105 protein-coding genes, 1 tRNA gene, 4 pseudogenes and 2 riboswitches (1 of these 112 only partly in view) are annotated in these 115,343 nt (G+C 41.1%); of the genes and pseudogenes, 66 read left to right on the forward strand and 44 right to left on the reverse strand.

Annotated features, from left to right (window positions below; all coding sequences use genetic code 11):
• Positions 1-463 carry the 3' portion of a PAS domain-containing protein gene (locus RMZ43_RS27015; RefSeq protein WP_322654328.1) on the forward strand. The gene continues 161 nt to the left of window position 1, outside the view, so only the last 463 of its 624 coding nucleotides appear in the window; the start codon falls outside the window, past its left edge; it ends in the stop codon at positions 461-463.
• Positions 464-522: 59 nt separating this feature from the next.
• Here RMZ43_RS27015 and RMZ43_RS27020 read toward each other — a convergent pair whose 3' ends face one another.
• Entirely contained in the window at positions 523-1,230 is a 708-nt protein-coding gene (locus tag RMZ43_RS27020; protein WP_322648759.1) for a Crp/Fnr family transcriptional regulator, read from the reverse strand.
• Positions 1,231-1,888: 658 nt separating this feature from the next.
• Positions 1,889-2,503 carry a TetR/AcrR family transcriptional regulator gene (locus RMZ43_RS27025; RefSeq protein ID WP_322648758.1) on the reverse strand — a complete coding sequence of 205 codons (615 nt, stop codon included), beginning with the start codon at positions 2,501-2,503 and terminating at the stop codon, positions 1,889-1,891.
• 249 nt (positions 2,504-2,752) lie between these two features.
• Between RMZ43_RS27025 and RMZ43_RS27030 the strand changes: the two genes are divergently transcribed.
• From RMZ43_RS27030 to RMZ43_RS27045, 4 genes are all read left to right on the forward strand, one after another.
• Positions 2,753-4,063, forward strand: a complete 1,311-nt coding sequence (locus tag RMZ43_RS27030; protein ID WP_322654327.1) for an HlyD family efflux transporter periplasmic adaptor subunit — start codon at positions 2,753-2,755, stop codon at positions 4,061-4,063.
• Between the two features lie 184 nt (positions 4,064-4,247).
• On the forward strand, positions 4,248-5,420 hold the full coding sequence (devC, locus tag RMZ43_RS27035) for an ABC transporter permease DevC (protein ID WP_322654326.1): 1,173 nt from the start codon (positions 4,248-4,250) through the stop codon (positions 5,418-5,420).
• 81 nt (positions 5,421-5,501) lie between these two features.
• On the forward strand, positions 5,502-6,206 hold the full coding sequence (locus tag RMZ43_RS27040; protein WP_322648755.1) for a DevA family ABC transporter ATP-binding protein: 705 nt from the start codon (positions 5,502-5,504) through the stop codon (positions 6,204-6,206).
• 351 nt (positions 6,207-6,557) lie between these two features.
• Entirely contained in the window at positions 6,558-8,087 is a 1,530-nt protein-coding gene (locus tag RMZ43_RS27045) for a YifB family Mg chelatase-like AAA ATPase (RefSeq protein WP_322654325.1), read from the forward strand.
• Positions 8,088-8,173: 86 nt separating this feature from the next.
• Here RMZ43_RS27045 and RMZ43_RS27050 read toward each other — a convergent pair whose 3' ends face one another.
• Positions 8,174-8,821 (reverse strand): type I restriction endonuclease, encoded by a 648-nt coding sequence (locus RMZ43_RS27050; RefSeq protein WP_322654324.1) that lies wholly within the window; start codon positions 8,819-8,821, stop codon positions 8,174-8,176.
• 129 nt (positions 8,822-8,950) lie between these two features.
• Between RMZ43_RS27050 and RMZ43_RS27055 the strand changes: the two genes are divergently transcribed.
• From RMZ43_RS27055 to RMZ43_RS27080, 6 genes are all read left to right on the forward strand, one after another.
• Entirely contained in the window at positions 8,951-9,043 is a 93-nt protein-coding gene (locus RMZ43_RS27055; RefSeq protein ID WP_416212450.1) for a hypothetical protein, read from the forward strand.
• 230 nt (positions 9,044-9,273) lie between these two features.
• Entirely contained in the window at positions 9,274-9,930 is a 657-nt protein-coding gene (locus tag RMZ43_RS27060) for a microbial rhodopsin family protein (RefSeq protein ID WP_322654323.1), read from the forward strand.
• Positions 9,931-10,260: 330 nt separating this feature from the next.
• Positions 10,261-11,277, forward strand: coding sequence for a YihY/virulence factor BrkB family protein (locus RMZ43_RS27065; RefSeq protein ID WP_322648752.1), 1,017 nt, complete (start codon positions 10,261-10,263; stop codon positions 11,275-11,277).
• A gap of 155 nt (positions 11,278-11,432) precedes the next feature.
• Positions 11,433-11,984, forward strand: a complete 552-nt coding sequence (locus RMZ43_RS27070; RefSeq protein ID WP_322654322.1) for a DUF421 domain-containing protein — start codon at positions 11,433-11,435, stop codon at positions 11,982-11,984.
• A 40-nt stretch (positions 11,985-12,024) separates the two neighbouring features.
• A complete protein-coding gene (purB, locus tag RMZ43_RS27075; RefSeq protein ID WP_322654321.1) occupies positions 12,025-13,320 on the forward strand; it encodes an adenylosuccinate lyase in 1,296 nt (431 codons plus the stop codon).
• 359 nt (positions 13,321-13,679) lie between these two features.
• A complete protein-coding gene (locus RMZ43_RS27080) occupies positions 13,680-14,234 on the forward strand; it encodes a DUF4126 domain-containing protein (RefSeq protein ID WP_322654320.1) in 555 nt (184 codons plus the stop codon).
• A gap of 133 nt (positions 14,235-14,367) precedes the next feature.
• Here the strand turns inward: RMZ43_RS27080 and hemH are convergent, their stop codons facing one another.
• Positions 14,368-15,534: a ferrochelatase gene (gene hemH / locus RMZ43_RS27085; protein WP_322648748.1), complete on the reverse strand. Its 1,167-nt coding sequence runs from the start codon at positions 15,532-15,534 to the stop codon at positions 14,368-14,370.
• Positions 15,535-15,627: 93 nt separating this feature from the next.
• Here hemH and RMZ43_RS27090 point away from each other — a divergent pair, with 93 nt between their 5' ends.
• Positions 15,628-16,251 (forward strand): class I SAM-dependent methyltransferase, encoded by a 624-nt coding sequence (locus tag RMZ43_RS27090; protein WP_322654319.1) that lies wholly within the window; start codon positions 15,628-15,630, stop codon positions 16,249-16,251.
• 95 nt (positions 16,252-16,346) lie between these two features.
• Positions 16,347-16,868, forward strand: a complete 522-nt coding sequence (locus RMZ43_RS27095; RefSeq protein WP_322654318.1) for a DUF29 family protein — start codon at positions 16,347-16,349, stop codon at positions 16,866-16,868.
• Between the two features lie 291 nt (positions 16,869-17,159).
• Here RMZ43_RS27095 and RMZ43_RS27100 read toward each other — a convergent pair whose 3' ends face one another.
• Entirely contained in the window at positions 17,160-18,062 is a 903-nt protein-coding gene (locus RMZ43_RS27100) for a WD40 repeat domain-containing protein (RefSeq protein WP_322654317.1), read from the reverse strand.
• 547 nt (positions 18,063-18,609) lie between these two features.
• On the opposite strand from RMZ43_RS27100, the gene RMZ43_RS27105 reads away from it, so the two are divergent.
• A complete protein-coding gene (locus RMZ43_RS27105; RefSeq protein WP_322654369.1) occupies positions 18,610-19,440 on the forward strand; it encodes a dienelactone hydrolase family protein in 831 nt (276 codons plus the stop codon).
• 13 nt (positions 19,441-19,453) lie between these two features.
• Here RMZ43_RS27105 and RMZ43_RS27110 read toward each other — a convergent pair whose 3' ends face one another.
• The 3 genes from RMZ43_RS27110 to RMZ43_RS27120 form a co-directional block, all read right to left on the reverse strand.
• Entirely contained in the window at positions 19,454-20,329 is an 876-nt protein-coding gene (locus RMZ43_RS27110) for an extracellular catalytic domain type 1 short-chain-length polyhydroxyalkanoate depolymerase (protein ID WP_322654316.1), read from the reverse strand.
• Positions 20,330-20,511: 182 nt separating this feature from the next.
• Positions 20,512-20,754 (reverse strand): hypothetical protein, encoded by a 243-nt coding sequence (locus RMZ43_RS27115; protein WP_322654315.1) that lies wholly within the window; start codon positions 20,752-20,754, stop codon positions 20,512-20,514.
• Positions 20,755-21,588: 834 nt separating this feature from the next.
• On the reverse strand, positions 21,589-24,705 hold the full coding sequence (locus RMZ43_RS27120; RefSeq protein WP_322654314.1) for an MFS transporter: 3,117 nt from the start codon (positions 24,703-24,705) through the stop codon (positions 21,589-21,591).
• A gap of 721 nt (positions 24,706-25,426) precedes the next feature.
• Between RMZ43_RS27120 and RMZ43_RS27125 the strand changes: the two genes are divergently transcribed.
• Together RMZ43_RS27125 and RMZ43_RS27130 are read left to right on the forward strand one after the other, a co-directional pair.
• Positions 25,427-25,639 (forward strand): high light inducible protein, encoded by a 213-nt coding sequence (locus RMZ43_RS27125; protein WP_322654313.1) that lies wholly within the window; start codon positions 25,427-25,429, stop codon positions 25,637-25,639.
• 43 nt (positions 25,640-25,682) lie between these two features.
• Positions 25,683-25,891, forward strand: a pseudogene (locus RMZ43_RS27130) (high light inducible protein).
• 147 nt (positions 25,892-26,038) lie between these two features.
• Here RMZ43_RS27130 and RMZ43_RS27135 read toward each other — a convergent pair.
• The 4 genes from RMZ43_RS27135 to ntrB all read right to left on the reverse strand — a co-directional run bounded on the left by RMZ43_RS27135 (position 26,039) and on the right by ntrB (position 30,341).
• The gene (locus RMZ43_RS27135) at positions 26,039-26,659 is read right to left on the reverse strand and encodes a universal stress protein (protein ID WP_322654368.1); all 621 of its coding nucleotides are present in this window, start codon (positions 26,657-26,659) and stop codon (positions 26,039-26,041) included.
• Positions 26,660-26,827: 168 nt separating this feature from the next.
• A riboswitch (cyclic di-AMP (ydaO/yuaA leader) is annotated at positions 26,828-26,942 on the reverse strand.
• 38 nt (positions 26,943-26,980) lie between these two features.
• Positions 26,981-27,817, reverse strand: a complete 837-nt coding sequence (locus tag RMZ43_RS27140; protein ID WP_322648813.1) for an ABC transporter ATP-binding protein — start codon at positions 27,815-27,817, stop codon at positions 26,981-26,983.
• Positions 27,818-27,968: 151 nt separating this feature from the next.
• Positions 27,969-29,411, reverse strand: a complete 1,443-nt coding sequence (locus RMZ43_RS27145; RefSeq protein ID WP_322654312.1) for an ABC transporter substrate-binding protein — start codon at positions 29,409-29,411, stop codon at positions 27,969-27,971.
• Positions 29,412-29,489: 78 nt separating this feature from the next.
• On the reverse strand, positions 29,490-30,341 hold the full coding sequence (gene ntrB / locus RMZ43_RS27150; protein WP_322654311.1) for a nitrate ABC transporter permease: 852 nt from the start codon (positions 30,339-30,341) through the stop codon (positions 29,490-29,492).
• 97 nt (positions 30,342-30,438) lie between these two features.
• Positions 30,439-30,641, reverse strand: a riboswitch (cyclic di-AMP (ydaO/yuaA leader).
• A 417-nt stretch (positions 30,642-31,058) separates the two neighbouring features.
• Here ntrB and RMZ43_RS27155 point away from each other — a divergent pair.
• Positions 31,059-32,249, forward strand: coding sequence for a sensor histidine kinase (locus RMZ43_RS27155; RefSeq protein ID WP_322654310.1), 1,191 nt, complete (start codon positions 31,059-31,061; stop codon positions 32,247-32,249).
• Positions 32,250-32,307: 58 nt separating this feature from the next.
• Here RMZ43_RS27155 and rnc read toward each other — a convergent pair whose 3' ends face one another.
• From rnc to RMZ43_RS27180, 5 genes and pseudogenes are all read right to left on the reverse strand, one after another.
• A complete protein-coding gene (gene rnc / locus RMZ43_RS27160; RefSeq protein ID WP_322648736.1) occupies positions 32,308-32,994 on the reverse strand; it encodes a ribonuclease III in 687 nt (228 codons plus the stop codon).
• A 150-nt stretch (positions 32,995-33,144) separates the two neighbouring features.
• Positions 33,145-33,930, reverse strand: coding sequence for an NYN domain-containing protein (locus RMZ43_RS27165; protein ID WP_322654309.1), 786 nt, complete (start codon positions 33,928-33,930; stop codon positions 33,145-33,147).
• A 514-nt stretch (positions 33,931-34,444) separates the two neighbouring features.
• A complete protein-coding gene (locus tag RMZ43_RS27170; RefSeq protein ID WP_322654308.1) occupies positions 34,445-34,750 on the reverse strand; it encodes a hypothetical protein in 306 nt (101 codons plus the stop codon).
• Positions 34,751-34,874: 124 nt separating this feature from the next.
• On the reverse strand, positions 34,875-35,054 hold the full coding sequence (locus RMZ43_RS27175) for a hypothetical protein (protein ID WP_322654307.1): 180 nt from the start codon (positions 35,052-35,054) through the stop codon (positions 34,875-34,877).
• A 121-nt stretch (positions 35,055-35,175) separates the two neighbouring features.
• Positions 35,176-35,409, reverse strand: a pseudogene (locus RMZ43_RS27180) (Uma2 family endonuclease); the annotation flags it as partial.
• A 90-nt stretch (positions 35,410-35,499) separates the two neighbouring features.
• On the opposite strand from RMZ43_RS27180, the gene bchD reads away from it, so the two are divergent.
• Positions 35,500-37,527 (forward strand): magnesium chelatase ATPase subunit D, encoded by a 2,028-nt coding sequence (bchD, locus tag RMZ43_RS27185; protein WP_322654306.1) that lies wholly within the window; start codon positions 35,500-35,502, stop codon positions 37,525-37,527.
• 58 nt (positions 37,528-37,585) lie between these two features.
• Here the strand turns inward: bchD and RMZ43_RS27190 are convergent, their stop codons facing one another.
• On the reverse strand, positions 37,586-38,371 hold the full coding sequence (locus RMZ43_RS27190) for an RNA polymerase sigma factor SigF (RefSeq protein ID WP_322648732.1): 786 nt from the start codon (positions 38,369-38,371) through the stop codon (positions 37,586-37,588).
• A 337-nt stretch (positions 38,372-38,708) separates the two neighbouring features.
• Between RMZ43_RS27190 and RMZ43_RS27195 the strand changes: the two genes are divergently transcribed.
• The 8 genes and pseudogenes from RMZ43_RS27195 (at position 38,709) to RMZ43_RS27230 (ending at position 45,179) form a co-directional block, all read left to right on the forward strand.
• Positions 38,709-39,437: a Bax inhibitor-1/YccA family protein gene (locus RMZ43_RS27195; protein ID WP_322648731.1), complete on the forward strand. Its 729-nt coding sequence runs from the start codon at positions 38,709-38,711 to the stop codon at positions 39,435-39,437.
• 132 nt (positions 39,438-39,569) lie between these two features.
• Positions 39,570-40,701: pseudogene (locus tag RMZ43_RS27200) on the forward strand (PCRF domain-containing protein).
• Positions 40,702-40,826: 125 nt separating this feature from the next.
• A protein-coding gene (gene prfB, locus RMZ43_RS27205) for a peptide chain release factor 2 (RefSeq protein ID WP_322654305.1) occupies positions 40,827-41,949 on the forward strand; the annotation gives its coding sequence in 2 pieces (ribosomal slippage) (positions 40,827-40,898 and positions 40,900-41,949; 1,122 coding nt in all).
• A gap of 202 nt (positions 41,950-42,151) precedes the next feature.
• The gene (locus RMZ43_RS27210) at positions 42,152-42,307 is read left to right on the forward strand and encodes a DUF3285 domain-containing protein (RefSeq protein WP_100899181.1); all 156 of its coding nucleotides are present in this window, start codon (positions 42,152-42,154) and stop codon (positions 42,305-42,307) included.
• Positions 42,308-42,417: 110 nt separating this feature from the next.
• Positions 42,418-42,945 carry an rRNA maturation RNase YbeY gene (gene ybeY / locus RMZ43_RS27215; protein ID WP_322654367.1) on the forward strand — a complete coding sequence of 176 codons (528 nt, stop codon included), beginning with the start codon at positions 42,418-42,420 and terminating at the stop codon, positions 42,943-42,945.
• Between the two features lie 153 nt (positions 42,946-43,098).
• Positions 43,099-43,554, forward strand: coding sequence for a diacylglycerol kinase family protein (locus RMZ43_RS27220; protein ID WP_322654304.1), 456 nt, complete (start codon positions 43,099-43,101; stop codon positions 43,552-43,554).
• A 254-nt stretch (positions 43,555-43,808) separates the two neighbouring features.
• Complete coding sequence (locus tag RMZ43_RS27225) at positions 43,809-44,408, forward strand: anthranilate synthase component II (RefSeq protein WP_322648727.1); 600 nt, start codon at positions 43,809-43,811, stop codon at positions 44,406-44,408.
• 3 nt (positions 44,409-44,411) lie between these two features.
• A complete protein-coding gene (locus tag RMZ43_RS27230) occupies positions 44,412-45,179 on the forward strand; it encodes an MBL fold metallo-hydrolase (protein WP_322648726.1) in 768 nt (255 codons plus the stop codon).
• A gap of 110 nt (positions 45,180-45,289) precedes the next feature.
• On the opposite strand, the gene RMZ43_RS27235 is transcribed toward RMZ43_RS27230, so the two are convergent.
• Positions 45,290-46,531, reverse strand: a complete 1,242-nt coding sequence (locus RMZ43_RS27235; RefSeq protein WP_322654303.1) for an FG-GAP repeat domain-containing protein — start codon at positions 46,529-46,531, stop codon at positions 45,290-45,292.
• 956 nt (positions 46,532-47,487) lie between these two features.
• On the opposite strand from RMZ43_RS27235, the gene RMZ43_RS27240 reads away from it, so the two are divergent.
• On the forward strand, positions 47,488-48,798 hold the full coding sequence (locus tag RMZ43_RS27240; RefSeq protein WP_322654302.1) for an aminopeptidase P N-terminal domain-containing protein: 1,311 nt from the start codon (positions 47,488-47,490) through the stop codon (positions 48,796-48,798).
• A gap of 202 nt (positions 48,799-49,000) precedes the next feature.
• On the opposite strand, the gene RMZ43_RS27245 is transcribed toward RMZ43_RS27240, so the two are convergent.
• On the reverse strand, positions 49,001-49,579 hold the full coding sequence (locus RMZ43_RS27245; RefSeq protein WP_322654301.1) for a hypothetical protein: 579 nt from the start codon (positions 49,577-49,579) through the stop codon (positions 49,001-49,003).
• A 144-nt stretch (positions 49,580-49,723) separates the two neighbouring features.
• Here RMZ43_RS27245 and RMZ43_RS27250 point away from each other — a divergent pair, with 144 nt between their 5' ends.
• Positions 49,724-51,022, forward strand: coding sequence for a glycosyl hydrolase family 18 protein (locus RMZ43_RS27250; protein WP_322654300.1), 1,299 nt, complete (start codon positions 49,724-49,726; stop codon positions 51,020-51,022).
• A gap of 351 nt (positions 51,023-51,373) precedes the next feature.
• A complete protein-coding gene (locus tag RMZ43_RS27255; protein ID WP_322654299.1) occupies positions 51,374-53,812 on the forward strand; it encodes an endonuclease/exonuclease/phosphatase family protein in 2,439 nt (812 codons plus the stop codon).
• Positions 53,813-53,915: 103 nt separating this feature from the next.
• On the opposite strand, the gene ftsH2 is transcribed toward RMZ43_RS27255, so the two are convergent.
• The 8 genes from ftsH2 to RMZ43_RS27295 form a co-directional block, all read right to left on the reverse strand.
• Positions 53,916-55,802, reverse strand: a complete 1,887-nt coding sequence (gene ftsH2, locus RMZ43_RS27260) for an ATP-dependent zinc metalloprotease FtsH2 (protein ID WP_322648720.1) — start codon at positions 55,800-55,802, stop codon at positions 53,916-53,918.
• A 357-nt stretch (positions 55,803-56,159) separates the two neighbouring features.
• A complete protein-coding gene (locus RMZ43_RS27265) occupies positions 56,160-56,654 on the reverse strand; it encodes a hypothetical protein (protein ID WP_322648719.1) in 495 nt (164 codons plus the stop codon).
• 310 nt (positions 56,655-56,964) lie between these two features.
• Positions 56,965-58,410 (reverse strand): glutamate--tRNA ligase, encoded by a 1,446-nt coding sequence (gene gltX / locus RMZ43_RS27270; RefSeq protein WP_322654298.1) that lies wholly within the window; start codon positions 58,408-58,410, stop codon positions 56,965-56,967.
• 138 nt (positions 58,411-58,548) lie between these two features.
• Positions 58,549-58,622 (reverse strand) — tRNA-Asp (locus tag RMZ43_RS27275).
• Between the two features lie 110 nt (positions 58,623-58,732).
• Complete coding sequence (locus tag RMZ43_RS27280) at positions 58,733-60,259, reverse strand: serine/threonine protein kinase (protein WP_322648717.1); 1,527 nt, start codon at positions 60,257-60,259, stop codon at positions 58,733-58,735.
• Positions 60,260-60,360: 101 nt separating this feature from the next.
• Entirely contained in the window at positions 60,361-61,989 is a 1,629-nt protein-coding gene (locus RMZ43_RS27285) for a serine/threonine protein kinase (RefSeq protein WP_322654297.1), read from the reverse strand.
• A gap of 286 nt (positions 61,990-62,275) precedes the next feature.
• Positions 62,276-63,460, reverse strand: coding sequence for an esterase-like activity of phytase family protein (locus RMZ43_RS27290; RefSeq protein ID WP_322654296.1), 1,185 nt, complete (start codon positions 63,458-63,460; stop codon positions 62,276-62,278).
• A gap of 130 nt (positions 63,461-63,590) precedes the next feature.
• Positions 63,591-65,051 (reverse strand): TM0106 family RecB-like putative nuclease, encoded by a 1,461-nt coding sequence (locus tag RMZ43_RS27295; RefSeq protein WP_322654295.1) that lies wholly within the window; start codon positions 65,049-65,051, stop codon positions 63,591-63,593.
• 167 nt (positions 65,052-65,218) lie between these two features.
• Between RMZ43_RS27295 and RMZ43_RS27300 the strand changes: the two genes are divergently transcribed.
• From RMZ43_RS27300 to RMZ43_RS27330, 7 genes are all read left to right on the forward strand, one after another.
• Positions 65,219-66,412, forward strand: coding sequence for an aminotransferase class V-fold PLP-dependent enzyme (locus tag RMZ43_RS27300; RefSeq protein WP_322654294.1), 1,194 nt, complete (start codon positions 65,219-65,221; stop codon positions 66,410-66,412).
• A 241-nt stretch (positions 66,413-66,653) separates the two neighbouring features.
• Positions 66,654-67,760: a glycosyl transferase gene (locus tag RMZ43_RS27305; protein WP_322654293.1), complete on the forward strand. Its 1,107-nt coding sequence runs from the start codon at positions 66,654-66,656 to the stop codon at positions 67,758-67,760.
• 73 nt (positions 67,761-67,833) lie between these two features.
• Positions 67,834-68,247, forward strand: coding sequence for a secondary thiamine-phosphate synthase enzyme YjbQ (locus RMZ43_RS27310; RefSeq protein ID WP_322648712.1), 414 nt, complete (start codon positions 67,834-67,836; stop codon positions 68,245-68,247).
• A gap of 302 nt (positions 68,248-68,549) precedes the next feature.
• On the forward strand, positions 68,550-69,299 hold the full coding sequence (locus RMZ43_RS27315) for a hypothetical protein (protein WP_322648711.1): 750 nt from the start codon (positions 68,550-68,552) through the stop codon (positions 69,297-69,299).
• A 38-nt stretch (positions 69,300-69,337) separates the two neighbouring features.
• The gene (locus tag RMZ43_RS27320) at positions 69,338-70,126 is read left to right on the forward strand and encodes a Nif3-like dinuclear metal center hexameric protein (RefSeq protein WP_322654292.1); all 789 of its coding nucleotides are present in this window, start codon (positions 69,338-69,340) and stop codon (positions 70,124-70,126) included.
• Positions 70,127-70,395: 269 nt separating this feature from the next.
• Entirely contained in the window at positions 70,396-70,614 is a 219-nt protein-coding gene (locus tag RMZ43_RS27325; protein WP_322648709.1) for a hypothetical protein, read from the forward strand.
• A gap of 584 nt (positions 70,615-71,198) precedes the next feature.
• The gene (locus RMZ43_RS27330; RefSeq protein WP_012408115.1) at positions 71,199-71,510 is read left to right on the forward strand and encodes a DUF6679 family protein; all 312 of its coding nucleotides are present in this window, start codon (positions 71,199-71,201) and stop codon (positions 71,508-71,510) included.
• A gap of 270 nt (positions 71,511-71,780) precedes the next feature.
• Here RMZ43_RS27330 and RMZ43_RS27335 read toward each other — a convergent pair whose 3' ends face one another.
• A complete protein-coding gene (locus tag RMZ43_RS27335; RefSeq protein ID WP_322648707.1) occupies positions 71,781-73,448 on the reverse strand; it encodes an MBL fold metallo-hydrolase in 1,668 nt (555 codons plus the stop codon).
• A gap of 839 nt (positions 73,449-74,287) precedes the next feature.
• On the opposite strand from RMZ43_RS27335, the gene RMZ43_RS27340 reads away from it, so the two are divergent.
• The 4 genes from RMZ43_RS27340 (at position 74,288) to RMZ43_RS27355 (ending at position 77,507) form a co-directional block, all read left to right on the forward strand.
• Complete coding sequence (locus RMZ43_RS27340) at positions 74,288-74,845, forward strand: RDD family protein (protein ID WP_322654291.1); 558 nt, start codon at positions 74,288-74,290, stop codon at positions 74,843-74,845.
• A gap of 43 nt (positions 74,846-74,888) precedes the next feature.
• Entirely contained in the window at positions 74,889-75,083 is a 195-nt protein-coding gene (rpmG, locus tag RMZ43_RS27345) for a 50S ribosomal protein L33 (RefSeq protein ID WP_012411241.1), read from the forward strand.
• 2 nt (positions 75,084-75,085) lie between these two features.
• Positions 75,086-75,301, forward strand: coding sequence for a 30S ribosomal protein S18 (gene rpsR / locus RMZ43_RS27350; protein ID WP_012411240.1), 216 nt, complete (start codon positions 75,086-75,088; stop codon positions 75,299-75,301).
• Positions 75,302-75,446: 145 nt separating this feature from the next.
• A complete protein-coding gene (locus RMZ43_RS27355; RefSeq protein ID WP_322654290.1) occupies positions 75,447-77,507 on the forward strand; it encodes a ribonuclease catalytic domain-containing protein in 2,061 nt (686 codons plus the stop codon).
• Between the two features lie 409 nt (positions 77,508-77,916).
• Here the strand turns inward: RMZ43_RS27355 and RMZ43_RS27360 are convergent, their stop codons facing one another.
• Complete coding sequence (locus tag RMZ43_RS27360) at positions 77,917-79,194, reverse strand: APC family permease (protein WP_322648704.1); 1,278 nt, start codon at positions 79,192-79,194, stop codon at positions 77,917-77,919.
• Positions 79,195-79,430: 236 nt separating this feature from the next.
• Between RMZ43_RS27360 and rpmI the strand changes: the two genes are divergently transcribed.
• The 7 genes from rpmI (at position 79,431) to bchB (ending at position 86,489) form a co-directional block, all read left to right on the forward strand.
• A complete protein-coding gene (gene rpmI, locus RMZ43_RS27365; RefSeq protein ID WP_109007939.1) occupies positions 79,431-79,628 on the forward strand; it encodes a 50S ribosomal protein L35 in 198 nt (65 codons plus the stop codon).
• Between the two features lie 19 nt (positions 79,629-79,647).
• Positions 79,648-80,004 (forward strand): 50S ribosomal protein L20, encoded by a 357-nt coding sequence (rplT, locus tag RMZ43_RS27370; protein WP_229453438.1) that lies wholly within the window; start codon positions 79,648-79,650, stop codon positions 80,002-80,004.
• A 12-nt stretch (positions 80,005-80,016) separates the two neighbouring features.
• Positions 80,017-80,832 carry a transporter substrate-binding domain-containing protein gene (locus RMZ43_RS27375; protein ID WP_322654289.1) on the forward strand — a complete coding sequence of 272 codons (816 nt, stop codon included), beginning with the start codon at positions 80,017-80,019 and terminating at the stop codon, positions 80,830-80,832.
• A 99-nt stretch (positions 80,833-80,931) separates the two neighbouring features.
• Entirely contained in the window at positions 80,932-81,456 is a 525-nt protein-coding gene (locus RMZ43_RS27380; RefSeq protein WP_322648702.1) for a tetratricopeptide repeat protein, read from the forward strand.
• Positions 81,457-81,594: 138 nt separating this feature from the next.
• Complete coding sequence (locus RMZ43_RS27385) at positions 81,595-83,577, forward strand: primary-amine oxidase (protein ID WP_322654288.1); 1,983 nt, start codon at positions 81,595-81,597, stop codon at positions 83,575-83,577.
• 120 nt (positions 83,578-83,697) lie between these two features.
• Positions 83,698-84,267: a peptidylprolyl isomerase gene (locus tag RMZ43_RS27390; protein WP_322654287.1), complete on the forward strand. Its 570-nt coding sequence runs from the start codon at positions 83,698-83,700 to the stop codon at positions 84,265-84,267.
• A gap of 695 nt (positions 84,268-84,962) precedes the next feature.
• Positions 84,963-86,489 carry a ferredoxin:protochlorophyllide reductase (ATP-dependent) subunit B gene (gene bchB, locus RMZ43_RS27395; protein WP_322648699.1) on the forward strand — a complete coding sequence of 509 codons (1,527 nt, stop codon included), beginning with the start codon at positions 84,963-84,965 and terminating at the stop codon, positions 86,487-86,489.
• Positions 86,490-87,175: 686 nt separating this feature from the next.
• Here bchB and RMZ43_RS27400 read toward each other — a convergent pair.
• Entirely contained in the window at positions 87,176-87,601 is a 426-nt protein-coding gene (locus tag RMZ43_RS27400; RefSeq protein WP_322648698.1) for a type II toxin-antitoxin system VapC family toxin, read from the reverse strand.
• Entirely contained in the window at positions 87,591-87,848 is a 258-nt protein-coding gene (locus RMZ43_RS27405; protein WP_322648697.1) for a hypothetical protein, read from the reverse strand. The genes RMZ43_RS27400 and RMZ43_RS27405 overlap by 11 nt, the downstream gene beginning before the upstream one ends.
• A gap of 505 nt (positions 87,849-88,353) precedes the next feature.
• Here RMZ43_RS27405 and RMZ43_RS27410 point away from each other — a divergent pair.
• The 4 genes from RMZ43_RS27410 (at position 88,354) to RMZ43_RS27425 (ending at position 92,871) form a co-directional block, all read left to right on the forward strand.
• A complete protein-coding gene (locus RMZ43_RS27410; RefSeq protein ID WP_322648810.1) occupies positions 88,354-88,725 on the forward strand; it encodes a group II intron maturase-specific domain-containing protein in 372 nt (123 codons plus the stop codon).
• Positions 88,726-88,752: 27 nt separating this feature from the next.
• Positions 88,753-89,097, forward strand: coding sequence for an HNH endonuclease (locus RMZ43_RS27415; protein WP_322648696.1), 345 nt, complete (start codon positions 88,753-88,755; stop codon positions 89,095-89,097).
• Positions 89,098-89,255: 158 nt separating this feature from the next.
• Positions 89,256-89,387, forward strand: coding sequence for a type II toxin-antitoxin system YoeB family toxin (locus tag RMZ43_RS27420; RefSeq protein ID WP_416212076.1), 132 nt, complete (start codon positions 89,256-89,258; stop codon positions 89,385-89,387).
• 337 nt (positions 89,388-89,724) lie between these two features.
• Positions 89,725-92,871 (forward strand): plasmid replication protein, CyRepA1 family, encoded by a 3,147-nt coding sequence (locus RMZ43_RS27425; protein ID WP_322654286.1) that lies wholly within the window; start codon positions 89,725-89,727, stop codon positions 92,869-92,871.
• A gap of 47 nt (positions 92,872-92,918) precedes the next feature.
• Here RMZ43_RS27425 and RMZ43_RS27430 read toward each other — a convergent pair whose 3' ends face one another.
• The gene (locus tag RMZ43_RS27430; RefSeq protein ID WP_322648694.1) at positions 92,919-93,203 is read right to left on the reverse strand and encodes a DUF2470 domain-containing protein; all 285 of its coding nucleotides are present in this window, start codon (positions 93,201-93,203) and stop codon (positions 92,919-92,921) included.
• Between the two features lie 238 nt (positions 93,204-93,441).
• Here RMZ43_RS27430 and RMZ43_RS27435 point away from each other — a divergent pair, with 238 nt between their 5' ends.
• Positions 93,442-94,197, forward strand: coding sequence for a metallophosphoesterase family protein (locus tag RMZ43_RS27435; protein WP_322648693.1), 756 nt, complete (start codon positions 93,442-93,444; stop codon positions 94,195-94,197).
• A gap of 80 nt (positions 94,198-94,277) precedes the next feature.
• Here RMZ43_RS27435 and RMZ43_RS27440 read toward each other — a convergent pair whose 3' ends face one another.
• Positions 94,278-95,138: a M48 family metallopeptidase gene (locus tag RMZ43_RS27440; protein WP_322654285.1), complete on the reverse strand. Its 861-nt coding sequence runs from the start codon at positions 95,136-95,138 to the stop codon at positions 94,278-94,280.
• A gap of 392 nt (positions 95,139-95,530) precedes the next feature.
• On the opposite strand from RMZ43_RS27440, the gene RMZ43_RS27445 reads away from it, so the two are divergent.
• Positions 95,531-96,064 (forward strand): DUF4330 domain-containing protein, encoded by a 534-nt coding sequence (locus tag RMZ43_RS27445; protein WP_322654284.1) that lies wholly within the window; start codon positions 95,531-95,533, stop codon positions 96,062-96,064.
• Between the two features lie 143 nt (positions 96,065-96,207).
• Here the strand turns inward: RMZ43_RS27445 and RMZ43_RS27450 are convergent, their stop codons facing one another.
• Positions 96,208-97,200: a metal ABC transporter solute-binding protein, Zn/Mn family gene (locus RMZ43_RS27450; RefSeq protein WP_322654283.1), complete on the reverse strand. Its 993-nt coding sequence runs from the start codon at positions 97,198-97,200 to the stop codon at positions 96,208-96,210.
• A gap of 789 nt (positions 97,201-97,989) precedes the next feature.
• On the opposite strand from RMZ43_RS27450, the gene RMZ43_RS27455 reads away from it, so the two are divergent.
• The 5 genes from RMZ43_RS27455 (at position 97,990) to RMZ43_RS27475 (ending at position 101,365) form a co-directional block, all read left to right on the forward strand.
• Positions 97,990-98,325 carry a hypothetical protein gene (locus RMZ43_RS27455; RefSeq protein ID WP_322654282.1) on the forward strand — a complete coding sequence of 112 codons (336 nt, stop codon included), beginning with the start codon at positions 97,990-97,992 and terminating at the stop codon, positions 98,323-98,325.
• Between the two features lie 240 nt (positions 98,326-98,565).
• Complete coding sequence (locus RMZ43_RS27460) at positions 98,566-98,916, forward strand: YtxH domain-containing protein (RefSeq protein WP_322654281.1); 351 nt, start codon at positions 98,566-98,568, stop codon at positions 98,914-98,916.
• Positions 98,917-98,927: 11 nt separating this feature from the next.
• Positions 98,928-99,464 (forward strand): DUF948 domain-containing protein, encoded by a 537-nt coding sequence (locus RMZ43_RS27465; protein WP_322654280.1) that lies wholly within the window; start codon positions 98,928-98,930, stop codon positions 99,462-99,464.
• Between the two features lie 364 nt (positions 99,465-99,828).
• Positions 99,829-100,638: a TPM domain-containing protein gene (locus RMZ43_RS27470; protein ID WP_322648686.1), complete on the forward strand. Its 810-nt coding sequence runs from the start codon at positions 99,829-99,831 to the stop codon at positions 100,636-100,638.
• Positions 100,639-100,735: 97 nt separating this feature from the next.
• Positions 100,736-101,365 carry a precorrin-8X methylmutase gene (locus tag RMZ43_RS27475; RefSeq protein WP_322648685.1) on the forward strand — a complete coding sequence of 210 codons (630 nt, stop codon included), beginning with the start codon at positions 100,736-100,738 and terminating at the stop codon, positions 101,363-101,365.
• Between the two features lie 133 nt (positions 101,366-101,498).
• Here RMZ43_RS27475 and RMZ43_RS27480 read toward each other — a convergent pair whose 3' ends face one another.
• The 3 genes from RMZ43_RS27480 to tnpA form a co-directional block, all read right to left on the reverse strand.
• Positions 101,499-102,185 (reverse strand): phosphate ABC transporter permease, encoded by a 687-nt coding sequence (locus RMZ43_RS27480; protein WP_322648684.1) that lies wholly within the window; start codon positions 102,183-102,185, stop codon positions 101,499-101,501.
• Positions 102,186-102,210: 25 nt separating this feature from the next.
• A complete protein-coding gene (dapB, locus tag RMZ43_RS27485; RefSeq protein WP_109010055.1) occupies positions 102,211-103,047 on the reverse strand; it encodes a 4-hydroxy-tetrahydrodipicolinate reductase in 837 nt (278 codons plus the stop codon).
• 741 nt (positions 103,048-103,788) lie between these two features.
• A complete protein-coding gene (tnpA, locus tag RMZ43_RS27490) occupies positions 103,789-104,232 on the reverse strand; it encodes an IS200/IS605 family transposase (protein WP_322654366.1) in 444 nt (147 codons plus the stop codon).
• A 443-nt stretch (positions 104,233-104,675) separates the two neighbouring features.
• On the opposite strand from tnpA, the gene psbP reads away from it, so the two are divergent.
• On the forward strand, positions 104,676-105,221 hold the full coding sequence (gene psbP / locus RMZ43_RS27495) for a photosystem II reaction center PsbP (protein ID WP_322654279.1): 546 nt from the start codon (positions 104,676-104,678) through the stop codon (positions 105,219-105,221).
• Positions 105,222-105,376: 155 nt separating this feature from the next.
• Complete coding sequence (locus RMZ43_RS27500; protein WP_322648680.1) at positions 105,377-105,970, forward strand: Maf family protein; 594 nt, start codon at positions 105,377-105,379, stop codon at positions 105,968-105,970.
• Between the two features lie 29 nt (positions 105,971-105,999).
• Here the strand turns inward: RMZ43_RS27500 and RMZ43_RS27505 are convergent, their stop codons facing one another.
• On the reverse strand, positions 106,000-106,227 hold the full coding sequence (locus RMZ43_RS27505; protein ID WP_322648679.1) for a hypothetical protein: 228 nt from the start codon (positions 106,225-106,227) through the stop codon (positions 106,000-106,002).
• A gap of 201 nt (positions 106,228-106,428) precedes the next feature.
• On the opposite strand from RMZ43_RS27505, the gene RMZ43_RS27510 reads away from it, so the two are divergent.
• The 5 genes from RMZ43_RS27510 to RMZ43_RS27530 all read left to right on the forward strand — a co-directional run bounded on the left by RMZ43_RS27510 (position 106,429) and on the right by RMZ43_RS27530 (position 111,962).
• Complete coding sequence (locus RMZ43_RS27510) at positions 106,429-107,166, forward strand: phycocyanobilin:ferredoxin oxidoreductase (protein WP_322654278.1); 738 nt, start codon at positions 106,429-106,431, stop codon at positions 107,164-107,166.
• Between the two features lie 804 nt (positions 107,167-107,970).
• Positions 107,971-108,180 (forward strand): hypothetical protein, encoded by a 210-nt coding sequence (locus RMZ43_RS27515; RefSeq protein ID WP_322654277.1) that lies wholly within the window; start codon positions 107,971-107,973, stop codon positions 108,178-108,180.
• 205 nt (positions 108,181-108,385) lie between these two features.
• Positions 108,386-109,810 (forward strand): HlyD family efflux transporter periplasmic adaptor subunit, encoded by a 1,425-nt coding sequence (locus tag RMZ43_RS27520; protein WP_322654276.1) that lies wholly within the window; start codon positions 108,386-108,388, stop codon positions 109,808-109,810.
• A gap of 160 nt (positions 109,811-109,970) precedes the next feature.
• Positions 109,971-111,125, forward strand: a complete 1,155-nt coding sequence (gene devC / locus RMZ43_RS27525; protein ID WP_322654275.1) for an ABC transporter permease DevC — start codon at positions 109,971-109,973, stop codon at positions 111,123-111,125.
• A 126-nt stretch (positions 111,126-111,251) separates the two neighbouring features.
• Complete coding sequence (locus RMZ43_RS27530; RefSeq protein WP_322654274.1) at positions 111,252-111,962, forward strand: DevA family ABC transporter ATP-binding protein; 711 nt, start codon at positions 111,252-111,254, stop codon at positions 111,960-111,962.
• A gap of 79 nt (positions 111,963-112,041) precedes the next feature.
• Here the strand turns inward: RMZ43_RS27530 and RMZ43_RS27535 are convergent, their stop codons facing one another.
• The gene (locus tag RMZ43_RS27535; RefSeq protein WP_322654273.1) at positions 112,042-112,860 is read right to left on the reverse strand and encodes a hypothetical protein; all 819 of its coding nucleotides are present in this window, start codon (positions 112,858-112,860) and stop codon (positions 112,042-112,044) included.
• A gap of 104 nt (positions 112,861-112,964) precedes the next feature.
• Between RMZ43_RS27535 and RMZ43_RS27540 the strand changes: the two genes are divergently transcribed.
• Entirely contained in the window at positions 112,965-113,762 is a 798-nt protein-coding gene (locus tag RMZ43_RS27540; protein WP_322654272.1) for an HAD family hydrolase, read from the forward strand.
• Positions 113,763-113,901: 139 nt separating this feature from the next.
• On the opposite strand, the gene RMZ43_RS27545 is transcribed toward RMZ43_RS27540, so the two are convergent.
• The 4 genes and pseudogenes from RMZ43_RS27545 to RMZ43_RS27560 all read right to left on the reverse strand — a co-directional run.
• The gene (locus RMZ43_RS27545) at positions 113,902-114,186 is read right to left on the reverse strand and encodes a type II toxin-antitoxin system RelE/ParE family toxin (RefSeq protein WP_322654271.1); all 285 of its coding nucleotides are present in this window, start codon (positions 114,184-114,186) and stop codon (positions 113,902-113,904) included.
• Positions 114,183-114,404: a hypothetical protein gene (locus tag RMZ43_RS27550; RefSeq protein ID WP_322654270.1), complete on the reverse strand. Its 222-nt coding sequence runs from the start codon at positions 114,402-114,404 to the stop codon at positions 114,183-114,185. Before RMZ43_RS27550 ends, RMZ43_RS27545 begins: the two co-directional genes overlap by 4 nt.
• A 182-nt stretch (positions 114,405-114,586) precedes the next feature.
• Entirely contained in the window at positions 114,587-114,775 is a 189-nt protein-coding gene (locus RMZ43_RS27555) for a hypothetical protein (RefSeq protein WP_322654269.1), read from the reverse strand.
• Positions 114,776-114,923: 148 nt separating this feature from the next.
• A pseudogene (locus RMZ43_RS27560) lies at positions 114,924-115,102 on the reverse strand (heme ABC transporter ATP-binding protein); the annotation flags it as partial.
• Positions 115,103-115,343 lie beyond the last annotated feature (241 nt).

Genomic DNA, 115,343 nt, shown 5'->3' on the forward strand with positions numbered 1-115,343 from the left:
ACTAGAGATAGTTACAGAGAAGCTGTTTGAGCAAACTCAAAAATTGGGAGATGTACAAGCACGACTTAGAGAGGAATACAAGCGCTACCAAGACCTATTGGAGTTTATCCCAAATGCTTACTTGGTGAGTGACACACAAGGAAAAATTCAGTCAGCTAATTATGCCACTGCCGCACTGTTCAATGTTCAACAGCGATTTTTGGTCAACAAACCGTTAGCCTGTTTCATTCCAGTAGAAGAACGTCACGCGTTTCGTTGCCAACTAAATCAGATATACGAGTGTGAGTGTGACTATATCCAAGAGTGGATATTACGCATACAGCCTCGTGATTGTGAGCCTTTTGAGGCTGCTATGACTGTAGCTCTTATCCGCGACGTTAAAGGCAAGTTAACAGGTTTGCGCTGGATGGTGCGCGATATGACTCATATCTGGCAACAGCCTCAATCAGCGCTTTTAATATGAGAAGGGCTTATAAGAGGCAGGGGAGCAAGGGGAAAGACTTGTTGCAAGTTCTCTACACGTTATCTCTCTAACTTAAAGTTTAGAAGGCGATCGTATTCCTCTTTGATTACTCTATAACACTCACAGGCAGCCTCTTCTAGCCCCTGTCGATCAACGGTTTTGATTTTCTTTCGGCCGCATTTGATAAGACCTTTCTTTTCTAAGATGTGCGCGGTTTCGGTGATACCAGAACGGCGCACGCCCAGCATGTGGGAAAGGAACTCATGAGACAGGAACAGTTCATCCGAGTAGAGACGATCGCTCGACTCAAGCAACCAACGGGCCATGCGTTTTTCTATAGTATGAGTGCGGTTGCAGGCAACATTCTGCGAGATTTGCGCGAGATAAGCCTGTGTGTATTTGAGCATCACGTCCCGCAGCGACTTATTGGTGTCGAACTCATGCAGCAGCAGATGTGCCTTCGTTTTCACCGCTTTGCCGGGAACCTGAACGATGTACTGGGTCTGCGTCGTCTCCTGGCCGCCCATGAAAGCGTTAATTCCTACCATCTCGCGGCTTCCGACCACTCCGGCTTCAACCGTGATGCCGTCCATCATCGTAATAGTGACTGAGATCAGGCAAGTGAGAGGAAAGTAAACTTCTTCAATGGTTTGGCCGGGTCGGTTGAGTATCTCGCCGTATGACAGCTCGACCTGCTCCATTTTGTTTTCTATCCGCTTGTACACCTCACTGGGTAGGGCGGCAAGCAGAAGGTTTTCAGTAGCCATATATTTTTTAGAGCTTTTTTATGAACTATTTTTAATATTTTTAATCTACGCCATCCGAAGACTTATAAGCATAGCTATGCAAGATTAGCCAATTTTGAAGAGATATTGGCCAGCAGTTTTTTAATAATTAACTGATACCTTTTCAAGATTTTACGCTAAGTAAGGTTTTACAATGCGTATTAATAAAAAGTATTTTAATTGTATATTTGGCCCGGATTTCTCACATGTGAGAAATCCGGGCCAAATATTCTACCATTGAGTTATATCATATTTACTTGATTACTTATTAAACTATAAGCATAACTACGTAACGTTAGCCAATTTTGAAGAGATATTGGCCAGAAATTTTTTAATAATTAACTTATACCTTTTCAAGGTTTTTACGCCAAGTAAGGTTTTACAATCTGTATTAGTTAAAGGTATTTTTATTGTACACTACGCCCGGATTTCTCACTTGTGAGAAATCCGGGCCAAATATTCCAGTATTGAGTTATGTCATATCTGCTTGATTACTTATTAAACTCGGAGAACCTCACCCCACAGGCGTAAAGGGGTTGGGGGTGAGGTTGTTTTATGATTATGGATAATTTGGCAAACACGATCTTAATCAAGGTAATATTTGACCTTCTGACCGAAGAAGCGCCGGGAAATAGCTAATCTAATCAGCGCATTTATTGATTAGGTGTGTCAAGGCATCAATCAGGCGATCGCTTTCCATTGGTACAATATCCTGTCCATGCATCACATTTTGAGTAATATGAAAATGCACCAATGCTCCTATAAGAATTCTTGCTGTTGCCTCTGGGTCAGGTATCTTTAGTTCTGGAGCCGCTAAGTACTGAGTCAGAGTTTCCGCTACTGGCTTAATTAGCGCCCGAACACAAATTTGAGCTAACTCAGGAAAACGCCCAGATTCTCCGATTAATACTCGCATAAATGCACTATGTTCTTTATCGTTAAGCATCTGCTCTAATGCTTTAGTTACTACCTGGTGCAGTATAGTGGCTGGTTCTCCCTCAATAGGTTCTGTGCCAAAAATGGAGCTGTTCTTTTTGCTTGCTAGTTGCTCTAACAGTACTTTAAAAAGTCCTTCTTTATCTTGAAAGTGGCTGTAGACTGTCGCTTTAGAAACGCCTGCTGCTACTGCTACCCGATCCATGCTTGTACCAGCATAGCCATGTTGAAGGAATTCTTGCATTGCCCCTTGCAGAATTTGCTCCACTTTATCAACGGAATTGTCTCGATCAACTTCGTCAGCTTTGATGCGTACCATTTATTAATTATCCTTTCCTATAAACAATATTAATAGATGCTGCAAAATGCTCCAGTAGAAAATGGCGAAAATAAATATATCCTTTGTTGAAGGGGGCAGGGGACAGGAATAGCATTTTGCTCCATAATGCCGAGTAAATTGATTGACAAATTTAGTTGTATCATATTGACTAAACTAGTCCGTTTAGTTTAGCATAAATTGAACTGGACAGTTTAGTACAAGTTGCTACTGGTGGTAAGGAAAAATAGTATGGAGCAAAACAGGAATTCAGAGGGCTTAAGGTCTTCTCATAATCTTGTGCGATCGCCTGTTCTACTTGCAATAATTACAGCTCTAGCAATAGGCGGAATCAGTGTTTATGCTGTGATGAAGTTCCAGGCTACAGCTAATGAAAAACAAAAAACCCCAGTAGCAGTTCAGCCTGTGGTAAAAACGGTAACAGCATTAGGGCGGTTAGAACCAAAGGGAGAGGTAATAAAACTGTCAGCGCCTTCTTCAACTGGTGAAGGAAATCGGGTAGATCAACTATTGGTGAAAGAAGGCGATCGCGTCAAAGCTGGACAGATAGTTGCGATTATGGACAACCGCGATCGTCTACAAGCTAGTTTGATTGAAGCCCAAAAACAAGTTCAAGTTGCCAAAACCCGCCTTAACCAGGTAAAAGCTGGAGCCAAACAGGGAGAAATTGGAGCGCGTCAAGCTACCGTAAATCGTTTACAAGTAGAACTAGAAGGAAATATTAAAACTCAACAAGCCACAATTAATCGTATAGAAGCTGAACTCCTTGGGCAACAACGCAGCTTGCAAGCAACAGTAGCTCGCGTAGCAGCCGAGAGACGTAATGCCGAAGCTGACGTGCAGCGCTACGAGACTTTATATAAAGCAGGAGCAATTTCTAGTCAGGAAGTTGATAGTAGACGCTTAAACGCCGAAACTTCCACTCAAGCGTTAATTGAAAGCCAAGCCACTCAGACAAGAACTGTCGCAACCCTACAACAGCAACTTAACGAAGCAAAAGCCAACCAAGATCAAACCCTCGCTAGCTTACAACAGCAGATTAACGAAGCAAAAGCTAACTTGAATCAAACTGCTGAAGTCCGTCCAACAGATATAGCAAACGCACAAGCAGAGGTAGACAGCGCTCAAGCTACGGCAGATAAAATTAGAATACAACTGGCGCAGGCTTATGTTGTGGCTCCTAAAGCCGGTCGAATTTTGGAGATTAATACACGAGCCGGAGAAACTGTAGGCAATGAAGGAATTGTAGCTCTAGGCCAAACCGACCAGATGTATGCAGTAGTAGAAGTCTACCAGAGTGATATCAAAAAAGTGCGTCCGGGACAGGATGTGCGGGTAAGTAGTGATTCCCTACGCCATGAACTAGAGGGAAGAGTGGATTGGATTGGTATGCAAGTAAAGCGGCAAAATCTGATCAATGCTGATCCCTCTAGCAATATTGATGCCAGAGTGGTGGAAGTGCATGTGCAGCTGAATAAACTATCTAGCCAAAATGCTTCTAGCTTCACTAATTTGCAAGTCAAGGCGGTAATTGAAATTTAAAAGGAATTGGGAATTGGGAATGGGGCATTGGGTATGGGGCATTGGGCATTGGGCATTGGGCATAGTTAAAGAATCAATAGTTTTTCTTCCCCTGCTCCTCTGCTCCCCTGCTCCCCTGCTTCCCCTGCCTCCCCTGCCTCCCCTGCTCCCTCATCTCCCCACTCCCTACTCCCCACTCCCTCTTATGAAATTAATCGAACAACTGCGGCGGCGAACGCCTTTAGGATGGTTGCAACTGAGTCATGAAAAAGGCCGTCTTTTGGTAGCATTGTCAGGTATTGCTTTTGCCGATGTTCTAATGTTCATGCAGCTAGGGTTTCAGAATGCCCTGTTTGAAAGTAACACAATGCTGCATCGAAGTATGCAGGCTGATATGTTTGTTATCAGCCCCCAAGCACGTAACTTAGCATATATGTCTAGCTTTACGCGGCGGCGGTTGTATCAAGCAATGGATGTACCAGGTGTAAAGTCGGCAGAAGGAATGTATGTCAACATTGTTGATTGGAAAAATCCCCAAACACATAAGAAGACGACAATATTAGTTATGGGGTTCAATCCCGATCGGCAAATGTTGAACTTAGCGGATGTGAATCGTCAGATAGATGCTATTAAGCTACCAGATACCGTTTTGTTCGATCGCGCCTCTAGAGGAGATTACAATGACGCGATCGCCAAAATTGAACAAGGTAAAACTGTCACAACCGAAATAGAACGGCGAACAATTACCATTAACGGCTTATTTTCAGTCGGAGCTTCCTTCATAGCCGATGGTACTTTGATCACCAGTGACCAGAACTTTCTGCGACTATTTCCCAGACAAGAAGCAAGTAGTGTCAGTCTAGGTTTAGTGCAACTGCAACCAGGCTATGACCCAAAACAGATTAAAATAGCTTTAGAATCTCATTTAGATAATGATGTTAAAGTTTTAACCAAAGCAGAATTTCTCGAATTTGAAATAAATTACTGGAAAACAAATACGGCGATCGGGTTTATCTTCAGCCTGGGTGTAGCAATGGGGTTTTTGGTGGGCGTGATTATCGTCTATCAAGTTCTTTCTACAGATGTGAATTCCCACATGAAAGAATATGCCACTTTTAAAGCAATGGGATATAACAATCTCTACTTATTAGGTGTGGTGTTTGAAGAGGCAATAATTTTGGCGATTTTGGGCTTTATCCCAGGAGCGATCGCACCTTTAGGACTTTATCATTTAACTCGTAATGCCACCAATTTGCCAGTTTACATGACCGTAGCACGGGCTTTGACGGTATTAACGCTGACTATGATTATGTGTATAATTTCTGGTGCGATCGCTACCCGTAAATTACAGTCCGCCGACCCCGCAGATATGTTTTAAATTTGTCATTTGTCATTAGTCATTAGTCATTTGCAAAGGACAAAGGACTAATGACAATCATAACGAGTAATTAAGCTATTTATGAGTAGTCAACCAGTAATCTCTGTTAAAAATCTCGACCACTATTTTGGTCATGGTCAACTCCGTAAGCAAGTTCTTTTTGATATCAACCTGGATATTAACGCGGGCGAAATTATTATTATGACAGGGCCTTCTGGTTCTGGGAAAACTACACTTCTCACTTTAGTCGGCGGCTTGCGTTCTGCCCAATCTGGCAGTTTGCAAATATTGGAACAAGAATTGTGTGGGGCTAACAAAGGACAACTTACTCAAGCGCGACGCAGTAACGGTTATATTTTCCAAGCGCACAATCTGCACGGTAGCCTGACAGCGCTCCAGAACGTCAGAATGGGTTTGGAAGTGCATAATAATATTTCCCCGGCAGAAATGAAAAGCCGATCAGCCCAAATGTTAGAGGAAGTAGGATTAGGAAATCGCCTGAATTATTATCCTGATGATTTATCTGGAGGACAAAAACAAAGAGTTGCGATCGCTCGGGCGTTAGTCGGTCGTCCTAAAATCGTCTTAGCAGATGAACCTACCGCTGCCCTTGACAGTAAATCGGGACGAGATGTGGTCAACCTGATGCAAACCCTAGCTAAAGAACAAGATTGTACTATTCTCTTAGTTACTCATGACAACCGCATTTTAGATATTGCCGATCGCATCGTCTACATGGAAGATGGCAAGTTAATCAATGATAGTGCTGCTGTTGCAGTCGGTTAGGGTGTGTTAAGGACACGCCAAAATAACAAATGGGTACGCCGAAATAGCAAATGGGTACGCCGAAATAGCAAATGGGTACGCCGAAATAGCAAATGGGTACGCCGAAATAGCAAATGGGTACGCCGAAATAACAAATGCGTACGCCGAAATAACAAATGCGTACGCCGAAATAACAAATGCGTACGCCGAAATAACAAATGCGTAGATCATATAATGCAGTGTTACCGTGTGGTCTATTTACCTGAAAATTCGCGGTAACTATTTTGCTGAAAAATTGTCTCTGTAGTTTCACTAATGCCAATATAGCGACTCATCTGCTAGAGATTTGAAAGGTTTACTGTTATATAATCAATGCTTGCCAGAGTTTGGAGTGCATCAATTGTGGGCATCGATGCCGTCAAAGTCGGCGTAGAAGTCGATGTGTCAGGGGGATTACCGGGAATTGTTGTCTTAGGATTGCCAGATTCAGCGATTCAAGAATCACGAGAAAGAGTCAAAGCAACGCTGAAGAATGCAGGTTTCGCCTTTCCCATGCGAAAAATTGTAATCAATTTAACTCCCGCAGATTTACGGAAAGAAGGCCCCTGTTTCGATTTGCCTATTAGTGTGGGAATTTTGGCAGCTTCTGAGCAAGTTAGTGCTGATTTATTGGGGGATTATCTATTTTTGGGCGAAGTCTCTCTGGATGGCAGTTTGCGCCCGGTGGCTGGTGTTTTGCCGATCGCAGCAGCAGCCCAAAAGATGGGAATTACAGGTTTAGTTATCCCTGCTGATAATGCCCAAGAAGCAGCAGTAGTTCAAGACTTGGCTGTTTACGCTTGCAAACATCTGTCTGATGTGGTGGATTTTTTAAATAATCCGGGGCGTTACAAACCTGTGCAAATTGATCATACAACAGAGATAGCAACAGTATCTTACCCTGGCGCAGATTTGCATGATGTAAAAGGACAAGCTCATGCGCGTCGTGCCTTAGAAATTGCGGCAGCTGGTGGACACAATCTCATTTTTGTCGGGCCGCCAGGTAGTGGGAAAACCATGTTAGCACGACGCTTACCAGGAATTTTACCGCCCCTAAGTTTTGCCGAATCTTTAGAAGTGACTCGCATCCATTCGGTGGCTGGTTTATTAAAAAATCGCGGTTCCTTGGTACGCGATCGCCCTTTTCGCAGTCCCCACCATTCAGCATCTGGGCCTTCTCTGGTTGGTGGTGGTAGCTTCCCTCGTCCTGGAGAAATCTCATTATCTCATAGGGGCGTGCTGTTTCTAGACGAGTTGACAGAATTTAAACGAGATGTATTAGAATTTTTACGCCAGCCTTTGGAAGATGGCTATGTGACGATTTCCCGTACCAAACTATCAGTAATGTTTCCCGCGCAGTTTACTTTGGTGGCGAGTACCAATCCCTGCCCTTGCGGTTATTATGGCGATACCATCCAACAATGTACTTGTTCTCCTCGTCAACGTGAGCAATATTGGGCAAAACTTTCTGGGCCGTTGATGGATCGAATTGATTTACAAGTTGCGGTGAATCGGTTGAAACCAGAAGAGATTACCCAACAGCCTACCGGAGAGGCATCAATAACAGTACTACAACGAGTCCAACAAGCAAGCGATCACGCCATTACCCGTTTCCAAGGAGAGGCAAATCTGCGTTGCAATGCTCACATGCAAAGTCGTCATCTCCAAAAATGGTGCAAGCTAGATGATGCTAGCCGGAATTTATTAGAAGCAGCAATTAGAAAATTAGGGTTATCGGCAAGAGCAAGCGATCGCATTCTCAAAGTAGCACGAACTATTGCAGATTTAGCAGGGGATGATGAGCTAAAAACTAATCATGTAGCGGAAGCAATTCAATATCGCACAATCGACAGAATGCAGTAGTTGTCTTGTATGATGATAGCTTAACTCTGTTAAAGGTTAAGGCAGATAGTTCGATAGTTCGTGCTACCAGCAGCTAGAACAGCCACTTAAGACGCAGGAGAAATTAACTGACCAATACGCTTGAGAATTTGCAAAACGGCGTATAGTTCTCTGGCAGATGCAAACGGAGCAAAGACTCTTGATAAATCGTACTGTGGTGTATTTGTTTGCGTCACTTTGACAAATAAAATATCGTCTCCATTCGTCACCATCCCAAATACAGGTTTACTGGAGTTGGGGTTAGCCATCATATAAGCTAGGGCTTGTGGTACAGCCGCCCAAACTGACAGCGTAGTTTTTTTCGACTCTAATACCATCACCCACAACTGATCTTGTAATACTAAAACGTCAATCCGTCCGCGTAGTATTTCCTCGCCATCATCTAGAACTAATTCTACAGATGATTCAGCCTTAATTCTGAAAGGAGGATCGTAAAATCCAGAGAGTGCAAGTACAAGTATTGGTGACACCAATAACAATATGACTGTCCCTTCTAGTAAATCACCTCCGGCACGGTGATAAAGATATCTACGCCGCACGACATCCACAGAGGCTTTTTCCGCTTCCGTAATTTCAGACAATCCCTCATACCACTCTGGGAAAAATTTTTCGTCTTCAACACGGACAAAACCGAATCGGTTTTCTGCATCCTGAAGAGTGGTAATTACTTCTGTAATTGCTGCCGTTTGTGTCATTCCTTTTAGGTAATAGTTGCTTTGTTATATTATCAACATTAGCAGATATTCAATTATCGCCAATTGGCGCGACGTCGATAGCGTAGCGGTAGCGAGTCCACGTTCGCGTAGCGTCTCCTAGAGAGCGTCATAGCCCGTCGTAGACATCGGATTCTCAAACTAGCACGGACTATTGCAGATTTAGCAATAAAGTATCGCTCTAGAGGAGATTGCTTATGCTGAACTAAATTGCAAGCTACTAAAGTCTAATTTTTGATTGTATTTAAATCAGATTTTTACTAATTTTTATTCATCTAAAATCTATGTTAAAATATATTTATTAATAATTAAAGCTAGTATAATAAAAAATTAAAATAATGATTTTTAGGCAAGCAAAAACAAATAAGAATAACTAGTAAAAGTTATTCTTAGCAATTTATCATTAATAGTTCCCAACAAGCAGGAAAATATTTATGGTTCAAACTTGGCTGTGGATTGGTGTCATCAGTATGGCGCTGGGTTGTGCTTTTTTCGGCGTAGGCGCACACAATGGTAAAAATGAACGCTGGAAAATACTGTATACACTTAATTTTTTCATTTGCTTAATTGCTAGTGGGTTGTACTTAGCAATGGCATTCGGTCAAGGAGTTAACATCATCAATGAGCGTCCAACTTATTGGGTGCGATTTGTCACTTGGTTTTGCTCAACGCCACTGTTGTTGTTGGATCTGACTTTCTTGGGAAAAACCAATCTGCTGATTACAGGTAGCTTGTTAGGAGCAAACGCCTATATGCTTGCCACTGGCTTCCTCGCCACAGTTACACCCAAGCCGATCAGCTATATCTGGTATATTGTTAGTTGTGGTGCTTACGCGGCGGTTTTCTACTTATTAGTAAAGCCCTACCGAATCGAGGCAGAACGCAAACATCCCAGATCCAAGCAAGCATTCCGCAAGCTGGTAACTGTGCATCTGGTGCTGTGGACACTTTATCCAATTGTGTGGATTCTTAGTCCAGAAGGGTTTAACGCTGTTGGTCAAGGCGGGGAAACAATGGGTTATACGCTACTAGATATTGCCTCTAAAGTCGGGTTTGGTTTTTTATCGTTAAACACCCTACGTAATTTATAACAGGCAGGAGAATCGGTTACTGAATCGGAAGCGTTAATGAGTAAGTAATAAATTTTCAGTCTGAAGCTTTAGATAGCTAACCGAATTAGGGAAATCAATCAAGGGATTATGCGATCGCTCCACTGCATTTTATATGCTAATGCGTTCGCACTACCTATTATCTACTAAAAAGCAAATTATTTATAGATATTCCCATTAAGGAAATTATAGATTCTGCTAAATTCCTCCCCAAGGAAGCTGCACAAACTCCCTTGGGGGGATGCCTCTACTTATGAAATCAGTATCCAATATATCAGGAAGTAACCGATACCGCTTAAGGAGACTGATTGGATGAATTTGCAGGCGATTTGGAAGTTATTACAAGAGACATTCAAAGAATGGAGTGAGGATAAAGCCTCACGGTTAGCGGCGGCGCTAGCTTATTACACAATTTTTTCTATTGCACCATTGCTAATTATTGTAATTGCGATCGCAGGGGCAGTATTTGGAGAAGAAGCGGCAAGAGGTCAAATCGTTGGACAAATTCAAGGTTTAGTCGGCCGAGATGGCGCAGCATTTATCCAAACAGCCATTCAGAATGCTAACAAACCACAAACAGGAGCAATGGCTTCTATCATTAGTATTGGAGTTTTGCTCTTAGGTGCTACTGGTTTATTTACCGAGTTGCAAGATTCACTCAACACGATTTGGGAAGTTAAACCGAAACCCGGACGCAATGTAACTAACATGATTCGCCTACGCGTTTTGTCCTTTGCAATGGTGATCGGTATTGGCTTTTTACTTTTAGTTTCTCTGGTGATTAGTACGGTATTAGCAGCATTATTAACATACTTTAGTAACTTAGTACCAGGTGTAGATTTTCTCTGGCAGATTATCAACTTCATCCTTTCTTTTGCCATTACTACATTCCTATTTGGACTTATTTTTAAAGTTCTACCAGATGTCGAAATTGGTTGGAGCGATGTTTTAATTGGAGCTATGCTCACTTCCTTTTTGTTTTCTATTGGTAGATTTTTGTTAGGACAATATTTAGGTAATGGCAGTTTTGGTTCAGCCTATGGTGCAGCTGGTTCACTGGTAGTAATCTTAGCTTGGGTTAACTATGCCGCGCAGATTCTTTTCTTCGGTGCAGAGTTTACCCAAGTTTATGCTAGAAGGTACGGTAGTGGCATAACCCCATCTAAACATGCCATACCTTTATCTGATAACACGAAAAATAATGGCAAGGCGCCAACAAGTCAATCCTCCACTAAGAAAAAGCCTCCTTCTAATTTGATTAGTCGTTTACTCCAGTCTTTCAATAAGCCTAAGCGTTTAAAACAGAGAAGGAAAAATCAGCGATTTTAATTCCTGATTGTTAAGAATTTAAGTTTATAAATCTGATAGATGTTGAAGTATTTAACCTCTAATAAAAGTTAGTCTTATAAAATAAGACCACAGATAAATAACCTATACTGGATTTTTTCCAGAAGTATATCGAGAAAGGAAGAAAATCAGTGCTAATGGAAAAATGGTTTTTTATCAATTGGCAGGCAATCTTTATTCCTAGCATCAGCGTTTTTGAGTTGATTATCCGTGGTTCGCTGGTTTATTTAGCACTGTTCTCAGTGCTACGTTTTCTTCCTAGCCGACAACTAGGAACATTAGGAATCACTGATTTACTCGTAGTTGTGCTATTTGCTGAAGCTGCTCAAAATGCTATGGCGAGTAATTATACATCGATTACTGAAGGCGCTATCCTGGTAGGAACTGTGATTTTTTGGAGTTACTTGCTGAACTGGTTAGGCTATAAAATCCCCCAGTTCCAACGTTTTCTGAATCAGCCACCACTGCTACTAGTAAAAAATGGTCGGATGATTGAGCGTCATTTACAACGAGAGTTAATTACAGACGATGAGTTGATGAGCAAGTTACGCCAGCAAGGTGTGGAATTTTTAGCAGATGTGAAGTTTGCATATATGGAGGCTGACGGCAGAATTAGTATCATCACCTTCGACTCCAAAACTGGTACCATCCCTGAGCAAAAAGCAGTACTAAAAAGCGATCTACATTAATTAAACTGTAAAATATGACGGTTGTATTCTGTGCCGAACTGTGATTGAGCGTTATACTTTACCCGAAATGGCTAATCTGTGGAGTGAAGCCTATAAGCTAAAAACTTGGCTGCAAGTCGAAATTGCTGTTTGCGAGGCTCAAGCTGAACTTGGTTACATTCCATCTGAGGCGGTTGAGGAAATTAAAGCCAAGGCAGATTTTGACCCAAAGCGGGTGCTAGAAATTGAGGCTGTAGTCCGCCACGATGTTATTGCTTTCTTGACAAATATCAACGAATATGTTGGTGATGCAGGACGCTACATTCACCTGGGTTTAACTAGTTCGGATGTTTTGGATACAGCTTTAGCACTGCAATTGGTTGCCAGCCTGGATATATTATTGCAATGTCTGGAAGATTTAATTCAGGTAATTCGCGAAAAAGCACGGGAACATCGTCATACAGTGATGGCTGGCCGATCGCACGGTATTCATGCTGAACCGATCACTTTTGGTTTCAAGTTAGCTGGTTGGTTAGCAGAAGTGTTGCGACACCAGGAACGCCTGAAAATTCTCCACGAGACGATCGCTGTGGGTAAGATTTCCGGTGCAGTGGGAACTTATGCGAATGTTGAACCGCGTGTAGAAGCGATCGCTTGCCAAAAACTCGGACTTAAACCTGATACGGCCTCAACTCAAGTTATTTCCCGCGATCGCCATGCCGACTATGTGCAACAATTAGCTTTAGTTGCAGCATCCATCGAACGTTTTGCTGTAGAAATTCGCAATCTGCAAAAAACAGACATTCTAGAAGTTGAAGAATTCTTTTCCAAAGGTCAAAAAGGTTCCTCGGCAATGCCACACAAGCGCAATCCCATCCGTTCAGAACGACTGACGGGAATGGCGCGACTCGTCAGAAGCCATGCTGGTGCAGCTTTGGAAAACGTTGCTCTTTGGCATGAAAGGGATATTTCCCATAGTTCTGTAGAACGGGTAATTTTGCCAGATGCTTGCACTTTGACGCACTTTATGTTGTCAGAAATAACCGACTTGGTGAAAAACTTGTTGGTTTATCCTGAAAACATGGAACGAAATCTCAACTGCTACGGCGGCGTTGTGTTCAGCCAAAAAGTCTTGCTAGCCTTGATAGACAAGGGAAGCAGCCGAGAGGAAGCGTATGCGATCGTTCAAGAAAGCGCTCACGCCGCTTGGAACAAGCCAGAAGGTAATTTTCAGGACTTGATTAGCAAAGATCCTCGCGTTACCGAAAAGTTGTCTCCAGCAGAACTAGAAGTCTGTTTTGACCCCCAGCAGCATCTGAGCCATTTAGAAGAGATTTATCAACGACTAGGAATTTAGGATTAATTTACTTGTAGTGAGCGCTTGGGCGCTTACTACTAACCTGTTACTTAAAAAATACGCAAAGTTTTTCAAAGAAGATATATAAAAATACCAAAAATCTTTAGTATTGCATTGCTGAAGACTATTAGTTTAGTGCTGGAATTTTTGCCAGCACCGGGTAGTATAAATAACATACGGTTACATCATGTCCGCATAATTAGTTGTGATTCTCTAAGTCATCGCACCCCACCCCCAACCCCTCCCCGCATGCAGGGAGGGGAGACAAAGCGCAGCTTTGGCGGGGTGGGGTTCTTAGGGTTAAATAAGTAATTAAACGAACATAATACTACTTATTTATTAGTGCTTCGAGTGCCTAAATGATTGAAATCCTAGCCACACTTTCAGCCTCTGCGGCAGCAGGAATGAGAATAGGTATACCTTTGCTAATCATTGGATTGTTGCAGGGTAGTAGCTTGTGGTCACAAGTTCCGATCTTATCTAACATTTCTCCACCAATATTGTTAGCTTGCCTCAGCTGTTGGTCTTTAGTTGAATTATTAGCCTCAAAAAAGCTATGGGGACAAAGATTGCTACAACTAGTTCAATTATTCATGTCTCCCGTCGTGGGGGCAATTATGGGATTAGCAGTAGCTAGTGCAACAGCAACGCCAAGCTGGATGATTGCCTGTATTGGGGGTTCCTTAGCTTTAGTACTCCAACTAGTTCAAGTTGGCTGGTTTTATAGGTTACGCGGCTTACCTTTGTGGGCAGTCTTTCTTCAAGATACCTTGTGTATTGCTTTAGTACTTTTTGCCTTTGATGCTCCCTGGCAAGGGGGATTAATTGCTTTAATACTGCTCTGGTTTGCGGTTCGTAGTGCAAAGCATTGGTATGACTGGTATCATAATAATGGCAAGGGGCATGGGGCATAGGGCACGGCGCAGGGAGCAGGGGGACAAGGGGACAAGATGACAAAAGTTTAGAGCTTCCAACAAGTCTTTCTCCTTGTCCCCAATTCTCAAGAGTCCCCAAGTCCTCTTTCCCATGCCCAATGCCCAATTCTCTTTATTGCAAAAGTCCAATCATGTGCAAGAAGCCATGACCGGTAATCAATTCGATGATTAAGGCGATAAAGCCCAACATGGCAATCCGACCATTCCATACTTCAGCACTAGTAGTCAAACCCCATTCCCAACGCTCTTGGGGGTACATTTTCACCCTTTTTTTCATTTGGGCAGCTTGTGAAAGCTTGAAACTGGGGTTTTTGAGCGCATTAATCACTAAGTCTGCAAGTGCATTAATAAATACTGGATGGGTATTGGGAGCAGGAACACGACGGAAATTGTCAATTCCTGCTTCTTCTGCTACTTCTCGATACTCAATATCAATTTCTTGCAGAGTCTCGATGTGTTCTGAGACAAAACTGATAGGCACAACAACCAAATCTTTCACACCTTTTGCACCTAGTTCTTTGAGGGCATCTTCAGTATAAGGTTGGAGCCATTCTACTGGGCCGACGCGACTTTGGTAAGCTAAGGTGTGGGCATTGGGTCGATTGAGGGTCTGCATAATTAAGGCAGTACATTCCTCAATTTCTTGCTGATAAGGGTCGCCAGCCTCTTCAACGTAGCTTTTAGGAACGCCATGAGCGCTGAAGAATATATGAACCTCATCCGGGTTAGGAAACTGTTCTAGCTCTTGGGCTATGAGTTGCGCCATTGCTTGCAGATAGCCTGGTTCTTTGTACCAGGAAGGAATGACGGTGTAATCAATGGGTTGAAGCTTTGGGTCTTCTCGCCAAAGTTTTTCTAAAAGCCGGAAGCTAGAACCACTCGTACTGATAGAAAACTGGGGATATAGTGGTAAAATTACCAGGTGTTCTATATTATCTTGAGTGATCTGTGCGATCGCCTCTTCTGTATAGGGATTCCAATAACGCATTCCCACGTAGATATTGGCTTCTTGCCCTAAATGACTCAACTGTTCTTTTAAAGCTTCGCCTTGCGCTTCTGTAATCCGCCGCAGTGGAGAACCACCACCGATTTGCTTATAATTTTCTTGAGATGTTCTGGTTCGCCGCGAGGCAATAAACCAGGCTAGGGGCTTTTGCAACCAGCGAAATGGTAGGCGAATAATTTCCGGATCGGAAAATAGGTTGTACAAAAACGGCCCGACATCCTCTAGCTTATCGGGGCCACCGAGATTGAGTAATAAGACGCCTACACGACCCATAGCAGTTACTTTCCCCCAATCTTTTCAGGTTTTTTACTAATGTTAACAATATATCTTTATTAAATATAAAGCTTAATAGCAAGGAAATATGCAATGGCAACAATTTTAAGAGATTGGAGTTACCGTTATCAGTGGCTGTATGATGGTATCTCTCGTTTAGCAGCCTTAAGTGTAGGTGGTGAAGCCCGTTTTCGACAACTTGCTTTGCAAGGCTTAACAATTCACTCAGATTCTCAGGTTTTAGATTTGTGTTGCGGCAGTGGTCAAACGACGCAATTTTTGGTAAAACTTTCACAAAATGTAACAGGATTGGACGCTTCACCCAAGTCTTTGCAACGGGCGCGACAAAATGTACCATTAGCAGTCTATCTCGAAGCTTTTGCCCAGAAGATGCCATTTGCAGATAATCTATTTGATGTGGTGCATACTAGCGTTGCATTACACGAGATGCAGCCTGAGCAATTACGAAAAATTATTAGTGAAGTTTATCGGGTGTTGAAGCCAGGAGGAGTGTTTACACTAGTAGATTTTCATGCTCCTACGAATCCGATATTTTGGCCTGGAATATCAGTGTTTTTGTTGTTGTTTGAGACAGAAACAGCTTGGCAATTGTTGAAAACTGATTTGCCTGGATTGTTAACTGAGAGTGGGTTTGATGTGGGTGAGCCAACTTTATATGCAGGTGGTAGTTTACAAGTGATACAGGCCATGAAGTGAGCAATACTGCTTTATTAATGGCAGATAAGAGACTCTGCTATTAATAAAGTATGGGTGATTGTTATATAGCACTTAAGCCTGTAGGAAGTGAAAAAATGACGCAGGAACTAATAGACCTCAAAAACAGTATTTTGGAAGGACGTTATGCAGATGCTTTGGCAATTGTAGATGAATTAGAGGGGATAAGTAAAAAGGCAATTTTGCGGCAGATTAAATCGTTTTTAAGAATTTTCCTGATTCATTTGATTAAAAATCAAATAGAAAAACGATTAACAAATTCTTGGGCTGCTTCTATTCGCAATGCCATCCGTGAAATTAAAGAAGTCAATCTAAAAGACAATCAAACATCTTATTATATTAATTCAAATGAATGGGAAAAGTTCATAGAAGAGGAAGTAATTGAAGATGCGATCGCTGATGCAAGCGATGAAATGATGAATGGCAAATTTACTCGCTCTCAGTTGTCTGGAATGCTAGATAAAAGCCAGATATTGACTACAGCTACTAGTTTACTGGCTTTAACATATACTTATTCGCCAAAAGAGTTACCAGCGATTATGGATGATTATCTCAGTGAGTTAGCTGGTGGTGAAGATTGGATAAATCGGGAAAAATAAGGCGATCGCTTGCTCTTTGTTCACTAGTTACGTCAAGTGTTAAATTGAGATTATCACCGTCAACTTTTCAAGGGAATACAAATTACAGCAGATACTACTGTAAAATATAAAATCTTCAAAGTAGTAGAAGAAATGCTTCAGGATGTTCTTTTAAGGAAGTTATAGCAATCTTATTTGAATTGTGAAAAGTAGTTTTTAATCGAACCACAAAGGCGCAGAGAATATAGAGACAAGAATCAACAGAAATTTTCACAAATGATTGAGGAGTGCTATATTATTACTTCAATTAGATTAATTAATCAAACTTGCCGCATCTCTCGATCCTTTTTCCTGTAGTTGAATGTTTTCCTTCTCGAGTCGCAATATTAGCTTTGCTTCTTCCTCTTGCAGTTGAATCTCTTGAGGACTTACATAAAGTAACGCCCAACCATTACTTGGAGTAAAAGCTATATTTATTAAACGGTATCCCGCCTTATAATTGTTGACGATTGTACTAGTAGCAAGTTGTGAAATACCAGTACTATAAGCATAAGCAGTACTGCCGTTATAGGGATTTACAATAAAAATTACCCACGCTCCATTTGGAGTGAACGCAATAGTCTTGATATATCGACCTGTTTTATATATAGCCTTTATTTCATTAACAATATCTTTGGGAAAATTGGTACTAAAATTAGCAGTCTGACCACCGTTAGAGAGAATTATCCACTGTCCATTAGGTGTAAAGGCAACAGTGTTGATAGTTGATTTTTTTTGATTTAGAGTTTTTAGTTCATTCGCAGCATCTTTAGGAAAATTGGTACTCAAATAATAACCATTACCGTTATAGATAATTACCCACTCTCCACTACGTGTAAAGGCAATAGTGTTGATAGTTGAGTGTTGTTGATTTAGAGTGGAAAGTAGCTTCGTAGCCTGTTGTGGAATATTTTCAGAGTTATAACCATTGCTACCATTAAGAATTATCCACCCTCCATTGGGAGCGAATGCAATAGTTTTAGGAGTTATACCTTGATTTGCAAGAGTCTTAAGTTTGGTAGCTGCGGCGGTGGGAATACCAATTTGGCTAGAATCAGCCAAAGATTGTGAAGAAGTAAAAACGATAGGAGATAAAATTCCTATTGCTATTGATGCACCTACAAAAAAGTTACTGGTAGATTTTCTAAACTTCCCTAGTAAAAGAATATTAGGCATAGTGGAAATTTCGATTTTGCTCTTTTAAATTTACATATAATAAGTACAATTTAACTTGAAGTTTGTCAATGATATAAAATATTTAAGCAGGTTAATGAGAAAATAAATAATTTGTAATTAAGTTTTATAACACAGATTTAGACCGTTCGACTGAGCGTCTTTGCACTGAGCGTACCCCTACGGGGAAGCAAGCTACGTGTAGCGTCTCGTAGAGAAGCCGAAGTGTCACGCCGAAGTCTAAAATTTAAAAAGGTCTAAGAGCAAGCGAATTTAAACTCGAGAATAATTCTTTAATCCAATATCTAAAATTAAATGACAGAGCTAGTGACTTGATTGCTGTAATCAATCTCAAATCTAAAATTGTATGATTGTAGTGTTTCAAATCCTATGAAGGGTTACTTTTTATATTGCGATCGCTCTTTGTATGTAGATCAAAAAGTAGCAAACGCTCTTAATATCACGGTAAACTAATTCATAGTATTTACATTTTAGCACTGTACAGTTAACCAACAATTAATTAAGTCTTTGCAAATTTAAAGTAGAAATGATGCAAGAAATAACACGCCGCAAATTTATTGCAACAGCCAGCCTAGCGACGGGTTTTGCCCTCGCAGTACAACCCATTTCTGCCGGAGTCATTACCACCGATGCTAAGGGGTTAGTAGCTGGTGCGGTGAAAATTCCCGTCAAAGATGGCGAAATTCCTGCATATAGAGCAGCACCAGCCACTGGTAAAAATTTCCCAATTGTTCTGGTAATTCAGGAAATATTTGGCGTACATGAGCATATTCAGGATATCACCCGTCGCTTTGCCAAGTTGGGGTATTTAGCGATCGCACCGGAATTATTTATCCGTCAAGGCGATGTCACCAAGTTAAGCAACATAGACCAAATTCGCCCAATTGTCGCCAAAGTGCCAGATGCCCAAGTGTTATCCGATCTTGATGCTACGGTAAACTGGGCTGTGAAATCGGCTAAAGGTAATGCCGATAAATTAGCAATTACAGGCTTCTGTTGGGGTGGCCGCATTGTCTGGTTATATGCCGCACACAATCCCAAGGTGAAGGCTGGTGTCGCTTGGTATGGACGGCTTGTAGGCGATGCTACCGAACTTCAACCCAAGTATCCTATCGATATTGCATCAAAACTAACAGTCCCCATTCTTGGACTCTATGGTGGGAAAGATACAGGTATTACTCTCGATACAGTAGAGCAGATGCGCGATCGCTTAAAGTCTAGCAGCAGCAAATCTGAAATTATCGTCTATCCCGATGCACCTCATGCTTTTTTTGCTGATTATCGCCCTTCTTACCGCGAAAAAGATGCTAAGGACGGTTGGAAACGTCTCTTAGCGTGGTTTAAGCAAAATGGTGTTTAACGGTATCGGTTTACTAACTATGACTTTGAAAAAAATTCCAAATTGTTTCACTGGCGTTCAGCCCCAGGTTTGCATTGAATTTGTTTACGTTCTTGTCAGTTGAGGAACCACCAGGCCAGAAATGTCCGCCGTTTACTACCGCTAGCTGCCAAACTTCTGAGTTGCCACTACAACCTGTGTAGATAGCGGTTTTTACTTTATCTTGAGAAAAGTCAGGGGATTTATTATTTGATGAAGTACATTGATCGTGCGATCGCCAAAAATCTATCATATCTGAGATAGAAAGCAACGCTCCTCGTTGAGTGCGATCGTCACCTTCATAAAGTACATCGTGATCGTTTGTACCGTTGATAGTTAACATTGATATAGAAGTTCGAGGCTGGCAATTAGATTTGAGTCTAACTGGGAGCGAACCAGCTACTGATGCAAAACCAGAAATTTTATTAGGTAACTTACAAGCCAGTGCTTGGGTAAGTATTGCACCTCTAGAAAAACCGGTAGCATAAATTTTATGGCTATCAATATTAATTTGCTGCTGAAGATGATTAATTAAAGCATTGACAAACGAAACATCATCCACCCTTCCTTGAGCGTTACCTCTAAGGCTCCATTTTTGATCAATTCCATCTGGATAAACAACAATAAATCCTTTTTTATCTGCTAATTCATTGAAGCGAGTTACATTACTGATAGATCGACCATTACCATCATCTCCATGAAACACTAAAACTAACGGTATCGGGCGGTTTGGATTATAAGATTTTGGAGTGTACAAATAGTAAGTACGTAACTTTCCTTGGTCATATAGTTCTCCATAATTATCACCACTCAAGATTTTTGCTTTAGTTATACTTTTTTGTTCAGCCTGAATAGAATCGCAAGCTGTCAATAAACTAATCCCAAGTAGAACTATTAGAAGCTTTTTTAAATTCCGATAATTTTGATATATATTCATGTTAATTAAATTGATTTATGCGAAATATTTTTATTTACTTTGTCAGTCTTCTTTAACAAAAAACTAGCTAATAGAGGCTAACAACCCTACCACAGTTGTTAGCCTCTATTCAGATATTAAACTCTTACATTTACATAACGAGCAGGAACTCTAACCTTAACCCACCTGTTACCACGTCGTACTATTTCCCAATGTGCAGGAATCAGCTTTCGTTGATATCGGGCAACAACAGGTTTATGCACAAAAGCAGCTCTATGAACATTAGGTCTAACAATAATTTCTGCTGCCGATGCCTGTGAAGGCAAGGAGGAAATTGCCAATGGTAGAGCAAGTAATGTACCTAATAAAATACGTTTCATGTTCAAATTCCCATCAATTTAATTGAGTTTTATACAGCATTTATCAATAATTTATGAACAAATATTCTTACTTATTAGGTTTCCAGTAAGTTTCCTTTGTTACAGGAATTAATTGATTTGCTGTATTGCTCTCAGTTTAAAACACTAAAAAATAATACACAGTGGAATAAAGTCATAATTTCAGCATGACTTTATTCACATTTTGAATTTTAGCTATAAAATTTTTGCCATTGTTGCTACGGAAGGAAGGTTTTATCAAATTTAACGGTTCTGTGTTAAGTAGGTACTGAACCCAGCTCCCAACCCTCTCTTCGGTTACAAAGAGCTTGCTGTGATATACATTATTTGAATTATGTATTTTCCATTATTTTAAATTGTTACTTAGGTAAAATTTATTAAATTGCAAAGATTATGAGGTACTTTAATTATATTAAAGCATTAAATAATATCTATTTTCCCCTATCTAATTGCTGAATTAAAACGGTAAATGATATTCATATATAACTATGTTTCAAGGCATAGTTATATAAATTCAAAATTATAAAAGCCTTATTTTATCTAGGTTTACAGGTTGGTATCCAATACTTTTCGGATAAACCCAATAATCTCTCTTTTGGTTTGGGGAAAGGTTAAAGGGCAAAGGGGAAAGGTAAATTCAAACCCTTTCCCCCTTAACCGAAAAGTATTGGGTTGGTATCTGTAAAATTGGTATGATAAGAAATCTGCTGTGTCTAAGGACAATTAAACAATTCCTAATTACTAATGACATTGCAAATATAAAAAAAAGCCTCCCGTAACAGGAGGCTTAAAAGTTAGCGGAGAAAACTTGTTAAACTACTGTGTAACTACAGCGATTACTCCTCCTAATGCAGAGAAAACCGCAGATACGGTTGCTGTGGCAAACAGCCACCAAGCTGCTGTTGCTGCGGCTTTGCGGGTTTCTTCTGCTTGTCGCTGTGCTTGATGCTTCACTTGTTCTAGGCGACGTTGGGCTTCATGCTGTATGCGTTCTGCACGTTGCAATACAGTATTGCGGGCCCGTTCAATTTGGTCAATGATCCGGTTGGCATCTTCCTCAGAGATGTCCTCACGAGAACTCATGATTGCCACCAGGGTATCACGGTCAAAAGAAGATAGGCGATCGCGCAGGGCATCAAATCCTGCCTGGGGATCGTCAAAAAATGTGCGAACATCGCGCTTGATATTATCATAGTTAAGTTCCGGGCGATCCAAGGAGTTGAGATAGTTACGAATCCGGGCAAAAACCCCGTCAATCGCATCTTGAATGCCTCGTTGGATATTCCGTACTTGTTCTACAAATTGATCCCTGACGGATACAATGTTATCGGCAATCCGCGCCGCTTCCTCATCGGACATATCTTCCCGAATTTTCAGCAGGGCGATGATGGTAGAACGATCAAAATGGGAAAGGCGATCGCTAAAACTTTCTACCCCAACTCGCGGATCGTGCAACAGTAGTTGTAAGTCGCGTTTAATACCTTCAGGATTAAGTTCTTCCTTGCCAGTTTGACGCAAATACTCTTCTACATAAGCTTTAAATGTTGCCGCTCTTTGCTGGGTGCGGGTAGCTAAACGACGAGGCGCACGCACAAAGTTGCGAATCGAAGTTTGGGTGGAATCAATGATTTCATTGACTTGTTCTTCACTCAAGTCTTTACGTTGACTTAGCAATTTCACCAGTGTATCTCGGTCTACCTGCGACAACCGACGGCGCAGTGCTACGGCTCCCTCTTGGGGATTTTCAAACAATCTGGTCAAATCTCGCTGGATACCTTCTGGATTCAGTTCTTGTTTACCAGTATTCCGCAGATAATCTGCGATCGTGGTAGTAACAGAGTCGTATTGCTCTTTGGCTTTATCCACTACAGCTTGGGGTGTGTGGCGAATGTTATGCCACGACTCCTCAGCAGTATTGATGATTTGATTAACTTGATCCTCACTCAAATCTTGCCGTTGACTCAACAATTGCACCAAGGTATCGCGGTCAAAGCGAGACAACCGCGCCCGAATTGAGCTAATTCCAGCTTGAGGATCTTCTAGTAATCTTTTGAATTCTGCGCGGATGGCATCAGGATTCAGTTCTGATTTTCCTGTATTACGCAGATATGATTCTACATTTAGCCACAGGGTTTCTGCTTGATATTGCGCCTGTTCTGCTAGCCCTTTGGATTCTACCAAGACGCGATCGCGTTGTTTTTCTAACTCATCGATAATGCTGTCCACTTCATATAGCTGGACATCATTACGTTGCAGCAATATCGACCGCATTTCCTGACGATCAAGGTGAGCTAGTCGCAATGTCAGAGTTTCATAATCTGCATCTTGGTCTTGCAACAATGGTTTGAAAGTTTGTTCAATACCTTCTGCTGTCAAATCGGCTTTCGGAGTAACTAGCAGATAACTTTCTACTGCCCGTTGCAAGTCTTGGACTATCTCTCTTTCTTCAATACCTGTAACTATCACTAGTACATCTTTGCGGACAGCTTCTAACTGATCTGCAATGCGCTGAATTTGGGCTTGGGTAAGGAGTCCGCGTTGTTGTAGGATATTAACGAAATCGTTGCGGGATAGTCGTTCTAGTTCTCTGCGGACTATTCCGGGGTCAGCTGCTGGGTCGTAGAGGACATCACGAAATTCCTGGGCGATTCTTTCTGAGCTTAGTTGCCAAGCATAAGTGTTGTGCAGGTAGTTTTCGATATCAGCCCGAATTGGGGTATAGGGTTCTGATGGTGTTGGCAAACCTAGCTTATCTGCTTGTTGGGTAACTTTCTCTTTGGCGGTAGTGAGACTACGCAAGATTTTTTCCACATCCAAATCAGGCAAATCTGACCGTCCTAGCACAGTGGCGGTTAAGGCGGATAGTGCTTGCTGGATTGTACTTTGTGTTGCGCTAGGAGCTGCTTTTTGGTCAGCTTCTTTGGAACTACCCTGTTCTGCTAATAACCGATCCAGTTTGGCGTTGAGTTCATCTGTTTTGTTTTGTCCTGCTGGAAGTGATTTCAGATAATCCATTAACTCACCCAGGCGGTCTTGGGTGGGTGATTGCTGACTCACGACTTGCTGCCAAACTTTATATAAGGTATCAGCAATCCGGCTAACATCTTTTTTGGAAAGGTCGGTGCGGCTGCTGACTAACTCGATAAACTTCTGGCGGTCGATGTTGCGAATATCTGAAGTCCCTGCGATCGCTTTTAGTTGCGGATCATTGAGTAAATTTTCAAAGTCACCCCGAATCTTTGACAAATCTAGCTCTGGAGGACGCAGCCTATCTAAGTAATCTTCTATATTTTCGCGGATACTTGTAGGGTCAATGGCGCTTCCTAGTTCCCGGCGGACGGCGGCGGCGGCGGCTTCAGCTGTTGCTACAACTTGGTTATTCACAGCCTTTGCGCCCAGTGCGGCAGTAGCTGTGCCCATAATCGCCTGAAAACCAGAAGTTGCCGTATTGACAACTGAACCAATTAAGGAACCGACAGTGGTGGAACTTACCCAGACGAGGAGTAAAAAGTAAGCACCCCAAATCACCAAACCGAGAATTGCTCCCAATCCTGGGCTAAAGATTTCCTGGCTCAATTTCACTGCCAGAAAAGAAGCGATTAATAAGGCGATCGTCACAGTGACTAATGTCCAAAGCCCCACTGCGGTGCCAATTTTGCGAATGTTACCACCCAAACTTTCCGCTTCCCCACTATCTGAATCTGAGTCAGATGAGTGCCCCAGGTAGGAAATACCGGCTGCAAGGGAAAGATTAGTTAGAACTAATTGGAAAGCAAAGGCTAAAATCACACCGGAGATCAAAGCCACAAAAAAGTGCGGCCCGGAGATGAGAGCCGATGCCTGTGCTGGCGTGACGTTTGAGGTATCTGGAATCTGTGCCACCCACAATAGTGGTTTGTACAGTCCCAGCATAATTTCCGTACTTTGGAACATTGTATTTCCTTCTTCTAAGGTTGAAATTTGGGGAATTAAGATTTTCTTGAGAAGCAACTCTTAGTATTTATGTATGTTTGTACCTATGGCAATACCTAACTCATTAGCTCAGAATCCTGGAATTTGACTATTTAAAGCATCTCTCTAAAGATTGAAAAGTATATCCAGCGAAAGATATAACTTTTATTATCCTTCGGTGAGAGTCTTAATCAAATTACCATCTGCTCTTAATTATGTATAGCTAATTTTTACTTTTTAATGACTTCTTTGTAGCGATTGATTCTGTTTAAGTTATAGTTCTTTTATAAGTTTTTTACATTTATTTACATATTCGTTTTTAGTCACTCTCTCAAGGTGGATTTGTCCAAAAAAATACGTTTCTGATAATCGTCCAGAAGAAGTGCCTACGGTTTGTACCCAGAGACAGAAATAAGTCTATTAATAAACAGCTACATTAAAGTTAACAAATGAATTGAGGATAAAAAAATAAATGGCAACTCGTTATTCCAAAGATTTGCCACTATTTCTAACAGAATTGAATGGCAAATATCGCAATAAAATTCTGTTTGTCTAAACTCCTCAAACCGAAATTTCGGAACGTTCATTTTGCAATAATTGGCTTTTTGCCTATTTATTTTGGTATTTAGCAGGCTATAGCGTTGTTCGTGACGTTTTGCGCTTAGTTAGTTACTAGAACATTACTAAATATCGGAGAAAAAAAATGACAACTCAAGAAACTCGTCCCTCTACTGATTTACCACCTGTTGCAGCAGAATACAACGGCATAGATCGCAATGAATTTCTGTTTGGCTGGACACCCCAAGCCGAAATTTGGAATGGTCGTTTTGCAGCAATTGGATTTCTAGCCTATCTATTGTGGGATTTAGCAGGCTATAGCGTTTTGCGTGATGTTTTACGCATAGTTGGCTACTAAAACTTAAACACTTGGAACATTACTAAATATTCGGAGAAAACAAATGGCAACTCAAGGAACTCGTCCATCTACAGATTTACCAACTGTTGCAACAGAATATAATGGTCGCGATCGCAATGAATTTCTGTTTGGCTGGACACCCCAAGCCGAAATTTGGAATGGTCGCTAGCAATTGGATTCCTTGCATATTTACTTTGGGATTTAGCTGGGTATAGCGTTCTTCGTGACGTGCTACACGTCATTAGTTATTAGCAAATAGCTAAGAAGTTAAGAGGAACTCCTGAAACGCAGTGGTTCCTCCTTTGGTTTATTTATTTAGTATCGAAAAAAGCCACCTAATTATAGGTGACTCATCTATGATTACAATTGGATAAAAATTATTCAAATTCTTAACAGTGATTATTCATCAATACAACTGGGAATACCTAAAACAGCGCAGGGAAAATTATAACCTAGTGCTTCAATCATCGGATGATTGACAGAGTTGCAACCGAGGAATAAGATATCGGCAGCCTCTGATTCAACAACTTTTTTAAGTTCTGTAGAAATGCTGCCAAACCGTAAATGAGATTTGAAGCAACCTTGCCATTCTTCAGCCAGACTTCGAGCTTGCCAGAGAATTATATCTGCTTGTTGCAGGGGAGTTACTACTGTCTGCAATTGTGGTTGAGTTAATACCTGTGTGGCAGAATTTGATATTTCATTGATTTGGCACTCAAGTTGAGGCTGTTGTATTGGTAAGCTTAAGACATTTTGATAATGGCTTTTTGAATTGTCTTCTAGCACATAAACGGCTTGAACTGTGACTTCTGCATTGGTGGCCAAACGCGTTTGATGAGCAATCCAAAAGGCAATATCTAGCGCCGTATGACTGTTAGGAGATGCGTCATAAGCAACAATTAAATTAATTGCTTTTGCTTGTTGAGGTTTTTTAGAAAAAGGTTTTTTTGGTTCTGGCAACAGTACCATTTGTTCAATTAAATCATCTCGGCCCGTGGCACTTTGCAGACGTGCTAACATTGGCTTAATTTGCACAGCTTTACTTCTCCCAATGAAATGAATTAACAATGAGAAGCAGGGCAATCAATTTAAGATTTTGGATTTTAGATTGAGTAACGATAACCAAAATTTCAAATCTTAAATCAATCAAGGAAACCCCAATAATAACTGTATTACAGCCAAACTCTTGGGGGTTCCTTCCATTGCCTACGGAGTTAGCTGACGGGCTAAGACTGGAAGGTGTCTCTCGTAAGATTAGCCCCAAACATTGGTTCCTCCGTTCCAAATTCAGCTTTCATGAATTTGAATTAGGCTACCCACTAAAAAAAATGATAATCTAATTTACTCGTCTTGGGCAAAATATCGATCGAGGAAATTCAGAGCGTGATTGCGAAGTTCAAAATATTCTTTTGAGTTTCGCATAGCCGCGCGATCGCGTGGATGCTCAAAAGGAACTTCTAATATCTCTCCTATACTAGCAGCTGGGCCATTGGTCATCAAGACGATGCGATCGGACATATAAATTGCTTCATCAACATCGTGGGTAATCATCATCACTGCCTGACGATTATTTTCCCAAATATCCAATACCTGCCGTTGTAATTTGCCACGAGTTAGTGCATCTAGCGCTCCAAAAGGTTCATCCATCAGCAACATTTTCGGACGAATTGCTAAAGCTCTGGCAATACCTACTCGTTGTTTCATACCTCCAGAGATTTCATCAGGATATTTGTCAGCCGCCGCCGTCAAGTTTACCATTGCCAAGTGTTGATTTACAATGCTAATTTTCTCAGCCCGATTAGCATTTTTTAGCACTTCATCGACAGCCAAACGGATATTTTCTCGCACTGTTAACCAAGGTAACAGCGAATAGTTCTGAAATACCATCATCCTTTCGGCTCCTGGCTCACGAATTTCTTTTCCATCTAGCCTTACTGAGCCGGAAGTGGCTTTTTCTAAACCAGCTACTATTTTTAATAGAGTTGATTTACCACAACCAGAGTGACCAATTACAGAAATATATTCATCTTCACCAATCGTTAAATTAACGCCATCTAAAACAACAAAGCTATCTTTATCAGGTGTCGGATAAGACTTGACTAAATTTTCAATTTCTAAAAATCCAGCGCGGGGGATAACTTTGGTCTGGGTATTAATCGGTAATGAGGTATATTCCATCATCAAAATGCTCCGGGAATAATTTAGTCATCAGTCAATATTTGAACTTGGGATTTCAGCTAAATTTTTTTATTTGCATTCTCCCAAAAATAAATCTCTTGTGGGGTGAGCATCTTGCCCGCCCTAGCTGTGCAAATTAAATACACACAGCTTAATACATGAAAAATTTAGTGGGAGCATTAGCCCTGATGGCAAAACTATTCAGATAGCCCACAGGATCGCTGGGGTCGAAGCCTTTCTGATCTATAAATACTTCTGGTGGTTCGACCTTGTAATCATCCTTGGGACACTGAATGCCCATTTCAGATGCTATCTCCCGATATAAATCTGTTCTCCAGCCAAGTTCGGCTAGTTTATCGGCATTTTTGGGGAATTCCTTAATTTGTCCCCACCGTGCTGCTTGTGTCATCAACCAGATACTTCTCGATCTCCATAAAAATGTGGAGTGTTCTCCTGGCTGTTTGGGAAGGTTGTCAGGAATATCGAAGAAAATCGTGGTATCAGCTGCTTTGATGGTGCGATCTTTGCTGTCAAAGCCGCCATAGTTGTAATTGCCGAGAATTCCCGGACTTGTAAACTTCGCAATTGGGGCATTTTTCTTTTTAGGTCTTGCACCTGTAAAGGAACGATCTGTTATCAGTTCGGCTACTTCTTGGCGATTTTCTGCTTTGCTACAATACTGACAGGCTTCAATCATCGCCTTGACTAGGGAACGATAGGTTTTGGGATATTTGTCGATGAAAGATTCCATCACGCCCAAAAGCCGATCTGGGTGTCCCAACCAGACTTCTTTACCTTGTGCGAAGGTAAAGCCGATGTTTTCGTTACCTGTTATTGCTCGTGTATTCCAAGGTTCTGCAACCATGTAAGCTTGCATTGCACCAATCCGCACATTTGTCACCATTTGGGGCGGCGGAACGATAATGACGCGAAACTCTTTAAGCGGATCAACCCCTGCGGCGGCAGATAAGTAACGGATAAAGTATTCGTAAATGGAGGAACTTAATACTACTGCCCAAACTCTGTTTTCTGGCGATTGCTTGTCAAAGTAACCTCGGAAATCGCGCCCAAAGGCTTCTAAAGCCCCATCACCATATTTTTCTTGATACTCGTACCACGGGCGCAGCCCAAAATCCCACATGGCTTTGTTCATCGTCATCGCATTACCGTGGCGGTGTATGGTCATGGCTGCACACAATGGGGCGTGGCGTGCGCCTTCAGCACCAATTCTGGCGTTAGTGACTGCACCAGATACTACAGGTGAAGCATCCAGGCGACCAAAAATTACACCGTCGCGGGAGGTGGCCCAACTAGCTTCGCGGTTGAGTGTAACGTTCAAACCATACTTGCGGAAGAAGCCTTTTTTCCAGGCGATCGCAAATGGCGCACAATCGTTAACGGGAACATAACCAACTGTAATATCGGCTTTTTCTAGGTCGCCGCTTTTAACTACTGGTTGCACAGCTAAAGCTTCTTCGGTCAATCCTTTGGCTGATCTATCTCCTGAAATCCCACAGGAAGACAGCGCCATTCCCGCCGTTGTTGCTCCTATTCCCTTGATAATATCTCGTCGAGTCCAGTTAATATCACCCATTCTTGTAGCTCCATTGGTGATTAATTACTCACGCTTCAGGCGCAGAGTCTCTGCTGTTTTGATAGCAGCCGAATTTTGTTAGTTGGAAGTTTTCGGGCGATGAGTTACTAATTCTTGAATTTTACCCACGGCGTAATCTAGAATTAACCCAGTTACACCAATTACCAACACAGCTAAAAACACTGAACTTAGGTTTAAGCGACTCCATTCATCCCAGACAAAGAAGCCGATACCAATACCGCCTGTAAGCATTTCTACGGCGACAATTACCAGCCAAGCTATCCCTAAACTAATTCGCAAGCCTGTAAAAATATATGGTAAACTTGCAGGCCAAATGATTTTTGTAATCCGTCGCCAACGGGGCATTTCTATAACTCGTGCCACATCTAAATAATCTTTGGGAACGCTAGAAACTCCTAAAGCGGTATTAATAATTGTTGGCCAGAGAGAAGTAATAAAGATGACAAAAATGGCTGAAGGATCTGCTAAATTGAAAATTGCTAAGGCGATGGGCAGCCAAGCTAAGGGTGATACAGGTTTAAAAATTTGAATGATCGGATTGAGCGCTAGCATTGCCGATCTAGACATGCCAATTAAAAACCCCAGAGGAATCGCTACTACCGCACCCAACAAAAAACCTATTAATACCCGGCGTAGACTTGCAATCAACAGCCAACCAATTCCTAAGTTGCCCGGGCCTCGCTGGTAGAAAGGATTTAATATGTAGTCTAGATTAGCGATTAACGCTTCTGGCGGGGTGGGCATCAATTCATGGTTGGCAAGTGCAATAATCCACCACAGCACAATTATTCCCAAGAACCCCAACACAGGTAGAAAAAAGACATCTCTAACGATGACAGGTTTTGTTTTTTTCCAAGCAGCTTGTCCAGCGATCGCTGCGATCACTGCTAAATTTAATTGAAATATCATTTACGACCTCAACAGATTTAAGTGCAGGTACAAAGAATCCGAGCAGTACCAGCCTTGGACACCGATGAGATCGGAACATTAGAAAAATGCCGTCTCTTCAGTCTCCTCTCAAAGCCTACGAAGTTAGCTGACGGGCTAGGGCTGAGAGATGCCCTTCTAAAAAAAGTTATGAGTTATAAGTTATGAGTTAAATATTTAGTAACTCTCAACTCCTGACTTTTTATTAGATACGCCCCACAATTTGGTTCCTCCGCTCCAGCGTTATGCACTGTGACACGCTGAATTAGGCTGACTTACTCTAATGGATATTAAATTATGGACAATATAACATCTATGCTCAGTAAAAGCTATCTATCTTATGATAAATCTTGTTAATTTTAATACCAAAATTCAGTGTTAATCTTGGGGTCTTGCAATAAATAAAACTTACATTTTTAAGTATGCTGTGAGTGAACTCCTTACATAGACCGCTAAACAATATAGTCGAGCCAAGCATCAAGAATCTTACGTCCTTAATTAGTATTTTTTTATACAAATTATATATTATACTGAAAAAATTTTATATACGGTTAGTTAATCAACAAAAAAATAGCATATATAATCTATTACTTTTGGTAGGTGAACAAAATTGTTAAATTTGGTAAAAACTCCCTGCACTCGCTAAACTAATTGGATATGGAACTTTACTCATCTATCTCCTAGCTGATATTTAACATAATGGATTTTAGTCAAGTACTGGCTGAAAAAACGGACACCATCATCGATAAATGGGTTGCAGCAGTTCGCAAGGATAGACGAATTGAAAGTGCTGATGACCTATCTTACACAGCAGTAAAGGATCACATCCCTGATGTTTTGAAAGCAATGGTGACAGTGCTTTCAAAACATCAGGATAACGATATTCAGTCAATAGTTACTGCCAGTTTTCAGCATGGAGCGATTCGAGCGGAACAAGGCTTTGACCCAGCAGAAATTGCCAGAGAATATCATCTGCTGCGAACAGTAATATTTGATGCTCTACAACCAGATTTATTGGGGGGAACACCTGTAGAGATAATTCGTTCAATGCGTTTGATTGACGCTATCATAGACGAAGCGATCGCTCGGTGTTTCAAGAGTTATGTTGAGGAGCGGTTCCGAGAATTACAGCAGTTGCATTTATCACTAACACTTCATAATGATGAACTCACGCGCTTAATGAGTGCTAATCAAGAGTATCTTTCGCAGCTAGCCCACGAATTGAAACATCCCCTAACTTCCATTATTGGTTACTCGGATCTGTTTTTACGCCAACAACGACGAAAGACTCGGATAAAAGACACCTCCGCCAATCTCGAACATATTGAGCGGGTACTACGCAATGGCAGACAATTACTTCATCTCATCAACGATGTATTAGAACTTTCGCGGTATGACGCAGGGCAGATGAAACTCCATTTAGCACCCACCGATGTGCGTGAATTAATCAATAATGTCTGTGAAATGTTGGAACCTTTAGCTGGTGGGAAAAATTTAAAAGTCGTAGTCGATTGTGATCGCGCTCCCAAAGAGATAACTACAGATCCTTTTCAATGTCAACAAATTTTTACAAATCTTATTAGTAATGCAATTCGCTATACAGAATCGGGGACTATTATTATAATGTGTCAGGTATTGGAGAATCAGAAATGGGCGATCGCGGTTTCTGACACAGGAATTGGCATTGCACCAGAAAACCAAGCCCAGATATTTGAACCTTACTTTCGCGTCAGTTTTAGCGATCGTCCCTATCTCCCTGATAGTACAGGATTGGGATTAGCGATCGTCTCCCGCTTAGTAAAATTACTCGAAGGTGAAATTAAGCTAGTCTCTGAGGTAGGCGTTGGTTCTACCTTTACCGTAATTTTGCCCTTACGAATAGAAAGTTGATTTCGCGCCAAGACGTAAAATTCTTCTTTGCGCCTTTGCGTGAAATCAAAAGACATTATTACAACAACCCTTGTTTTTTCAACTTATCTAGCGCATCCTCAGCAGCAGCTTTTTCTGCCTCTTTCTTATTCCGTCCCTTACCTTCGCCGTAAATTTTTTCATTTACCAATACTTTTGCTATGAATTCTGGCGCGTGAGAGGGGCCTCCTATTTGTTCTGTAAAGTATTTGGGGGGATTTGGAGTAACGTTGCGTTGTACCCATTCTTGAAAGCGATTTTTTGAGTCTACATTAGAACGAGACACAATTATATGCTTAGGATCTACAGAATCAAATAGCGGTTCTATAATTGCGCGAACTGCTTCAATATTGGAGTCATTATCTAAATAGTAAGCACCAAGGACAGCTTCAAAAGTGCTACTGAGCAAATTAGGATTTTGGAAGCCTCCGTCTCGAATTGCGCCTTTTCCTAACCGCATTCTAAAATCTAAACCTACCTCTTCGGCAAACTTGGCCAATTGCTTCTCATCTACCAGTGCCGAACGCCGTCGGGTTAATTCATCTTCTCCCATTTCTGGGTGACACTTATATAGATATTCACCACTTAAGAAATTCAGCAAAGCATCACCGAGGAATTCTAGGCGTTCATTATGTTCGCCTTCTCCGGGATTTTCATGGACGTAAGAACGGTGAGTAAGCGCACGGCGTAAAAGTTTTTCATTATGGAACATTAGAATTTTGTGCATTTTTCTTTTGTGTTTTGTTGCGTAAATTGGCTGTTGGAAACTTTACGAATGCTATTGTCTTCAGACATGAAAAAACCGCATATAGCGGTGTTGATAAAACCCAGCTTTGACTCAACTGGGTTTTTAAAAGCTTTTTTAAGCAGCTAATTTCTATAACTCAACTAAAAACAATTCCTGACCTTGCTTTCGGACTTTGCCATCGTTGACAGCAGCATCAATAAACTGACTAAAACTCTTAAATTTCTTGCAATCACCTGTAGAAATAGATGAGCATCCTTTATAGTTAGCACAACGTTGACGCATCAATCTATCAATCCGACCAAATACGGTAAGCTTACCTTGTCTTAAGGCAGTTTTGATAGCTTCAGTTAGATACTCTATAGCCTCATTGTAATTAATCTGAGACACAAGATCCGTGTTTGGAGGTTGAGTCTTATTGCTATTGCCAACTAGCTGAGGTAATTCATCTACAAAGTGGAAGTTATCATTACCAACGAGTTTAATTAAATTTGGACTAACACTACCTCTTTGAGCAAAAATTATCACCTTTTTACCCAAGTATTTTAGAATATAAATTAAGCCAGCATAGTCCCAGTCTCCTGAAAATAGGATAATTGTTTTTAGAGAAGGATTAAATGCAACTGCTTTAACACAGTCAGCGATCAATCGATAATCTGCACTATTATTTGAATGCTCAGGAACATCAACACACTTCATACCAAGAAGTTCTAGCTCATTTTTGGTACAAACTTGGTTTAGGTAGTGTGAATTATAGTAGACATTTTTGAAGTCTATACGCCCATTGGATTGGGCAAATTCCAGCAAAAAATGACCCTTTCCTTTAATTGAAGAGACGTTCTGAATATCGGCAAAAATACCTACAGAATTTTTTTGCTGGCTTGTTTGTTTTTTGGAAGATTGATTAGCGTGTGCCATTGTAATGTATCCAGTATTCTTTAGTAAACTGGACAGCTTCAACAAATCACACATCTAGCAGTAGCAGGGCTTTATACGAGGAATTTCTACTTAAAAAGTACTTCCATGCAATAAAGCTCTCTACTGCCGCTTTCGTTTGGTTTAAGTCTCAGCCGTAGAATTCCTGGCTTCCTACCAAGTTTCGCGTCATCCTTTCCCCTGAATATTCATCCAAACATCTTGTCTTCCCATTGAACGTCTAGCCAATTATTTGACCTGACATTGGGCTGAATATTCAGCCGAAGGAACAACACGAAGCTCGGCAGGAAACTAGGAATTCTGCTGCTGAGACAACATCAAAAACCTGCGTTTTAGAGTGTGGTTGTTTGTTCTGTCTTATGTACAGAGTTACATGGATGACTCTGGATTGTCAATATACTTATTCATGAAGATTCGTTAAAGCGCTCACCCATATCCATGAACTTTAAAAATGCTCTATAGTATTATTTCAAAAACATTTTAATGAATAAATGATTTACGGTTTACTTTGAGCGATCGCACCATACAAAATACCTAAAATCCTCTTAATATCCTTAATATAATATTCACTCAAATCAATCGAAACTACATTGCCTTCAAGCTTAAGAAATTGCCAGATAGTACCGATAGTAACAGCACCATATATAGCTTTGATTTGATTTCCACCTCTCTCGTTAAATAACTGAGCCGCTACCATTTCGGCAATACATTGGGCTAAACCAGACCTCAAATTCTCATTTTTACTTTCTACTAAAACAATCACCGGACTACGTACAAACAACTGCTCCGAAGAAAGACTCAAAATAAAATCACAAAAACCGTTTAATCCTCGCTGACTATCAACAAGTAAAATCAACTCCCGAAAAAAAGCTTATTTCATAATTAAATTTGCGTCTAATTTCTAATAAAATTGGACTTATTATCATTTAACTTCGAGCTTTTTTTGAACTTATCGCTACTGCTAAATCAACATTTTCCCTAAGAATAGTAGATAATAAATTACTACATTCTTGCTCCTGTACATTTGCGAAGAGTCCAGATGATTCATGAATAACTAAGCCAAAGTAATCAATAACTTCAATAAGTTTAAAATCACTATAAGCCATAAAACTTACTCCTTTGTCTTATGACCGAATCATATATAGCAGTACTCAATCATTCGTGAAAATTATATCTCTCTTTTTTCTTTCCTTTGCGTCCTTTGCGTCCTTGGCGGTTCGTTTCCTAATTCGGTGGCAAAGCAATCGGGGCTTGAGATTGCAAAGTTGCCTTATCACCTACAATTTTTGGAAGTTCCCGTAACAAGTTTCGCAAACAAGTTTCATGGGCTGTACCTTTGGATGCCGTTTGAATAATTTCCCCATTAATTAACTCAATATGGTCATCTTCATAGAAAAATCCCAATTCTCCAAGCCTGTGGTATTCATCTAGTGTGAAGCGTTTAGCCTGAGCAATACTCATAACTTTACCTTTCTCTCATTGCCATAATACTTATTCTAAATGTGTCAGAAATTGGTATGCTAAAGGCCGAGACTCGCTATTGAAAAAACAATGCCTGCGCCTACTATCAACCCCACCATCACTGCCTTTCCTTTGACAGCCGTAGTCGGTCAAGAAGCAATTAAATTAGCCTTGCTGTTAGCCGCAGTTGATCCTGGTTTGGGAGGAGTAGCGATCGCAGGTCGTCGCGGTACGGCAAAATCTGTAATGGCTCGTGCTATCCATGCTCTACTACCGCCGATTGAAGTTGTCAAAGGCTCAATCAGTAATTGTGACCCCAACCACCCCGAAGAATGGGACGATCAACTTTTGGCGGAGTATGCAGACAAAGACACTCAAGATGTGCCCGTCGAAATCATTCCCGCGCCTTTTTTGCAAATTCCTCTAGGTATTACAGAAGACAGACTCCTTGGTTCTGTGGATGTGGAAAAATCGGTAAAACAAGGTGATACGATTTTTCAGCCTGGATTACTGGCTACAGCAAACCGGGGTGTACTGTACGTAGATGAAATTAATTTATTAGATGACCAAATATCAAATCAACTTCTAACAGTATTATCTGAGGGACGCAACCAGATAGAACGGGAAGGGATTAGTTTTCAGCATCCGTGCAAATCCCTATTTATTGCCACCTACAATCCAGAAGAAGGCGGATTACGGGAACATTTATTAGATAGAATTGCGATCGCACTTTCTGCTGACGGTGTACTCGGCTTAGATCAAAGAGTAGAAGCAGTAGAACAAGCGATCGCTTATTCTAAATCTCCCCAAGATTTTCTCGAACAGTACAACGAAGATTTAGACTCCCTGAAAACCCAAATCATCTTGGCACGGGAATGGTTGAAAGAAGTCATCATCACCCATGAACAAATTGCCTACTTAGTAGATGAAGCCATTCGCGGTGGAGTTCAGGGACATCGCGCCGAGTTATTCGCCACGCGGGTTGCCAAAGCTGCGGCGGCTTTGGAGGGACGGACAACAGTTAATGCCGAAGATTTGCGCCGTGCTGTGGAATTGGTGATTGTACCACGCGCCACAGTTGTGCAGACACCGCCACCCGAACAATCACCACCTCCGCCACCGCCGCCGCAACAGAATCAAGAAGAACCCCAGGACGAATCTGAAGAGGAAGAAGAACAAGAAGAACAGGAAGAAAATCAAGAGCAAGAACCCCCTAGCATCCCGGAAGAATTTATCTTTGATCCAGAAGGGGTAATTCTTGATGACAACGTGCTGTATTTTACTCAAATGGCGAAGCGACAAGGTAAATCTGGTAGTCGCAGCGTCATCTTTTCCGATGACAGGGGACGCTACATTAAGCCGATGTTGCCCAAAGGAAAAGCGCGACGCATCGCAGTAGATGCCACGCTCAGAGCTGCGGCTCCTTATCAAAAAGCACGCAGAGAAAGACAACCAGATAGAAAAGTTATTGTAGAACAGCCTGATATTCGCTCGAAACGCTTGGTACGCAAAGCCGGGGCGTTGGTAGTGTTTGTGGTAGATGCTTCTGGCTCAATGGCCTTGAATCGAATGCAGTCGGCTAAAGGTGCGGTGATGCAACTATTAACAGAAGCTTATCAAAACCGCGATCAAATAGCATTAATTCCCTTCCGGGGAGAACAAGCAGAGGTATTATTGCCTCCAACACGTTCTATTGCTTTGGCGCGTAACCGTTTAGAAAGATTGCCCTGTGGTGGGGGTTCGCCCTTAGCGCATGGTTTAACCCAAGCTGTACGCGTCGGCTTAAATGCTCAGATGAGTGGAGATATTGGACAAGTTGTCCTTGTAGCAATCACTGATGGACGGGGTAATATTCCCTTAGCGCGTTCTTTGGGTGAACAGCTAGAACCAGGAGAAAAGCCAGATATTAAAGGAGAATTATTAGAAATTGCTGCCAGAATCCGTGCTTTGGGGATGCAACTATTAGTAATTGATACAGAAAGTAAATTTGTGTCTACTGGCTTTGCCAAAGAATTATCGCAAACAGCAGGCGGTAAATATTATCATTTGCCGAAAGCCACAGATCAAGCTATTGCTGCTATGACCAAAGGTGCGATCGCTGATTTAAAATCTCGATAATTAATCAATTGTCATTTGTCAGCTGCTTTTCTACTAACCACTGATTATTGACTAATAACTACGAGCCAGTTGGCATTGCCTGTGGTTGCAAATAGCAAACCAAATCTTGGATTCCCTTTTGCAGATAGCGCGTTACCGTCATTGGACTAGTACCAATGTTTTTAGCAGCATCCTTGCGAGAAAGTTCTTTCAAAAATACCATTTCAACTGCCATGCGGGGCTTTTCTTCCAACATATTGATTGCGCCTTGGAGTTGTTGGCGTTCTTCTTCCTGTTGTAGGAGGACATGAGAGCGAGGACAAGGAAGTGCTTCACCCAAGGTTATTTGGCAATCAACATAGTTAACTGCGGTTGCATCTAAACTCAAAGGCATCCGATTTTGAGCAGCTAACTTGGTTTCTTGCCACTCTTGCACAGATACCCGGAGGTGGCTGGCAATTTCAGCATCCTTGGGCTGACGACCTAAAGACATTGCCAAGTCCTTACGAATCTTTTGCCCTTCATTATATAATTCTTGCCAACGACGGGGAATTTTTAATAGAGTACTGCGATCGCGCAAAAAGTGCAGCATCTCACCGCGAATATATGGCACTGCAAAGGAACTAAAAGCATATCCTTGGCTAGGATCGAAACGCTCAATTGCCCTAATCAAACCAAAATAACCGATTTGTTCTAAATCTTCATAAGGTTCATTACATTGATGGCTGAATTTATGAGCCATCTTCCGTACTAAGCCGGTATGTAACTGTACAAGTTTATTACGAAGTTTAATAGAAGGATTCTGGTGGTACAAGTGTAATAATTCTATACCATCAGTTCGTAAAGAGGACTCACTTGCTGCCATATACATTCCTTTGTTGTAACTCCTATCTCTGGGAAAATGGAGTTGCGTATATTTTCTTCTAAGCTGTTATTATTTTCCTTAGCAAGGGCAGAATAAGCTATCGTCGTTTCACTGAACTTGTGAGGGGTCGTACTCTATAATTCAGTATTTGTACGCATGATTTTATTACCCTCGCTGTTTCAGGTTATGTTTGTTTTTCAGATAACAATTTCGACCTTACATAATCTTTTTTGTTTAGTTGTCCCGTACCTTACTTAACCCTTTACTGGTTTCTTGCCTTAAATCTTGGTAAGAATAGAAATAGGCTGAACGTTTTCCTAAAAAACAGTTTTTCAATATGAGCAATACCAGTAATTTTCGTGAAGCTATCCGTGAGGCGAAATCTCACGCCCTCGTTGGCCCAAATGTAATTGCCAACGCCCTACCCTACGTCGGTGGTGGATTGGTGCTAACGGCATTAGGAACCTACGGCGGTTTGGGAGTTATCCGTACTAACCCCGGAATCTTCTTTCCTACCTTCATTGGTGCGGTAATTGTAGAGTTAATTTTGTTCTTTGTTGCCCAAAATGTTGCCCAAAAAGGTAATAAAGGTCTTGCACTACCTCTGCTGGCAACCTACAGCCTCTTGTCTGGGTATACTCTTAGTGGCTTGGTATATGTCGCTTTGAGATCCCAAGGTGTTGGCATTCAAGGCATTGGTTTAGCTGCCCTTGGTTGTGGCGTTACCTTTATTGCTGCTCGTCAAATTGGTTCAAATCTCTCTGAACAAGATGGCATGGCTTTGACAAAAACCATCAATCTCGGCGTTATCGCCTTGGTAGTTGTCTGCCTAGCCCAATTCGGTTTTGCGATGTTTGGTGTTTACACGCCAAATTGGTTAGAAATTGCCATCTCCGGTTTAGGAGTATTCTTGTTTGTTGGGGTTTCTGTTGTCGATTTCTACATTTTGCCTCGCACTTACAGCGATGACCAATATCTGCCTGCTGCTTTGTCGATGTACCTTACTTACATCAATTTGTTTGTCTTTATCTTGCGGTTGCTAATTGCCATCAATGGCCGTGATTAATTGTCTGTAGGTACTGACAAAAGTAAAGTTTTATAAAGTAAAAACCGTGGTTAAATTTTTAGCAACCACGGTTTTTTTTATTTGTTTAACAGTAGAATATGTAGATAAGTTAAGCCTCAAGTGAGCAAAATTATGCTTGAACTCTTAAATATCAAAATTGAAGTACAAAGGTTGTCTAATATCTTGACCAAGGCTGAAGGCTGTCTTTGACCTCCCAGAACTGAGTGCAAGAATTGAAGAGTTGAATCAATTGATTTCTCAAGCTACTTTCTGGGATGATTCTGCCAGTTTTTATCAGATACTTCAAGAAATTGATTTCCTCAAGGCTACAAAGAAACAATATCAGCGATCGCACTTCATTCTAGAAGATATCAAAGCTGCACTAGAACTACTAGAATTATCTGCTGATGAAGAATTATTGCAAGAGGCGCAAACCAACCTTACCCAACTCCAGCAAGAACTTGAAATAGTAGAAATAGAACAATTCCTGTCCGATCCCTGCGACCAAAAGGGGGCATTCTTGGCAATTACGGCTGAGGTTGGAAGTATAGATGCTCAAGACTGGGCAGCTATGTTATTACACCTATACCATCGTTGGGCAGTAAATCATAACCATAAAGTGCATCTAGTGCAAGAGTCAGCAGGTGATTTAGGAGGGTTCAAACATGCCACCCTAGAAATTACAGGGCGTTATGCTTATGGCTGACTAAAATCGGAACAAGGAACTCATGCAAGAATAGAGCGAATTTCTCCTGTTCATGGCAATGGCAGGCGGCATACTGGCCTAGCCAGCGTAGAAGTCTGCCCTATTTTAGATAAGTCTATTGATTTTGAGATTCCAGAGAAGGATTTGGAAATTACTTTTTATCGCCATCGGGGAAATATCAACCGAACAGAAACGTGGGTAAAGATGGTTCACATTCCGACTGGGATTAGTGTCTCTTGTAACCAAGAGCGGAGCCAGCTGCAAAACAAAGAGAAAGCCATAGTTATTCTCAAGAGTAAACTGTTTGCGATTGCACTAGCCCAAGGTGCCCAGATTGACAAAATTCAACCCCGACAGATAAAATCTCTATCCAACAAGCTCATCCGTGAATATATCTTGCATCCTTACACCAAGGTGAAAGATTTACGTACCAATGTAGAAACAGCTGCTGCGACAGAGGTATTAAACGGTAAAATTGATTTGTTTATCAAAGCATATCTGCAACAGTTAAATCACGCTACTTCAGTAGCTAAAGAAGCGCTTGATAATTTCAAGTAATTTTTGTAATTTATATAAGTAGTGCAGAAAAAATTTGCCCAACTACAGCTAAAATCAAGAAACATAAGTAGAATAAAGAGCAATTTTCAAATCTAAAGCGCTCTATCTATCATTCAGCAAGCACTATGGAAGTTTTAGAACTCAAACGCGAAATCGAAACGTTGTCTGGCCGCCTGGGTAAAACCCAGGACTATCTTTGACGTACCTGCACTGACAGCCAAAATTCAAGACCTCGAAAAAATATCAGCACAGCCAGAATTTTGGGATAACCAAACCCAAGCCCAACAAACGCTGCAAGAACTCAATGACTTGAAAGCCCACCTCCAGCAATACGATCAGTGGCACGCCAATCTAGAAGATACTAAGGCAGTTGTTGAATTGTTGGAGTTAGAAACCGATGAGGCACTACTCCAAGAAGCAGAATCTACCATCACTAAACTGAATCGTGATCTGGATCAGTGGGAGTTACAACAGTTACTATCCGGCCCCTATGATGCGGAAGGTGCTGTACTGACGATTAGTGCTGGTGCCGGTGGTACAGATGCTCAAGACTGGGCGTTTATGCTGATGCGAATGTACACCCGTTGGGGCGAAGCTCACGGCTATAAGGTAACTTTAGCTGAAGAGTCGGAGGGTGATGAAGCCGGAATTAAATCGGCAACCCTAGAAATTACTGGTCGCTATGCTTATGGTTACTTGCGATCAGAAATGGGTACACATCGCTTAGTGCGGATTTCACCTTTTAATGCCAACGGCAAGCGGCAAACCAGTTTTGCAGGGGTGGAAGTGATGCCGCAGATTGATAACTCTGTGCAATTGGATATTCCAGATAAAGATTTGGAAATCACCACAACTCGCTCTGGTGGTAAAGGTGGGCAAAACGTCAACAAAGTAGAAACTGCGGTGCGGATTGTTCACCTTCCCACGGGTCTTGCTGTGCGCTGTACAGAAGAGCGATCGCAGCTGCAAAATAAAGAAAAAGCCCTAAATCGTCTTAAAGCAAAGCTGTTGGTCATCGCCAAGGAGCAACGCGCCCAAGAAATTGCCGAAATTCGTGGCGATATGGTGGAAGCCTCTTGGGGAAATCAAATTCGTAACTATGTGTTTCATCCTTACCAAATGGTGAAGGATTTGCGTACAAATACAGAAACAACGGCGATTGGCGATGTGATGAATGGCGAAATTGATCCATTCATTCAAGCTTATCTGCGCCAAGAAAATAAATTAGTAGAAAACACTTCTGCATAATTTGGGATTATTTACAAGTGCTAAGTAATTAATTTTAATATTACTTAGCACTTGTTATTTATTTTTCTAAAATTGGCACGATTTCATACCATTCCTTTTTATTAGGGCGTTTTCAGATAAATTCCTGAGTAATATACAGGCGATCGCCATTCTATTCCAGACCAACTGTTACAGTTATAAAAGAGTCTGTGGACAAATAACTATGAGCAACACACCTTCAACAGAACCTCAACCTAGCTACGTAAAACTCGCCATGCGAAACATGGTGCGGAAGGGTGGAACTTCCCTAAAGCATTTTGCGTTGACTGCCGTAGGGCTTTTATCTCTCCTTGTTGGTCTTGCCTACCTAACTCACTAAATTAGTCATTAGTCATTAGTCATTAATTATATTTAAAAGGACAGATGACCAATGACAAAGGACAGTCTTAGCGACAAACCGTAAACCTCAGACTAGGAGACTGTGTGCCCCTGAGCGTTGAACTATACGTAGAGGATGATTTTTACGAGTTGTCCCCGACAACATCTGTAAAAATTGATCATACTGATCCCCGAATCACTCCTGAAACTTGGGAAAATTGGTTTAATCATTGGTTGGAAATCCTTCACCCTCAAATTCCACCAGCGCCAAGCTATGAAATCGGGCTGCGTTTGACAGATGACTCGCAAATTCAAGAACTAAATAGCCAATATCGTCAACAAAATAAGCCCACAGACGTTTTAGCCTTTGCTGCTTTGGAGGTGGATTTTCCTCAAAGCAAAGAGATGCTTGCTTCTGTACCATTATACTTAGGTGATATCATTGTGTCTGTAGATACAGCACAACGTCAAGCTCAACAGCAGGAGCATAGCTTACCCACCGAGCTAGCCTGGTTAGCTAGCCACGGTTTGCTACATCTCTTAGGCTGGGATCATCCTGATGAAGAAAGTTTGGGGCGAATGTTAGAACAGCAAGTGAGATTGCTGAATGCAATAGGTATTGCTATTGACATGGAATAGCAGTATTTCGTGTATTTCTATAATGTTAATTTTGGGTAATACTTTTATAATACTTCTGTGGAAAATTGCTTAAAGATTGCCTCAAAGTTAATTTCGCCATTAAAATCGGCGAATATTCCCACGTAGCAACTCTGTTTTTGTATTTTTAAGTCTATGTCCCAAAAAATCTCTCCATCACCAACTCCGACCTCGTTACAAACACTGGTGTCTAACGAACGGGAATTCTCCTGGAAAGTAGCCTCTAATTTATTTGTTAGTTTTAAATATGCCTGGGCTGGAATCAGCTATAGTTTTCAAACTCAACGTAATTTTCGCATCCACGTAAGTGTTTGCGCTTTAGCGATCGCTTTAAGCGTTTTTCTACATCTGCAAGCGGTAGAAATAGCGGTAATTGGTATAACTAGTGGTTTAGTTTTGGCATTAGAGTTGCTAAATACAGCGATCGAGTCTCTTGTAGACTTAACCGTTAAGCAGACATACCATGAATTGGCAAAAATTGCTAAAGATTGTGCGGCCGGTGCAGTGCTTGTCTCTGCTTTGGTAGCGGTGCTAGTAGCTGGTACGCTCCTGCTCCCTCCTCTGGTAAAGTTAATTATATCGACTTTGTAGACTTGATTTACTCCGGCATAGTCTAACCCAGGCATCGCCAAGTGAGCCGATAAACACTCTGTCCGATCCCTTAAAGAACACATTATAAGCAATTCAAAAGTAAGGCATCGCGCCAAGCATCCTTGATAAAGGGTTACTTGGTAATTTTTAGCCGTCCACATCAGCGTTATTTTTAGACCTAGCGAACAAATAGCATGAGATATTTGTCTATGCTTTTTGCAACTGATGAGTGGTAAAAACAGGAGTTATAAGCTTTGATTATAGTTATCGATAATTACGACAGTTTTACATATAACCTAGTGCAGTATCTGGGAGAATTGGCAGCAGAATTCCCAGTAGCAGATGATATTAAAGTTTTTCGTAACGATAAGATATCCATAGATGAGATTCAAGCATTAAAGCCGGAAGCCGTAGTTATTTCTCCTGGGCCTGGTCGCCCAGAAGACGCTGGTATTTCTTTAGAATTGATTGAACAGCTAGGGCAAGAGTTGCCAATTTTGGGTGTTTGTTTAGGACATCAAAGCATCGGTCAAGTGTTCGGTGGTAAAATAATTCCTGCTCCAGAGTTGATGCATGGCAAAACTTCTCAGGTGTCTCACACTGGGGTGGGGGTTTTTCAAGGATTAGAAAATCCTTTAACCGCCACCAGGTATCATAGTTTGGTGATAGAACGTGAGACTTGCCCAGATGTGTTAGAAATCACCGCTTGGGTTGAAGATAACACCATTATGGGAGTGCGACACCGGAAGTATCCTCATATTCAGGGCGTCCAGTTTCACCCAGAGAGTGTCCTGACATCTTCAGGAAAACAGTTATTGCGAAATTTTCTGGAACAGTTACAGTCGAGAGCATAATTAATGAAACGACGACAGTTGATGGGCTATGCTGGGGCGGGGTTAGTCACAGCTTTGGTTACTAACTTGGGTTCTGAATCTCAAGCTGACGCACAATCTAGCGGTTTATCAGTTCAGTGGTTGGGTCATACTTGCTTTCTTTTTACTGGTGGCGGTGCGAAAATTCTTGTTAATCCATTTCGGACAGCCGGTTGTACTGCTGGGTATCGTCAACCAAAAGTTGCAGCAGATTTAGTACTGATTAGCAGTCAATTGCTGGATGAAGGGGCTGTGGACGTATTACCAGGAAATGCAAAACTCATCTACGAACCAGGAGTTTATGAGTTCAAAGGCATTAAATTCCAAGGAATTGCCATAGACCACGATCGCAAAGGTGGTAGACAGTTTGGTTCAAACACCGCTTGGAGTTGGAAGCAAGGCGGAATTAATATCTTACACTTAGGTGGAGCTGCTGCACCCATTTCCATTGAGCAAAAAATCTTGATGGGGCGTCCCGATGTAGCATTCATTCCAGTGGGAGGCAGTGCAAAAGCCTACAATGCTGAGGAAGCAAAGCAGGCTGTGCAAATCTTAAATCCCAAGATAGTGATTCCAACCCATTACCGCACACAGGCCGCTGATGCTGCTAAGTGCGATATTTCACCACTCGATAATTTTCTGACCTTAATGCAAGGTATGACGGTGCGGCGTAGCAATGGAGATAGTATTTCCATTAGCCCTAAAGATTTGCCGGAAAATAGCGTGATTCAGGTTTTGAGTTACAAATTTTGAGGAGTAGGGGAAGCAGTGGAAGATTTCTAACTCCTGTACAGACGCGATTAATTACGTCTCTACTTAAGACTTTTGTACAGACGCGATTAATCACGTCTGTACTCCAGCTTTTAGAACGTATACCATTCTGGGCCAAGCTTATCTGCGTCGCTGATGGGAGTCTCGACGGCTGTCGTTCCATCTATAGTCCAAATTTTGTCTGCACCGGCTGTCTGATCGCGCCAATAGATGTCAGTCTTACCATCGCCGTTGAAGTCGCCAAGAGATGGTGTCAAAGCTGCGCTATTAGTCGGTAAGAAAGCTTCAGTAGCAACTGTTGTACCATCCATCAACCAAGCGGTATTCTCACCAGTTGTGCTATTGTGCCAGAAGATATCGGTCTTGCCGTCACCGTTGAAATCGCCAATTTTAGAAGTCCAGGCTGAGTCAAGTGTCCCTAAAGCACCTTCTGTGACTAAGATACCATTCATCGTCCAAACCTTGTTCTCACCAGTTTGAGTGTCTCTCCAGAGAATATCAGTCTTATAGTCGCCGTTGAAATCACCAAAGGTAGGAGTCCAGGCAGCATCCTGTGATTGCAGCGCGAATTCAGTTTTTTGTGCGCCATCCATAAACCAAGCGGTGTTATCGCCAGTTGTTGGATTGCGCCAGAAAATATCGCTCTTACCATTGCCGTCAAAATCAACAATGGTAGGAGTTAGTGCTGGATCTGTTTTATCTAAAACAGTTGCATTCAGAACGGTGGTGCCATCCATCTCCCAAATGGCGTTCTCACCAGTTGTAGCATTATGCCAGAAGATATCGGTTTTGCGATCGCCATTGAAATCCCCAATCTGAGGAGTCCACGCTGGATCAACGCTGGTTAAAGATGCCATACTAGCAGCTTTTGTACCATCCATCAATACAATGCTATTTTCACCTGTTGTCTTATTGCGTAATAAGAAGTCGGTTTTGTTATCACCATTGAAGTCAGCAATTTTGTAATCATAGGCAGTTAGGTCAAATTTACCTAAAGAACCCTGTTCGATAACTTTTGACCCGTCCATTAACCGAATGATAATCTCACCGGTTGTAGAATCGGCCCAAACTTTATCCGTTTTGCCATCACCGTTAAAGTCAGGAGTAATCGCCGCACTAGTTATGTAAGGATTAGGATTGGGATTTGATGATGTTTTGGCAGGCGTGGTTACTGATTCACGTTGTGGTGGTAGTGACGAACTGCTAAGTTTAGACCCGAAATTAGAAGTTAAACTATCAATAGAAGTTGTCAAAATTTGTGATTTTGCAAAAGAATCTGATGCCCATTCGGATGTATTTAAACCTAAGGGTGAAGACTTTGGAGTTTCAGGCATGGTGTATTTTTATCGTTGGTTATCATATTTTTTTAACTTTTTTTGATAATCTCTTTCTGTAACGAAATAACATTTACGAGGAGTTCCAAATTTCTTTATAACTATTTTTTCTTTATTAATGTCATTACTTGCAGATATATATCTGCTGATTTTAAACGACCATGATAAAATTTTCAAGTCATATATAAGCAATTAAAAAATATTTTTTGTGCCTTATATATATGATGATTTATAGATAAAATCATCAGATTTTATCTATTTGCTTTAACTTTTAAATGTTGGATCAAAAATATACTTATATAGGAACCGTATTTGATTGTTGAAATTATCTACGCGGGTGGGGAGTAGGGATTATACCATTTCACGAAAAATCTGATACAGATGTAAACCTTGAAAGCATTGCTATATCTAAGTCTTTTAATTGCGTTAGCGGAGCGGGGCGTTAGCCCATTGCGTTAGCGCAGCGTCTTGTAGAGAGGAACGAGCGTCATTGCGAATTGTGAATTGGTATTAGGGAGTAGGGAATATCTGTACCGAGCGAGCTTTTTTAGAAATCAAATATTAGTCCTATAGCAGTTTCTAGTTGAGTCCAATATAAACCTAACCCCTAACCCATTCCCTCGTAGCTTTGGGGAGTAAAACTCAAAGACTCTCTCCTTTTAGGAGCTACAGTGTACTAGCCGTATTTTTATACAAAGTCCCAAATACGCAAAGAAAGAAGCGATCGCTACATTAGTTCTAATTCATTCGATAACAAAAAGATTTCCAAGCAATTTAAAAAGTAGGAAATCTGAATCTTTCGAGATAATTGATTATTCTCTAATGATCTATGACTTGAGTGGAAAGAAATATTGGTTAGAATAACTTAGATTAGCAACTATTAAGAGGCACAAACTGTGCATCCTGTAGCTGTAGTAAGTGTAAAATAGCACAATAACTTAATATATACATCAGCTATGCAAGCAGAATATAGGCAGCGTCGTGAGCAGTTAATGGCAAAAATTGGTGATGGCACAGCCATTTTTCGCAGTGCGCCAATGGCAGTGATGCACAACGATGTCGAGTATGTTTATCGCCAAGATAGTGATTTTTTCTACTTGACTGGTTTTAATGAACCACAGGCAGTAGCGGTGTTAGCGCCGCATCATTCAGAACATCGGTTTGTGCTGTTTGTCCAACCGAAGGATCGCGAAAAGGAAGTATGGACTGGTTATCTTTCTGGGGTAGATGCAGCCAAGGAAATTTATGGTGCTGATGAAGCGTACCCCATTAGCGAGTTAGATGAAAAGTTGCCGCAGTATTTGGAAAAAGCCAGCCGGATTTACTATCATTTAGGACGCGATCGCACTTTTAATGACAAAATCCTGCGACATTACCAAAGTTTACTACGAACTTATCCTAAACGCGGTACTGGGCCGATCGCCATTGAAGATACTGGCCCTGTTCTCAACAGCATGAGACTAATCAAAAGTGAAGCTGAGTTGAGGTTGATGCGTCAAGCAGCTGCAATCGCAACTGAAGCACACAATTACGCCCAAGAAATTGCTGCACCCGGACGTTATGAGTACGAAATTCAAGCGGAGATGGAACGCATTTTTCGAGTCCGGGGTGGAATGGGGCCAGCTTATCCTTCAATTGTGGCTTCAGGCGTGAATGCTTGCGTACTGCATTACATTGAAAATAATCGGCAAATGCAAGATGGAGAATTACTGTTAATTGATGCCGGTTGTGCTTACGGTTATTACAACTCGGATATTACCCGGACATTTCCTGTTGGGGGTAAATTTACGTCTGAACAAAAGACGCTGTACGAGATTGTTTTAGATGCACAAAAACAAGCGATCGCTCAAGTAAAACCAGGTAATCCCTTCAAATTAGTTCATGATATAGCAGTGCGCGTTCTCACGGAAGGTTTAGTTGAACTTGGCATCCTCAAAGGTGAAATTGATAAGTTAATTGAAGAAGAAAAGTATAAGCCATATTATATGCACCGTACCAGTCATTGGTTAGGCTTGGATGTGCATGATGTGGGAGTTTACCAGCACGGTGAAGACAAACCGCAGATTTTACAACCAGGCCAAATTTTGACAGTTGAACCAGGACTATATATTGTGCCTGATACTAAACTAGCAGAAGATCAACCAGAGACTGATCCTCGATGGATTGGCATTGGTATTCGGATTGAGGATGATGTGTTAGTTACATCTGATGGACATGAAGTGTTAACTGCGGGAGTTCCCAAGGCAGTGGATGAAATGGAAAGATAAAAAAATGGGGATGGTGTGTACCATCCCCAAGCTAAAATAAAATTGCGGACAAGCCATCATCGTTGTCAGAATTCTTAAGATTTTGTCTATTTCTTTAATAAAGTAATCCTTCTTATCAAGAAAAATGGTATTCTCACAAAGTTTGAGAGATTTCCAACCTGTTCCTGTTGTAACTACACCATAAGTTTGATGATATCTCAGATCAAGAACAGCCTTCAACAAATTCAACTTCTGGTAGTTTACCTGACCGAAACTGAGTGACACGCTTACCGTCAGTCTCGAATATCACACGATAGTTCTGGTTAGCACGATCTTTCGGGATAAATGTCAAGTAGTGTCCGCCTTGGACGTATTTATGAGGTGTGACTTTAATTTGTCCTGGATAGAAAGACTTGATTTGCGCTTCCGTGTCGCCAATTTTTGCACCTTTAAGGGTAGTAATTTGGGTATTCTGCCGCACATCTACTCTAGAAATGCGACCTTTTGTAACCATAAACAAAAGATTTTTAGGTTCGTTTTGTGGTTTAACGTAGTAGCAATTTTTATTAGGTGTATCGCCCACTAGCTTAGTACCAGCAGCCTTTGCCGCTTGGGAAACAGTCATCCCAACTCTAACTTGTCCGACACCATTAATGGATAATTTTGATTGATTTGTCAGTTTTGTCTGTGCTAGCACTGTCCCAATTATTAAACAATAAAAGGCAAGTGTTGCGGTACTAAGAGTCAATAATTTAACTTTGCTATCATTCTTTTTCACCAGATGTCTATTGATAATTGACATTATTCTCCGCGCTGAACTAGCTTGATATTATACGCCTACAAATGGTAATGTAATACTGTCAAAATTGTAAGTAGCCTGCATATCTTCATTTACTAGGCCACTTATAGTTAAGCACAGTGCTTTTTCTCTTTGCAGGATATCATTATGTTTGATGGTCTATCCCGACGTGAATTTATCAAAGTCACAGGCGGTTTTGCAGCTGGAGCCGTAGCAGCAGGAAGCGCACCTCTGATTGAAACCCTCACTGCTCAAGCCTTGAGCAGTACATCTAAAAGATATAAATTTGTTGGTTACTTTGGCAACTGGGCACAATACCGCCAAGGCGGAGGGAAGTTCTTTCCCGAGCAAATTGACCCTTCGCTATTTACACACATTAACTTTGCCTTTGGGATGTTCGGCTTTGTGAGTTGGAGTGTCGATCCATCGCCAACACGAACCGGAAACCAACGCTATACAGGCGACTACACAATTCAACCAGTGGAATGGAACGATCAGACAGTTCTGTACCCGGCGATGCAGAATTTAAAGAAGAAAAACCCCAACCTCAAAACCATTCTCTCAATTGGTGGTTGGAGTTTTAACAGTTGCGATGACACGCCTGAGTCAGCCGGAACAGCTCACCCCTACGGCCCCTTTACCTGCAAATTATTTAGCAAAATGGCAGCCGATCCTAATGGCAGAAGGCAGTTTATTAATTCTGCGATCGCCTATGCTAAAAAGTACGGCTTTGACGGCATTGATCTCGACTGGGAGTATCCCGCAGACTCTGCACGCGGTGGTCAAGATGCCGATTACAACAATTACCTAACACTGCTCAAAGAGTTCCGTCAAACTGCTGGGCAAAATTTCATCATCACTATAGCTTCTGCTGCGGTACCCAAGGGTAGCAAAACGGGCGACCAATTCTTTCTATGGTTGGCTCAATGTGGTCAATATTTAGATTGGTTTAATGTCATGTCCTACGACTACCACGGGGCTTTTGACGATCCCAAGACAATGGGAACAGGAGTCAACGCGCCTCTTTTGAAAGATTCCATACCCAATGGTACGTTTTGCATCAAAGATACGGTGGAATCTTACCTCAAAGCGAATATTCCCAAGGAAAAGATCGTGCTAGGAATGCCCACCTACGGACGAAGTTATGTTGTTGCAGACCGTACCGATGGCTACGGAAAGCCTTTTAGCGGCCCAGGCCCCGCAGGCACAGCGACAGCTACCCCTGGTATCCTCGCTTATTATGAAATCCTTGAGAAAATTGCCAGTGGCGAACTCAATGTCCAAAAGTGGGATGATGCCACTTTGACTCCCTACGCCTACAGCACTAAAACCGGACTTTGGGTCAGTTATGACAACCCGAAATCACTTGGTTATAAGGTCAGTTATTTGATTGAAAAAGAATTGGGAGGTGCAATGGTATGGGCTATCGATTTAGACAAGTTTTAATGATAGTTCTGCTGCACAATTTATTACACATATTTTTGGTCAGCTTACAAACAAATGTTGCCAAATTAAAGGCATCGTGCAGTCGGTAAGAATATGTCACAGAAGTTATATTGAGCGATTCAATAAGCTAATCGCCATTAATTTTTCTAGACTGATTGCCTTGTATTAAGCGGCTCTAGCCCTGGTTTTATGCAACTTCAATGCTCATTAACTTAACACTATACGCCACCGAGTTTCACGTATAGTACGTCAAATATTGTCATAAATCAAAATCAGTTGATAACCACATTGATTCAGTTTGGGATTTCGTTGCTCACAGATGATGCTAGTTTACAGAGTTAAATTATTACTATGGACTCAAACCGTTTTCCGTTGCAGAACGCAATCAAAAAGATTTTAGATAACCCAAGCACAAGACCAGTATTACCAGTATTAAAAGATAGTTCATCTAATGGAGATGGTTCATCTGTTGGAGATAAAAATTTTGGTGAAGCTGATGTCTACGATACTGGTACATCGCCATCTGTTGCTTTGAATAATCAAAATGTAGTTGTAGAAGTTCACAAAAATGCAAAATCTGATGCACTCTACTATCACGTTGGTAAAGTAGCTGGTAAAAATATCTCTTTTGGTGGGAGCCAGAAATATGATAGTGGAGTACAGCCTTCAGTTGCCATCACTGATGGCGGGTTAGTGGTTGAGGTTCATAAGTCTGAAAATTATGATACACTCTACTATCACATTGGTAGAGTTAACGGTGACAAGATCACTTTTGGTGGGAGCCAGAAATATGATAGTGGAGTACAACCCTCAATTGCCATCACTAATGACGGTTTAGTGGTGGAGGTTCACAAGTCTCAGAGTCATGATACTCTTTGGTATCATATTGGTAGAGTTGAGGGTGACAAGAAGATCAGTTTTGGTACAAGCCAAAAATATGACGATGGATTATATCCCTCAGTTGCTATCACTGATGACGGTTTAGTGGTCGAGGTTCACCAGGCTAAGGATTCTGAGAATTTTGGTACACTCCACTATCATATTGGTAGAGTTGCGGGTGACAAGATTAACTGGGAAAAGAGTTTCCAATATGACACTGGATCACGACCCTCAGTTGCTATCACTAATGACGGGGTAGTGGTCGAGGTTCACCAGTCTGAGATTCATGAGACTGTTTGGTATCGCGGCACCGGTAAAGTTAATGGTAACACCATTACCTGGAGTAATGAAAAAAGCCAAGAATATAGCAAAGGTAGAGAGCCAAGGGTTACTTGCAACGGGGAGTTGGCAGTGGCAACTCACACCGATGGTCAAAAGCTTTTTTCTTCGGTTTTAACATTACCAGCCTTTCGTTCCAACTGGATTAATTTGTATGGTGACAATTCATACTGTTATTGTGCATGTAATAGCGCTACTAATAACAAACAAAGGCATGCCTCCAGCCATACGATGAATATCAAAGCGGGGGCACCTTATTTGTATGCAATCCTCACTAAAGACGATGACTCAATCGATTTCCCAACTGGTGCAATACTGACAATTGAAGGACCTGATGGAACCAAATACGATCATAATATTCAAGAAGAAAATCTACTAGTAATCATGTCCGGTTCTTCAGTTCGATGTCTTATTGTCAAAAATCCCAAGCCAGGTGATTGGAAGATGACGATGACAGTACCTGAAGGTGTAGGATTCCATTGTGAATGCAATACGGTTCCTTCTAAAGATGTATACCATACGATAACAGAGACCCTAAATTCACCCAAAGTAAAAACAGGTCTTCAACCACGAAATATCGTCGCGGCGGTGAGCGCTGTCGTGGGATTTATCGCCATAGCGATCGCGATGATGATGAAACCAACAAAAGCATCTGAAACACGACGACAACCGATGTTGGGCTTGGTTCAAGCAGGAACTGGGGCACCATTGGAAGTATCAGAATCTTTGTATGGAGACGCACCAGGGATGGGAGTATCCAGCAACGCTTCGGTTCTTGCTGAGAGCAGTAGAACAGCAGAACAAAGAGAAAATACACGACGAACAGTTGTTAGATTTACAACATGGAATATGCAGGGTGGCAGAAACCTCCTATATCTTAACCAAGTAGTACAACGACCACCTGCTCAACCTAACGATAACTTAATTCAAATACTTGCCTTACAAGAAACCGGCAACCTGCCAGACTCTACTAATTTTGTCAACGAACGCCCACTACTCGATCCGATTACTGGTGAAATACTTGGCAATATCTTGAACAGGGTGATAAATAATAACTTCATGGAATTTTTGTACTGGGAAAATCATTGGGCGCAAGGCGGTATGGCTATTGCTAGTAACATTCATAGAGGGAGTGAGGGGATTCTCCCTGCTGTGAATGTAAATGATTTCATACCTCGTAATACTAGGAATTTGCCTTGGACTACTGTAACTATTCCTTCTAACAATCAAAACACTAGGCTCACAATATATACAATACATGCGCCACCTGTTTTTGGTAATGTTACTGTAGCTCATGTACGTCAATGGGTTACTGCCCAAATAAATCAAATCACTCAGCGAGAAGGGAATAATAGATGGATTCTTTTGGGCGATTTCAATCTCACTCCTGAGCAATTAGGTAATATACCTGGTGTTCATGTTGTTCGTGGCGACAGGGCAACTCACCAAAATGGAGATATTTTGGATTATGTCGTTACAAATGTTCAAGGTTTAATAAGACCCGCCCCACGAGACAATGTGCCGGGTGCTAGCGATCATTATCCGGCAGTTTTTGAGTGGGAGCAGCCTTGATTGAGAGCGATCGCACTTGTTTCTATTTGGTGCGCGTTTTAGCCAAAATAAAAATGAGTATGGTTTGCTTACCATACTCATTTGAGAAAGTCTATATCAAATATTACAGTTGCGGTACGTACTGTTGCTTCTCAGGTACTTCAGCGTACTCAGCCACAATCTGGCGGAATTCTTCGCCGTCAATGGTTTCTTTTTCGATGAGCAAATCGACTAAGCGATCAGTGACAGTGCGATGGTCACGGACAATCTTTTTAGCGTTTTCGTAGCATTCTTCCACGATCGCTCGCACTTGTCCATCAATGCGAGAGGCGATAGATTCGGAATACTCAGATCGGGTTGTCCAGTCACGACCCAAGAACACTTCACCCTGCTGGCTTTCTAACGAAAGTGGGCCTAAGTCGGACATGCCGAAACGAGTTACCATCTGCCGTGCCATTCCCGATAACTGTTGCAAGTCTCCACCCGCACCAGTTGTAACTTCCGCAGCCCCAAAAATTACTTCCTCAGCAGCGCGACCGCCCAAAGCACCAGTAATCCTTGCTCTCAACTGAGAACGAGAAATTAACCCTTGTTCTTCGTTGGGAGTAAACCAAGTCAAACCTTGCGCTTGTCCGCGTGGAATCAAGGTAACTTTCTGTACTGGGTCATGGTCTTTTAACAAAGTGCCAACCAAAGCGTGTCCGATTTCATGGTATGCAATCAAGCGCTTGCTCTTGCTGTCTACCAAAGGAGTGCCTTCCATCCCAGCGACGACCCGATCCACCGCGTCATCAATTTCGCGGAGGGTGATAGCATCTTTGCGTCTTCTCGCAGTCAAAATTGCTGCTTCGTTGAGTAAGTTGGCTAAATCAGCACCAGTAAATCCAGGAGTGCGGCGAGCGATCGCATCCAAAGATACACTAGGATCTAATTTCTTGTTGCGTGAATGGACTTGCAAGATTTCCAAACGCCCTTTGATATCGGGTGCATCGACAGTTACTTGTCTGTCAAAGCGACCGGGACGTAACAATGCTGAGTCTAGTACGTCGGGACGGTTGGTAGCAGCAATAATAATGATGCCAGTGTTACCTTCAAACCCGTCCATTTCGGTGAGCAACTGGTTGAGGGTTTGCTCTCTTTCGTCGTTACCGCCACCAATACCAGCACCCCGTTGGCGTCCAACTGCGTCAATTTCATCAATGAAGATGATACAAGGGGCGTTGTCTTTGGCCTTCTTGAACAAATCGCGGACGCGGGATGCACCCACACCAACGAACATTTCCACAAATTCCGAACCGGAAATACTGAAGAAAGGTACGCCTGCTTCACCAGCGATCGCTTTTGCTAGTAAAGTTTTACCAGTTCCAGGAGGCCCAACTAATAGCACTCCCTTGGGAATCCGTGCGCCTACTGCGGTAAATCTTTCTGGCTGCTTCAGGAAAGTGACAACTTCTTGCAATTCTTCCTTGGCTTCTTCAATCCCGGCTACGTCGTCAAACTTGACCCCGGTTTTCGCTTCCATTTGGAAACGCGCCTTGGATTTGCCGAAGTTCATCGCTTGGCCTGGCCCACCGGGGAGGTTGCTAGAACGCCGGAACAAAAAGAACAGCCCAGTAATCAATAAAACTGGAAATATCAGATTGCCCAACAATCCCCAAATTGCGCCATCATTACGCATCGGGTGAGCATCAAAGCTGATGTCTTTTTCTTTGAGCTTGCTAATTAACTCAGGAGCGTTAACAGGCAAATCCACACGCCACCTTTGGACACGATTTTCGATGTCTGGATCGCGGGCTTCGATAATTGCTGTCCTACCGCCTTCGTACAGATCCACGCTGGTGACGCGATCGCCATTTAAGTATTCTAGAAAGCGACCATAAGTCATGCGCGTATTGGCTGCATTCTTACTCATGTCAGTAGGAGCGCCTGCAAAGGCCCCTTGCCAGAAGAAAAAACCAATTACCAAAGCAGGCAATGTCCAGAGTACTACGACTTTCCAAGAGAATTTCATCTTAATTTGCCTCTAGATGCCTATACAACTCATTAGCCTCAGCAACCGAATGTTCATCACTCTGTCACTTTAAGCTGTTAAACGGATGTCTATAAATCCATTTTGTTTAATTTGATCTCTTATATGCACTCCATAAGGCAATTAGAGCATTATGGCGATGCCAACAAGAATCTTAATCAAAGTTAACTTAATTTTAATACAAAATCGCACGAGAAAAGAGAGCGAAACGGGATGCAAAGACACGGATAATTTCTCCAGAATGTTCTTCGTGTCGTTCCAGCCTCTCTTAATCATCATTATGGGAGAGTGAGGAAGATGAGGAAAATAACCAATGCCCAATGCCCCATTCCCCATTCCCTACTTAACTTCTGTAATTTGTAGAGTGTAAGGAAGATACTTGTCTTTTTCGTAGGAACCAACCCAAACTTCGTAATTTCCAGGCAGCCATTCACCAATCATGCCAGCATTTTTGCCATCAAAATCGTCATTGCACCAAGTACCACCAGGCCCCTTAATGATGATGGTGGTGTCTTCAGGACTTTGTACTTGCAGCTTTAGGTAATCAAATTTACTTGTTAGCACTAATGTGTGGTCTGGTGTTTCATCAACAAAGCCGGTGCAAGGCCCAGTGGCTGTTTCACTTCTGGCACCTACTTGACTCCCAGATATTGAACCACCACTCATCCCGCGAACTGTCAAGGGATCTGGAGAAAACTGAGGGCTAATGGTGACATCTCCAAATATCGTTGGCGTTTCCTCAGCATCAACGGCAGCATTTACTGTTGATGTGATGAACAGCATAACTATCATGAACGATAATCTCATCCCACTATTGAGCGCTTTTGTTGGCATTGTAATTACGTTCGCTTCTAAGTGTTTTTGAAGACATGAATTTTACACACCAAGTTCCCAACGTGAGGATAATTGACTACCTATTTTAGATTTGAAATTAAGAAATAGGAAATAGGGAAAAAATTCTTATAATTTCTCACTCCCTACTCCCAATATGGTTCGGGTAACAAAGTTATCTTATCTGTTGAGGCAAGCAGGGGGAGAAGAGAAGCAGGGGAAGAGAAATTGCAATAACTCTTTTTCCTTTCCTGTTTATCCGAACCGTATTATCCCTACTCCCAAATCCATCTAAAATTCGTTGTTGTAATCGCTAATTAGCTTCTGTTATTGCCTTACTCAAGCGTGACTTATCTAAACCAATCTGATTTAGTAGTAACCAAGATTGTATAAGGTCGGGGCCATGAACATCTCCAGTTAAGGCTGCTCTGAGCGATCGCATTACTAAGCCTTTTTTGACTTTTTGTTCTTTCACCACTTGTTTGATAATGTCCTGGGCGGCAGCTTCTGACAGTTGCGGCTGATTTTCTAAAGCTGTGACAATTCCTTCAAGGACAGCAGTAGAACCTTCTTGCTTTAATTGTGTACTACCTTCGTCGCTAAATTCAACTGTGTCAGTAAAAAACAGTTGGCTTTGAGGTACTGCATCTACTAAACGAGTCAAACTCTGGCTAATTAAAGTTACTAGCTGTTCTAACCAGGTGCGATCTCTTCCACCATCAAATTTATACCCAGCTGCTTGCCAATAGGGTATGAGTAAATCTGTAAGTTTATCTACTGGCGTCTTATGGATATACTGGCTGTTCAACCAATCCAGCTTGTCCCAGTCAAACTTTGCACCTGCTTTATTTACACGTTCAAAACCAAATTCTTTGGCTGCTTCTTCTAAGGTAAATATTTCTTGCGTCGAGTCTGGTGGCGACCAACCCAACAATGTCATGTAATTCACCAAGCCTTCAGCAGTAAAACCCATTTGCTGAAAGTCAGAAATGGAAGTTACACCATCTCGCTTAGAAAGCTTGCGCCCTTCCATGTTCAAAATCAGGGGCGTGTGGGCAAACTCTGGAATTTTTGCACCCATTGCTTCATAGAGTAAAATTTGTTTGGCGGTATTGGCGATGTGGTCTTCTCCTCGAATGACATGGGTGATTTGCATATCGATGTCATCCACTACAACTACAAAGTTGTATAAAGGTTGACCGCTTCCTTCTTCTGAGGCGCGGGCGATGACCATATCACCACCTAAATCGCTACCTCGCCAAGACATTTTTCCCCTTACTAGGTCGTTCCAGATAATTTCCCGCCCATCTTCAATTTTAAAACGAATCACAGAGGAGCGACCTTCTGCTTCAAATGCGGCGCGTTGTTCTGGCGTGAGATTGCGGTGACGATTGTCATAGCGAGGAGCTTCGTTTCTAGCTTTCTGAGCTTCTCTTAGAGTTTCTAGTTCTTCAGAAGTGGTGTAGCAGCGATAGGCTAATCCTTGATCTAGCAGTTTTTGCACTGCTTCTTTATAAAAATCCAGGCGTTGAGATTGGTAAAATGGCCCTTCATCCCAGTTAAGCCCTAGCCAACGCAATCCTTCAAGAATGTTGTCGGTGTATTCGGGACGCGATCGCTCTATATCTGTGTCTTCTATTCGCAGGATAAATTTCCCACCGTGGTGGCGGGCAAATAACCAGTTAAATACAGCCGTTCTAGCTGTACCAATATGTAAATTTCCGGTTGGACTCGGCGCAATTCTGACTCTGACAGTCACAGTTAATTCTCTCTTTCGCAAAGCATGATAAATGTAGCTTATATTCAAACCCTAAATTCTGGGTCAATCCTTTTGGGTAATTCAAAATCTAAAGTCACCAAAATTCAATTCGGCGATTAACTACTCATAAATTTAGAACGGGACTGACGGGGCTCGAACCCGCAACTTCCGCCGTGACAGGGCGGTGCTCTAACCAATTGAACTACAGTCCCTTGTTTGGCAACTTTGCTATTATCACTATTTTTTTTTTAATTGTCAAGCGTTTTGGAGTTAGAAATTAGGAATTATTTTTGTCTAGTCTCTCCAAGGTACAGATTTTTCCTCAAATAGAGCTTGATAATACAACCTGTGGCTGTGATTCTAGATGCTGCAATATGCGAGATTGCATTTGTTTATACTGCTGCTTTAATAGCTGTTTGCTCAACTGGGGTTGAGAAGCAGGTGGTAGAGTATGAATTTGTTGCGCCCAGTTCTTCAACATTTGTCGCTGAGTTGACTCGATGCGGCTACTGAGAACATTGGTGCAAGAATGTGGTGCTTCCAGAGTAAAGAAAATCAAAGGATAGTGTTCATTTTCAGCCAGTAAACTTACCAGCTTAAGATTTTGGGGATTTTGCATATCTAAGTAGCAAGGTAGCCACTTAGGAGCCAATTGCCGATTGTAGAGTACAGTCACCCATAAGAGCATTGGGTGAGGGGATGTCATAAAGATAAAGTGGTTGTAACGGGTAGAAAGTGCATAGTTTTTGATTTCTTGTTTAGGCAACATCAACCATAGGGCTGTCATAGCTCCCTGTGCAGTGTCTATAAGCTGGGGAAAAACAATTTCTTGAATTGGTTTATTTTGAGGCCACAAAAGTTTATGACAGCTTTGTTCTACTGTGATTGGTAAACCTGAATTTAAAGGACGGCTAAGGATGGAACTAGAAGGTATTGTAGGTATACTGGGATAATTAGACTCTTCTAAACTGTTTAAGACTTGCAAAATTTGAGCGATATTTTGGGGGCGATCGCAAGATTTTTTCGCAAGACAGGACATAATTAAATTATTTAGTTTCTGAGGTATTTTAAGAGTAGGTTGAACATCTGCGATCGCTTTTGGTTGCTCAAAGTGATGTGCTTTATACCAAGCACCAAAGTAATCAGTTTCTGGTTGCCAAGGTTTTTTGCCTGTGAGCATTTCAAACATCATCACACCCAGGCTATAAATATCAGAGCGACTATCTAATTTTTCTCCATCTAGGTGTTCTGGTGAACAGTAGGGTAAAGTGCCATTAAATCCTCTGCTTGTACTAGCTGTTGATGATGCATAATTTAAAAATCTAGCAATACCAAAATCGAGAATTTTAACTAACTGTCCCAATATCGGATCGGGAATAACTAATATATTGGCAGGCTTAATATCTCTATGAACTAACGGACAAATTTTGCCATCAATGTTAATACCTTGATGGGCGCATTGTAAGCCCAAACAAATTTGGCGTGAGAGAGTCAAAAACATGGGCAGTGGTAGTGGAATTAAATCCTTTAAACTCTTACCACATAGATATTCCATGACATAATATGGTTTTCCTTTCTCATTTACACCATAATCATACGCCCGGACTATATGTAAACTATTTTGACTCAAAGCTGCACTCATTAAGGCTTCACGAGCAAAGTCTTGTTGCATTTTGTTATCGACAACAGTTTGAGTCAAAAACTTGATAGCAACTGGTGTGCCTCCTAACAAAATATCATTTGCTAAAAAAACTTCACCCATACCACCGCTACCAATTAATTGCTTAATTTGATAACGATTGGCAAGCAAGCCCGTACTACTTGGAGATGTAAATGGGCTTTTATTCACTTTATTCACCTCTGTTGCTGAGTCTATTTAAAGTTAGCAATACACACATAAAAATATCATTAGGTAATGGAAGCAAGCATTTTTATTTTGATAGCAGACTTTCAATGACGTGATAAAAGGTTTAAAAAAATCTCCAAAAATTTATCCATCCAGCTTTTTAAACCTTCTGTCTCAGATTTTTGATATACAGCTAACTTATGTAAGATGTCTAACTTCAGCTTTTCATAATCTGCTTTTAGAAGATTTTTGGCCTGATTAGACAGAATTAATTCATTTGAATGTTGACTCATGTCTAAACAATCTATAAGTTGCTGGCGCTGGTTAGCCGTTAGGCTTAGAGTTGTTACATGAGAGCAACGAGTTGGATCTTCTATGGCAAAAAATAGTAGATGATAGTAACCTACTTCAGCTAAAGTACGTGCTATATTCTGACCTTTATTATCTTTCAAATCCAGAAAATAAGGTAACCACTTAATTATAGAAGGTTGGGTATCATATAGTATAGTTACCCACAATAGCATCGGGTAAACATTGATTTTACTAATAAATTCAGTACTATGTATTTTATCCAAAAATTTTGTAATTTCTTGTTTGGGTAACATTGCCCAAAAAGTTGGTATAGCTCTTTCAGCCGTTTGTAGTAAATGAGGAAACCCAATTGGCGCAATTGGTTTATTTTTAGGCCAGTTCTTCTGTAAACACTCTTTTTCTGATAATAAAGTTGAAGGTACTAATTGAACCGGAAGTGGAAGTTTAATAATGTCACTGCTATTGTTAGGAATACCATCATTAATCTGAATACTAGCTTTTTCTAAATCTTCTAATATTTGGTTGACATTTTGAGGGCGATCGCTTACATCTTTAGCCAAACAACTCATCACTATTTTTTCTAACACCTGCGGGATTTTGACTTGCGGATTCACTTCCTCAAAAGTAGGTGGAATTTGAAAGCGATGTGCTTGATACCAAGTACCAAAAGAGTTACTTTTTGTCTGAATCTGAAATGGATGCTTTCCTGTCAGCATCTCAAACATTAGTACTCCCAAACTGTAAATATCAGAGCGAACATCTAGCAATTTTCTTCCTTCCATGTGTTCGGGAGAACAGTAAGGTAAACTACCAATAAAAGAATCTGTTAGAGTCATCCCACTTCGCTCTGTTAAAAATTTGGCAATACCAAAATCTAGTATTTTAACAATTTCTCCTTGTTTACTATCTTCAGTAATGAATATATTTTCTGGTTTAATATCTCTGTGAACAATAGGATAAATCTCTCCTTTGAGGCTGATACCTTGATGGGCACATTTTAAGCCTAAACAAATCTGATTACAAATCTCCAAAAACTTCGATATTGTTAAGGGCTGAATTTTGAGAATTTGTTTGAGATTTTTTCCTTGTAGGTATTCCATAACATAAAACGGAGTTTTATCTTCAGTAATGCCATAACTTAATATGCGAACAATATGTTTACTTTTACGGCCCAATTGAGCGCCGATAAAAATCTCTCTAGCAAAGCGTTGGGACATGTGCTGGTTCGCCAAACTCAGTGATAAAATTTTGACTGCGATCGGCATACCACCTTTAGCAGTATCTTCTGCTAAATAAACTCTACCCATCCCACCTTTACCAATCAAATCTCTGATTAAATAGCGATTATTTAAGAACTGTCCAATGTAATTGTCTAATTCCGCTTTTTGCCCTACCATATTCTCAATTTTATTTTGTGGCATAAAAATCATTTATGAAAAATATTGTTGGCAAAATACTTTAATAAGTCTTAGCTAATTATTAAATTTAAATTTATAAACAATCATAATTTGTAGAAAACTAATCATATTTTATAATCATGATTAATCTGTCGGAAAAATCTCCTAAATATTGTGTAACATATCTATTAAGCAATACGGTTGAGAAATTACACGGAAGCTACAAATAAGCTAGATAAAGCTGGCTAGTAGATTCCGTGAATACACAGGAAAAAGTAAATAACATTAAAACCCTGCTACCTCTGTATGGCTAAGGGTTGAGATTCGGGAGTAAACGGCGTAATAATCTGATTAGTGGTGTTTCAATTTTAATTTTAAAGGCTAGTATCTGGGTGCGTTGCAGGGAGTTGAAATTGTTATCACTGATGAGAATTAATGATTGCTGACCATCGGGTAGTTTAGGGCCCAGAGTTAAGCCTTCAATGTTGTCTAGCAGTACATCTAGGGTTCTCAAATCTAATAGAAGTTTTTTCTGAACTGGTTTAATATTCTTAGAGTCAACTGCTAAAAGACTATTTATTTGATGAATATCATCAGATCCTTTTAAGGAAACCTGAAACAGAGAAATAGCAAATCCTAAACCAGTAAAAGACCGTTCTAAACTTAGGAAGTGTCCTTGATTATCCAAAGCAAGTAAATCAGGTAATCCACTAGCGAATTTGCCAGTCACATTCAAAAAGGGGGAAACTGGTTCTGTTTGGTAAAGAAATTCCTTTTCTGGCTGGTTGTTGAGCAAGTTGTATTGTAAAATCCGACAAGGAGTACCGATGTTAGCTTTCGCTGCAACACCATCTTGAATTAGAGCATTTTCAGTGGCTGTGAATAGATGCTTTTTATCGGGTGTGATGGTAAGGCTTTCAAAAGCCAAATTGTTGCGGATACCTTGTTTACCACTTTTTTCGGGCAAAAATTTGTTTGGTATGGGAAGTGTAGTAATTTCTTTACCAGAAGATAATGAAAACTCTTTAATAAAAGGATTAATTAATTTTGCAGCATCACCTTCAGAAGAAATAAATACAGTTGCTTTATTAGTTAAGGCAATACCTTCTGTATCAGTTTCACCAGGGCGAAATGTTTGCCCATTTTCATTTAATAATGTGGTAACGCTGACAGGAACAACTTTACCCTTTTGTAGGGAACCCTTGTTTAAGTCAATTTTCAGAGTGTAGAAACGGGCAGCAGCTTTTTGCCCACGGTCATCAGAAATAGCATAATAGAGGTTGTTTTTGGGATTATATGTAATTCCAGATAAACCTCCAATTTCAGTTTTTTGTAAGGTTAAACCTTTTGCTAAAGTAGCTTCCCCGATAAACTCTATGTTACTTATTTCAATAGCATTGATGGGTAAAAAGTTGAATAAAATGATGATAATTATAATTGGAATAAAAAAGTAAATAATTCGTGGAAGTTTGAATATATTTTTAATTAGGTGCATACATTTTTGGTAGAAGTGGAAAAATTATAAATAAGATATCACGTTAAAACAAGCAGAGTTCACATCTGTACACTGCTACAAATAACATGTATTATAAGCAATTGAAAAGCTTTAAAAAATCCGAAATTACTTAAGCTAGGCGCAAACCATATTCATCCTGAAAAAAGTTTACCAGCCAGTTTTTCACTCTGAGAGTAGCGCGACAGTCATCTTCGTTGTAGCTTTGGATAATTTCTAGTAAGCTGCGATCGCCTGTTTCTAGCCACTGATCATACCAGTAAATACATTTAGCGCCACTAGCTTCTTTTTCCCGCCACTCGAATCCTAACCAACGTGCGATCGCTTTCAGGGCATAGCTTTCTATAGGCAATGCTACACTTTGGGTTAACTGTTCATATACATCCACAAATCGATTCAGTACAGGACGCACTAAGGAGGCAGGAGTGTTGTAAAGCCTTGCCAACCGTTTAACTGTATCAAACTCGTACACACAAAAATGATAAATTGGCGCTTCGGGATATTGCCAAACCAAATCCAAAAATTGCTGCCAAACTAATCCTTCGTCTTCTGGTTTATCTGCTAAAAACGAATAAAACTCTTCTGTATTGGCAAGTCTATCAACGACCAAAACCCCTAAAAGATAATTTAAATCTAAGTCTGGCTGTGCCTCAATATCAAAGTAAAGCTCTATGGGTGCTGTAAATGTAATATCTTTGATTGGTAGCGGGTAGGGTAAGATTAACGGTCGTTTTTCCAGTGAAGATTGAGCTTGCACTATGAGTTTGGGCGCAACTTCTCTGTCAAAACCAACTAGGTTTTCTAAGGCGCTGGGACTGGTGTTAGCCAGAGATTCTAGTGTGGTGATGGCTACGTCTTGCAGTTGAGTGTAGCGAAGAGGTGTTACACCTGGTAATAGTGAGAGATGTTTTTCAGATTGAGCGATCGCATAACATTGACTATACCAATGGCAAAGATTACATTTTTGCCGAGAAATAAACACCTCTGGCGGATTCGGTAATTCTAAAACTTGAATCAACTCTTCTAGAATCTGCTGCATCCGTGGTGTCCATTTGAGCAAATCCACAGGATAATTTCTCTCTTTGGTACGCAATATCAGCCAAGCTGTTTCTGGTGCCAAGTCTTGTATTGTTGCCAATACTTGGGCGTGAAATGCGGCAACAACTTGATATTCTTGTTTAGGGCGCTTACCCAGTTCAATATTAGCCGGAACATACATCCAATCTCCAAAGCAAGATTTTCCTGGTCGTTTGACGAGTAAATCTGGACGACTTAGCAGAGTGTATCCTTCAGAATAATTTTCTAACAATACTCCCTTATAGATATACTCAACACCACGCTGCATTAATTCTAGAGTAGCTGCCTCTGCCGCTTCCCAGTTTCCATAAGAATAATCTGCTTGGTGATAAGTTACCTTTGCCAAAGCACTCAGCTGATGAGCGATTTTATCTTGTTGTAGTTTCTGTAGCAACTCATTAGGAGCATCACGCTGACTTTTGTCACCGTGGATATCTAGAAAAGTGCGACGTTTACAGCGTTGGTATTGCAGTAGGAGTTCAGCATTAATTAGCATTCTTTTAAGTTAACAAGAATTAGTACAGTCTGGGAGTACCTCAGACAACTAATGATGGAGTGGGAGAATGGAGGAGATGAGGAGGATCAGGGAGATGAGTAAAAAATAACTAACGATCAATGACTTTTGACTAATCCAAAATCTACAATCTAAAATCTAAAATTGGTATGACCAGTACTTCTGCCACACAAACCAGGTTGCATAGCCATCGAGAGCAATTTCCGGCTTTAGGGAATAAGACTTATTTCAATTATGGGGGACAAGGGCCGATGCCCCAAAGGGCAATGGATGCGATCGCCCAAACTCAAGCTTATGTTCAGCAAATAGGCCCTTTTGGTAATGAGGCGTATCGCTGGATAGCGCCCCAGACTCAAGCCGCAAGAGAAGCGATCGCTTCAGAGTTACATGCACCAAGCGAAACAATTACTCTGACGCAGAATGTCACTGTTGGCTGTAATATCGCTATGTGGGGCATTGAATGGCGGGCTGGCGACCATATACTGCTTTCAGACTGCGAACATCCAGGGGTAATTGCCACGACACAGGAAATATCACGGAGATTTGCTGTAGAAGTTACTACCTGTCCTCTTAAGGCGACTTTAAATGAGGGCGACCCCGTAAAAATTATTGCCCAGCACTTGCGCTCTAATACCCGTCTTGTAATCTTAAGTCATGTTTTCTGGAATACTGGTCAAGTTTTGCCTCTTGATAAAATTGCCGAAGTATGCAGAAATAATCATTCTTTTTTACTGATAGATGCTGCCCAATCTGCTGGTTTGTTGCCTTTAAACTTGACTGAATTGGGAGTAGATTTTTATGCTTTCACTGGTCACAAATGGTTATGTGGCCCTGCGGGTGCAGGTGGGTTGTATGTCCGACCAGAAGCGCGAGAAAGCCTGAAACCTACATTTATTGGTTTGAATGGCATTGTTGTGGATAGTCAATCTCAACCTGTGGATTGGCTTCCTGATGGGCGACGATATGAAGTGTCTACATTAGCTTATCCGTTGTATGTTGGATTACGAGAGGCGATCGCAATCCATCAGCAATGGGGAACCTCACAGGAACGTTACGAGCAAATTTGCCAAAACAGTGATTACCTATGGCGGCGCTTAGTGGCGTTACCTGATGTCAAGTGTCTGCGAACTTCCCCACCCGAAAGCGGTATCGTCTCGTTTCAACTTGAAAATAATCAGCCCCAGCCTCATCTCAAGTTGGTGCAATTTTTAGACTCACAAAAAATATTAACTCGGACAATTGCCGATCCTAGCTGTATACGAGTTACTGTTCATTACTTTACTTTAGAATCGGAAATAGACCAATTGATTGAGGCGATTCAAAGTTTTAGCAAAATTAATTAAAAGTTAGGAATTACGCCTGATGTGAATTAAAAACCCCTCTTGTCCCGTAAGGGTTTTGAGAATTATTCAAAATCATAGTTTTGGAATTATCAACGAAATTACAAGAGTTTCAACACTTAATTCACATTAAAGGTGAATTATAATTTTCATCCCTAGCTCTGCCAATTTTAGATTTTGGATTGAAGTAAAAATCTAAAATCTAAAATCTAAAATCCAAAATTGAATGACTCCTAACTTGAAAATGGAACGCCCAATCTTATACTTAGCCATAACTAACCACGGCTTTGGTCATGCTACCCGCATTGCTTCTGTAGCTGCGACAATTCAAAAATTATGTCCAGAAGTTCTGCTAATTTTGGTAACTACAGCCCCGCGTTGGTTGCTAGAGTGCTATATAGAAGGTGATTTTATCTATCGTCCCCGTGCATTTGATTTGGGTGTAGTGCAAACCGATAGTTTGACAATGGATAAAATAGCAACTTTAGAAAAGTTGCTAGATATTAAAAAGCATCAAAATTCGCTCATTGCCTCAGAAGTGAATTTTATCCGCCAAAATCGCGTTAATCTCATTTTGGCAGACATTCCTTTCCTTACTCCTGGATTTGCCAAAGGTGCAAATATTCCCTGCTGGATGATGAGTAACTTTGGTTGGGACTTTATCTACCGAGATTGGGGAGGCGAATTTAGCGCAGTTGCAGATTGGATTAGTGATTGGTACTCAAAATGCGATCGCTTGTTTCGTCTCCCCTTTCACGAACCAATGCAAGCTTTTAACAATATCACAGATATCGGTTTAACAGGCGGTTCTCCCCGTCACTCTGCTGATGATTTACGTTCTTTTTGGGGAATAACTGCACCAGTAGAAAAAACTATTTTGTTAACCTTTGGCGGCTTGGGTTTACAGCAAATTCCCTACGATAACTTGCGGCGATTCCCAGATTGGCAATTTATCGTCTTTGATCAATCTGCCCCTGATTTACCTAATTTAGTTCAAATTGATGACCGCAAATACCGCCCTGTAGATTTTATGTCTATTTGTGGACGAGTCGTCTCTAAACCTGGTTACAGTACTTTTGCTGAAGCTACACTATTAGGAGTACCTATTATTACTATCCCTCGTGAAAACTTTGCCGAAGCAACTTTTCTAATAGAAGGCATAACAAATTATAACCAGCATCAAATCATTACTCCGTCTGAGTTTTTTCAAGGGACTTGGGATTTTCTGCATGAGTTACCCCAATTACCAAAGCAATTTGAACCAATTGCTTTGGATGGTAATGAAGCGATCGCTCATGCTGTAATTAATTATTTCGACTCCAATAAAGTTTTTCAAAACAACATAAATTAATAGTGCAACAATGACAATATCAGCAGATTCAATCGCTAATTAGCTCTTACCAACATCAATAACAGTGTTCTAAATGACTCACTACCAAAAACTACTAAAAATTTCCACCACTGGTAAATCTTTTTACAATATCACTGCAAAAATTGAAGCCACCGTTGCAGAATCGGGAGTTGAAACTGGTCTTTGTACTCTATTTTTACGCCACACTTCAGCCAGTTTAGTCATCCAAGAAAATGCCGATCCCGATGTTCTTGTGGATTTAGCTAACTTTATGGCAAAGCTCGTGCCAGAATCAGGTAAATACATTCACGATGCAGAAGGCCCCGATGATATGCCGGCACACATTCGTACCGCACTCACCCACACTTCTGAACATATCCCCATTAATCGTGGTCATTTGGTATTAGGAACTTGGCAAGGAATTTATATTTGGGAACACCGCCAACGCAGTCATTTAAGAGAATTGGTTATCCATATTTCTGGATAGCTGATTCTCAAATTTTATTTAAGGTGGACTTCTATAGAGTTTAAATACTCTAGTTATACCGCTTACCCTTTGGCTATAATCTCATAAACTCGCGGTGATATACATGAAATAAATTTCGCCGCGTTCGCCCTTGGCGTTGGCGAAGCCATCGCTTTGTCATGAAAATTAATTAAGATACACGCTAAATAATTCGTGTAAATTTGTAAATTAAAAAGTAAAGTTTATTTATGATTATTTAAAAACCTACTTATTTCGATATAAACTAATATTTAATGTAAGCTGTCTGGGCTATTTCAATTACTATGAAGCAAGAATTGACACCAACTCATACTTTCCAATTTATTGATGAAATCCTTGCCCAACAGTCTATTAATTTATTATCACTTAATCCTAAAAAAACATTAATTACCAGTTTTGCAGAATTGGGAAATTTAATTACTAAAGAAAACACCGAAATTCAATTCCTCATAAACCTTCAGGAAACTATCGAATCTATAGTCCGTACTCAATTACAAAACTTTCCAGAAAATATATTCTGGGATTTTGATTTTATGGTTAGCAGTATACTAAGGCAGGCTTTTATAGCAGATGAAGGTGCTGTTCCTTTTTTAAAGCTTTTTGGTGAAAAGATGGTTTTACTGACGGAGATGTTCGGAAACAAAAGCGAAATCCGCTTTCGTTATGTTCACGATTTTATGTATGGGTTTGAGTGGGCAAGGTGGGTACAAAAAGAGCCACAAAAACGCGCACACATAGAGCCTTTTAGTCCAGTTTTTTTGGATTATTTGCTTGTCAAAGGCAAAGAACTTTTACAACGGATCAATCATGGTCAAGTTACAGCTTATAAACTATGTGATACAGGCTACCGTAATCCCTTCACCTTTTCTCGTGAACCAGAAGATGAATATCGTCTGTTAACTTGTCTTGCCCAAGAAGAACTTATCCCAGTCGCAATGTGGAACTGGAATGCCAACCCGGTTTGGAACAAACCTTTCCAAGAAATGCGCCAGCAATTAGCATTAAAATTAAATATTCAACCACAGAAACACTGATTAGCAATTAAAATTAAAAATTGCTGAAGAAAATAGTTATGAAAATTGCTGACTTAATTACTTGGTTTGAAGCATGGGCAAATCCCGCTTGGTGTGAAAGTTGGGATAATTGCGGCTGGCAGATTGAACCAGGAGTGTTGCAAGAAAAAGCACGGGTTTTGGTATGTTTGACACCGACTTTGGCAGTAATGCAGGAAGCGATCGCTCTGAATGCTAATCTAATATTTGCCCATCATCCCTTGATTTTTACTCCTCCCAAATCTTTACGCACTGGTGAAGCGATCGCAGAAATGGTACGGTTATCCTTTACCCACAATATTGGTATTTACAGCGCCCATACGAATTTCGATCAAGTACAGGATGGTACTGCTGACGTTTTAGCTCAAATTTTAGAACTCAAAGAAGTTACTCCCATAGTACCGACACAAGGAGGATTAGGATATGGTCGTGTTGGTTTGCTAGAGCCGTTTCTAACATTACAAGAGTTACTTGTAGCCATTCAAACCCGACTTGCTCCCCCTAATTTGATTTTTTCCCCAACTACTGATTTACAGCAAACAATTTCACGAGTTGCTGTTTTAGGTGGTTCGGGGGCCAGTTATATTTCAGCCGTCGCCAAAACTGGTGCCCAAGCTTATCTGACTTCTGACTGTAAGTTTCATCAGTTTCAAGAAAGCCGCGATTGCAATCTCATTTTAATCGATGCCGGACATTACGCTACAGAACGTCCAGCTTGCGATCGCTTGGCGCAAAAATTCCAGTCCTTAAATTTAGACTGGGTGCAATTAAGCCAAAAGGATGAAGATTTCCGCCAGTTTTTTGCTTGATTGCTTATGTTTCACTAAAATTTCCCTATCTTTTAATCTTGTCGAGTTGTACGCCATCTCAGTACTGGCGCTCATTTTTTTTGTAACTATTATCTGCGTACACAAGTAGATAGATGCACCCAGACATCATAGTGTAACCTATTGATGTGATCTAAATCACTAACTAAGTGTAATGATAATCACATCATATTCATGTTCCATATCAATTAATATCAAAGCTAAATGTTCCACACTTGACATAACAATTTGTTTACTCTGTCCTAACCAAGATGATTCGCACACTCGTTGAATCTGCTTTCCAAACTGGATATCTTAGTGTTGAATCTGAGGGATTACTCCATCAAGTGCTTGTCACTAAATGTTGGAAGGAAGAGGATTTGTCAGCCCTTGCAGCCCTATACGATGCAGTTCGAGCAGGTAAAGTTAAACGAGAAGCCTCCTCATCGAACGTGCTTATGGAATTTCCGCTACCATATAAATCTTGCTGATACTTCAAAATAAGCGGGGGATGATTTTCTCATGTTTCCCCTTATCCCCCCTACTCCGTTGCCTTTTAATTAGCTATCATCAGGCAAAAACCTGCAAAAATCAAAACTATTTAGGTGTTATTGTTGAAAACCATCAAGGTCAGCAAGAGAATGAGTTAAGATCATATACACATGGGTAAAAGTAAAATCAAGTCCCCGGACTTCCCAGCAATGCCAATGATTAAAAGTAGGCAAGTTAAACAACCGCAATCAACGATTGGTTTTGAGTATTCTTTATTACATAATAGTAACAAGGACTCACCAGCAAATATGAGCCTGGTTAGGACAGGTTCCGAATTGTTTGACTTCCATGAAGCAGACATTGAGTAAAGTGAGCCGGAGGGAGATTAAGTTCATTGCTGCAAGCATTGATTTCTGACCCCAAATTTCCCAATATTTGACAACTACATGCAAGTCTTGGGATTGGGTGATGAAGCATACTTGTTCTGAACAGTGAAATTAACCTCTTAAAGGTGTAATGTAATTGGGTAGAACCCAGATTTTGACAGGTTTAACTACGTTGTTTAAAAAGGCAGAAACAGTACATGCTACACCGCAAGATTTATCAACTCTGTTGCGATGGGCGCGAGGTATGTGTTTTCTTGCGGGACCAGCAACGCTGGATTGAACGCGCCCGCATCATCGACATAGAGGGAGATTTAGTGACTCTACGCTATGAAACAGAAGAAGAGGACGAAGTTTGTTCTTGGGAAGAAATGGTTCGCCTCGAGAGCATTGGTGCTGTAACGCAAAAACTGGCTTCAGTACCACGCGGTAATGTGGAACCTTTGATGACTGAAGATTGTCCCGAAGCCGAACGCATCCACAACCGTTACACTGACTCGAATCCAGAATAATTCAGTCATTAGTTAATAGTCATTAGTCATTAGTCATTAGTGAGCCAGTGCGGTGAGTTAGCCCCCGTCTTGGCGGTTTCCGTCGATAGCGTAGCGTTAGCGAGTCATCGAGCGTCTGGGGGACTGCCGAACCCGAAGGGTCTTGGGGGTTTCCCCTATGAGCGACCGGCGTTAGTGCAGCGTTAGCGAGTCATCGAGCGTCGGCACGAGCGTCACCCGTAAGGGTCATTAGTCATTAATTAAAAATGACCAAAGGCATCGGATTAATGACTATTGGCTATCATTCAAACCTTCAAAAGCAGGACAGTAACCTTCTAAAGTTACCTTAAAGTTATACAACGGGGAAGCTGGATTCCAACATCGCTGCCCCCTTTGGTGTCGGCAAGTACCGCAACAGTCTACATCTGTCCATGTATAGCGATCGCTATTTTGGTTGAGCAATTCTCGTTGAGACAATCCTCTCAATACTAGTTCTTCGCCTTGCCAACGAGCTTCGATTAAACCAGTATCAGCAAATTGCCGCCAACGAGGATCAGTCGTAATCACATCGGCTAAGGTGATTGTGATTACTGTTCCCAACTCTGTCAGTTCACCTTCGTAATTAGTTTCTGGTGCTGCGGGTTGTAAAAATGTATCACCGATAGGCAATTCTACTAAAATGTCAGCCGCCGGGGAATGGACATGGTAGCGGTTTTGCAACTCCTCTAAGCTAGTCAGATCTGCCAAGTAGGCAGGTGAACCGTGAACAAAAATGACGTGCTGGGGTCGCAAATTATGAATTAGCTGCGTAGTACCAGGGCCATCACTATGTTGGGCCAGCAGATAAGTTTCAACAGTGGTGGGTGCTAAATATTCTTTATTAACTTTTATATCAATTTTTTCTGGTAACAGGATTAGCCAAGGCCCAGTGTCTAGTTGGCAGTGCTTACCCAAATCATCTGTAGAGTCGGTGAGGACAATACAAGGTGATTTCCCCACAGTGGGACGATGTTCTGCTTGTAAACGACGCACGCGCGGACGCACCCGTTCATCCCAAAATAAGGGTTGATGGCGGGCGAAGTTCTGTACAGATGGGGGAAGGTGGGGTAAAAGTTCTAGATAAGCATCACAACCAGTAGCCACAGCACCATCTACCCAGATATCTATATCTCGTCCGGTGAAGTGGTGGTGAGAGCGTAAAAGCATTAATAATTCTTGACCCAATCCTAAAGCCGGAGTGGGAAGGATCACAGAACAATGGTCAGCGATCGCCCGATTAATTCGTTCTGCTAGTTGATTTTCTTGGTTGCGGCGGTGAGGATGACGGGATGTGCCATAACTACCTTCAATAATTAGCACATCCAAGTCTAATCCTCGCAGTTCCTCTAAACGTAAACCTTCTACCAACCGAGAGTTTGACAGGAAAAAATCTCCTGTGTACAGTAGCTTATAAGTACGCTGCTTAGTGGTGTAGGTAAGGAGAATTGCCACAGCCCCCGGTAGATGCCCGGAGGGAAATAATTCTGCCACCAAACCATCTTGGAATTCCACAGGCGATCGCAACGGCAAGGCATGACAAAATTCGGAAATTTTCTCAGGATCTTGATCTAGCCAATTCAAAGGCAGTAACTTGCTGGTTACTTCGCTACCATAAATAGGTAATTTTGGAAAAGCTTTATGAAGTGCCAGTAAGCCTCTGGAGTGATCTGGGTGAGCATGACTAATCAAAACGAAATCTGCTGGTGGAAGCGAACCAGTTCCACGTACCGACTTAGTAAGCCCCTTCGCCAGCGATGAAATATCCTCTAAACCACAATCCAATAGGATGCGGTGTGGGCCCATCTTCACCAATAAACACACGCCCTCATCGTAATGCTGGACACTATAGGGGAAACATTCTAATTCAGTACCCCCTTCCGCAGCATCTACGCGAGAGGATGCTGATAGATTATCCCTCATGCTCTCCTCCCCTCAAACCTTATCATCATGGACATATCCCAAAAGCCAAAAATTACACAAATTTTGGTTTTGTGACTTAGGGGTAAGTTTTATCGCGCGCCCCTACACCCTGAGAATACAGATTTTTGATTGGGGAGGACGCCTCTACTGAACCCGCAATGGTTCAGAAAGGTGGACTAACCAGAAGCCATAGTATTACTAGCTCAAAAATGCCTCTTGTTTATTTTCCCTTTGGAAGCTCTGAACGTTCTTAACCAACTCACCCTATGGGAAGTCGCCCAAGCGTTTACAGATTTATCTCAATGGGCAGAGCCATTGCCATGATAGTTATCCGAATCATAAAATCCATTTTTCGTACCAAAAAATAAGCACGAAAGCGTAAAGATAACTGTCAATCCAGCTAGAATCAGCTTTACATCCATTTTTTTGCTGCCCCTTACTTAAAGACTTTCCTATATTAATTTAGTGCTTTCGCAATCAAACGTAATCACTAGAAAATCTTTACTATGCTTATATGGATTGGGCAATAGGTAAATTTACCGCAATCAGTCAGATTGTAGAACTTTTCGGTTCACCTGTCTATTTATCTAGATGTAAACCAATATGACACCATGAGCAAGCCTCTACAACCTCTAAAAATTCTCAGTAGTTAAGATTGGCCCATTTTTAAAATAAGCTTTTGAGGCTTTTTAGATACAAGCGTTTAATAATTTACTAAACTTTACCAAAAACCTTCTCTTCATCCAAAAATAGTCTCAACGCCAAAACCAAGCCATGACCTTAATATTAAAAACAGGAACAATTATTTCCCAACCCCTCAATAAAAATACCTGTGTTGTATGACTATTGAACGACTTCCCCAAAAACACTATCCCAAGGCTGAAATTGGGCGGCGAGGTATGGCATTGGGGCTTGATTTCCTTGGTGTCTGGTTAGTCAGTTCCCTACTGGGGGGCAGCGATATCGGGGTTCAATTTCTGCAAATCCTAGTTTTTGTGGTATTTTGGCTGATTTTGCGAGTGCTGGTGGTATACAACAATCAAGGGCAAAGTTTAGGGCGTTGGGCGTTCGATTTAAAGGTATTGGAAGTTGAAGATGGAGAAGTAGTGGGCAGAATTCCAGATTTGCTCTCACTAGTGAAGCGAGAGGCGATCGTTGGCTTGGGTGCCCTTTTAGTATCAATTGCCCTCAGCAATATTAGAGCCAATCCCACTGCTATACTGCTAGTACTTCCCCTAGCAATTGATTGCGGGACTGCCTTCTCTGATACCCAGATGCGGCAGGCTTTACACGATCGCTATTGTGGAACTTTCATAGTTTCGTCGCGTCGTGGCTATTCGCTCGACATAAAAATCAAAAGATTAGTTGAAAATATGCGGCGGAATGTGAGAAGATAGTCATTTGTGTTAATTCTCTTCAGGCTTCACTGTTTGTAAGATTATGGCTAAGAGTAAAGGTGCCCGCATTATTATCACACTAGAGTGTACTGAGTGCCGGACAAATTCAGATAAGCGTTCTGCTGGTGTTTCACGTTATACCAGCACTAAGAATCGCCGCAACACCACTAACAGGCTAGAACTGAAAAAGTTCTGCACCCACTGCAACAAACATACCGTTCACAAGGAAATTAAGTAGAGATGAGTTATTTCCGTCGTCGCCTTTCTCCAATCAAGCCAGGAGAACCAATCGATTATAAAGATGTTGATTTACTGCGTAAGTTTGTCACCGAGCGGGGTAAAATATTGCCACGTCGGATTACTGGGCTTACATCTCAGCAACAGCGAGAGTTGACATTAGCAATTAAGCGATCGCGGATTGTGGCTTTGTTGCCATTTATCAATGCGGAAGGCTAAAAAGAGGAGAGACGCGATCAATCGCGTCTGTACAGGAGAGACGTGATTAATTGCGTCTGTACAGGAGTTAAGAATCAAAACTCCTAACTCCTAACTCCTAACTTAAAACTATTTAAACTGTTCACCAAATTAAAGTGCGAGAGTTGTGGAGAAGGGGACGCTAGTTGAATTTAGGGTTCAAGGCGATCGCCGTCTGGGCATCGTAGAACGTCCAGACGGTAAAACCCGCTGGTTTGTGGTAGACGAACGTGGTCAATCCCACAGCCTCGCGCCTAGACAAATAACTTATACAGTTACCGGACAGACGTACAAGCCCTCAGAGATTGCCAATTTTCTGGAGCAGATCAAGCCTTATTTAGACCCATCTAGCTTAGAAGTAGCTTGGGAACTACTGGTTGAAGATGGGGAAATAGTCACCCCTGACCAAATGGCAAATTTGCTATTTTCTGACTCAACTGCCCCTCCTTGTTACGCCGCCTATTGCTTGTTGTCAGACGACAAACTTTATTTCAAGCAAAAAGGAGACGCTTACGAGCCGCGAACTGCTGCTCAAGTGGCAGAACGCAAGCACCAGATGGAAGTAGAGGCGTTAAAAGCCAAGGGACAGCAGGAATTTTTAACTCGTGTAGAGCAGGCGCTCAAAGGTGAAGCAGTAGAGTGGGGGCGTCACGATCGCCAACGCTTAGAAGGGCTAGAAAAATATGCCGCGTTGCTTGCTGACACCGTGCGGACGGGAGTCAATTATGATTCCTTGGCTCGCGCTTATCCGCCAAGCGCTCCAGTATTAGAAACTATGACCATGCTGGGACGGCCCACAACACCCCAAGGAGCCTTTCAGCTGTTAGTGGATTTAGGTTGCTGGAGTCCTTATGAAAACTTGTTCCTGCGTCGTTCTTCAATTCCGATCCAATTTCCTAATAAGGTATTAGAAGTGGCGCAACAGCGTTTGGATTTCCCGCCGATTGACTCAGATACAAACCGCCTTGATCTGACTCACCTGAAGGTCTACACCATTGATGATGAAACTACCACAGAGATCGACGATGGTCTGAGTTGGGAAGTACTCCCCGATGGCCGGGAGCGCCTGTGGGTGCATATTGCCGATCCGACACGATGGTTAGTACCGGAAGATGAATTAGATTTAGAAGCTAGAAAGCGGGGTAGTACAGTCTATTTACCTACGGGGATGATTCCCATGTTCCCAGAGGTATTAGCGACTGGGCCGATGAGTCTGATCCAGGGACGAGTTTGTTGCGCCCTCAGTTTCGGGATTATTTTAGATACAACTGGGGGAGTAGAAGATTACAGCATTCATACCAGTTCGATTAAGCCGACTTATCGCCTCACCTACGAAGATGTAGATGAAATGCTGCAATTACGCGTACAGGCAGAACCGGAAATTGCTGCGATCGCCACTTGGGCGCAAAAGCGCAAAGCTTGGCGTTACGCTCAAGGGGCAATTAGCATCACCATGCCGGAAGCGATGATCAAAGTCAAAGATGATGAGATCAATATTGATATTTTGGACGATTCTCCATCGCGGCAAGTAGTGGCAGAAATGATGATTGTTGCCGGTGAAGTTGCGGCACGTTATGGTAAAGCTCACAACATACCTTTGCCCTTTCGCGGTCAGCCGCAACCAGAATTACCCCCAGAAGAAGAGTTGCTGCTACTTCCCGCCGGATTCGTTCGCGCTTGCGCTATGCGTCGTTGTATGCCCAAGAGCGAAATGAGCATTACGCCTCTGCGCCATGCTGGTTTGGGTTTGGATACTTACACCCAAGCAACCTCTCCCATTCGTCGTTACAGTGACTTGCTTACCCACTTCCAACTTAAAGCCCATTTGCGGGGTGAAGTTTTACCATTTTCCGCAGATCAACTTAAAGAAGTGATGATGACTGTTACTAGCATTACCCAAGAGGTAACGATGGTGGAACGGCAAACTAATAGATATTATGCTCTAGAGTATTTACGCCGTCATCCAGAAGAAACTTGGGAGGTAACAGTGTTAATGTGGCTGCGAGAAGACAGCAACTTGGCTCTAATTTTGTTAGAAGATTTGGGCTTGCAGTTACCAATGGTTTTCAAACGTTCTGTGAAGTTAGGCGAACAGATATTGGTGAAAGTCAGCCACGCCGATCCGCAAAAAGATATGATCCAGTTTCAAGAAATAGTTTATCAAGAAGCCCAAACAGCAGCAAATTAATTCGTAATTCGTAATTGAATACAAATTAGGGCTACGGTGTATACACAAGTCTTGCAGCAGGCATATCTTTAATAAATGGATATTAATGGATCTCGCGCTAAGTTTCTATCTCACCTTGGAATTCATTCCCAGATGAGATAGCTACTACACAAGAGTATTTCACCAAATAATTACGAATGATTTTGGTCTTGCTCCAATTGCTATCGGTTAGGATATAGAGTAAATGGAATGAGGTCTAAGGGATTTTCCCCATCTCTTCACACTGTGCTTTTGCCATCACAGCCTGAATATAATCATTTTTACTATTGGTATAAGCCTCGCAATTGCTCCGAAAAGTTGCTGCTCTTCCAGGACATGGTTGAATACTTCAATAATTTTTGAATTATCCTAGAGTTTAGCTTTTTCTTGTTCAAAGATGTAGCGGTCGTTTTGTTGACAGATAGTAGATTACTTCGAGACCGATGGATACTACCACCATGAAGATTAAAACCCAGACAGTTGGTGGATCTGTTTGCAAAGCAAACCAAATTAACATTCCTAGTGCCACCAAACATATTCCAGCACCTAGAAGTGAAATCCACTGCTTGCTTTTTGTATAACGATGCATACGAGCATTTGCTAAATTAACCGCAGCAAAGATCAACAGAAACCCAGCACTACCCATCGTTGAGATCCGATTTATATCACAGAAATTGGCGATAATCAGAGTAATACCACTAGTAATAAATAAGCCCATTGAAGATTGGTCAGGGCCATTTATTTGGCTGCCAAAGTCAAACCCCCTAGATTGAGCAATAACAGAGCTAAAACGAGATGAGCCGTACAGTGTTGCGTTACTAGCCGAGAGAGTTGAGAAAAGAGCAGCAATAGTAATCAAAACAGATCCCAATTGCCCCATAATTGGTTTGGCAACTTCAGCCAAAGTATAGTCTCTTGCTGCCAAAATCTGTTCTATTGGTTCTGCTCCTAATGTGACCAGTGCGATCAAAACGTAAAGCAAAATAACGAACCCGATTACAGAGTAATAAACTCGTGGCAAAGTGTACTTGGGATTGACAAGATCCTCTGCTGCATTGGCGATCAGCTCAAAGCCTTCATAAGACAAGAAAATCACCATTGCTCCTGCAAAAATTGACTGTAGGGACGACGCTGAAGCTGGTTCAATACGGGAAATATCGATGTGACTGCTCCCCATAGTAATGAACAGTATCAAAATTAAGAGTTTGAAGCTTACAATCCAGATTTGAGATTTTCCAATATAATTGGCAGTTAGTAAATTTAGTCCAGTTGTCCCTAAAATTGCCAAGCTAATCAGTGAGTGCTTCCAAATAGGGTGAGTAGATTCTGTGAACAGGCTAACTCCATAACTACCAAAAGCCTGCAAGTAAAAGGAAAGCATGACTATGTAGCTAAACCATAGTAGAAGATTCAGTGTCCCACTAAACAACCCTCGACCAAAAGCCTGATTTAAGAAAGTTACTGTCCCGCCTCGACATGGATGAGCTACCGAAAGTTTGGCATAAGCATAAGTAGTTATCAAAGCTATTATCCCTGCTATAACAAATGCTAGTGGTGCGCCTACACCAGCTATTTGGATTGCAACTCCCATCGCTGGAAAAAGCCCACCGACAATACCTCCTACACCCAATGCCCACACAGACCAAAAACCTATTTTTTTGTTTGACACCTGTAACCTCGACTAAATGGTTGTGCCCCTTTTATCCTTAAAACATATGAGATTGCTACAGATAATAAGAGTACGATTGCGTTTATAGGGTATATCACTAACTTTATAAGAGTTCGATGAACTTGTTACAGAATATTAAGTCGCACATTGCGTTAGTTGGTTAAATCCTTTATTTAATTTCCATTCCAGCAATTTTATTAGTATAATAATGGATCGTGTCGAATTAAAGCTAAACAATGCCTAAACTAAAGACTCGTAAAGCTGCGGCAAAGCGATTCCGTGCCACCGGCACCGGTAAAATCGTCCGTCGTAAAGCGTTCAAAAGCCACCTTTTAGAGCACAAATCTTCTGACAAAAAGCGTAGTATGCGTCAGAGTGCGCTTGTACATGAACGCGACGAACTTAACGTGCGTTTGATGCTCCCATATTTGTAAGTATTTTAGGAAATAAGTTATGACTCGGGTAAAACGCGGTAATGTAGCTCGGAAGCGCCGCAATAAAATTCTCAAACTAGCTAAAGGTTTTCGCGGTTCTCACTCAACTCTGTTTAGAACTGCCAACCAACAAGTAATGAAGGCGCTACGGAGTGCCTACCGCGATCGCAAAAAGAAAAAGCGCGATTTTCGTCGCCTCTGGATCACCCGCATCAACGCTGCTGCAAGGCAACACGGCTTAAGTTACAGCCAGTTGATCGGTAACTTGAAAAAAGCTGATATCCAACTAAATCGCAAGATGTTGGCACAATTAGCAGTCCTCGATCCAGCTAGCTTTGGTAAAGTTGCTGAACTCGCAAATCAAGCTAAAGGATAAAGGTGGCAAGGGATGTATAACAGATGTAACAAATGGGAAATGATTACTCGGTTACATCTGGTATTATCCGCCACTATTTTTTGGATATCTTGCTTTTCTATAGTGGGGATGGGATTTACTGCCTTTGCTGCCGAAATGCCAGAAATTCAGCAACGAGGCTATCTAACTGTTGCCGTTAAAGATAACTTGCGTCCGTTGGGATTTAGAGATGCTAACGGTAATTTGCAAGGCTTAGAAATTGATTTGGCACAGCGATTGGCACTTGACTTGGTAGGTAAAGCCGAGGCTGTGAAATTGAAACCCGTAGCGAATCGCGATCGCTTGGCTGTAGTCTTAGACAAGAAAGTTGATTTTGCGATCGCTAGGGTAACAGCAACTGAATCTCGCAGCCGCATAGTTAGTTTCAGTGTTCCCTACTATTTGGATAGCACTGTATTAGTTACAAAAAATGCCTCTGTACAGAAATTGAGTGATTTTGCAAAACAAAAAATTGCTGTACTGAATAACTCCAGCACCATTGCTCAAGTGCGTTACTTTGTATCAAACGCCGAGTTAGTAGGAGTGAATTCATATCAAGAAGCGCGAGATAAAATAGAAACTAATGCAGCCTTTGCCTTTGCCGCAGATGCTAGCGTTCTGAGTGGTTGGGTGCAACAATATCCCCAATATCGGTTACTGCCAATTAAGCTATCTACTGAACCCTTGTCTGTAGTCATGCCCAAGGGATTGCAGTACGATAAGTTAAGACGAAATGTGAATCAAGCGATCGCTCGTTACTTAGCAGAAGGCTGGCTCCAGCAACGTGTTCAATATTGGGGTTTACCGTAAGTTAGGAGTTAGGAGTTAGAAGTGAAGAATTATCTCCCTCATCCCCAATAGGCTGATAATAGATTATAGAAGTAACTTTTAATATTTGTATTTGCAGCAATGGATAACAGTCTAGCCGTTGTTTATCTCTCAGTTTTGGTAGGTATACTCACAATTGCAGGCGTGAGTGTTTTTCGCCAGATTTTCAAAACTCGCAAGATTGAAGGCTCCTTTGCAAGATTGCGAAAGAAGTTAGAGAAAGAAAAGGGTACGACTCAAGAATATTATGAGTTAGCCAGTATTTATTCAGAAAAGAAAATATATTCCCAAGCGATACAGCTGTTTCAAAAAGCTATTAAAGCTGCCCAAGAAGAGGGAGAAGAAAATATCGCTCCCATTTACAACGGGCTGGGTTATGTTTATTTTATCCAAGAGCAATATGACCTAGCAATTCGTCAGTATAAAGAAGCCCTAAAAGCTAAACCAGACTACGTAACAGGGTTGAATAATCTCGGTCACGCTTATGAGAAGAAAAAGTTAACGGCTCAGGCGTTACAAAGTTACGAAGAAGCACTAAAATTGGCTCCAAATAACCCTATTGCTAAACGCCGCGCTGAATCTTTACGTCGTTTGGTTTCTGCGTAAATTGGGCATTGGGCATTGTTATTTCTCCCTACTGCCCAACTATTAACAAATTAATTTGGCTTTAGCCTCTTAATTTATCGGTTTTCATGCTTAGGCTTGGAAATAGATAACTATAAGTCTTTTTTAAAAAAGTAAAAGATGATTAAGCGACTAAAGCGTTTTTTATGGCTAGTTATTGCCATGATTGTCGCCATTTCTATATCACTCGGATTAATGGGAAGATTGACTGCTCAACAGCCTTCGATTTCCCATCCTCTCACTTCACTAACAGAGGCAGAAATTAGTACAGCCGTTTCGGTGATCAAAAAAGAAAAAACTTTGAGTGAAATGGCAGTTTTTCCACTGATCGCTTTACAAGAACCAGATAAAGAAGAAGTTCTGAAATTTACACCTGGTAAAGCTTTTGGGCGAAAAGCTTTTTTGGTAATCTATGAGCGATCGCAAAATAAAACCTATGAAGGAATTGTTAATCTAACAAGCAAAACCTTAAGTTCTTGGAAAGAAATATCCTCTGTTCAACCTGCGATCGTCAATCCAGAATATGAACTCGCTACTCAGGTAGTTAAAGCCGATTCCCGATGGCAAAAAGCGATGCAAAGGCGAGGAATTACCGATTTTGATCAAGTCACAATTAGTTGTTGGGCACCAGGAATCTTAAGTAAACAGGAAGAGGTAGCAGGTAATCGTCTGTGTCGAGCTTTATCTTATTACAAAGGCAAAAGCTGGAACTATTACGGTAGTCCCATTGAAGGAGTCTTAGTAACGGTAAATTTGAACGCAGGTAAAATTGTTAGTTTCGTTGACAAGGGAAACGTACCTTTCTCTAAAGAAAACTGGAACTATGATGTAAAGTCTTTAGGCAATTTACTTTCAGCACCTAAAGCATTAAAGATTCTGCAACCAAATGGTGCAAGTTTCCGAATTAATAACAATGAAATTAGCTGGCAAGGTTGGAAGTTTCGCTATTTAATGCATCCTCGTAGTGGATTGGTGCTGTACCAAGTAACACACGACGACGGGGAAAATGTCAGACCAGTTTTATACCGCGCTAGCCTATCAGAGATGGTAGTTCCTTACGGCGATCCAAATCCCACTTGGTCGTTTAGGAATGCATTTGATGTTGGAGAATACAACTTTGGTTTGCTAGCAAATACGATGGAGTTAGGTAAAGAAATTCCTGAAAATGGTCTTTTACTGGATGCTGTATTTGCTAATGAGCAAGGAGAACCTTATAAGATACCAGGAGTTATCGGTATCTATGAACGCGATCGCGGAATGCTGTGGAAACACTATGACTACAGTACTCAGCGTAATGATGTCCGTCGGAATCGAGAATTAGTGATGTCGATGACTGCGGCCGTAGACAACTATGATTACAGCATTAATTGGATATTTCACCAGGATGGGACTTTGGAAATCCAAAATGAACTAACAGGTATCGTACTGGTACAAGGAACGGCTGCCCAAAAGCAATCTGAGGATGATTCCTATGGTCGGCTAATTGCTAAGAATATCTTCGGAGTAAATCACCAGCACTTTTTCAACTATCGCCTAGATTTCGATGTCGATGGACAGGCTAATTCTGTGATGGAAATGAATGTAAAAGCTTTGCCGATGGATGAGAAGAATCCTTTAGGAAATGCGATCGCAGTTACAGAAACTCCACTCACAAAAGAAACGGCAGCTGTCCGCGATTTGGATATGAAAAGCAGTCGGGAATGGATGATTGTGAGTGCAGATAAGAAAAATACGCTAGGGGTTGCACCTGGATATATGCTGATGCCTGGTGGAAACTCCATATTTTTCCCTGTGGAAGGCTCAAACATCCGTCAAAAGGCAGAATTTGCGAGTCACCACGTCTGGGTAACAAAATATAAACCTGCTGAACTCTATGCTGGCGGTGATTATCCCAACCAGACTCAACCAGGACAGGGTTTACCTAAATATATTGCAGACGATGAATCTTTGACGGGTAAAGATATAGTGTTGTGGTACACAATGGGCGTAACTCATGTGCCGCGATCAGAAGATTGGCCTGTAATGCCTGTTCACCAAGTTGGCTTTAAGCTAATGCCTAGAGGATTCTTTAGCCGTAATCCAGCAATTAATTTACCAGAGTAAAATATTCGTATTCTAAAGTTTCCTTGGTTCAGTGTTTTCGCAATATGTAAACCTGTAACTTGAATGCTGATAAGCTTATCGTAGGTAAAATACTGGCAGTTTTCATTCATAGGATACCTCATGAATTTTCCAGAAATTAATATTCCCGGTGAAGGCACATTGCACGCTCGTTTAATTACTTCCTTGGGTGAAATTATAGTTCGTTTGGAGGAAGACAAAACCCCCAACACCGTCAAAAATTTTGTAGGTTTAGCAACCGGAACAATCGACTGGAAAGACCCTAAGACAGGTCAATCTCAGAAAGGGACTCCTGCCTACGATGGAGTTCGCTTTCACCGAGTCATCCCTGATTTTATGATTCAGTGTGGCGATCCCTTGGCTCGTTATCCAGATATGGCCAACCGTTGGGGTACTGGTGGCCCCGGATATCAATTTGAAGATGAGTTTCATCCTGAATTGAAACACTCTAGTGCCGGTATTCTCTCAATGGCAAATGCAGGACGCGGTACTAATGGTTCGCAATGGTTCATTACAGAAGGGCCAACGCCTCATCTGAACGGCAAACACAGTGTTTTTGGTAAAGTTGTCGAAGGTATGGATATAGTCAACCGCATCGCCAATGTGCCTACGACAAGAGATCGTCCAAATCAAGACGTAGTGTTAGAAAAAGTAGAAATTTTTCGGCAGTAACTAACACCTCTCTAGTACAGCAAGGCGGAAGTCAAAAGTCAAAAGAATTGTATTCCAAACTTTTACACCATTTGAAATGGTCTGTTTATTTCCGCCGTGTTGTACTAGTGTTATTCCCCCCTTTTTTCCTTGTTTAACGAAGATTAGGGGGGATATTAGATACTACAACCTAATTCTTTACAAACATCTTCTCAGAGGATATTTGTGTTTATTGAGAAGTTGTACATAAATTTTCTAAATTTATTGGTGATAGTTAATACCATTTATTTGTCACACTGCGTCAAACTCTTTTAACTTCTTTCTTTCTTCGTGTCCTACCCTGCGGGAAGCCACTTCGTGTCTAGGCGTCCTTTGCGGTTCGTTCTTCTTTCTTGTACTTAAATCTGATTTAGCACATCTTCATAGAGAATTGGTATAATACACTGCCCCACCTTGAAAACAAATTTGCCGAAAAATTAAGATTTATTTTAAAAAAGCAACAGTAATATTGTTAAATTCAGAGGCTAGATTCTAATCAGGAACAAGGTTTGAGCGATGCCTACGCCTACATAGCCCAGGTAAAATCCTTACAAGTCTTCACTTCATCAGAGATACAACTTTTGAGACAATCAGAAACGATTTAATAATAATCAAGCACTTATAGTCCACTCTTATTGGACTCCGTGTTATTTCTATTCAAAAGGGAGAACACAAACATGAAATTGGCTTACTGGATGTATGCAGGCCCAGCCCACATCGGCACTCTGCGAATCGCTAGCTCTTTTAAAAATGTCCATGCGATCATGCACGCCCCACTTGGCGATGACTACTTTAACGTCATGCGCTCTATGCTATCGCGGGAGAGGGATTTTACTCCGGTAACAACCAGTGTCGTCGATCGCAACGTTTTGGCACGCGGATCTCAAGAGAAGGTGGTAGATAACATCACCCGCAAGGATGCCGAGGAACACCCAGATTTGATTATGTTAACTCCCACCTGCACCTCCAGCATTTTGCAAGAGGATTTGCACAACTTTGTCGAACGGGCGCAGTTGGAAGCAAAAGGAGACGTAATGCTGGCGGATGTGAATCACTACCGCTACAACGAACTGCAAGCCGCCGATCGCACTTTGGATCAAATCGTCCAATACTACATTGAAAAAGCCCGGAGGCGCGGTGAATTGGCTGAGGGTAAAACTGCCAAACCCTCGGTGAACATTATCGGTACTACTACCCTTGGTTTCCACAACAATCACGACTGCACCGAACTCAAACGGTTGATGGCTGACTTGGGTATTGAGGTAAATACCTTAATTCCTGAAGGTGCATCGGTGAACGACTTGAAAAAGATGTCCCAAGCTTGGTTTAACCTAGTGCCTTACCGTGAACTCGGTTTAACCACAGCGCGTTACCTAGAAGAACAATTTGGCACACCTTATATAGACATTACTCCAATGGGTGTAGTGGAAACTGCCCGTTGTATTCGCAAGATTCAGCAGGTAATTAACGCTCAAGGTGCAGAAGTTGACTACGAAGACTTCATTAATGAGCAAACCTTGCATGTATCTCAGGCTGCTTGGTTCTCCCGTTCTATTGACTGTCAAAACTTGACTGGCAAAAAAGCTGTGGTTTTTGGTGACAACACCCACGCCGCCGCCATCACCAAAATTCTGGCGCGAGAAATGGGGATTCATGTTGTTTGGGCTGGAACCTACTGTAAATATGATGCAGACTGGTTCCGCGAACAGGTGAGCGAGTATTGCGATGAAGTGCTAATTTCCGAAGATCATGGTGAAATTGGGGATGCGATCGCTCGCGTCGAACCTTCTGCCATTTTCGGCACTCAAATGGAACGCCACGTTGGTAAACGTTTGGATATTCCCTGCGGCGTAATTGCAGCACCAATCCATGTCCAAAACTTCCCCATTGGTTACAAACCATTTATGGGTTACGAAGGCACGAATCAGATTACAGATTTGATCTACAATTCCTTCACTTTGGGAATGGAAGATCACCTGTTAGAAATCTTTGGTGGTCACGATACCAAAGAAGTTATTACTAGAGGGATTTCTGCTGATTCTGATTTGAATTGGACAAAAGATGGTCAAGCAGAATTAAATAAGATTCCGGGATTTGTTCGCGGCAAAGTGAAGCGAAATACTGAAAAATTTGCCCGCGATCGCGGTTTCAAAGAAATCAACGCTGAAGTATTATATGCCGCGAAGGAAGCTGTCGGAGCTTAATGAGAATTCAGTTATCAGCTATAAAACTGATAGCTAGAATTCCATAGAAGAGTGTTTATTTGAAAAAACACTCTTCTGCTTATTATGAAATAAATTTTAATGCCAAACTAATTTATTAAAAATGGTATACTTATGAGCAACAATCAATTACCCAGCAGATATAACGAAAATAGACTGTATACCAGATTAGTTACTACACTCAAGATCCTTCAGTTTGTCGGCTTTTTTATTGTAGTCATTTTTTTTATTGTAATATTTTCAGTATTTGGTCAATTTGTCGGTCAATTTGTCAGGTTTGGTACAGGTAATATATTTATTTTCTTACCTTTTATTTCTATAATTATTACCTGTATTATTATATATATTCTGACAGCAGCTTTAACAGCAATTATTGACCTTTTAAGCAGGATAGAACGGAATACCAGGTCTGAACAATAACTAAGGGCTAATCATACATTGAAAGGGTTTTGTTAAGGAAAACGTGGCGTTACAACGTCCCCAAACTGTAAAGAAGGAACAGAATATAAATCTAGTGTAACACCGAGAAATTTGCCCGCGATCGCGGTTTCAAGGAAATCAACGCTGAGGTATTGTACGCCGCGAAGGAAGCTGTCGGGGCGTAGGTTAAAGGGTTAGAGATTTTTAATAATAAAGGGCATATCTTAATGAGTGCCTTTTCTTATTACTTATTCTGACTTCAGCAGACGAATAAAGCCAGCTTGTTCAAAGTGGTGGTCTGTGGTTAATGCCTCTTTAATCCCAAGCTGTTGCATGACTATAAAAGAAGTGCTATCCACCAAAGACCAAGCTTTATCTTCTCTCGTTTTGAGTAGCTCCCAAGCTGCTGAATCTATTGTTGGTTCAATATAAATTAAATTGATATAGGTAGCAGTTCTGACAGCTTCTACGTATTTAAATAATTGGGGACGAGGTACGCGTAAAGGGCTATTCAGCAAAGCCACTAGTTCAATAACAACATAATTAGTTGTTGCCATTGCTTGATTTTGCTGACGTTTATGTTGAAACCACTGCTTTGCTTGTTCATGGTGGGACTCAGTTGCAATAAATAAATTAGCCCAGCCAGATGTATCTATAAAGACTTTATTCGCCAATTTTTAACTCCTGTTGCAAAGTTTGCTGGAGATATTGATCGTGGTTTTCTCCTACATCAGAATTATCAAAATTTAATGTACCTAGTAAAGGTAAAATTGGATCGAATTCGGAGATATTTTCCTGTTTAGCTGATTGAGATAAGGATTGTAGAATTAAATCTTCTAAAGATAGATTGAGCTTTTGTGCCTGAGCAGTTAATTTCCTTTCTAAGTCATCTGACAACTGTATTGTTAATGTTTTAGCCATTTTATTCACCAGTTATGGATATTCAATAATCCCATTATATATAGGTATAGCAAGTAGAAGAAAGTCTTTGTCTACCTTGAAAATAATCGCAACTATTTGTAAAATGTAAATTATAAGTTTTACCTACTATTCAGTAATAATTTCAGTTAACAAAATATAAATCTAGTGCAGAACTAATAAATTTAATCGCGATCGCAGTTTCAAAGAAATCAACTCTGAGATGTTGTACGCTGCGAAAGAAGATGTCGGGGCTTAATTTCGCGAGTTAACAATTTTTAATTTTGAGATTAATTTCAATTGTTTCGCTGATATCTTAGCGAAACGATTTTTTAGTAGCATTACTCAGGACAACTTTAGTCAGAGCAGTACATCATTGCTTTTGGAAGAGAAGTTGAAAAATTTCTTCAGAGCTATAAAAGAGGGTTATAAGCTAGTGGCATAAAGCCACACCCTTGGGTCGGGAAAATCCGACAAAGGTAGAGTCTATCAGGACTTTGGGACTGCGATCAAAAGAATCATCTTTAAACATAGGTCATCGCCCCAAATGGCTCTCATAAAAGACCTAAATCCTGTAATAAGGGGATGGACTTCTTATTACTCAAAGTCCGATGCAAAAAACGTCGGAGAACTTGCGAAACAAGACTACCTCACATACCTGAAACTTCGACGGTGGGCAAAACACCGATGTGGAAACATAAATGATGGACACATCAAATATTGGACTTCCATTGGCAACGATAACTGGGTATTCGCAACCAGGCAAGGGCGAGTGAACCCCTTCCGGTTACTTAATCATAGTGAGTTTGCTTGCAGTAGCACTGACTATGTAAAAGTTAAAAGCGATAAAAGCCCTTACGATGGCGACACAGTTTACTAGAGTAAAAGACTAGGGACACACCCCCAAATGCCTAATCGTAAGGCTAAGTTGCTAAAACTTCAAAAGGGTAAATGTCCTTGGTGCGGGTTAAGCTTCCAAGAACGGGATGTTTTAGAAGTAGATCACAAAATCCCCAGAGCATTAAGAGGCAAGGATGAGTATAAAAATCTGCAATTATTACATCGGCATTGTCACGACGAAAAGACCGCACTTGACTTAAAAGAAATTAGGAAGAAAGACCACTCAAAATTCCGAGAGAAACTTTCTCAATTTTGGAATAAATATAACTGGGAGTGGATACATGATATTCCTAATTTCATAGGTCATGCTGTCAGGAAGTCCGATATGACAAATGGACAACACACTAAGTAGCCGTGTGCGGTGAAAGTTGCAAGCACGGTTCCGAATGGGAGGGGTGATGCAGTAATGCACACCTCGACCCTACCAATATTAACGAACTACGTCAGGAGTTGGGAATTGGCGAAGAAGGATGAAACCCAACCTTAAGACAATAAAGTTCGAGATGTTGTATTTCATCCAGATTTCGAGAGGACTTTGCCTATTGGGTAGAGACAAACCACAAAACTGCGCTTCGCGCTTTTAACTTGGTTGAAGCGATTATGCGAGAACCTTTTACAGGTATTGGCAAACCTGAACCATAGCACATAGCTACAAGCCACTATGCGTCTATAATTTTTGACAAAGTTTATCTTGCAAGATGTTAACCTGTAGCGATCGCTGCTGCAACCCCTCAAGCGATCGCATTCCTTAATAGAAAAATTTACTGATAAATAAAAATTAATAGCGAACAAATATCACAATACAAAATTATTACTTCGGGGATCTAATAGGCAGAATAACTTACTAGAAGCTTAACCGATGTGTCTCCCGTAACGAAGTAAAAAAAGCATCATAAAAGCCTCGCAATATCTCTTATATAAAAAAAGCAGATGCATGTTAATGTTTTAATCTCATCGTCTTCTCTTCGGGTCTTTCCCTATGCATCTGCACTATTTACACCCCCAACACCTTGAAGAATTAGTCAAGAGTAGTGGTATAGACTTACACCTAGTGCAACTCAATTTTAGGTCACTCCAAGGCATAACAGCTTTTGAATACCTATTGATTTCTGAACTACTCCCTCGCACTAATACTGGAATGGTGAAAGCTGGATGGTTGCAGCGTTATGCTCATATTACTGAAGGTGGTTGGTGGTGTTCTGGGCTAGATCCTTTGAATAATTGGCAAATGATGGAATGGGGATGCTTTAAGCCAAACCAACCCCGACAGAATCATAATGGTAAGTCCATCAAATACGAGCATCCCCCCGGCACACCAACGCGGGTGTTTTGTTTGCGCCTAACGTTGCAAGTGTGGCAGCAAGTTGCTGGACGTTACAATCTGGTCATGCCTGACAATATCACCATTACTGTTGATGGTGAAGCTGAAGGCTTTTGGCAATGGGTGATGCAACATAATATTCCCCTGATTCTATGTGAGGGTGTGAAGAAAGCAGCCACACTGTTAACGCAAGGATATGTAGCTATTGCCATTCCCGGAATTACCAGTGGTTATCGGGTTGTTAAAGATGAATTTGGCAAAGTTACCCGTCGTCAATTAATTCCTGATTTAGCAGCGTTTGCAATTACAAAACGTAGTTTTTATATTTGCTTTGATTTTGAAACTCAACCTAAAACAATTGCTGCTGTAAATAATGCCATTTCTCAACTTGGTTGTTTATTCCAGCAAAAAAATTGCGCTGTTAAAGTCATCGAACTTCCAGGAATAGAAAAAGGAGTTGATGAGTTTATCGTTGCCAAAGGTGCAACTAGTTTTGATAAAGTTTATCGCCAAAGTGTTGATTTAGAAATTTATTTAGCTCAAACCAAACCCCACACCGAGTTAAGCATTCCTGCGGCTCTCACATTGAATCGCCCTTATATAAGTGAAATACCTTTCCCCACTTCTGGATTAGTAGGAGTCAAATCAGCAAAAGGAACAGGTAAAACTACAGCACTGCAAGCTGTTGTTCAGCAAGCAAAAATTAGAAATAAACCTGTTTTATTAATTACTCACAGAATCCTACTAGGAAGATTTTTGTGTGAAAAAATTGGTATTCAATGGGGAACACATAAAGAAAATGTGGAGAAAAGAATTGAAAAAACACTTACCCCTGCTCCTCCCATCCTCCGTTCACTCTTTCTACAGCAATCCCTTGGACTATGTGTTGATTCTATTTGGAAACTTAACCCTGAAAATTGGCGAGGAGCAATAGTAATTTTAGATGAAGTAGAGCAATCTTTGTGGCATCTATTAAATAGTAATACTTGTAAACACAAGCGTGTAAAAATACTAAAATTATTTCAGCAACTAATTTCCACAGTTTTAACAACTGGAGGATTAGTAATTGCCCAAGACGCCGATTTATCAGATGTGTCACTTGAATATTTACAAGGATTAGCAGGAATTAAATTAACACCTTGGATAGTTCTTAACCAGTGGAAACCTCAGCATGGTTGGGACGTAACTTTTTATGATTCGCCAAACCCAACACCTCTAATTCACCAATTAGAATTGGATTTACTTGCTGGACGTAAATGTTATGTTACTACCGATAGTCGCGCTGGGCGTTACAGTTGTGAAACAATTGAACGTTATCTCAAAGAACGCTTACAAAAATTACGAAGGCAATTTCCTAAAACTTTGGTAGTTAGTAGCCACACGACAAACACACCTGGCCACGAAGCGGTTGATTTTATCGCAGCTATCAATCAAAAAATCTCTGAATATGACGGCGTTTTCGTTACCCCTAGCCTTGGTACGGGAATTAGTATTGATGTTCAACATTTCGACCGAGTTTATGGCATTTTTCAAGGGGTAATTCCTGACTCGGAAGCAAGACAAGCATTAGCAAGAGTGCGGGATGATGTGCCGCGTGTTGTCTGGTGCGCTAAACGAGGTATTGCCTTAATTGGTAGTGGTAGTACAAATTATCGCTTGCTATCTGATTGGTATCAAGAAAATCAAAAAGAAAACTTAGCTTTACTTAGTCCATTACATAAAATAGATGTGGATTTACCTTTAGTTCATGACCCGATTCATTTGCGAACTTGGGCCAAGTTATCTGCACGGGTAAATGCCTCTATCCGCCTCTACCGTCAATCGATGCAAGATGGTTTAATTGCTGATGGGCATCAAATTCAAATGCGGAGTAATGCTGTTCACAATAATATTATTCGAGATTTACGCCTTGCGTTTTTGGCAACTGACGCTGATGATTTAGCTACCCGCAGAAGATTAATTTTAGAAATTGTTAAAGTTCAAAAAGATTGGGCGCAAAGCCGTCAAAAAGCTAAAGATATTAAACGCAAAATTAAAGAGATTAAGCAGCAAAATCAACTATCGGTAGCAAGTGCTGTAGCTAATGCTAAAAATATCGATTATGTAGAATATGAGAAGCTATTAGTCAAGCATTCCCTGACTGATGGAGAACGTAACCAACTTAATAAATATGTTCTTAGACAAAGGTATGGTGTAGAAGTTACTCCTTGGCTAAAATTGCAGGATGACCACGGATATTATCGTCAACTTTTAATTCATTATTACTTAACTCACGAAAGCGAGTATTTTCACGTTAGAGATCAGCAAGAATGGCATCAGCAATTGTCTTGGGGTGAAGGGAAAGTTTTTCTGCCAGATTTAAAAACTTATACGCTCAAAGTTGAGGCGATGAGAGCTTTGGGAATGCTTCAATTTCTCGAATCAGAAAGAGAATTTACTGAGAGTTATCCAGATTTAATATTGCTGAAAAATATTGTCTTTCAGCATAGTAAGCACATTAAAAGAGCGCTTGGGATTAATTTAATAGGAGAAAAAGAGCAGGTTTCGACAATAAAAATACTTAGCCGATTATTAAATTTGTTGGGCTTGAAACTAAAGCGGGTAAATGAGGTTTATCAAATCGACTTAGAAACGCTTTATGATGGCAGGGAAAAAATATTTACAGTTTGGCATCAACGGGATGAGTTAATGTTGGCTCATGTTAAGAGTGTCGGCTATGAGTTGCCTGATAATTCTTCAGACTGGAAGTTTGAAATTATTCAACCCAAGGCTTATACCGCAGCAGCTAATATCCTTGATAGCTAAGTGTATCTAAAAACAGCCAAGCATTAGTCATACAATTAGCGCAATTTCTAATTTGTCTTCACCCGCGCCTGCTTCACCATCGCAATTAGAGTTTGATGGGCATCTTCCGCATCTGCTAAAACATGATCAAACTGAATGCGAACTGGCACAGCTTCCCCATTCACTTGCGCTGTTAAATCCATACCTTGTGCATCAATTGACATCATTTGTGCTGTATCTGCATCTGTTATACCACCAAAAGCCTTAGCATAAACAACTATGGCATCAGTATGATCGTCATTCATGTGCTTGCAGATGCGCGAACTAATATCAGCAGAAAAATTCTTAGACATTCTTTAAATAAAAGCAACAGCTTAAATTTTAAGCTAACAACGTGAATGAAATTTGCTGATTTTTTTTCTTAATACTCAAGACGATGCATTTTATTCCATTGCATAATAAATTAATTTTTTTTATGGTGGAATAATTAAATTAAAATAAACTTATTCAGTATTTCTACCTTCTACTACGGAAACCAGACAGCTTAAACTGTAGCAGAAGTATTAGCCAAACTATTGAAGCTAAGAGAAAATGAACGAAACTAGCCCCAGACGAATTGTAATTGGGGATGTACATGGTCACTATGAAGGTTTGATGACATTGTTGGAGGCGATCGCCCCCAAGTCAGACGATCAAATCTATTTTCTGGGAGACCTAATTGATCGTGGTCCTCATAGTTCACAAGTAGTTAATTTTGTCAAGCGGCATAACTACTCATGTTTGCTGGGAAATCATGAGCAGATGTTATTAAACATTCTGACCAATGACAGAACTTCCTCCCCGACGATGCAAGCATGGCTGTACAGTGGAGGGCAAGCTACCGTAGCCAGTTACCACCAGGCTTCAATTCCTGATGACCATCTGGATTGGTTCAAGAGTTTGCCTACATATCTCGACTTGGGGGATATTTGGTTAACTCATGCTGGTGTTGACCCTTCCAAGGCGGTGACAGAACAAACTGCCGATGAACTGTGCTGGATACGAGAGGAATTTCATAGCATTGAAAAACCCTACTTCCCAGATAAGCTCATTATTATCGGTCATACCATCACCTTTACCCTGCCGGGTGTTTCTCCTGGCAAACTGGCACAAGGAGAGGGATGGCTAGACATAGATACTGGCGCTTATCATCCCCGGAGTGGCTGGTTGACTGGACTAGATGTCACAAACAACCTAGTTTATCAAGTTAATATTTTTAAGGACAATATCCGTACCCTGCCCTTAGAAGATGTAGCGATCAGAATTGATCCAGCTAAAATCAGAGTTGATCGCCGCAATAAGAATTGAGCAATCTTCGAGATGAGGGGGATGAGGGAGCAGGGGAAGAAGAATTAATAATCAATGCTCAATGCCCAATCCCTAATACCTCAAGACCTCACTAATGGTCGAATATTAGCTTTATAACTAGCTTTATCCAAGCCGTAATTTCCCTTACTAGGTTGAGAGTTAATTGCACGTCTGAGGGCATCAATGCGATCGCTCGTTCCGGGGTGCGTACTTAAAAATGTCGGAGCAGAACCACCCTGTTTCAGCAGCTTTTGCATAAAGGAAACCATTGCAGATTGGGCGTAACCAGTCCGTGTCAAAGTTCGTAGTCCTCTTTGATCAGCCTCAAATTCATTGCTACGACTGCGTGGCAAGTCTCGCGCTAACTGTACACCAATTTGTACCGCCGTATTCCGGTCTAAGCCAGCAGCTGTTAATAGACCACTTTCGAGCGCTTTTTGCTGCATCTGTTTAACTACGTGTTTACCGCCAATGTGGCCAATTTCATGGGCGAGTACACTTGCTAGTTCCGCTTCATTGTCTGCGGTTTTTAGCAAACCCGTATGGACATATACATAGCCGCCTAAGGTAGCAAAAGCATTAATACTTTCATCCTCAACTACTTGGAAAGTATAAGGGAGATCGGGGCGATCGCTATTAGCTGCTAAACGCCGACCAACTTGTTCCACATATCGATTAACTTCTGGATTGCGGTAAAGCCGCACTTCACTGCCTACTAATTCTTTATTAATTTGCTTACCCAGATCAACTTCCTGACGAGGAGACATACTAGAAAGCTGAAATGCCTGAACTCCTTGGAGTAGAAGAGGCAAGAAGTCTAAAGTTCTTCCAGGTAGAGGTGTACTCAAGCACAGACTCAAGGCAACTATCACTGAAATTAAAGGATAAAACAAGCGACGCCGCCACACACGATAATTTGTAACAAAATTCCAGTTGAACATAATACGCTTTGAAGATTATTTTGGGAGAACATAAAATGATGGGACAAATTATGAGACGGATTTAGAGTATTCTAAGTTGCATTCTTAAATCAAGACCAAAGGAGTTGTTATACAACTAATGTTTAAGCAAATCTACCGAACTATGGAAATTAGAGACTCCCTCTATAGATAGGCTTAAACACTAGATATTATTTTCTAGGTGTGTCAATCTTAACAGGCAAAAATTTAAGGGTTAGCTGCCACCACTACGAATTTACGAACTCGTGATAAACTGTCGCATAACCGCAATGCCTAGCCGCTTTGAATTATTACCAAATAGGGAAAATTACTATTCCCATTGAAAACCTTCTTGCTACAATCAATTACTTCGCTATTACCTCGGGAAACTTTTTATGGCTATTTTAGATTCAAAAGGTCGCTTGTTCGGCAAAATTAACCTCTTAGATTTAGGTGCCGCGCTAGTAATTCTGCTAGTTATATTTAGCATTTTTATCTTTCCTGGCACTTCTGGTTCTGTTGCCCAAGTCGGTGCGAAAACAGTACCCATAGAAGTAGACTTAGTAGTTCGTGGTTTGAATGTCCGTGACCCTGAACAATTGTTCAATAACGGATTAAAAAAAGGTGGTAAAACTAATGTGATTATCCGCAATCAACCCCACGGAGAGATTGAGATTAAATCCATTCAACAGCTACCTAGAACAGTAAATGTTTCCCAACCAGATGGCAGTGTTAAAGAATTACCAGATCCAAAAACTAATAATTTTAGCACAGATTTGCTTATGACTTTAGATGGCAAAGCTCAACTCACTGATAATGGCCCTGTTATTGGTAATAGTAAAGTTAAAATAGGAATGCCATTTGAGTTGGAAGGCTTTAACTACAATTTCAATGCAACTGTTATTGATATCAGATTAAAAGATAAATAGCATTTGCATTTTAGTCATCAAAAAATAGACTGATAAACCGAATTTTCTGTTAGCCAAAAAACTCGGTTTATCAGATTCAGAAGCTCCTGGCTTGCAAAGAGGGTTGGAGTTCTGTACCTACTTAGTGGATAACTGCTATATAACTAATTAGCAGCTTTCGTTTTAAACATTAAATACGTTCCTCCTAACCCTTCTACAATTGTGCGTGTATTGGCAATCATCATTTTCTGATAAGTGTCCGCCTCGCTTCCGGGTTCACCAAGTCCCTCAGCATACAACTTCCTGTCAGAAATTTTTACTTCAGCTTGTCTGGCTACAGATTGAAATAAATTAGGGTTAGTTGTCGCCTCTGGGAAAATTGTTGATACTTTAGCTCGTTTAATATTTGTAACTAAATTTTTCACTCTTGCATCTGTCAGGTTTTCGTTAGAACTAATATCTTGTAATCCCCCTACTAATGGAATACCGTAAGTTTTGGCGTAATAACTCAATGCATTAGAGGTTGTGACTAACTTGCGTTCTTTGGCAGGAATACTGGCAATTCTTGACTTAATCCAGCTATCTAGTTGAGTAAGTTCATTTGTGATTCTTTTGGTATTGCTGGTATAAGCCTCTGCATCGGTAGATTCTACTTTTATCAGATTACTATTAATTACCTCCACCATCCTGATAGTATTCTTGGTATTGTGCCAAAGATGAGGATTAGTTACATTTTTGTCGCCTTTTTGAAATTTTTGTGGCTTAGACACTGCAAGTTGACCAACAGCTATTTTCGGTGCAGTATTTTTAGTCACTTTAATTAATTTGATCAAATTTGGTTCTAAATTATAGCCATTATAGAGAATAAGATTAGCTTGCTCAATGGCTCTACGATCTTCTAGCTTTGGTTTATAAAATTGGGGATTGGCGCTAGGGTCAATTAAACAGGTGAGGTTAACTGTATTTCCCGCAACTTGTCTGGTTAAGTCACATAATACACTTGTAGTTGCAACGACTCGGGGAAGATTCTCATTTACCTGAGTGGTAGTCTGAGTGAATGCAGTTCTTGCAGTTTGATTTCCACACCCAACAAATCCAATCGTCAAGACAACAAGAATAGCTTGGAAGGAATTAGTTGATGGTAATTTTTTTGACATCCTAAACTCCTACTGGATGTATAGAAATAATCATTATCAGTAACGGATTAGTGAAATACAAGATGTAAGCCTTTAACAAAGAAGAGGTTAAAGGCAATATGCTTGGGTTAAGGCTTGATTTTCCTTAACCCTTTTTAACAAGGAGGGAATTAGAGCAAGCCTTTTTAAGGAAAGAGCATATTAATAGACTCTCTCCTTTCTCCATCGCAGATTCAGCAATTTTTGCTTGGTGAACCTCAAGTGAGATTTTTCCAGGCAAAATGTTAGTTAAGTTCAGGCGACAGAATAGAAAACTGGTAGAGGTAAAAGCACAATAATAAAAGTGATGCTGAAGATCCTCCGGTAAAGAGTGTAGTGTAGTTCTCTCACCATCTGTTGAAGGGGCTATACCATTGTGCTTACATTCCACAAAGGTCGCAAATGATCTAGGATTATCAGGTTAAGGAGGGGAACGTAGTAATGCTGGCGCTTATTGAGCATACGGGTTGATTTCGCAAACCGAATCGTGAATCTAAGGCAATTGTAACTGTGGTTTTGCCAACTGTGGGCATCTGATGGTTACAAAATTGGGGAATTGGTAATTTTTTAGCCATCAGCCTTTGTTAGACTAAATTTCACCTAGTAAAACCTTTCAATAATGCTCAGAGAACCATCTAACTGCTTTTTATTACATAATCCTGCCTGTAATTTATGACATAATTTTTATTTTTTAGTTTTTTATTCATGAAATAAGAACCAAGTCAAGTATATAGAAAAATTATTCAAAGCTGATATTGGTAAATATAAAGAATGGTAATTTTAGTTATCTTCCTTAACACCCTCATTTCGCTGATACTACTATATGTGGCTTGGCGAGTGTGGCAACTCAAGCAGCAGTTAGCATACATAGCAGATAGGTTAACCGCCTATGAAAGTTGTAGCCATGCAGCACTGCATAAAGCACCCGAAAATATTTATCTTAGCCAGGAGAGTATTTATAACTTACGGCAGAAAAATAAAGTACTACAGATGCAAATCCAACAAGTGCGGCAAATTATCAGTCTACTTTTGCTAGGACAGCAAATCTGGCAACGTTATTTTCGTAGGCTAGATTTAACACCAGTGAAAAGAACTGTTGGAAAATGAGTTATGCCAAGTTCATATAAACATTTATAATTAGTGCTGACACAGGGACGCAGTGACACCATAAGACGGGGACACCGTGAATTTTGAATTATTAAGTAATTAGTGGTTTTGATATTTTAATGAATAAAAGCAACATTTTTGGCTGATATGTTGTCACGAGAGATTAACTGAATAAAATCAGTCAAGTCTTACAAGGAGAGAAAACCCACTTAAAATGGGTGTAAGGAGAGAAACAACAAGATGTCTAATAACCGTTCTGGAGTATTTTTTGGCGGTTTGATGCTGGGAGCTACTATCGGTGCTTTGACCGGCTTGCTAGTGGCTCCACGCACAGGGCGCGAAACGCGTAAAATTTTGAAAAAATCTGCCAATGCTATCCCAGACTTGGCAGAGGATTTATCAACGAGTGTGCAAATCCAAGCAGATCGTCTATCTGCGATCGCACTACGAAACTGGGATGATACTTTAGATAGATTACAGGAAGCGATCGCAGCAGGTGTAGATGCCAGCCAACGAGAAAACCAAGTCTTGAAGCGGCAAACATCTGTTGAAGACTCAGATTCTCTTCCCCAGCAATTAGAACGCTCATAAATGACACAACCGTGATTGAACCCCTGTTTTGGTTGGGACTTTCCTTACTCTTAGTCGCCACAAGTTTGACTGCGGTTTTAGTGGCGGCAATACCGGCTTTGCAGGAGTTAGCACGCGCTGCCCGTAGTGCAGAAAAGCTATTTGATACACTCTCGCGGGAGTTACCGCCTACTCTAGAAGCTATCCGTGTGACTGGTTTGGAAATCACTGACTTAACTGGTGATGTCAGTGAAGGTGTAAAAAGTGCTAATAAAGTTGTCAAACAAGTCGATCAAAGCCTTGATAGTGCAAGAATTCAGGCTCAAAATCTGCAAGTAGGTACACGCAGCATCTTTGTTGGTGCAAAAGCTGCTTGGAAAAACTTCACGCGCCAAAAACCCACAAGGCGAACAAGCGATCGCTTGCCAAGCAATGAAAAACCACCACTAACGTTGCGAGAACGAGAAATACTCAAGCAAGAACGCCGGATCAAAGCAGAAGTGTACCGCGCTAATGACGGTTACAGCGACGCCGCCACCTGGGAAAACAATTTTGATGATGAAGATTGACCAAAAAAAGGGCATGGGGTATTGCTAATCTTCCTTTGAAGGCATTCTTCAAAGCCGTTACCTTCCCAAGTGCTGGCGTGTTGAAGAATAGAACGCCCGGAAGCAGGACGGTATGTAAGTTGCTCTTTCTTACTAGAAGTTTCTCTAGAATCGCTTAGAGGGATAGGTTCAAGCTGACCTAATTCCAACGCACTTTATCTTAAATTATCACAAACGTTACTCTCAATCCCCACTCCGCAAAAACGCTTTGCTTTGATCCCTTAGATTAGAGTAAAGTAAACAAGTGTAAAGAAGTATCACTTTTCCACTACTCTTTTAAAACAACTTGTTCACTTTTACCGTTAATATTTGTATAAAAACGTTCATGCAATCTTGTTTTTGGCGACGAATTCTGGTATCCATTGCAGTATTTTTTCTGGCTGGGTCAATTTGGGTCATGCATTCTCCCCCAGCACTGGCTTATGACAACCCTGAGTTACTCCCTGACACCTTTACCCCAGTTGTAGACTTAGCAAAATCTCTTCCTGTCCTCCAAGAAGAAAAGCTTGTCAAAGATTTAGAACAATTTGAAGCTGATACGGGCTGGAAACTGCGAGTATTGACCCAATATGACCGCACCCCAGGTAGGGCAGTTATAAAATATTGGGGTTTGGATGACAAAAGCATTCTACTCGTTGCCGATTCTCGTGGCGGTAACATTCTCAGTTTTAGCGTCGGCGATGCTGTTTATGAACTTTTACCCCGAACTTTTTGGATAGAACTGCAAACCCGCTTCGGTAATTTGTACTTTGTCCGTGAACAAGGTGAAGACCAAGCCATTCTGCAAGCTTTAGAATCCGTTAAAGGCTGTTTACTCAAAGGTGGTTGCAATGTTGTCCCCGGACTGCCACGAGAGCAATGGATTCTCACTTTGATTACCTCAATTATTGGTGGGGTGATTTGTGGATTTGCAGCTCAACCCCGCGAGAAAGGACAAATTTTCGCTTGGCAGTGGGCTTTAATTTTCTCACCTTTGTGGGGAATCTTGTTTCTTGCCTTTGGCATCGGGCCAGTAGTAACCCGTACAAGCGACTGGTTACCTCTAGTTCGCAATATCTCTGGGTTTCTTATTGGCGTCTTGGTTGCTTACCTATCTCCTGTGTTCAGTCGGACTTCTTCCAGTAGTGAGTTATGAATGAATAGTTAGGAGTTTTTAATTAACTTATAACTCCTAACTACTCCCTCTCTGAAGCTGGTAAGCTGAAAGCTAATATTTGAGAAGCTCAACAAAAATGGAATGGCACGTAACTGATGCTCAAAGTTTAGCAATCATTGATAGTGAAATTGAAAATCATGTTTTTTCACCCGCAGAGTATGAGATTGTACGTCGGGTAATATACTCTACAGCTGACTTTGAGTATAAGTCTTTGATTCGTTTCTCTGAGCGTGCCTTGCAAGCAGGAGCAGCAGCACTAGCCGCGCGTACCACAATTGTGGTAGATGTGCCGATGGTGCAAGTAGGTATTGCTTACGAGATTCAAAACACCTTTGCTAATCCCTTATATTGCAGCATGGAAGCTCTGACACGTCCTCAAAAAGAGAAAACTCGGGCAGCATGGGGAATAGAAACCCTAGCAAAGCGTTATCCAGAAGGAATCTTTGTGGTGGGTCAAGCGCAAACAGCACTAACAGCACTGGTAGATTTAATTGAAGCTGAGGAAATTAGACCTGCTTTGATAATTGCAACTCCAGTGGGATTTGTCGATGTTGATGAAGCGAAGCGGCGCTTACAAGACTCCTTAGTGCCTCACATTACAATTGACAGCCGCAAAGGTAATGCAGTTGTAGCAGCTGCGATCGTTGATGGATTGGTAGACTTGGCTTGGCAAGCCTATGGACAAGATGGAAATCGCGGGAGTTAGGAGCGTTGGCTGTATCAAACTCTCTATGGCAAATACTATTTTAAAATATTGAAGATCCAGATATTTCTGTTAATTAGTGCCGAGCCACGAGCTTGGATTCTCCCATTCGTAAATCTTTTGATTGCTGACTGGTTTACTCTTCTGTGCTACGCCGCCGCCGACGTGGCTTTTGTTGTTGGTCTTCACGCAAGCGGCGACCAACTTCGTTAAAGAAATCTCGCCGTAAATAAGGATAATCGCTAACCCACAGGTCACGGCTAGGAAAGTATATATCGCTGAATTCTTCAATAATGCTCAAATCTGGGCGATTTGACATCACTACCATTTCTGCAATTTGACCGCGAGTTATAACTTTGTAGGCAGGACGTAATGGTGCTACAAACTCAATGCTAAATCCTGTCTCATCTCCCACCTCTAAATTAATCTGTTTTTCTCGGTTTTCTACAATCACCAATTCGCCTTTGCTGTTGACTGTTTCGGTTTTACCCATCAATTGGTCTGTAATCCACCAATCTAGCACTCGACCACGGAAAAAGCCGCCATACTTATAACGGCGGCATTGCAAATTCCGCATACTTGCTTGAAACACTGGATACCACAGCCAAAAAAAAGCGCTAATTACTCCCAGCACAAATACTATTGAAGCAAACTCTAGCTTAAAAATGACTATTGCAAGCAATATTACAACTACGGCTACTACAGAAATTAACAGTCGTTGCAAAAAATTTGAGAACTTCCCCCAGTAGTACTTGTACTGCAAACCAGTGGCGATTAGAGGGATAACTTGTTCAAATTTCTGGCGAGTCAGTGGTACTAACATGAGTGATGAATGAGCAATAATGTGTTTAAAGTATCTTTTCTAATCCATATACTAACGACTTTAGCGCTAAGATTTTACGAATCGCTAGTAGCACTCCTGGCATATAACAAGCGCGATCGCTCGTATCATGTCGTAAAGTATAAATCTGTCCTGCTGCGCCAAAAATAACTTCTTGATGAGCAATCAATCCTGGCAAGCGGACGCTATGAATTCTGATTCCTTCATCTGCTATACTGCCTCTGGCTCCTGCTAATTTCTCCGTTTCTTCTACAAGAGCAGGGTTAAAAGTTTTACCCAATTCTCCTAATAACTGCGCCGTTTGAATGGCAGTACCACTAGGAGCATCAGCTTTTTGGTTGTGATGTAGTTCGATAATTTCCACATGGTCAAAATATTTTGAGGCTGCGATCGCGGCTTGTTGCAATAGCACCATGCCAATGGAAAAATTAGGAATAATTAGACAACCAGTGCTAGCTTTATCAGCAAAGTCTGCCAAGTCTTGAATTTGTTCGGGACTTAACCCAGTGGTGCCGACTACAGGACGAATACCGTAGGCGATCGCACTACGAATATTGTCATAAACTGAATCGGGATGAGTAAAGTCTACAATCACCCCCGGAGGAGACTGTCTGTCGCCAGCCACATACCCCAACATCGGTTCTAATTGATTGGTAATTGGTACTTCCAGGGGTTCGCTTAAACCCGCCAACTCTCCAGCGTCTTTATCTTGATGTTCTAAACTGTGGTCAATAGCACCCACTAGGTTTAAGTCTGGCGCTTGCGCTACTGCCTTAATCACCTCACGGCCCATTTTACCAGCAGCACCGTTGACAATAACCGGGATAGGAGCTTGATTCGTCATAGGTCGAGAAATATTTTTTGAGGTAACAAAGGAATTGTAAAGACTTTAGTGATCTAGTAGCTAGCTTCTCAAATCTCTGGCTTAATTCCAACTACCTTGATTTATGCAGTTAACCTCTCAGTTTTTCTACTCTCTACAGTAGATGGATTCTCATGTTCATCTCATTATCTTAGCCAGCAACTATTGTATTTTCGCTACTTCATCTACCACACCTTCAAAAATAATCTCATACTGTCGCTGATAAGTAATTCTTATGAATTATATTAGTCTTTTTTTGTCAAGTCCAATTGACTATTTGTAATATTGTTGTTATATTTATTTACATAACTTAGCAAAGACCAAACTTAACTATATAACTGGTGTTAGCTAAGAAAAAAAGATTTCGGCATCGGTATATCCCATCGACATTTGGAATTCTCCCATCTACCTCGGCTATCAAGTCGGGGTTTTTTGTGTTTTTAATTAGCTCTTTTATTTAGTCATTTTTGAGATGACTTGAGCTATTAGCCGTAGGTTTCTAACCTATGGCGGGTAATGGTTCAAGCGCGAGATTGGAGATTACGTTTTTGAATAATTGTGAAATCTCGGCTGATGGCGGGTAATGGTTCCGGCGCATTACGTTTTTGAATAATTGTGGAATCTTGGCTTGATAACAAGTCCGCCTCAGAATGAATTCTGAGGCTAATAGCTCAAGTCAGCTTAAGCTGACTATGGTTTAATGAACGTGAAGATTAATGAAATTCATGGGTTTAGCTGCGTGAGTTTTGGCCCATCATCTTCATGATTATGCAGTTCCAAAGACGAAATTGTAGTTCCATTGGAATGATGCGCTTTTTGATTCTCTACATACACAACAGCTTGCTCAAGTTGTTTGCTTCCCATTGAAAAAACGCCATATCCCCGTTGCCAACCAAACAAATCTTGTGAGGGCAATAGATGATTGAGATGATGAGCGCTACTGCCTTTAAGATTTTGGACAAAATCAGAGATAGAAAATCTCGGTGGTATGGAAGCCACTAAATGGATGTGGTTTTCTATTCCATTCACAGCATGGATAATGCTACCAAGTGCATTGGCTTTGCCAATGATGTAACTATAAAGTTGGGTTTCGCGTTCAGGGGTAATTAGTGGCTGGCGCTCTTTTGTCGCCCAAACAAGATGATAGTAAAGTCGCCACAGAGCCATGTATGTGCTGTTTTTGGTGCAATTTACTGTATCTAGTATTCCCAGAATCGTTAAAAATCTTCCAGTCAGCTTGAGCTGACTTGAGCTATTAGCCTTGGAATTCATTCCGAGGCGGGTAAGGTTGCAACTTTACAAAAGTTCGGTAGCTCCAAATCATCCTTTCTTCAAATTAAGGCATGATTTGCTCCTCTTCCTTAAAATCTTCTAGTCAGCTTGAGCTGACTTGAGCTATCAGCCTTGGAATTTATTCCGAGGCGGGTAGGGTTACAACTTTACAAGAGTTCAGTAGCTCCAAATCATCTTCTCTTCAAATTAAGGGATGATTTGTTTGTCTCCTGCTTCGCAATATAATGCCTCATCCGAAGCGTGCCGGTTGGTGGGAGAATAATAACGAGAAATGATACAAGCCTGGTGTTGTCTCCAGCCCAAAGGAATCTGTAAAAATGTGGAAACGAATTATATTAATTTTGCTATTGGTGTTGAGCTTCAGCCTGAGTAATTCTGATGTAGCGGCAGCATCTGGACTCAAAAGCTTTGTAGACACTAATGATGGCTATCAGTTTTTATATCCTAACGGCTGGCTGCAAGTTAAAGTTGCCAACGGCCCAGATGTCGTTTTCCACGATTTGATTGAGGTGTCTGAAAATGTTTCTGTTGTGATTAGCCCAGTTCCAGAAGGCAAAACTTTGTCAGAATTGGGAACCCCAACAGAAGTGGGATATAAGTTGGGAAAAGCAGCTCTTGCGCCTCCTGACTCTGGTCGTTCAGCTGAATTAATCAATGCTGCACAGCGAGAAGTAGACGGTAAAATCTACTACCTTTTAGAGTATGAGGTTAAACTCCCCAATCAACAGGAACGACACAACATCGCCAGTGTCGCTGTTAGCCGTGGTAAAGTTTTTACCCTCAACACCTCAATTCCTGAGAAACGCTGGCCGAGAGTTAAACGAATGATTGATGAGGTTGTCAATTCTTTTACTGTTTATTAATTGGGGAGTAGAGAATGGGGAAGATGCAGGGGAGCAGGGAGCAGAGAGCAAGGGAGAAAGATTTTCCCATCTGCCCTCTTCTCCGCCGCTCTCCTTCTTTTTAATGCCCAATGCCCTATGGTCTATTCCCAATTAAGAAGTTTGTCGGAAATATCATGAAAATTCCACCTTTTGTACTTGCCTCAGCTTCCCCAGCCCGACGCCGCTTGCTACAAACTGTTGGTATTGAACCGATAGTTCGCGCAAGTGATTTTGATGAATCGCAAATTGAATTAAGTGAACCAGCAGAATTGGTCAAAACTCTTGCCCAATACAAGGCACAAACTGTAGCCCCACAGTTTGAATCGGCTTTGATTATGGGTTGTGATTCGGTTTTGTTCATGAATGGTGAAATTTACGGCAAACCACCAGACACAACTGATGCGATCGCTCGTTGGCAGATAATGCAGGGTAACTTTGGCGACTTGTACACAGGTCACGCCTTAATTGACTTATCCCAAAATCAGACTATAGTCAAGTCTCAAGTCACAAGAGTTTACTTTACCCAAATGAGCGATCGCGCCATTCAAGCTTACGTTGCCACAGGTGAACCCCTGAAGTGTGCTGGAGCCTTTGCAATTGAAGGTTTTGGTAGTTTCTTCGTCGAAAAAATTGAAGGCTGTCACACTAACGTAATTGGACTCAGTTTACCCCTGCTACGGCACATGCTAGGAGAACTAGGATACGATGCTACTGATTTCTGGCAATAGTCATTTGCTCAATGCCCAATGCCCAATGACTAATAACTAAATTGCCTGATATTGAGTATTGCCTCTCCATGATCAGGAATCCAGGCTAGCCACTCATCTGCTGAAACCGGACACAATAAAAGTGCTTCGTCAAAACTAAAGGGATTAGGAAGTTGCAAAAGCTTCACCCAAGTAGAAGCTGTTAACTGCTGCAAACCTTCCAAATTCTGTCTTTTTGGTTGGACAGCAAAATCTGGTTTACGAGAATCTAGTTTCATAGCTTTCTATTAGCCTTTACGAATGGGCTAATCCAAAATTAATTCTGTAACCTAGACTACAAAATAAATAATCCTTCTGAAAAGTATCTGTCTTATAAATTTACGTTGGCTGGGTGCAAGTGTTTGCTTATATTGCAGACCACAACAGCTATGGCACAACAGGTTGTAGACTGGCCACTAGATCGCATTCCCAACTAGAATATGTCATTTACTTCTATGCCCTCGCTGCGTGAGCAACAACATCCCCTAATTCGTCAGCTAGCTGATTGTATTGAGGCAGCTTGGCATCAGCACTTGGATCTATCGCCATACCATTTGCCTGATGAGTTGGGGTATGTGGAAGGTAGACTAGAAGGGGAAAAACTGACAATTGAAAACCGTTGCTATCAAACACCACAGTTCCGAAAAATGCACTTGGAACTGGCAAAAATCGGAAATATGCTGGATATTTTGCACTGCGTGATGTTTCCCCGTCCAGAATATAACCTGCCGATGTTTGGTTGCGATTTAGTTGGAGGTAGAGGGCAAATTAGTGCAGCGATCGCAGACCTTTCTCCGATCCAATTAGGGCGCACCTTACCAGAATCTTATACTTCTGCGCTGACACAGCTAAAAGTGCTTAACTTTTCCCAACCCCGTGAATTACCTGAATGGGGAGATATTTTTTCAGATTTTTGCATCTTTGTGCGCCCCAGTTCCCCAGAAGAAGAAACAATATTTCTCTCGCGGGTGCGAGAATTTTTAGATATTCACTGCACCCAAGCGATCGCCTCACATCCTGTTTCATCTGAACAAGTTACACAAAATCTCGCCGGACAACACAACTACTGCACCAAACAGCAGCAAAACGATAAAACCCGCCGCGTACTAGAAAAAGCCTTTGGCCCAGCTTGGGCAGAAAATTACATGACTACAGTTCTATTTGATCTCCCTACTTAATCATCCCCTCATCTCCCCCATCTGTAGGCTCTGTTACGTTTTCGCGTAACGGATAAATGTAGAATTCATTCAACGAGAGTTTAATGGAGTCCCAAAACAGCAACAGGGAGAATAGTAAGGTCTTTGAAGCAAATATCACAAAATGGTTTGTTGTCTTGGTAGGTAGTGCAAGAAACTAGCCCTGCTAAGTCATTGACCAGAAAGTTAAGGTAACTCTAATGTTAAAAATGCTCAAGTTGACAGATATTTTTTAGTTAATTAATCCTTGATTCACTTAAGGAAGACTAACTTTTGTACCAAGATTGTATCCAGCAAAGGTAACAGTCTATTTTTGACGTTTTTTTTCAATTTTGTGACTAACTATAGCCGTAGTGAATGTAGCAGTATACCGCATCATACCAATTTGGGATTTTGTGTGGAGGTACGATACATCGCGTCTCTACATCTAGATTCATACTGCTTGTGAATTTTGCTAACGTCCATTGTACTCATGCCTCAATAATACTCAGATAGGACTTACGCAAAATAATGAAAAAACGAACCGCCAAGGTCGCCAAGGACGCGGAGAAATAAGAGTTTTAGAGAGTTATTGCGTAAGTCCTGTCAGAGTTATTGAATAGCCAGCTACTATAGCGTTTCTCAGTATCAACATAGACTTAACAAGAACAGCCTCTCTTAAGAGCTAGCGTTGGGAAGTCAGACTCAAAGCCTCTCTCCTTTTAGGAGCTACAGTGTACACGCAAGTCTTTTAAAGTTGCTGTGTAACGTAGGGTGGGTTAATTTTTGTAGGTCGATGCAACAAAGGTGCGAGTCGACACAACAAAAGTGCAGAACGATGCAACAAAGGTGCGAGTCGATACAACAAAGGTGCAGAGCGATGCAACAAAGGTGCGAGTCAATATAACAAAAGTGCGAGTCGATACAACCAAAGTGCAGAGCGATGCAACAAAGGTGCAGGTCGATGCAAGAGACTTGTGTGTACACCGTAGCCTTTTAGGAGAGGAATGGAAGTGAGGCCAAAATGTATTACATACAAACAAGAAGCACTATAGAAAACACCATTTTCTAAAACCATAGTGTTAAGCGTTCATCACGCGATGGATTTTAAGCCATACCCAGCTTTAAACCACTGTTGTTTGTCCTAAGCGGCTGGCTGTTGATTAAAAACCTTTTTATTTTTACTTCCATCAGCACAATTCAGGTAAATGGGCAACATACTATGTCAAGGGTGACTGAAAAGCCAAAGCCAAGTGAGCAGGCATTTAATCAAGAACAACCTAAGATTTGGTGGGGTATCGCTGTAGCCGTGCCAATAGTAATTGCGGCTGGCATACTAGGTACAGCTAAAATCGAACAGCTGAGAAAACTAACTACATCTGCCCCCGTAATGCCAGCTACTAATAGCATTAGTGCTGTCGGGCGTTTGGAACCGCGAGGCGAAGTTGTTAAATTGTCCGCCCCATCATCAGGATTAGCACCATCGTCACGAATTCAACAACTTTTAGTGAGAGAGGGTGAACAGGTAAAGCAAGGCCAAATTATCGCAATTTTGGATAACCGCGATACCCAAATAGCCGGACTACAAGAGGCAAAAGCCAAAGTGCAAGAAGCCCGTGCCAATTTAGCGCAAGTCAAAGCGGGATCTCCAAGAGATATTCAAGCCCAAAGAGCAGTTATAGCTCGCCTACAAGCGCAGTTAATTGGGGAAAGGAGTGCAGGGCAAGCAACGATCGCGCGGATTGCAGCTCAGTTAAGTGGTGATAAACTTGTCCAACAAGCAACCGTGAATCGCTTAGAAGCTGAACTCAGTGGGCAAAGAGATGCTCTCAGGGCAACGCTTACACGTATTAAAGCTGAACAGCGCAATGCTCAAGTCGATGCCGGACGCTATGATTATTTATACAAAGAAGGCGCTATTTCTCAGCAAGAGCGGGATAGAAGACGCTTGAGTGCAGTAACTTCTAATCAACAGGTGGCGGAAAGCCAAGCTACGCTAAAGCAAACATTGGCAACTCTACGACAGCAACTTGCCGAAGCCAGAGCTACCCAAATACAAAATTTAGCAACTTTGCAACAGCAGCTAATCGAAGCCAAAGTTAACCGTGATAAAACCGTAGCAACTTTGCAAAGACAAATTGATGAAGAAAAGGCCAAACTGAGCAGAATTTTAGAGGTTAGTCCTACTGATGTGCAAGTGGCGCAAGCCCAAGTTAGTAATGCGATCGCAAATATCAGAAAAGCCGAAGCAGAACTAAAGTTAAGCTACGTTCAAGCACCAATCGCAGGAGAGATTTTAAAGATATACACCAAATCAGGCGAAGCGATCGGTGCAAATGGCATTGCTGAAATTGGACAAACCAACCAAATGTTTGTGATTGCTGAAGTCGCCGAAGATAGTATTGGTAAAGTGCGTGTTGGTCAAAACGCCACTATCAGCAGCGATAATGGAGCATTTAGCGGCGAATTAAAGGGAACTGTAACTGAAATTGGCAGAAAAATTGGTAAAAAAGATGTGCTGAATACAGATCCAGCAGCAGATGTGGATGCCAGAGTCGTAGAAGTTAAAATTGCTCTGTCTCCAGAAGATAGCCAGAAAGTTTCTGGTTTAACTTACGCCAAAGTTGTTGTCGATATTAATAACTAATCAAGTTCTTGGCGAGCAGTAATACCAATTTGTTATTTGATAACTTTGATTACAAATGCTCTTAATTAAACTGCCTAATCAATTTTCAGCATTCTATAAATTCGATCCGAGCGTAATTACGAGCTACGAATTATCTTAACTGTGCTTGGATGCATATAAAATGAGTCAAAAAATACCTCTGTCGTGGCTACAACTGACAAGAGAAAAAACTCGCCTAGCTGTGGCTTTAGCAGGAATTGCTTTCGCTGATATTCTAATGTTTATGCAACTCGGTTTCCGGGATGCTTTGTATTATAGTAACGTTCGATTCCATAACAGCTTACAGGGTGATATTGTTTTAATTAACAGTCAATCTAATGCTGTTCTGGCGATGAGGAGCTTTTCTCAAAGACGGTTATATAAAGCTTTAGAATTACCCGCAGTCCAATCAGTACATCCGATATATTTAGACTTTACAATTTGGAAAAATCCTGTAACAGGCCGCCCTCGTAGTATCCTGATATTTGGAATGAACCCAGAAACTAACCTAGTTGATTTACCTGGAGTTCAAGAGAATTTAGATAAACTTAAACTACCTGATGTAGTTCTATTTGACCGTTCTTCTAGAGTGGAGTATGGACCAATTGCTGCTAATTATGAACAAGGTAAAACCGTAACCGCAGAAGTGCGAAGGCGGCGAATTAAAGTCGGAGGACTATTTACATTAGGTGCATCATTTGGCGCCGATGGTAATTTAATTACAAGTGATATTAACTTTCTGCGGATATTCAGCAATCGTCAAAAAGGATTAATTGATATTGGACTAATTAGATTAAAACCAGGAGCTAATGCTAACGTTGTTGCCGAAGAATTACGAAAATATTTACCGAGTGAAGTAAATGTGTTAACTAAAGAAGAATTTATTGAGTTTGAGCGAAACTATTGGGCAAATAGTACAGCTATTGGGTTTATTTTTACATTAGGGACTGTCATGGGTTTCATTGTGGGGACTGTGATAGTTTATCAAATACTTTATACAGAAGTTGCAGATCATTTAGCTGAATACGCTACTCTCAAAGCAATAGGTTACACACAAAAATATTTATTGACAGTCATTCTTCAAGAGGCTTTGTTGTTAGCAATTTTAGGATATTTTCCTGGAATAATATTTTCTTTATTTATGTATAACACCGCCAGAAATGCGACACTCTTACCAGTTTTTATGAGTTTTGATCGGGCGGTAATGGTGTTGATATTAACTATGTTAATGTGCATTGTTTCTGGTGCGATCGCAGTCCGCAAATTAAGTTCTGCCGATCCAGCAGATATATTTTAATTAAGTTAATATTAATTAAAATTAACTATTAATAATAATACTTTATAATCAATAGTTAAGAAAGCTTGATTTTTGATAGGCACTACATTTACTTTTCAAAAACGTTAACTTGTAACTAATAAAATTATGAGAGAAAAAGAACCTGTAATTGCCATTAAAAATCTCAATCACTACTATGGCAAAGGGGCGCTGAGAAAACAGATATTATTTGACATCAACCTAGAAATTTATCCAGGTGAAATTGTAATTATGACCGGGCCATCAGGTTCAGGTAAAACAACATTACTGAGCTTAATTGGTGGTTTACGGTCTGTACAAGAAGGAAGTTTAAAATTTTTAGGTGAAGAACTTGTTGGCGTCAGTCAAAACAAACTGGTGCAGATGCGGCGTAACATTGGTTATATTTTCCAAGCTCACAATTTGCTAGGGTTCTTGACAGCAAAGCAAAATGTGCAAATGGCTGTAGAATTGAATGATAATATTTCTAAAACAGAAGCAGTAGCTAAATCAAAAGCCATGCTAGGGTCTGTTGGTCTAGAAGAACGAGTTGATTACTACCCAGATAATCTTTCTGGTGGACAGAAACAAAGAATTGCGATCGCTCGCGCCTTAGTAAATCGTCCCCCACTGGTGCTAGCAGACGAACCGACAGCAGCATTAGATAAACAATCAGGACGCGATGTTGTAGAAATAATGCAGAGTTTAGCCAAAAATCAGGGAACTACTATCTTATTAGTGACACACGACAATCGCATTTTAGATATAGCCGATCGCATCGTAGAAATGGAAGATGGTCTTTTAACCCGTAATTCTCCCAATGCGGTTATTCAGCCATGATTTTAGTCATTAGTCATTTGTCCTTTGTGAATGACTAATGATTAATGACTAATGACCAATGACTAATAACAACCATAATTTATTGTCTAGCCGAGCCTGATTTTTTCATTCCAGGTTGACTTGGCAAAGTTGGAGCATTTGGTTGGCGACTAGTACGAAAAGTCACATTCACGCCTTCATTTGATTGTTCTAGCACCAGTAGAGGCGTAGGTTTAGCCTTTTGATCCCAATGCATACTAGCAATCCGACCTTGAATTGTTGGTTGCCAACTATCCTCATTTTCTATGGGGCTTAGGTAAGTTTCTATACAGTCAATAATTTGACTAATAGTTGCAGAAGTCGCCTGCGTTGGTAACTTCATTAACCGGATTTGAATCCGAAATAGTACTTTTTTAGCACTGTTCGGTGGAGTACCAGTTTCATACTCTACATCAAAAATTTCATCTACTTGTCGTCCAGCGCTATTAGCAATTCCGACTGAGCCAAGTTGTGCTTGATTTGGACGCAGGGCTTGAGTAACTTTTTCTTTAATCTGAATCTTTATTTGATTAAGGATTGCAAAATGAAAAACCTCTTCTGCCATCCGCATACGCAGGTAATCCAGGTTAAAGTCTCGTGAGTTGACCAAATCAGGATTAGTTTCCATTTTGCGAATCGTTTCCAGCGCCAGCTTAAATTTTTTCTCTAATTCTCGCGCGCGGAATTGTTCAAACTTAAGTTTTTTCTCCAGCTTATCCTTCTGGAGCTTACTATACACAATCAAAGCAATCACCGCTAAAGCCAGCCCTCCTGAAGATACCAACAATAATGGTGGTATTTGAGGATTACTTGCTGGCACTTCCTGGGATGCTTTTTTAGGCTTTCCTGAGGTTTGGGCAAGAAATATCGAAGTGGACATGGTTGGAAACTGAAAAACTTGACTCCTGATGTTTAGGATGCCCAAATCTTCAATGCCATCTTGCTGTATGATTAATATTTTTTACAGCCTTTTACAAACCACCTATGTCCAGACACCAAAGCATCCTTGCCCTGTCTGAGTTTTCATCTAAAAGCTTTAGTAATATTCGTCTGATAGCCACAGATATGGATGGCACTCTGACTAAACGAGGAAAATTTACTCCTGCACTCTTGCAAGCTTTAGAGGATTTAGCGGCAGCCGACATTAAGGTGATGATTGTCACAGGACGTTCTGCTGGGTGGGTGAATGGATTGAGTAGTTTGATGCCAGTGGCAGGTGCGATGGCAGAAAATGGTGGTTTGTACTTTCCGCCTGGAAACCAGAAACCAGTAGTCTTAACACCCATTCTCGATTTAGTTAAACATCGCCAGCACTTGGCTACGACTTTTGAAAATTTACAAACTAAATTTCCCCAAATCCAAGAATCTGCTGATAATCGCTTTCGCATCACCGATTGGACTTTTGATGTAGCTGGTTTGCATCAAGAGGAACTACAAATCCTAGAGAATCTCTGTCAACAAATGGGTTGGGGATTTACCTATAGTAACGTGCAGTGCCACATTAAACCCCAAGGGCAAGATAAAGCTGTAGGATTGTTGCAAGTATTGCGCGAATATTTGCCCCAGTACTTACCAGAACAAATTGTCACTGTTGGTGATAGTCCCAATGATGAAAGCTTATTTGATCCGCGTTATTTTCCTATTTCTGTAGGCGTGGCAAACGTGCTGGAATATGTGAATAAGTTGAAATATCTCCCTACTTATATTACTAACGCTGCCGAAGGCGAAGGATTTTGTGAGTTATCTAGTTATATTTTGAAAAGCTTGCACATCTCAAGTTAGCCAGAAGTAGAGTTATTCTACTGATGACACCCTCTGTTTATCCCAAGGGAAACTAAACTGTTCTGGTGACTTTTTCCCTTTGCCTTTATTCTTTATTGATGCCAATTTTGAAGATAAGCGATCACCTTTCCTCTATTTCTCAATAAACTTCATCATGAGTGCCAATATCGATTAGCACGATCATGTCCTCATATTCATCAGGATTTAGCTTAAATGTGTAGATAATACGGCAATCATACTCAACCCAACAAGCCCACAATCCCTCTAAATCACCTTTTAATTTATGTGATTTTAAACTAGGCACAAATGGATCAGTTACAAGTAATTCCAAGACCTCAAAAATTGTTTCTTCTAAGCGAGGGTTTTTCCGAATAACTCGTTTAAAAGAACGCTTAAAGCTACTATCCCAAACAATAATTCTCATCCTTCACTTAACAAATCAGCCCGCAGATCCTCAAGACTACCATGCTTGGCTGTACCTCTTCTTATTGCCTTCAGGGTTTGTGCTGCATTTGTTGCAATTTCTTTTCGCCGTTGTTCAATGCGTCTTTTAGAAATTAGTTCGAATAGTAAATCTTGCTCTTCGGTTGAAAGAGCTTCTACATATTCAATAACTGCCTGAAAAGATACAGGGTTGCTCATTGACAGTGTTGATATCTTTGAAAAATTCAATACTCTTTAATTTTATACCATTTCTCTATTTATTCTTTATTCGTTCCTCCAGCCATCAATAAACCAATTTCTTCTATCGTCGCCGTCTGTGCATCCAAAATAGCGACAAACTTTCCTCTTATAGATTACGGCAATGCGATCGCTGTTACTAATCAGTAATTTATATTATTTTGATTCTGAATTGCTGAAATCTCATCAGATGTTAAAGTTACCACCTTGCCATTTTGCATAATACTAATTGATTGACCAAGTTTACGATGCCGTTCTATTGCTGCTGCAATTGCGGTTTTAACTCCAGCATTAATTTTACTTGATAAAAGTTCTAATTCTTGATCAGCCATTTTTATCCTCTAATTTGATTCCAAATTCTACTTTCATATACAATAAACTGTTGACTATAGCTATACTCAGCTACTAAGCTAGCATCATTACTAGAGTTATTATAAATAATCTAGCGATCGCACAAAGGTAAATATAAAGAAATTAAATTTACTCTCCCTTGCGTGCGCCCCCACCCATCAATAAACCAATTTCTTCTATCGTCGCCGTTGTGCATCGAAAATAGCGACAAATTCACTTCTGTAGATTACGGCAATGCGAGCGTTTATGCCCATAGCTTCTTCTAATTCAGTAGAAATATGCAAGATTGCGGCATTGCACTCACCTTCTACGCAATAAACGAGCCATAGTCACATGACATCACAACTACCAAACGTTATCAGCAAGACAAGAATCGAGTATTATTGTACACCATACATGAAAACGTTATGGCGTACCCAATTGTTCAGTGGGCGGCGCTATTTTCTCGCCCTCATGTCAACCAACTAGAACTCTTCAGAATATGCTAACCTAGTATGGTTAACTAATCTCGCACATCTGAGAATTCGGGTGTTTCCCAGTTGGGAAATG

Origin of the sequence: Nostoc sp. CmiVER01, from assembly GCF_034531135.2 — a bacterium.
Lineage (GTDB): Bacteria > Cyanobacteriota > Cyanobacteriia > Cyanobacteriales > Nostocaceae > Nostoc.

Bases quoted from the DNA above. Each gene is read 5' to 3' on its own strand.
- bchD (WP_322654306.1), top strand. From the start codon at position 35,500: ATGCCTGCGCCTACTATCAACCCCACCATCACTGCCTTTCCTTTGACA.
- rplT (WP_229453438.1), top strand. From the start codon at position 79,648: ATGACTCGGGTAAAACGCGGTAATGTAGCTCGGAAGCGCCGCAATAAA.
- RMZ43_RS27540 (WP_322654272.1), top strand. From the start codon at position 112,965: ATGTCCAGACACCAAAGCATCCTTGCCCTGTCTGAGTTTTCATCTAAA.
- RMZ43_RS27120 (WP_322654314.1), bottom strand. From the start codon at position 24,705: ATGTTCCAAAGTACGGAAATTATGCTGGGACTGTACAAACCACTATTG.
- RMZ43_RS27510 (WP_322654278.1), top strand. From the start codon at position 106,429: ATGTCATTTACTTCTATGCCCTCGCTGCGTGAGCAACAACATCCCCTA.
- RMZ43_RS27020 (WP_322648759.1), bottom strand. From the start codon at position 1,230: ATGGCTACTGAAAACCTTCTGCTTGCCGCCCTACCCAGTGAGGTGTAC.
- RMZ43_RS27195 (WP_322648731.1), top strand. From the start codon at position 38,709: ATGAGCAATACCAGTAATTTTCGTGAAGCTATCCGTGAGGCGAAATCT.
- RMZ43_RS27320 (WP_322654292.1), top strand. From the start codon at position 69,338: ATGAAAATTGCTGACTTAATTACTTGGTTTGAAGCATGGGCAAATCCC.
- RMZ43_RS27430 (WP_322648694.1), bottom strand. From the start codon at position 93,203: ATGTCTAAGAATTTTTCTGCTGATATTAGTTCGCGCATCTGCAAGCAC.
- RMZ43_RS27405 (WP_322648697.1), bottom strand. From the start codon at position 87,848: ATGGCTAAAACATTAACAATACAGTTGTCAGATGACTTAGAAAGGAAA.
- devC (WP_322654275.1), top strand. From the start codon at position 109,971: ATGAGTCAAAAAATACCTCTGTCGTGGCTACAACTGACAAGAGAAAAA.
- RMZ43_RS27155 (WP_322654310.1), top strand. From the start codon at position 31,059: ATGGATTTTAGTCAAGTACTGGCTGAAAAAACGGACACCATCATCGAT.
- RMZ43_RS27555 (WP_322654269.1), bottom strand. From the start codon at position 114,775: ATGGCTGATCAAGAATTAGAACTTTTATCAAGTAAAATTAATGCTGGA.
- bchB (WP_322648699.1), top strand. From the start codon at position 84,963: ATGAAATTGGCTTACTGGATGTATGCAGGCCCAGCCCACATCGGCACT.
- RMZ43_RS27290 (WP_322654296.1), bottom strand. From the start codon at position 63,460: ATGCACCTAATTAAAAATATATTCAAACTTCCACGAATTATTTACTTT.
- RMZ43_RS27070 (WP_322654322.1), top strand. From the start codon at position 11,433: ATGGAAAAATGGTTTTTTATCAATTGGCAGGCAATCTTTATTCCTAGC.
- RMZ43_RS27125 (WP_322654313.1), top strand. From the start codon at position 25,427: ATGACAACTCAAGAAACTCGTCCCTCTACTGATTTACCACCTGTTGCA.
- RMZ43_RS27445 (WP_322654284.1), top strand. From the start codon at position 95,531: ATGGCTATTTTAGATTCAAAAGGTCGCTTGTTCGGCAAAATTAACCTC.
- RMZ43_RS27095 (WP_322654318.1), top strand. From the start codon at position 16,347: ATGACGCAGGAACTAATAGACCTCAAAAACAGTATTTTGGAAGGACGT.
- RMZ43_RS27250 (WP_322654300.1), top strand. From the start codon at position 49,724: ATGTTTGATGGTCTATCCCGACGTGAATTTATCAAAGTCACAGGCGGT.
- RMZ43_RS27305 (WP_322654293.1), top strand. From the start codon at position 66,654: ATGGAACGCCCAATCTTATACTTAGCCATAACTAACCACGGCTTTGGT.
- RMZ43_RS27385 (WP_322654288.1), top strand. From the start codon at position 81,595: ATGATTAAGCGACTAAAGCGTTTTTTATGGCTAGTTATTGCCATGATT.
- RMZ43_RS27165 (WP_322654309.1), bottom strand. From the start codon at position 33,930: ATGGCACACGCTAATCAATCTTCCAAAAAACAAACAAGCCAGCAAAAA.
- RMZ43_RS27190 (WP_322648732.1), bottom strand. From the start codon at position 38,371: ATGGCAGCAAGTGAGTCCTCTTTACGAACTGATGGTATAGAATTATTA.
- RMZ43_RS27235 (WP_322654303.1), bottom strand. From the start codon at position 46,531: ATGCCTGAAACTCCAAAGTCTTCACCCTTAGGTTTAAATACATCCGAA.
- RMZ43_RS27535 (WP_322654273.1), bottom strand. From the start codon at position 112,860: ATGTCCACTTCGATATTTCTTGCCCAAACCTCAGGAAAGCCTAAAAAA.
- RMZ43_RS27040 (WP_322648755.1), top strand. From the start codon at position 5,502: ATGAGTAGTCAACCAGTAATCTCTGTTAAAAATCTCGACCACTATTTT.
- RMZ43_RS27240 (WP_322654302.1), top strand. From the start codon at position 47,488: ATGCAAGCAGAATATAGGCAGCGTCGTGAGCAGTTAATGGCAAAAATT.
- RMZ43_RS27380 (WP_322648702.1), top strand. From the start codon at position 80,932: ATGGATAACAGTCTAGCCGTTGTTTATCTCTCAGTTTTGGTAGGTATA.
- RMZ43_RS27230 (WP_322648726.1), top strand. From the start codon at position 44,412: ATGAAACGACGACAGTTGATGGGCTATGCTGGGGCGGGGTTAGTCACA.
- RMZ43_RS27475 (WP_322648685.1), top strand. From the start codon at position 100,736: ATGGAATGGCACGTAACTGATGCTCAAAGTTTAGCAATCATTGATAGT.
- RMZ43_RS27340 (WP_322654291.1), top strand. From the start codon at position 74,288: ATGACTATTGAACGACTTCCCCAAAAACACTATCCCAAGGCTGAAATT.
- RMZ43_RS27080 (WP_322654320.1), top strand. From the start codon at position 13,680: ATGATTGAAATCCTAGCCACACTTTCAGCCTCTGCGGCAGCAGGAATG.
- RMZ43_RS27450 (WP_322654283.1), bottom strand. From the start codon at position 97,200: ATGTCAAAAAAATTACCATCAACTAATTCCTTCCAAGCTATTCTTGTT.
- RMZ43_RS27480 (WP_322648684.1), bottom strand. From the start codon at position 102,185: ATGTTAGTACCACTGACTCGCCAGAAATTTGAACAAGTTATCCCTCTA.
- RMZ43_RS27315 (WP_322648711.1), top strand. From the start codon at position 68,550: ATGAAGCAAGAATTGACACCAACTCATACTTTCCAATTTATTGATGAA.
- RMZ43_RS27060 (WP_322654323.1), top strand. From the start codon at position 9,274: ATGGTTCAAACTTGGCTGTGGATTGGTGTCATCAGTATGGCGCTGGGT.
- RMZ43_RS27140 (WP_322648813.1), bottom strand. From the start codon at position 27,817: ATGGAATATACCTCATTACCGATTAATACCCAGACCAAAGTTATCCCC.
- RMZ43_RS27105 (WP_322654369.1), top strand. From the start codon at position 18,610: ATGCAAGAAATAACACGCCGCAAATTTATTGCAACAGCCAGCCTAGCG.
- RMZ43_RS27135 (WP_322654368.1), bottom strand. From the start codon at position 26,659: ATGTTAGCACGTCTGCAAAGTGCCACGGGCCGAGATGATTTAATTGAA.
- RMZ43_RS27300 (WP_322654294.1), top strand. From the start codon at position 65,219: ATGACCAGTACTTCTGCCACACAAACCAGGTTGCATAGCCATCGAGAG.
- RMZ43_RS27100 (WP_322654317.1), bottom strand. From the start codon at position 18,062: ATGCCTAATATTCTTTTACTAGGGAAGTTTAGAAAATCTACCAGTAAC.
- RMZ43_RS27415 (WP_322648696.1), top strand. From the start codon at position 88,753: ATGCCTAATCGTAAGGCTAAGTTGCTAAAACTTCAAAAGGGTAAATGT.
- RMZ43_RS27310 (WP_322648712.1), top strand. From the start codon at position 67,834: ATGACTCACTACCAAAAACTACTAAAAATTTCCACCACTGGTAAATCT.
- rnc (WP_322648736.1), bottom strand. From the start codon at position 32,994: ATGCACAAAATTCTAATGTTCCATAATGAAAAACTTTTACGCCGTGCG.
- RMZ43_RS27265 (WP_322648719.1), bottom strand. From the start codon at position 56,654: ATGCCAACAAAAGCGCTCAATAGTGGGATGAGATTATCGTTCATGATA.
- RMZ43_RS27210 (WP_100899181.1), top strand. From the start codon at position 42,152: ATGAGCAACACACCTTCAACAGAACCTCAACCTAGCTACGTAAAACTC.
- devC (WP_322654326.1), top strand. From the start codon at position 4,248: ATGAAATTAATCGAACAACTGCGGCGGCGAACGCCTTTAGGATGGTTG.
- RMZ43_RS27500 (WP_322648680.1), top strand. From the start codon at position 105,377: ATGAAAATTCCACCTTTTGTACTTGCCTCAGCTTCCCCAGCCCGACGC.
- RMZ43_RS27325 (WP_322648709.1), top strand. From the start codon at position 70,396: ATGATTCGCACACTCGTTGAATCTGCTTTCCAAACTGGATATCTTAGT.
- RMZ43_RS27115 (WP_322654315.1), bottom strand. From the start codon at position 20,754: ATGAAACGTATTTTATTAGGTACATTACTTGCTCTACCATTGGCAATT.
- RMZ43_RS27550 (WP_322654270.1), bottom strand. From the start codon at position 114,404: ATGAGCAACCCTGTATCTTTTCAGGCAGTTATTGAATATGTAGAAGCT.
- dapB (WP_109010055.1), bottom strand. From the start codon at position 103,047: ATGACGAATCAAGCTCCTATCCCGGTTATTGTCAACGGTGCTGCTGGT.
- RMZ43_RS27425 (WP_322654286.1), top strand. From the start codon at position 89,725: ATGCATCTGCACTATTTACACCCCCAACACCTTGAAGAATTAGTCAAG.
- RMZ43_RS27285 (WP_322654297.1), bottom strand. From the start codon at position 61,989: ATGCCACAAAATAAAATTGAGAATATGGTAGGGCAAAAAGCGGAATTA.
- hemH (WP_322648748.1), bottom strand. From the start codon at position 15,534: ATGGGTCGTGTAGGCGTCTTATTACTCAATCTCGGTGGCCCCGATAAG.
- RMZ43_RS27090 (WP_322654319.1), top strand. From the start codon at position 15,628: ATGGCAACAATTTTAAGAGATTGGAGTTACCGTTATCAGTGGCTGTAT.
- RMZ43_RS27335 (WP_322648707.1), bottom strand. From the start codon at position 73,448: ATGAGGGATAATCTATCAGCATCCTCTCGCGTAGATGCTGCGGAAGGG.
- RMZ43_RS27470 (WP_322648686.1), top strand. From the start codon at position 99,829: ATGCAATCTTGTTTTTGGCGACGAATTCTGGTATCCATTGCAGTATTT.
- RMZ43_RS27460 (WP_322654281.1), top strand. From the start codon at position 98,566: ATGTCTAATAACCGTTCTGGAGTATTTTTTGGCGGTTTGATGCTGGGA.
- RMZ43_RS27505 (WP_322648679.1), bottom strand. From the start codon at position 106,227: ATGAAACTAGATTCTCGTAAACCAGATTTTGCTGTCCAACCAAAAAGA.
- RMZ43_RS27520 (WP_322654276.1), top strand. From the start codon at position 108,386: ATGTCAAGGGTGACTGAAAAGCCAAAGCCAAGTGAGCAGGCATTTAAT.
- RMZ43_RS27295 (WP_322654295.1), bottom strand. From the start codon at position 65,051: ATGCTAATTAATGCTGAACTCCTACTGCAATACCAACGCTGTAAACGT.
- rpmG (WP_012411241.1), top strand. From the start codon at position 74,889: ATGGCTAAGAGTAAAGGTGCCCGCATTATTATCACACTAGAGTGTACT.
- ntrB (WP_322654311.1), bottom strand. From the start codon at position 30,341: ATGATATTTCAATTAAATTTAGCAGTGATCGCAGCGATCGCTGGACAA.
- RMZ43_RS27375 (WP_322654289.1), top strand. From the start codon at position 80,017: ATGTATAACAGATGTAACAAATGGGAAATGATTACTCGGTTACATCTG.
- rpmI (WP_109007939.1), top strand. From the start codon at position 79,431: ATGCCTAAACTAAAGACTCGTAAAGCTGCGGCAAAGCGATTCCGTGCC.
- RMZ43_RS27065 (WP_322648752.1), top strand. From the start codon at position 10,261: ATGAATTTGCAGGCGATTTGGAAGTTATTACAAGAGACATTCAAAGAA.
- RMZ43_RS27435 (WP_322648693.1), top strand. From the start codon at position 93,442: ATGAACGAAACTAGCCCCAGACGAATTGTAATTGGGGATGTACATGGT.
- RMZ43_RS27390 (WP_322654287.1), top strand. From the start codon at position 83,698: ATGAATTTTCCAGAAATTAATATTCCCGGTGAAGGCACATTGCACGCT.
- RMZ43_RS27545 (WP_322654271.1), bottom strand. From the start codon at position 114,186: ATGAGAATTATTGTTTGGGATAGTAGCTTTAAGCGTTCTTTTAAACGA.
- psbP (WP_322654279.1), top strand. From the start codon at position 104,676: ATGTGGAAACGAATTATATTAATTTTGCTATTGGTGTTGAGCTTCAGC.
- rpsR (WP_012411240.1), top strand. From the start codon at position 75,086: ATGAGTTATTTCCGTCGTCGCCTTTCTCCAATCAAGCCAGGAGAACCA.
- RMZ43_RS27255 (WP_322654299.1), top strand. From the start codon at position 51,374: ATGGACTCAAACCGTTTTCCGTTGCAGAACGCAATCAAAAAGATTTTA.
- RMZ43_RS27440 (WP_322654285.1), bottom strand. From the start codon at position 95,138: ATGTTCAACTGGAATTTTGTTACAAATTATCGTGTGTGGCGGCGTCGC.
- RMZ43_RS27245 (WP_322654301.1), bottom strand. From the start codon at position 49,579: ATGTCAATTATCAATAGACATCTGGTGAAAAAGAATGATAGCAAAGTT.
- RMZ43_RS27175 (WP_322654307.1), bottom strand. From the start codon at position 35,054: ATGGCTTATAGTGATTTTAAACTTATTGAAGTTATTGATTACTTTGGC.
- tnpA (WP_322654366.1), bottom strand. From the start codon at position 104,232: ATGGCTCTGTGGCGACTTTACTATCATCTTGTTTGGGCGACAAAAGAG.
- ftsH2 (WP_322648720.1), bottom strand. From the start codon at position 55,802: ATGAAATTCTCTTGGAAAGTCGTAGTACTCTGGACATTGCCTGCTTTG.
- RMZ43_RS27050 (WP_322654324.1), bottom strand. From the start codon at position 8,821: ATGACACAAACGGCAGCAATTACAGAAGTAATTACCACTCTTCAGGAT.
- RMZ43_RS27030 (WP_322654327.1), top strand. From the start codon at position 2,753: ATGGAGCAAAACAGGAATTCAGAGGGCTTAAGGTCTTCTCATAATCTT.
- RMZ43_RS27220 (WP_322654304.1), top strand. From the start codon at position 43,099: ATGTCCCAAAAAATCTCTCCATCACCAACTCCGACCTCGTTACAAACA.
- RMZ43_RS27025 (WP_322648758.1), bottom strand. From the start codon at position 2,503: ATGGTACGCATCAAAGCTGACGAAGTTGATCGAGACAATTCCGTTGAT.
- RMZ43_RS27145 (WP_322654312.1), bottom strand. From the start codon at position 29,411: ATGGGTGATATTAACTGGACTCGACGAGATATTATCAAGGGAATAGGA.
- RMZ43_RS27045 (WP_322654325.1), top strand. From the start codon at position 6,558: ATGCTTGCCAGAGTTTGGAGTGCATCAATTGTGGGCATCGATGCCGTC.
- RMZ43_RS27455 (WP_322654282.1), top strand. From the start codon at position 97,990: ATGGTAATTTTAGTTATCTTCCTTAACACCCTCATTTCGCTGATACTA.
- RMZ43_RS27330 (WP_012408115.1), top strand. From the start codon at position 71,199: ATGCTACACCGCAAGATTTATCAACTCTGTTGCGATGGGCGCGAGGTA.
- RMZ43_RS27530 (WP_322654274.1), top strand. From the start codon at position 111,252: ATGAGAGAAAAAGAACCTGTAATTGCCATTAAAAATCTCAATCACTAC.